115 protein-coding genes (2 of these 115 running past the window's edge) are annotated in these 112,093 nt (G+C 64.4%); 51 read left to right on the top strand and 64 right to left on the bottom strand.

Features of this window, described 5'->3' with window-relative positions; all coding sequences use genetic code 11:
- Positions 1–1,208: the 5' portion of an RsmB/NOP family class I SAM-dependent RNA methyltransferase gene (locus SPO_RS17100; RefSeq protein ID WP_011049059.1), read on the bottom strand. The gene continues 64 nt to the left of window position 1, outside the view; 1,208 of the gene's 1,272 nt are visible here — the first part of the coding sequence; its start codon is at positions 1,206–1,208; its stop codon lies beyond the left edge, outside the window.
- A 94-nt stretch (positions 1,209–1,302) separates the two neighbouring features.
- On the opposite strand from SPO_RS17100, the gene SPO_RS17105 reads away from it, so the two are divergent.
- Both SPO_RS17105 and SPO_RS17110 read left to right on the top strand, forming a co-directional pair.
- The gene (locus tag SPO_RS17105; protein WP_011049060.1) at positions 1,303–1,485 is read left to right on the top strand and encodes a DUF1674 domain-containing protein; all 183 of its coding nucleotides are present in this window, start codon (positions 1,303–1,305) and stop codon (positions 1,483–1,485) included.
- Between the two features lie 87 nt (positions 1,486–1,572).
- Positions 1,573–2,745, top strand: a complete 1,173-nt coding sequence (locus SPO_RS17110; RefSeq protein WP_011049061.1) for a benzoate/H(+) symporter BenE family transporter — start codon at positions 1,573–1,575, stop codon at positions 2,743–2,745.
- Here the strand turns inward: SPO_RS17110 and SPO_RS17115 are convergent.
- Positions 2,742–3,605: a LysR family transcriptional regulator gene (locus SPO_RS17115; protein ID WP_044028737.1), complete on the bottom strand. Its 864-nt coding sequence runs from the start codon at positions 3,603–3,605 to the stop codon at positions 2,742–2,744. The two genes, SPO_RS17110 and SPO_RS17115, sit on opposite strands and share 4 nt — an antisense overlap.
- 100 nt (positions 3,606–3,705) lie before the next feature.
- Between SPO_RS17115 and tmpA the strand changes: the two genes are divergently transcribed.
- Both tmpA and tmpB read left to right on the top strand, forming a co-directional pair.
- On the top strand, positions 3,706–4,842 hold the full coding sequence (gene tmpA, locus SPO_RS17120) for a 2-trimethylaminoethylphosphonate dioxygenase (protein WP_011049063.1): 1,137 nt from the start codon (positions 3,706–3,708) through the stop codon (positions 4,840–4,842).
- Positions 4,839–5,429, top strand: a complete 591-nt coding sequence (gene tmpB / locus SPO_RS17125) for a (R)-1-hydroxy-2-trimethylaminoethylphosphonate oxygenase (protein ID WP_011049064.1) — start codon at positions 4,839–4,841, stop codon at positions 5,427–5,429. The genes tmpA and tmpB overlap by 4 nt, the downstream gene beginning before the upstream one ends.
- 152 nt (positions 5,430–5,581) lie before the next feature.
- Here tmpB and SPO_RS17130 read toward each other — a convergent pair whose 3' ends face one another.
- Positions 5,582–7,021 carry an aldehyde dehydrogenase family protein gene (locus SPO_RS17130; RefSeq protein WP_011049065.1) on the bottom strand — a complete coding sequence of 480 codons (1,440 nt, stop codon included), beginning with the start codon at positions 7,019–7,021 and terminating at the stop codon, positions 5,582–5,584.
- A gap of 221 nt (positions 7,022–7,242) precedes the next feature.
- On the opposite strand from SPO_RS17130, the gene SPO_RS17135 reads away from it, so the two are divergent.
- Positions 7,243–7,896 carry a peroxiredoxin gene (locus SPO_RS17135; RefSeq protein WP_011049066.1) on the top strand — a complete coding sequence of 218 codons (654 nt, stop codon included), beginning with the start codon at positions 7,243–7,245 and terminating at the stop codon, positions 7,894–7,896.
- Positions 7,897–7,950: 54 nt separating this feature from the next.
- Complete coding sequence (locus tag SPO_RS17140) at positions 7,951–8,607, top strand: FkbM family methyltransferase (RefSeq protein ID WP_011049067.1); 657 nt, start codon at positions 7,951–7,953, stop codon at positions 8,605–8,607.
- Positions 8,608–8,614: 7 nt separating this feature from the next.
- Here the strand turns inward: SPO_RS17140 and SPO_RS17145 are convergent, their stop codons facing one another.
- The 6 genes from SPO_RS17145 to SPO_RS17170 form a co-directional block, all read right to left on the bottom strand.
- Positions 8,615–9,316: a glycosyltransferase family 25 protein gene (locus SPO_RS17145; RefSeq protein WP_230981750.1), complete on the bottom strand. Its 702-nt coding sequence runs from the start codon at positions 9,314–9,316 to the stop codon at positions 8,615–8,617.
- 158 nt (positions 9,317–9,474) lie between these two features.
- Positions 9,475–9,957, bottom strand: a complete 483-nt coding sequence (locus tag SPO_RS17150) for a nuclear transport factor 2 family protein (RefSeq protein WP_011049069.1) — start codon at positions 9,955–9,957, stop codon at positions 9,475–9,477.
- Positions 9,944–11,206: an NAD(P)/FAD-dependent oxidoreductase gene (locus SPO_RS17155; protein WP_044028740.1), complete on the bottom strand. Its 1,263-nt coding sequence runs from the start codon at positions 11,204–11,206 to the stop codon at positions 9,944–9,946. Before SPO_RS17155 ends, SPO_RS17150 begins: the two co-directional genes overlap by 14 nt.
- 186 nt (positions 11,207–11,392) lie before the next feature.
- Positions 11,393–12,061, bottom strand: coding sequence for a TetR/AcrR family transcriptional regulator (locus SPO_RS17160; RefSeq protein ID WP_158454187.1), 669 nt, complete (start codon positions 12,059–12,061; stop codon positions 11,393–11,395).
- A gap of 194 nt (positions 12,062–12,255) precedes the next feature.
- Positions 12,256–14,400, bottom strand: a complete 2,145-nt coding sequence (gene pnp / locus SPO_RS17165) for a polyribonucleotide nucleotidyltransferase (RefSeq protein WP_011049072.1) — start codon at positions 14,398–14,400, stop codon at positions 12,256–12,258.
- A 212-nt stretch (positions 14,401–14,612) separates the two neighbouring features.
- Positions 14,613–15,047, bottom strand: coding sequence for a glyoxalase superfamily protein (locus SPO_RS17170; RefSeq protein ID WP_322786978.1), 435 nt, complete (start codon positions 15,045–15,047; stop codon positions 14,613–14,615).
- A gap of 257 nt (positions 15,048–15,304) precedes the next feature.
- Between SPO_RS17170 and SPO_RS17175 the strand changes: the two genes are divergently transcribed.
- Positions 15,305–16,150, top strand: coding sequence for an alpha-1,2-fucosyltransferase (locus tag SPO_RS17175; protein WP_011049074.1), 846 nt, complete (start codon positions 15,305–15,307; stop codon positions 16,148–16,150).
- Positions 16,151–16,232: 82 nt separating this feature from the next.
- Here SPO_RS17175 and SPO_RS17180 read toward each other — a convergent pair whose 3' ends face one another.
- Complete coding sequence (locus SPO_RS17180; RefSeq protein ID WP_011049075.1) at positions 16,233–16,880, bottom strand: RluA family pseudouridine synthase; 648 nt, start codon at positions 16,878–16,880, stop codon at positions 16,233–16,235.
- A gap of 103 nt (positions 16,881–16,983) precedes the next feature.
- Here SPO_RS17180 and SPO_RS17185 point away from each other — a divergent pair, with 103 nt between their 5' ends.
- Both SPO_RS17185 and SPO_RS17190 read left to right on the top strand, forming a co-directional pair.
- Positions 16,984–17,394, top strand: a complete 411-nt coding sequence (locus SPO_RS17185; protein ID WP_011049076.1) for a nuclear transport factor 2 family protein — start codon at positions 16,984–16,986, stop codon at positions 17,392–17,394.
- Between the two features lie 32 nt (positions 17,395–17,426).
- On the top strand, positions 17,427–18,128 hold the full coding sequence (locus tag SPO_RS17190) for an SGNH/GDSL hydrolase family protein (RefSeq protein WP_011049077.1): 702 nt from the start codon (positions 17,427–17,429) through the stop codon (positions 18,126–18,128).
- Here the strand turns inward: SPO_RS17190 and rarD are convergent.
- From rarD to SPO_RS17230, 9 genes are all read right to left on the bottom strand, one after another.
- A complete protein-coding gene (gene rarD, locus SPO_RS22310; RefSeq protein WP_011049078.1) occupies positions 18,086–18,985 on the bottom strand; it encodes an EamA family transporter RarD in 900 nt (299 codons plus the stop codon). The genes SPO_RS17190 and rarD overlap by 43 nt on opposite strands.
- A 203-nt stretch (positions 18,986–19,188) precedes the next feature.
- Positions 19,189–21,639: a GcvT family protein gene (locus tag SPO_RS17195; protein ID WP_011049079.1), complete on the bottom strand. Its 2,451-nt coding sequence runs from the start codon at positions 21,637–21,639 to the stop codon at positions 19,189–19,191.
- Positions 21,640–21,726: 87 nt separating this feature from the next.
- The gene (locus SPO_RS17200; RefSeq protein ID WP_051420397.1) at positions 21,727–22,710 is read right to left on the bottom strand and encodes a GlxA family transcriptional regulator; all 984 of its coding nucleotides are present in this window, start codon (positions 22,708–22,710) and stop codon (positions 21,727–21,729) included.
- Between the two features lie 12 nt (positions 22,711–22,722).
- Positions 22,723–23,619 carry a homocysteine S-methyltransferase family protein gene (locus SPO_RS17205; protein ID WP_011049081.1) on the bottom strand — a complete coding sequence of 299 codons (897 nt, stop codon included), beginning with the start codon at positions 23,617–23,619 and terminating at the stop codon, positions 22,723–22,725.
- Positions 23,616–24,683, bottom strand: coding sequence for an alcohol dehydrogenase family protein (locus SPO_RS17210; RefSeq protein ID WP_011049082.1), 1,068 nt, complete (start codon positions 24,681–24,683; stop codon positions 23,616–23,618). The genes SPO_RS17205 and SPO_RS17210 overlap by 4 nt, the downstream gene beginning before the upstream one ends.
- Entirely contained in the window at positions 24,680–27,127 is a 2,448-nt protein-coding gene (locus tag SPO_RS17215; RefSeq protein ID WP_011049083.1) for a GcvT family protein, read from the bottom strand. The genes SPO_RS17210 and SPO_RS17215 overlap by 4 nt, the downstream gene beginning before the upstream one ends.
- 9 nt (positions 27,128–27,136) lie before the next feature.
- Positions 27,137–27,508, bottom strand: a complete 372-nt coding sequence (locus SPO_RS17220) for a GFA family protein (RefSeq protein ID WP_011049084.1) — start codon at positions 27,506–27,508, stop codon at positions 27,137–27,139.
- Positions 27,509–27,511: 3 nt separating this feature from the next.
- A complete protein-coding gene (locus SPO_RS17225) occupies positions 27,512–28,135 on the bottom strand; it encodes a LysE family translocator (protein WP_011049085.1) in 624 nt (207 codons plus the stop codon).
- 10 nt (positions 28,136–28,145) lie between these two features.
- The gene (locus SPO_RS17230) at positions 28,146–28,715 is read right to left on the bottom strand and encodes a helix-turn-helix domain-containing protein (RefSeq protein WP_011049086.1); all 570 of its coding nucleotides are present in this window, start codon (positions 28,713–28,715) and stop codon (positions 28,146–28,148) included.
- 217 nt (positions 28,716–28,932) lie between these two features.
- Between SPO_RS17230 and SPO_RS17235 the strand changes: the two genes are divergently transcribed.
- Entirely contained in the window at positions 28,933–29,205 is a 273-nt protein-coding gene (locus SPO_RS17235; protein ID WP_011049087.1) for a DUF1294 domain-containing protein, read from the top strand.
- On the opposite strand, the gene SPO_RS17240 is transcribed toward SPO_RS17235, so the two are convergent.
- Complete coding sequence (locus SPO_RS17240) at positions 29,182–29,634, bottom strand: GAF domain-containing protein (RefSeq protein WP_011049088.1); 453 nt, start codon at positions 29,632–29,634, stop codon at positions 29,182–29,184. The two genes, SPO_RS17235 and SPO_RS17240, sit on opposite strands and share 24 nt — an antisense overlap.
- 70 nt (positions 29,635–29,704) lie before the next feature.
- The gene (locus tag SPO_RS17245; protein WP_011049089.1) at positions 29,705–30,301 is read right to left on the bottom strand and encodes a TetR/AcrR family transcriptional regulator; all 597 of its coding nucleotides are present in this window, start codon (positions 30,299–30,301) and stop codon (positions 29,705–29,707) included.
- A gap of 99 nt (positions 30,302–30,400) precedes the next feature.
- On the opposite strand from SPO_RS17245, the gene SPO_RS17250 reads away from it, so the two are divergent.
- Entirely contained in the window at positions 30,401–30,766 is a 366-nt protein-coding gene (locus SPO_RS17250) for a hypothetical protein (RefSeq protein WP_011049090.1), read from the top strand.
- 40 nt (positions 30,767–30,806) lie between these two features.
- Here the strand turns inward: SPO_RS17250 and SPO_RS17255 are convergent, their stop codons facing one another.
- Positions 30,807–31,979 (bottom strand): acetyl-CoA C-acyltransferase, encoded by a 1,173-nt coding sequence (locus tag SPO_RS17255; protein ID WP_011049091.1) that lies wholly within the window; start codon positions 31,977–31,979, stop codon positions 30,807–30,809.
- 98 nt (positions 31,980–32,077) lie between these two features.
- On the opposite strand from SPO_RS17255, the gene SPO_RS17260 reads away from it, so the two are divergent.
- Together SPO_RS17260 and SPO_RS17265 are read left to right on the top strand one after the other, a co-directional pair.
- Complete coding sequence (locus tag SPO_RS17260) at positions 32,078–32,416, top strand: STAS domain-containing protein (protein ID WP_011049092.1); 339 nt, start codon at positions 32,078–32,080, stop codon at positions 32,414–32,416.
- Between the two features lie 22 nt (positions 32,417–32,438).
- Positions 32,439–32,888, top strand: coding sequence for an ATP-binding protein (locus tag SPO_RS17265; protein ID WP_011049093.1), 450 nt, complete (start codon positions 32,439–32,441; stop codon positions 32,886–32,888).
- A 605-nt stretch (positions 32,889–33,493) separates the two neighbouring features.
- On the opposite strand, the gene SPO_RS23535 is transcribed toward SPO_RS17265, so the two are convergent.
- Positions 33,494–33,691 (bottom strand): alpha/beta fold hydrolase, encoded by a 198-nt coding sequence (locus tag SPO_RS23535; RefSeq protein ID WP_144084077.1) that lies wholly within the window; start codon positions 33,689–33,691, stop codon positions 33,494–33,496.
- A 183-nt stretch (positions 33,692–33,874) separates the two neighbouring features.
- Here SPO_RS23535 and SPO_RS17270 point away from each other — a divergent pair, with 183 nt between their 5' ends.
- Positions 33,875–35,452, top strand: a complete 1,578-nt coding sequence (locus tag SPO_RS17270) for a gamma-glutamyltransferase family protein (RefSeq protein ID WP_011049094.1) — start codon at positions 33,875–33,877, stop codon at positions 35,450–35,452.
- Between the two features lie 21 nt (positions 35,453–35,473).
- Here SPO_RS17270 and hspQ read toward each other — a convergent pair whose 3' ends face one another.
- Positions 35,474–35,800 carry a heat shock protein HspQ gene (gene hspQ / locus SPO_RS17275; protein ID WP_044028741.1) on the bottom strand — a complete coding sequence of 109 codons (327 nt, stop codon included), beginning with the start codon at positions 35,798–35,800 and terminating at the stop codon, positions 35,474–35,476.
- Positions 35,801–35,884: 84 nt separating this feature from the next.
- Between hspQ and SPO_RS17280 the strand changes: the two genes are divergently transcribed.
- Positions 35,885–36,766, top strand: a complete 882-nt coding sequence (locus SPO_RS17280; protein WP_011049096.1) for an AEC family transporter — start codon at positions 35,885–35,887, stop codon at positions 36,764–36,766.
- 61 nt (positions 36,767–36,827) lie between these two features.
- Positions 36,828–37,418: a hypothetical protein gene (locus SPO_RS17285; protein ID WP_011049097.1), complete on the top strand. Its 591-nt coding sequence runs from the start codon at positions 36,828–36,830 to the stop codon at positions 37,416–37,418.
- 22 nt (positions 37,419–37,440) lie between these two features.
- On the opposite strand, the gene SPO_RS17290 is transcribed toward SPO_RS17285, so the two are convergent.
- The 4 genes from SPO_RS17290 to SPO_RS17305 form a co-directional block, all read right to left on the bottom strand.
- Entirely contained in the window at positions 37,441–38,037 is a 597-nt protein-coding gene (locus SPO_RS17290) for a LolA family protein (protein ID WP_011049098.1), read from the bottom strand.
- A gap of 38 nt (positions 38,038–38,075) precedes the next feature.
- Positions 38,076–41,072: a DNA translocase FtsK gene (locus SPO_RS17295; protein ID WP_011049099.1), complete on the bottom strand. Its 2,997-nt coding sequence runs from the start codon at positions 41,070–41,072 to the stop codon at positions 38,076–38,078.
- A gap of 14 nt (positions 41,073–41,086) precedes the next feature.
- Positions 41,087–42,268: an aminotransferase class I/II-fold pyridoxal phosphate-dependent enzyme gene (locus SPO_RS17300; RefSeq protein ID WP_011049100.1), complete on the bottom strand. Its 1,182-nt coding sequence runs from the start codon at positions 42,266–42,268 to the stop codon at positions 41,087–41,089.
- Between the two features lie 108 nt (positions 42,269–42,376).
- Entirely contained in the window at positions 42,377–43,705 is a 1,329-nt protein-coding gene (locus SPO_RS17305; protein WP_011049101.1) for an amidase, read from the bottom strand.
- Positions 43,706–43,753: 48 nt separating this feature from the next.
- On the opposite strand from SPO_RS17305, the gene SPO_RS17310 reads away from it, so the two are divergent.
- A complete protein-coding gene (locus SPO_RS17310; protein WP_011049102.1) occupies positions 43,754–45,016 on the top strand; it encodes an FAD-dependent monooxygenase in 1,263 nt (420 codons plus the stop codon).
- A 34-nt stretch (positions 45,017–45,050) separates the two neighbouring features.
- Here the strand turns inward: SPO_RS17310 and SPO_RS17315 are convergent, their stop codons facing one another.
- The 7 genes from SPO_RS17315 to SPO_RS17345 all read right to left on the bottom strand — a co-directional run bounded on the left by SPO_RS17315 (position 45,051) and on the right by SPO_RS17345 (position 51,177).
- Positions 45,051–45,818: a Stf0 sulfotransferase family protein gene (locus SPO_RS17315; protein ID WP_011049103.1), complete on the bottom strand. Its 768-nt coding sequence runs from the start codon at positions 45,816–45,818 to the stop codon at positions 45,051–45,053.
- Entirely contained in the window at positions 45,811–45,999 is a 189-nt protein-coding gene (locus tag SPO_RS17320; RefSeq protein WP_011049104.1) for a Trm112 family protein, read from the bottom strand. The genes SPO_RS17315 and SPO_RS17320 overlap by 8 nt, the downstream gene beginning before the upstream one ends.
- The gene (locus tag SPO_RS17325) at positions 45,996–46,640 is read right to left on the bottom strand and encodes an LON peptidase substrate-binding domain-containing protein (RefSeq protein ID WP_030003261.1); all 645 of its coding nucleotides are present in this window, start codon (positions 46,638–46,640) and stop codon (positions 45,996–45,998) included. The genes SPO_RS17320 and SPO_RS17325 overlap by 4 nt, the downstream gene beginning before the upstream one ends.
- 27 nt (positions 46,641–46,667) lie before the next feature.
- Positions 46,668–47,582 (bottom strand): thioredoxin, encoded by a 915-nt coding sequence (gene trxA, locus SPO_RS17330; RefSeq protein ID WP_011049106.1) that lies wholly within the window; start codon positions 47,580–47,582, stop codon positions 46,668–46,670.
- Positions 47,583–47,664: 82 nt separating this feature from the next.
- Entirely contained in the window at positions 47,665–49,335 is a 1,671-nt protein-coding gene (locus SPO_RS22315; RefSeq protein ID WP_011049107.1) for a leucine-rich repeat domain-containing protein, read from the bottom strand.
- 168 nt (positions 49,336–49,503) lie between these two features.
- Entirely contained in the window at positions 49,504–50,292 is a 789-nt protein-coding gene (locus tag SPO_RS17340; protein WP_011049108.1) for an exodeoxyribonuclease III, read from the bottom strand.
- A 198-nt stretch (positions 50,293–50,490) separates the two neighbouring features.
- Positions 50,491–51,177, bottom strand: a complete 687-nt coding sequence (locus tag SPO_RS17345; protein WP_011049109.1) for a response regulator transcription factor — start codon at positions 51,175–51,177, stop codon at positions 50,491–50,493.
- Positions 51,178–51,343: 166 nt separating this feature from the next.
- Between SPO_RS17345 and ribA the strand changes: the two genes are divergently transcribed.
- Entirely contained in the window at positions 51,344–52,435 is a 1,092-nt protein-coding gene (ribA, locus tag SPO_RS17350) for a GTP cyclohydrolase II (protein WP_011049110.1), read from the top strand.
- Positions 52,432–52,932 (top strand): L,D-transpeptidase family protein, encoded by a 501-nt coding sequence (locus SPO_RS17355; protein WP_011049111.1) that lies wholly within the window; start codon positions 52,432–52,434, stop codon positions 52,930–52,932. The genes ribA and SPO_RS17355 overlap by 4 nt, the downstream gene beginning before the upstream one ends.
- On the opposite strand, the gene SPO_RS17360 is transcribed toward SPO_RS17355, so the two are convergent.
- Together SPO_RS17360 and SPO_RS17365 are read right to left on the bottom strand one after the other, a co-directional pair.
- Positions 52,916–53,575: a YggS family pyridoxal phosphate-dependent enzyme gene (locus SPO_RS17360; RefSeq protein ID WP_044029369.1), complete on the bottom strand. Its 660-nt coding sequence runs from the start codon at positions 53,573–53,575 to the stop codon at positions 52,916–52,918. The two genes, SPO_RS17355 and SPO_RS17360, sit on opposite strands and share 17 nt — an antisense overlap.
- A 107-nt stretch (positions 53,576–53,682) precedes the next feature.
- Positions 53,683–54,675: a porin gene (locus tag SPO_RS17365; RefSeq protein ID WP_044029370.1), complete on the bottom strand. Its 993-nt coding sequence runs from the start codon at positions 54,673–54,675 to the stop codon at positions 53,683–53,685.
- A gap of 298 nt (positions 54,676–54,973) precedes the next feature.
- Between SPO_RS17365 and SPO_RS17370 the strand changes: the two genes are divergently transcribed.
- The 5 genes from SPO_RS17370 to SPO_RS17390 all read left to right on the top strand — a co-directional run bounded on the left by SPO_RS17370 (position 54,974) and on the right by SPO_RS17390 (position 60,293).
- Complete coding sequence (locus tag SPO_RS17370) at positions 54,974–55,480, top strand: DUF3576 domain-containing protein (protein ID WP_011049114.1); 507 nt, start codon at positions 54,974–54,976, stop codon at positions 55,478–55,480.
- 76 nt (positions 55,481–55,556) lie between these two features.
- Complete coding sequence (gene leuS / locus SPO_RS17375; protein WP_011049115.1) at positions 55,557–58,115, top strand: leucine--tRNA ligase; 2,559 nt, start codon at positions 55,557–55,559, stop codon at positions 58,113–58,115.
- Positions 58,102–58,593 (top strand): LPS assembly lipoprotein LptE, encoded by a 492-nt coding sequence (lptE, locus tag SPO_RS17380; protein ID WP_011049116.1) that lies wholly within the window; start codon positions 58,102–58,104, stop codon positions 58,591–58,593. The genes leuS and lptE overlap by 14 nt, the downstream gene beginning before the upstream one ends.
- Entirely contained in the window at positions 58,590–59,618 is a 1,029-nt protein-coding gene (holA, locus tag SPO_RS17385; RefSeq protein WP_011049117.1) for a DNA polymerase III subunit delta, read from the top strand. Before lptE ends, holA begins: the two co-directional genes overlap by 4 nt.
- Before the next feature lie 81 nt (positions 59,619–59,699).
- Positions 59,700–60,293: a glutathione S-transferase family protein gene (locus SPO_RS17390; protein WP_011049118.1), complete on the top strand. Its 594-nt coding sequence runs from the start codon at positions 59,700–59,702 to the stop codon at positions 60,291–60,293.
- Here the strand turns inward: SPO_RS17390 and SPO_RS17395 are convergent.
- Complete coding sequence (locus SPO_RS17395) at positions 60,263–61,462, bottom strand: TIGR03862 family flavoprotein (protein WP_011049119.1); 1,200 nt, start codon at positions 61,460–61,462, stop codon at positions 60,263–60,265. The two genes, SPO_RS17390 and SPO_RS17395, sit on opposite strands and share 31 nt — an antisense overlap.
- Entirely contained in the window at positions 61,459–62,793 is a 1,335-nt protein-coding gene (locus SPO_RS17400; RefSeq protein WP_044028744.1) for a mechanosensitive ion channel family protein, read from the bottom strand. Before SPO_RS17400 ends, SPO_RS17395 begins: the two co-directional genes overlap by 4 nt.
- 47 nt (positions 62,794–62,840) lie before the next feature.
- Between SPO_RS17400 and SPO_RS17405 the strand changes: the two genes are divergently transcribed.
- Entirely contained in the window at positions 62,841–63,167 is a 327-nt protein-coding gene (locus SPO_RS17405; RefSeq protein WP_051420399.1) for an HNH endonuclease, read from the top strand.
- Between the two features lie 96 nt (positions 63,168–63,263).
- On the opposite strand, the gene SPO_RS17410 is transcribed toward SPO_RS17405, so the two are convergent.
- The gene (locus tag SPO_RS17410; protein WP_011049122.1) at positions 63,264–63,872 is read right to left on the bottom strand and encodes an enoyl-CoA hydratase/isomerase family protein; all 609 of its coding nucleotides are present in this window, start codon (positions 63,870–63,872) and stop codon (positions 63,264–63,266) included.
- Positions 63,869–64,621, bottom strand: coding sequence for an SDR family oxidoreductase (locus SPO_RS17415; protein ID WP_011049123.1), 753 nt, complete (start codon positions 64,619–64,621; stop codon positions 63,869–63,871). Before SPO_RS17415 ends, SPO_RS17410 begins: the two co-directional genes overlap by 4 nt.
- Before the next feature lie 131 nt (positions 64,622–64,752).
- On the opposite strand from SPO_RS17415, the gene SPO_RS17420 reads away from it, so the two are divergent.
- The 5 genes from SPO_RS17420 (at position 64,753) to lpxK (ending at position 70,927) form a co-directional block, all read left to right on the top strand.
- Entirely contained in the window at positions 64,753–66,279 is a 1,527-nt protein-coding gene (locus tag SPO_RS17420) for a DUF2125 domain-containing protein (RefSeq protein WP_011049124.1), read from the top strand.
- Between the two features lie 126 nt (positions 66,280–66,405).
- Positions 66,406–67,752: a TldD/PmbA family protein gene (locus SPO_RS17425; protein ID WP_044029374.1), complete on the top strand. Its 1,347-nt coding sequence runs from the start codon at positions 66,406–66,408 to the stop codon at positions 67,750–67,752.
- On the top strand, positions 67,739–68,542 hold the full coding sequence (locus tag SPO_RS17430) for an inositol monophosphatase family protein (RefSeq protein ID WP_011049126.1): 804 nt from the start codon (positions 67,739–67,741) through the stop codon (positions 68,540–68,542). The genes SPO_RS17425 and SPO_RS17430 overlap by 14 nt, the downstream gene beginning before the upstream one ends.
- Positions 68,543–68,709: 167 nt before the next feature.
- Positions 68,710–69,939: a 3-deoxy-D-manno-octulosonic acid transferase gene (locus tag SPO_RS17435; RefSeq protein ID WP_011049127.1), complete on the top strand. Its 1,230-nt coding sequence runs from the start codon at positions 68,710–68,712 to the stop codon at positions 69,937–69,939.
- Positions 69,926–70,927, top strand: coding sequence for a tetraacyldisaccharide 4'-kinase (lpxK, locus tag SPO_RS17440; protein ID WP_011049128.1), 1,002 nt, complete (start codon positions 69,926–69,928; stop codon positions 70,925–70,927). Before SPO_RS17435 ends, lpxK begins: the two co-directional genes overlap by 14 nt.
- A 2-nt stretch (positions 70,928–70,929) precedes the next feature.
- Here the strand turns inward: lpxK and SPO_RS17445 are convergent, their stop codons facing one another.
- Positions 70,930–71,598, bottom strand: coding sequence for a DsbA family protein (locus tag SPO_RS17445; protein WP_011049129.1), 669 nt, complete (start codon positions 71,596–71,598; stop codon positions 70,930–70,932).
- Between the two features lie 14 nt (positions 71,599–71,612).
- Positions 71,613–72,119 carry a DUF721 domain-containing protein gene (locus SPO_RS17450; RefSeq protein WP_011049130.1) on the bottom strand — a complete coding sequence of 169 codons (507 nt, stop codon included), beginning with the start codon at positions 72,117–72,119 and terminating at the stop codon, positions 71,613–71,615.
- Between the two features lie 81 nt (positions 72,120–72,200).
- On the opposite strand from SPO_RS17450, the gene mutY reads away from it, so the two are divergent.
- The gene (gene mutY / locus SPO_RS17455) at positions 72,201–73,256 is read left to right on the top strand and encodes an A/G-specific adenine glycosylase (RefSeq protein ID WP_011049131.1); all 1,056 of its coding nucleotides are present in this window, start codon (positions 72,201–72,203) and stop codon (positions 73,254–73,256) included.
- 60 nt (positions 73,257–73,316) lie between these two features.
- Positions 73,317–74,450 carry an alkane 1-monooxygenase gene (locus tag SPO_RS17460; RefSeq protein WP_011049132.1) on the top strand — a complete coding sequence of 378 codons (1,134 nt, stop codon included), beginning with the start codon at positions 73,317–73,319 and terminating at the stop codon, positions 74,448–74,450.
- A gap of 6 nt (positions 74,451–74,456) precedes the next feature.
- Here the strand turns inward: SPO_RS17460 and SPO_RS17465 are convergent, their stop codons facing one another.
- From SPO_RS17465 to SPO_RS17480, 4 genes are all read right to left on the bottom strand, one after another.
- Entirely contained in the window at positions 74,457–75,833 is a 1,377-nt protein-coding gene (locus SPO_RS17465) for an adenylate/guanylate cyclase domain-containing protein (RefSeq protein WP_011049133.1), read from the bottom strand.
- Between the two features lie 160 nt (positions 75,834–75,993).
- Positions 75,994–77,097: a site-specific DNA-methyltransferase gene (locus tag SPO_RS17470; protein WP_011049134.1), complete on the bottom strand. Its 1,104-nt coding sequence runs from the start codon at positions 77,095–77,097 to the stop codon at positions 75,994–75,996.
- A gap of 106 nt (positions 77,098–77,203) precedes the next feature.
- Positions 77,204–77,821, bottom strand: a complete 618-nt coding sequence (locus SPO_RS17475) for a ribonuclease HII (RefSeq protein WP_044028747.1) — start codon at positions 77,819–77,821, stop codon at positions 77,204–77,206.
- A 97-nt stretch (positions 77,822–77,918) separates the two neighbouring features.
- The gene (locus SPO_RS17480; RefSeq protein WP_030003262.1) at positions 77,919–78,395 is read right to left on the bottom strand and encodes a hypothetical protein; all 477 of its coding nucleotides are present in this window, start codon (positions 78,393–78,395) and stop codon (positions 77,919–77,921) included.
- 179 nt (positions 78,396–78,574) lie between these two features.
- On the opposite strand from SPO_RS17480, the gene SPO_RS17485 reads away from it, so the two are divergent.
- The gene (locus SPO_RS17485; RefSeq protein ID WP_193385768.1) at positions 78,575–78,862 is read left to right on the top strand and encodes a hypothetical protein; all 288 of its coding nucleotides are present in this window, start codon (positions 78,575–78,577) and stop codon (positions 78,860–78,862) included.
- Positions 78,834–79,535 (top strand): winged helix-turn-helix domain-containing protein, encoded by a 702-nt coding sequence (locus tag SPO_RS17490; protein ID WP_011049137.1) that lies wholly within the window; start codon positions 78,834–78,836, stop codon positions 79,533–79,535. The genes SPO_RS17485 and SPO_RS17490 overlap by 29 nt, the downstream gene beginning before the upstream one ends.
- Positions 79,536–79,539: 4 nt before the next feature.
- Here SPO_RS17490 and SPO_RS17495 read toward each other — a convergent pair whose 3' ends face one another.
- Entirely contained in the window at positions 79,540–79,806 is a 267-nt protein-coding gene (locus tag SPO_RS17495) for a hypothetical protein (RefSeq protein ID WP_158454188.1), read from the bottom strand.
- A 108-nt stretch (positions 79,807–79,914) separates the two neighbouring features.
- Between SPO_RS17495 and SPO_RS17500 the strand changes: the two genes are divergently transcribed.
- Positions 79,915–81,492 (top strand): DUF427 domain-containing protein, encoded by a 1,578-nt coding sequence (locus tag SPO_RS17500; protein ID WP_011049138.1) that lies wholly within the window; start codon positions 79,915–79,917, stop codon positions 81,490–81,492.
- Between the two features lie 13 nt (positions 81,493–81,505).
- Here the strand turns inward: SPO_RS17500 and SPO_RS17505 are convergent, their stop codons facing one another.
- The 6 genes from SPO_RS17505 to SPO_RS17530 form a co-directional block, all read right to left on the bottom strand.
- Positions 81,506–82,303, bottom strand: a complete 798-nt coding sequence (locus tag SPO_RS17505) for a DUF1217 domain-containing protein (protein WP_011049139.1) — start codon at positions 82,301–82,303, stop codon at positions 81,506–81,508.
- Positions 82,300–82,704, bottom strand: a complete 405-nt coding sequence (gene flbT / locus SPO_RS17510) for a flagellar biosynthesis repressor FlbT (protein ID WP_011049140.1) — start codon at positions 82,702–82,704, stop codon at positions 82,300–82,302. The genes SPO_RS17505 and flbT overlap by 4 nt, the downstream gene beginning before the upstream one ends.
- Positions 82,701–83,078 carry a flagellar biosynthesis regulator FlaF gene (flaF, locus tag SPO_RS17515; RefSeq protein WP_011049141.1) on the bottom strand — a complete coding sequence of 126 codons (378 nt, stop codon included), beginning with the start codon at positions 83,076–83,078 and terminating at the stop codon, positions 82,701–82,703. Before flaF ends, flbT begins: the two co-directional genes overlap by 4 nt.
- Before the next feature lie 66 nt (positions 83,079–83,144).
- Entirely contained in the window at positions 83,145–84,371 is a 1,227-nt protein-coding gene (locus SPO_RS17520; RefSeq protein WP_011049142.1) for a flagellin, read from the bottom strand.
- Positions 84,372–84,581: 210 nt separating this feature from the next.
- Positions 84,582–84,941 (bottom strand): flagellar protein FlgN, encoded by a 360-nt coding sequence (locus tag SPO_RS17525; RefSeq protein WP_011049143.1) that lies wholly within the window; start codon positions 84,939–84,941, stop codon positions 84,582–84,584.
- Positions 84,931–85,218, bottom strand: coding sequence for a rod-binding protein (locus SPO_RS17530; protein ID WP_011049144.1), 288 nt, complete (start codon positions 85,216–85,218; stop codon positions 84,931–84,933). The genes SPO_RS17525 and SPO_RS17530 overlap by 11 nt, the downstream gene beginning before the upstream one ends.
- 2,060 nt (positions 85,219–87,278) lie before the next feature.
- Here SPO_RS17530 and SPO_RS23125 point away from each other — a divergent pair.
- The 3 genes from SPO_RS23125 (at position 87,279) to SPO_RS17545 (ending at position 89,379) form a co-directional block, all read left to right on the top strand.
- The gene (locus SPO_RS23125; protein WP_044028753.1) at positions 87,279–87,773 is read left to right on the top strand and encodes a flagellar hook-length control protein FliK; all 495 of its coding nucleotides are present in this window, start codon (positions 87,279–87,281) and stop codon (positions 87,771–87,773) included.
- A 3-nt stretch (positions 87,774–87,776) separates the two neighbouring features.
- Positions 87,777–88,445, top strand: a complete 669-nt coding sequence (locus tag SPO_RS17540; RefSeq protein WP_011049146.1) for a flagellar hook capping FlgD N-terminal domain-containing protein — start codon at positions 87,777–87,779, stop codon at positions 88,443–88,445.
- A 64-nt stretch (positions 88,446–88,509) separates the two neighbouring features.
- Positions 88,510–89,379, top strand: a complete 870-nt coding sequence (locus SPO_RS17545) for a phosphotransferase (RefSeq protein WP_011049147.1) — start codon at positions 88,510–88,512, stop codon at positions 89,377–89,379.
- Positions 89,380–89,383: 4 nt separating this feature from the next.
- Here the strand turns inward: SPO_RS17545 and SPO_RS17550 are convergent, their stop codons facing one another.
- The 5 genes from SPO_RS17550 to SPO_RS17570 form a co-directional block, all read right to left on the bottom strand.
- The gene (locus SPO_RS17550) at positions 89,384–90,688 is read right to left on the bottom strand and encodes an NAD(P)/FAD-dependent oxidoreductase (RefSeq protein ID WP_011049148.1); all 1,305 of its coding nucleotides are present in this window, start codon (positions 90,686–90,688) and stop codon (positions 89,384–89,386) included.
- Positions 90,688–91,503: an ABC transporter permease subunit gene (locus tag SPO_RS17555; protein ID WP_011049149.1), complete on the bottom strand. Its 816-nt coding sequence runs from the start codon at positions 91,501–91,503 to the stop codon at positions 90,688–90,690. Before SPO_RS17555 ends, SPO_RS17550 begins: the two co-directional genes overlap by 1 nt.
- Entirely contained in the window at positions 91,500–92,381 is an 882-nt protein-coding gene (locus tag SPO_RS17560) for an ABC transporter permease subunit (protein WP_044028758.1), read from the bottom strand. Before SPO_RS17560 ends, SPO_RS17555 begins: the two co-directional genes overlap by 4 nt.
- On the bottom strand, positions 92,381–93,508 hold the full coding sequence (locus SPO_RS17565) for an ABC transporter ATP-binding protein (protein WP_011049151.1): 1,128 nt from the start codon (positions 93,506–93,508) through the stop codon (positions 92,381–92,383). The genes SPO_RS17560 and SPO_RS17565 overlap by 1 nt, the downstream gene beginning before the upstream one ends.
- A gap of 81 nt (positions 93,509–93,589) precedes the next feature.
- Complete coding sequence (locus tag SPO_RS17570; RefSeq protein WP_011049152.1) at positions 93,590–94,675, bottom strand: polyamine ABC transporter substrate-binding protein; 1,086 nt, start codon at positions 94,673–94,675, stop codon at positions 93,590–93,592.
- A gap of 146 nt (positions 94,676–94,821) precedes the next feature.
- On the opposite strand from SPO_RS17570, the gene SPO_RS17575 reads away from it, so the two are divergent.
- The 6 genes from SPO_RS17575 (at position 94,822) to SPO_RS17600 (ending at position 101,748) form a co-directional block, all read left to right on the top strand.
- Entirely contained in the window at positions 94,822–95,502 is a 681-nt protein-coding gene (locus SPO_RS17575; protein ID WP_011049153.1) for a GntR family transcriptional regulator, read from the top strand.
- 76 nt (positions 95,503–95,578) lie between these two features.
- A complete protein-coding gene (locus tag SPO_RS17580) occupies positions 95,579–96,973 on the top strand; it encodes an aspartate aminotransferase family protein (protein ID WP_011049154.1) in 1,395 nt (464 codons plus the stop codon).
- 204 nt (positions 96,974–97,177) lie between these two features.
- A complete protein-coding gene (locus SPO_RS17585; protein WP_044028761.1) occupies positions 97,178–98,278 on the top strand; it encodes an ABC transporter ATP-binding protein in 1,101 nt (366 codons plus the stop codon).
- A gap of 115 nt (positions 98,279–98,393) precedes the next feature.
- Complete coding sequence (locus SPO_RS17590) at positions 98,394–99,467, top strand: ABC transporter substrate-binding protein (protein ID WP_011049156.1); 1,074 nt, start codon at positions 98,394–98,396, stop codon at positions 99,465–99,467.
- Positions 99,468–99,537: 70 nt separating this feature from the next.
- Positions 99,538–100,821 carry an ABC transporter permease gene (locus SPO_RS17595; protein ID WP_011049157.1) on the top strand — a complete coding sequence of 428 codons (1,284 nt, stop codon included), beginning with the start codon at positions 99,538–99,540 and terminating at the stop codon, positions 100,819–100,821.
- Positions 100,822–100,827: 6 nt separating this feature from the next.
- Positions 100,828–101,748 (top strand): ABC transporter permease, encoded by a 921-nt coding sequence (locus SPO_RS17600; RefSeq protein WP_011049158.1) that lies wholly within the window; start codon positions 100,828–100,830, stop codon positions 101,746–101,748.
- 84 nt (positions 101,749–101,832) lie between these two features.
- Here the strand turns inward: SPO_RS17600 and SPO_RS17605 are convergent, their stop codons facing one another.
- Together SPO_RS17605 and SPO_RS17610 are read right to left on the bottom strand one after the other, a co-directional pair.
- Positions 101,833–102,180 (bottom strand): hypothetical protein, encoded by a 348-nt coding sequence (locus SPO_RS17605; protein WP_011049159.1) that lies wholly within the window; start codon positions 102,178–102,180, stop codon positions 101,833–101,835.
- 35 nt (positions 102,181–102,215) lie between these two features.
- Complete coding sequence (locus SPO_RS17610) at positions 102,216–102,938, bottom strand: DUF599 domain-containing protein (RefSeq protein WP_011049160.1); 723 nt, start codon at positions 102,936–102,938, stop codon at positions 102,216–102,218.
- 81 nt (positions 102,939–103,019) lie between these two features.
- Between SPO_RS17610 and SPO_RS17615 the strand changes: the two genes are divergently transcribed.
- From SPO_RS17615 to glcF, 3 genes are all read left to right on the top strand, one after another.
- Complete coding sequence (locus tag SPO_RS17615) at positions 103,020–104,468, top strand: FAD-linked oxidase C-terminal domain-containing protein (RefSeq protein ID WP_011049161.1); 1,449 nt, start codon at positions 103,020–103,022, stop codon at positions 104,466–104,468.
- A gap of 68 nt (positions 104,469–104,536) precedes the next feature.
- Positions 104,537–105,622 (top strand): FAD-binding protein, encoded by a 1,086-nt coding sequence (locus SPO_RS17620; RefSeq protein WP_044029382.1) that lies wholly within the window; start codon positions 104,537–104,539, stop codon positions 105,620–105,622.
- Between the two features lie 3 nt (positions 105,623–105,625).
- Positions 105,626–106,948, top strand: coding sequence for a glycolate oxidase subunit GlcF (glcF, locus tag SPO_RS17625; protein WP_011049163.1), 1,323 nt, complete (start codon positions 105,626–105,628; stop codon positions 106,946–106,948).
- A 59-nt stretch (positions 106,949–107,007) separates the two neighbouring features.
- Here the strand turns inward: glcF and SPO_RS17630 are convergent, their stop codons facing one another.
- A complete protein-coding gene (locus tag SPO_RS17630) occupies positions 107,008–108,177 on the bottom strand; it encodes a YbfB/YjiJ family MFS transporter (RefSeq protein ID WP_044028763.1) in 1,170 nt (389 codons plus the stop codon).
- Positions 108,178–108,385: 208 nt separating this feature from the next.
- Here SPO_RS17630 and SPO_RS17635 point away from each other — a divergent pair, with 208 nt between their 5' ends.
- The 3 genes from SPO_RS17635 to SPO_RS17645 all read left to right on the top strand — a co-directional run bounded on the left by SPO_RS17635 (position 108,386) and on the right by SPO_RS17645 (position 110,610).
- Complete coding sequence (locus tag SPO_RS17635) at positions 108,386–109,198, top strand: trypsin-like serine peptidase (protein WP_044028765.1); 813 nt, start codon at positions 108,386–108,388, stop codon at positions 109,196–109,198.
- Complete coding sequence (locus SPO_RS17640; protein ID WP_011049166.1) at positions 109,195–110,013, top strand: trypsin-like serine peptidase; 819 nt, start codon at positions 109,195–109,197, stop codon at positions 110,011–110,013. The genes SPO_RS17635 and SPO_RS17640 overlap by 4 nt, the downstream gene beginning before the upstream one ends.
- Positions 110,014–110,139: 126 nt before the next feature.
- The gene (locus tag SPO_RS17645; RefSeq protein ID WP_011049167.1) at positions 110,140–110,610 is read left to right on the top strand and encodes an Hsp20 family protein; all 471 of its coding nucleotides are present in this window, start codon (positions 110,140–110,142) and stop codon (positions 110,608–110,610) included.
- A 141-nt stretch (positions 110,611–110,751) separates the two neighbouring features.
- Here SPO_RS17645 and SPO_RS17650 read toward each other — a convergent pair whose 3' ends face one another.
- Both SPO_RS17650 and SPO_RS17655 read right to left on the bottom strand, forming a co-directional pair.
- On the bottom strand, positions 110,752–111,144 hold the full coding sequence (locus SPO_RS17650) for a DUF1801 domain-containing protein (protein ID WP_011049168.1): 393 nt from the start codon (positions 111,142–111,144) through the stop codon (positions 110,752–110,754).
- Entirely contained in the window at positions 111,141–111,839 is a 699-nt protein-coding gene (locus SPO_RS17655; protein WP_011049169.1) for a glutathione S-transferase family protein, read from the bottom strand. Before SPO_RS17655 ends, SPO_RS17650 begins: the two co-directional genes overlap by 4 nt.
- Positions 111,840–111,922: 83 nt before the next feature.
- Here SPO_RS17655 and SPO_RS17660 point away from each other — a divergent pair, with 83 nt between their 5' ends.
- On the top strand, positions 111,923–112,093 hold the start of the coding sequence (locus tag SPO_RS17660; protein ID WP_011049170.1) for a helix-turn-helix transcriptional regulator. Its footprint extends 519 nt past the window's final position; 171 of the gene's 690 nt are visible here — the first part of the coding sequence; its start codon is at positions 111,923–111,925; its stop codon lies beyond the right edge, outside the window.

A 112,093-nucleotide genomic window follows, 5' to 3' on the forward strand; every position in this document is an offset into this window, starting at 1 on the left:
TCGGACCAGTAATCGGGGCGCAGGCGCAGGCCACCCTCTTCGGTGATCCAGGCCGGATCGATGCCGGGCAGGCCCAGCGCGGCGCGGTCGGTGGACATGTCGGGATAAAGCGTCAGCGCCTCTTCAACCTGCACCTCGCCCTCGTCGGGCAACAGCGAGCATGTGCAGAACACCATGCGCCCGCCCGGCCTGACCAGGGTCCAGGCATGGGCGATCATCTGTGCCTGCAACTCGATCAGCGCGCCGAATTCGGAACCGTCCTTGGCCAGCGGCAGGTCGGGGTGACGCCGGATGGTGCCGGTGGCCGAACAGGGCGCGTCCAGCAGCACCGCGTCATATTGGCCGCCCTGTTCCAATGCGTCGCCCACCACTGTTTCAGCGCTCAGCCCGGTGCGGGCAAGGTTCTCGCGCACGCGGGCCATCCGCCCTTCGGAGATATCGAGCGCGGTGACCCGCGCCCCTGCTGCGGCCAGTTGCATGGTCTTGCCCCCCGGCGCGGCGCACAAGTCCAGCACGCTCTCGCCCGGTTGCGGATCGAGCAGCTGTACCGGCAGCGCGGCGGCGGCATCCTGCACCCACCAGTCGCCGGCGGCAAAGCCCGGCAGGGCCGAGACCTGCCCCGCATCATGCAGGCGCACCGAACCGGTCGGCAGCACCTCTCCGCCCGGCGCGGACGCCCCGGATTTCAGCGTCAGATCAAGCGGCGCGCCCACGAAATGCGCTGCCTCCATCGCCGCGACGGCAGGCGCGCCCCAGGCCTGAACCAGCGGATCGCGCAGCCAGCGCGGCAGGCGCGGCACCCGCAGGCGGCCCCACGCGGAGGGCGCGTCAGCGGCCACCTTGCGCAGCACTGCGTTGACCAGCCCCTTGAGCCGCCCGTGCCGGCGCGACCGACCGACGATTTCGACCATGGAATGCACCACCCCATGGGCAGCTTCGCCATGGGCCAGTTCGACCGTCCCCAGCCGCAGCGCGTTGCGCACACTCAGCGGCGGCGCCTTTTGCAGATGCGGTTTCAGCAGCCGGTCGGCGCGCTCCAGCCCGCGCAGGGTATCAAGTGTCAGCCGCTGGGCGCGCGCGCGCTCCTCGGGCGGTAACCGGTCCAGCGCCCCGGCGCCGAGACATTCGGACAACAGCCGCCCCTCGCCCAGAATCTGGTCGAGCAGATCGATCGCGCTTTGCCGCGCCTGGGTCGCGCTGTCCGCCATGGGGTGCCTCGTGGGGTTGTGACCATCCGCCCGCATTGCCAAGGGCGGACGCGGGCGTGTATCAGGATACCAGACTGAAAGGAACAGCAAAGCCATGAGCGAGCCGCGCCCAGACCTGCCCCCCGCCGCCCAACGCGCCCTGGCCGAGGCCGAGGAACGCCGCCGCAAGGCCGAGGCCGAAACCAAGCCCCTGCCCAAGGAACTGGGCGGGCGCGACGGGCCGGACCCGGCCCGCTATGGCGACTGGGAGAAAAAGGGCATCGCCATCGACTTCTGATCGTCGCGTTCCGGTTGCAACCGGGCGCCCGACACCGCACTCTCTACCGCAAAGCGTGATTAGCCTCAGGGGCGACAGAGAGTTTCCATGACCGTCAGACCCCCTTTGCAAACCGTCTCGACCGGCCTTGTCGTGGCCATCGTGGGGTTCTTCGGCTCGTTTCCCATCGTGTTGCAGGGTCTGACCGGGGTCGGGGCGGATGCGGCTCAGGCGGCCTCGGGACTGATGTTCGCGGCCTTGTCCATGGGGATATCGGGCATCCTGCTGAGCCTCTGGACCAAGGCGCCGGTTTCGGTCGCCTGGTCGACGCCGGGGGCCGCGCTGCTGGCGGTGTCGACGCTGCCGCAGGACGGGTTTGGCGGCGCCGTGGCCGGGTTCATCATGGCCGGAGCGCTGACGGTGATCGCGGCCTGGTGGCGCCCGCTCAGCAGGTTGACCGCCGCGATTCCGGGCCCGATTGCCCAGGCGATGCTGGCGGGGGTGCTGTTCGCGCTTTGCCTGCGACCCTTTCAGGCGCTGGCAGAGATTCCCCTTCTGGCGCTGCCGATCCTGCTGACCTGGTTCATTGCCAGCCAGATCAGCCGCCCCTTTGCGGTGCCCGCCGCGGTGATCGCCGGGGCGCTGGTCGTCACCGTCAACGCGGGTTTTGACATCCCCGCGCCCGAGGCGATTTTTGCCGCGCCGGTCTGGGTCACCCCGGTCTTTTCGCTGGAGGCGCTGACCAATATCGCGCTGCCGCTTTTCATCGTGACCATGGCAACCCAGAACGTGCCCGGGCTGGCGGTACTGCGCGCCTATGGCTATCAGCCGCGCCCGGCGCCGCTGGTGGCCGGGGTCGGCGCGGCCAGTGTGCTGTCGGCGCCGTTCGGCTCTCCGGCCACATGTCTGGCCGCAATCACTGCTGCGATGTGCGCCAATGAAGAGAGCCACCCGGACCCGACCCAGCGCTATTGGTCGGCGGTAATGGGCGGGCTGTTCTATTGCCTGCTGGGCCTCTTTGCCGGGGTCATCACCGGATTTGCGGCGCTGGCCCCGGCGCTGGTTCTGGGAACGGTGGCGGGGGTAGCGCTGCTGGGGGTGTTTGCCGGATCGGCGCTGGCAGCGCTGGAAGACCCCGATTGCCGCCAGGCCGCCGCCGTCACCTTTTTGATCACGGCGTCGGGCGTCACCATCCTGGGGCTAAGCGCCGCGGTCTGGGGTTTGGTGATCGGCGGGCTGATGCAGATGATCTCGAGCCGGATAAGGCGCGCGCGCACCTAGAGGTCCTCTCTGATCAGCGCCGCATGAAAGCCCTCGACCAGGGCGCGCTGGCGGCGTGCGGTCAGCCGGTCGGTGGGCCAGGTCAGCCAATAGCCGTCGCGCGTCGCCATCTCGGGCGCCTGCAGCCGACAAAGACGCCCTTCGACCATTGCCGCCCGCGCCAGCGGCAGCGAGCCCAGAACCACCCCGCCCCCCTGTTCGGCAGCCGTCAGAGCGTGGCCCATGGAATCCACACTCAGCCGCGCCTGCCCCTCGGGCATGGCACCGGCCAGCCGCGCCCAGTCGCGCCAGCCGGGCCGTTCGCCCCGCAGGTCGATGATACCGGCGGACCAGCCCAGCCCCGGCGCCGCCATCGGAGTGAGTATCTCGGGCGCGATCAGCAACGCCTCGCGCCCGGGCCAGACACCACGCCCGAACCGGATTTGCAGCCAGGTCCTCTCTTCGTCCAACCCGGCACGGCGGGCGGCGGAATCGCTCATCAGCCGCACCCCGGGATGCGCGGCCAGAAACGCCGCCGCGCGCGGCATCACCAGCGCCTCGATATGCGAGGCAAGGCCCGCCACCCGCAATTCGGTCGGGGCGGTGCCGAACAGATCCTCGGTGCTGCGGGCCAGCGCCGACAGGCTTTCCTGCACCAGCGGCAGATAGCTTTCCCCCTCAACCGTCAGCGTCACGCCGCGCGGCCCGCGCACGAACAGCGCCCGGCCCAGCCAGGCCTCGAGATTGCCGATCCGCTGGCTGACCGCCGCCTGGGTCAACCCGAATTCTCGCGCCGCGGCCGAAAAGCCACCCAGCCTGCCGGCGGCTTCGAATACCCGCAGCCAATCGAGTGGCGGCAAGCGATCGGATGATCGAGTCATAAGATTTCCCAACCCTCAGCCGGAAATAGGTATAGCTGTATTGATGTCATCCGGCGCGTTAATTCTCAACCCAGGCTCTGCGCGAACCAAGGAGGCCCTCATGCTGCGCCAGGTCACCCATACCGACCAAATCGTCACGCTGGAATTTGCCGATGGCACCATCACCCGGTTTCACGCCGTCTGGCTGCGCGACAATGCGCTGGACCCGGAAACGCGCGCGCCGGGCAATGGCCAGCGCCTGATCACCATCAGCGACATCCCCGCCGATCTGAGTATCGGCGCGGCCGCGCTCGCAGGGGATGCGCTGTCGCTCACCTTCTTGCCCGAGAACAAGACCGTCACATTTCCGGCGGACTGGCTGGCCGCCCATGCCTATGACCGGGATCAGGAGCACCCGATCGGATGGACCGCCCCCGGCATCACCACCTGGCAAAGCGGCATTGCGGCGCCCGGCGCGGACTGGACCGCCGTGCACGCCAACCCGGCGGTCAAGCGCGACTGGCTGGCGGCGGTGGCCGAATTCGGCTTTGCCCGGCTGACGGGCGGGCCCACCGAACCCGGCGCGCTGCTCAGGGTGGCCGACCTTTTCGGTTATGTGCGCGAAACCAATTATGGCCGCTATTTCGAGGTGCGGACCGAGGTGAACCCCACCAACCTCGCCTATACCGGGCTGGGCCTTCAGGCCCATACCGACAACCCCTATCGCGATCCTGTGCCGACGCTGCAAATCCTCTATTGCCTGGAAAACAGCGCAACAGGCGGCGACAGTATCGTGGTCGACGGGTTTCGCGCAGCCGAACGGTTGCGCGATGCCAATCCCGAGGGGTTCGCGCTGCTCTGTGGCTATCCGGCCCGGTTTGAATACAAGGGATCAGACGGCGTCTGCCTGCGCGCGCGCCGCCCGATGATCGAACTGTCGCCCGATGGGCAACTGGTGGCGATCCGGTTCAACAACCGCTCCTCCGCCCCGTTTGTTGATATCCCCTTTGACAGGATGGAGGCCTATTACGCCGCCTATCGTCAATTGGCCGAGCTCATCGACGACCCGGCGATGGGGGTCGCGTTCAAGCTGGAACCGGGTGAGAGCTTCATCGTCGACAACACCCGTGTCCTGCATGCGCGCACCGGCTATTCCGGCGCCGGCTCGCGCTGGCTGCAAGGGTGTTACGCCGACAAGGACGGGCTCCTCTCGACCCTCGCCGCGATGGAGGCCGCCGGGCTAGAGGCGGCGGAATGACTGTGGATTTCACCACGCTCGACCGGGGCAATATCGTCGCTTTCCTCGCCGATATCTTTGCCCGGCGGGGCGGCGAGGAATATCTGGGAGAGCCGGTCACCATGGCCCAGCATATGCTGCAAGGCGCCACCATCGCCGAACAGAACGGCCTGCCCGAAGAGATCATCGTCGGCGCGCTCCTGCATGATATCGGGCATTTCACCTCGGAATTCGGCACCTATCACCCCGACGATACCGAAGACCGCCACCATGAGGATGCGGGCGAGGCGGTATTGGCGCCGTTCTTCCCGCCAGTGATCACCGATTGCGTGAAATATCACGTGGCCGCAAAACGTTACCTATGCGCCACCAGGCCCGCCTATTTTGCGCGCCTGTCGCCCGCCTCGGTCCATACGCTGGAGTTGCAGGGCGGGCCGATGAGTACAGAAGAGGTGGCCGATTTCGAAAGGAACCCGAACCTCGAGGCGATCATCCAGGTCCGCTATCTGGACGAGGCGGGGAAGCGCGCCGATATGGAGACCCCCGGTTTCGACCATTTCGCACCGATGGTGCAGCGCATGGTCGACCGGCATCTGCTAGAGGTTTAGGTCAGCACTGGGGGCCAGCCCCCAGACCCCCGGAGTATTTCCGACCAGAAAGAAGCAAGAGCGCTCCCGCTTCTTTCTGGTTTGCAAATACTCCCGCCGGAGGCTCCCGTCCGCACGGCAAAGACCTGCGCGTGCGAAGCGGGTGCAGTGTGCTACTCGGCAGCCCAGCCGCCGACAGCCTTGACCTCGAGGAAGTCTTCCAACCCCCAGACGCCGCCCTCGCGCCCATTGCCGGACTGTTTCATGCCGCCAAAGGGCGAGCCGGCGGAACGGGATTGGCCGTTCATCTCGACCATGCCCGAGCGCAGCGCGCGCGCCATGCGGTTTGCGCGGGTGGCGTCCTGGGTCTGGACATAGTTGGTCAGCCCATAGGGCGTATCATTTGCGATCTCGATCGCCTCTTCCTCGGTATCGAAGGGGATCATGGTCAGGACCGGGCCAAAGATCTCTTCGCGCGCGATGGTCATCTGGTTGTTGGCATCCGCGAACACGGTGGGGCGCACGTAATAGCCCTTGTTCAGCCCCTCGGGCCGACCAGTACCGCCCGCGACCAGTCGGGCGCCTTCGTCGATGCCCTTCTGGATCAGGTCCTGGATCTTGGACCATTGCAGTTCGTTCACCACCGGGCCGATATGGCGGCCTTCGTCCAGCGCGTTGCCCACGGTGACCTTGCTGGCCACCTCGGCGGCGGTTTCGACCGCCTGATCGTAGATCGGACGTTGCACCAGCATCCGGCTGGGCGCGTTACAGCTCTGGCCGGTATTGTTCATCATGTGCAGCACGCCGCGCTTGACCGCCTTGTCATCGGCATCGGCAAAGATCACGTTGGCGCCCTTGCCACCCAGTTCCAGATGCACTTTCTTGAGCGTATCGGCAGCCGCCTTGGAAATCGCGGTACCTGCCCGGGTCGAGCCGGTGAAGCTGACCATGTCGATATCGGGATGGGTCGAAAGCTGCGAGCCGACACCCGCGCCATCGCCGTTCACCAGGTTGAACACACCCGGCGGGAAGCCCGCCTCGTCCATCATCTCGGCAAAGATCATCGCGTTGAGCGGGCTTTGCTCGGAGGGTTTCAGAACCATGGTGCAGCCCGCGATGGCGGCGGCGCCGACCTTGAGCGTGACCTGGTTCATCGGCCAGTTCCAGGGCGTGATCAGCGCCGCGACGCCAACCGCCTCGTAGATGATGCGGTCATTGGGGGCATGATCGCCCAGCGGGCGCTCGAACTGAAACGCCTTGGCGGCGCGGATGAAATTCTTCAGGTGCCACGTGCCCGCGCCCACCTGCTGGCTGCGCGACATGTCGATGGGTGCGCCCATTTCCAGCGACATCGCCTGCGCCAGATCCTCGCCACGGGTGTGGTAGATCTCGATCAGCTTCTCGACCAGGGCGATCCGCTCGGCGACCGGGGTGGCCATCCAGCCCGGCAGCGCCGCCTTGGCGGCGGCGACGGCGGCATTGGTATCGGCCTCGGAGCCGAGGGAGATGACGGCGCAGGGTTCTTCGGTCGACGGATTGATGACCTGGAAATCGTTGCTGACGGCAGGCGCAACCCAGGCGCCGTTGATGTAGAAATCACGCTTTTCGATCATGTCTGCCTCTCCTGATCAGACGGTTTTCGACCGGACGGTCGAGAATCGGGGCAACTGTGTCACCCAAGACAGCGCGCGGCAAGGGGCGGTCGCAAAATTTGATCAAATTTTACCGCCACGCGAATTTCTTGTGGCGGCACCTTGTCGCGGGTGGTGTATCCGGGCGGGCCAGTCGCTAGATTGGGCGCGACCGACTCGCATTCACGGCAAAGGAGATCCCCATGGGTTTGCGCATCAACGACATCGTCCCCAATTTCGAAGCCGATACCGACAAGGGACGTATCGCGTTCCATGACTGGATCGGCGACAGCTGGGCCATCCTGTTCTCGCACCCCAAGGATTTTACCCCGGTCTGCACCACCGAATTCGGCGCCGTGGCGCAGCTGGCCGATGAATGGGCCAAGCGCAACACCAAGGTGATCGGCGTCTCGGTCGACGGGGTCGAGGATCACAAGAAATGGAAGGGCGATATCGAGAGCTTTGCCGGCACCAGCGCCGGCTTCCCGATCATCGCCGACGAAGGTCTGGCGGTGTCCAAGGCCTTTGACATGCTGCCCGCCGATGCCTATCTGCCCGACGGCCGCACCCCCGCCGACAGCGCCACGGTGCGCTCGGTCTTCATCATCAGCCCCGACAAGAAGCTGCAACTGTCGATGACCTATCCGATGTCGGTCGGGCGCAACTTTGCCGAGGTGCTGCGCGCGCTTGACGGGTTGCAGCGCACCTATCAGCAGCCGCTGGCCACCCCCGCCAACTGGCAGACCGGTCAGGACGTGATCGTCGCCTTGGCGCTGGACAATGCCGCCGCCGAAGAAAAGTACGGTGCGCTGGACATCAAACTGCCTTATCTGCGGTTTGCGAAAAACCCGGGCTAAGCCCATCGCGGGCGCGGGGTCACCTGCGCCCGCCAAACAAGAAAGACGCTTGCCATGGCCTCTTTGAAACGCTGGCTCGATCTGCGCCGCAATCCCTGGAAGGCCGAGCATTATGCCGGGCTCAAGGCCTGGCGCGCCGACGATGCGCTGAAGACCCGGTTTTACACCTATGACGACCTTGCCCCCGGAGCGGTGGTTCTGGATGTGGGCGGGTTCGAGGGCGGTTGGGCCGACCGTGTTCTTACCGTTCAGGCCGAGGCGCGGGTACATGTGTTTGAACCCCACCCCCGGTTTGCCGATGCGCTGCGGTCGAAATTCGCCCACCGGCCCAATGTATCCGTGCATGATTTCGCTATCGGCGGGGCCGAGGGTACCCTGACGCTCAGCGACGATGGCGATGCCTCTTCTGCCTTTGGCGGTCAGGGTGGCGCGCTTACTGCGCCGGTCCGCCCGGTCGGCGCGGTCTTTGCCGAGCTGGGGTTGGATCGGGTCGATCTGATGAAGGTCAATATCGAAGGTGGCGAATACGATCTGCTGCCCGCCCTGCTTGACAGCGGGTTGATGCCCCGCATCGCGCGGCTTCAGGTTCAGTTTCACCTGTTCGAACCCGCCTTGATCGAGACCCGCGCGGCGATCTGCGCGCGGCTGGCGAAAACCCATGACTGCGCCTGGTGCTATCCGTTCATCTGGGAGGAATGGCGCCTGCGCTGAGGCGCCTTCAGCCGCGTGACAGCCGCCGCACCGCGGCGCGATAGCGCGCGCGATGCCATTCGCGGGTCAGCCGCTCGACCAGGCTCTTCTTCGCACCGATGGTGCTGCCGCCGATCACCTCGGTCCGGTCGCTCAGGCCCGAGGGGCTGATCACCCCCAACCGCAACCCGGTATGCCAGTGCATTTGCAGGAACGTGTCCACCGGCCGGTCAAAGGGTTCGGTCAGGGCCAGCAGCCGTTCTGCCGCCCAGCGCGCCACCAGCTGGCCCGAAGTGCGCAGCGGTGTCAGCCCGGGCTGCATCAACACGGATTGCCCCTGCTGATCTATCGCGGGTGCGGTCACCGGACGGGTCTGGAACTGGATATAGCCCATCTGCGCCACGTTGCGCTGTGCCAGCGCCAGCGCATCGGCAAACCCAGCTTCCAGCGCCATGTCATCCTCGATGATCAGCGCGGCCTCTGCTTCGCTCTCCACCAGCCGGGCCCAGGCAGCGCGGTGGCTGAGGAAACAGCCGATCTCGCCCGGGCGCAACTCAAAGGGATAGGCGGGTTTCAGCAGCCCGGGCTGAACAGCGCGCGCACGCGCGTCCGCGCCCATCGCGGCGCCATCGACCGCGGGAAGAAGCGCTGCAAACGGGAGCTGGCTCACCAAAGCATTGGCCTGGGCCCGACGATCGGTCGCCCGTTCCAAATGGATGACAAGACCCATCAGATTCATTTCGGCGCTCCGCTCTGCCTCTTGCAGAGGGCATCCTACCGTCCGGAAGCAGAAAGGCCCAGTCCCTGACCACAAGTCAGATCGGAACCTTTGCCCGGCGATGCGGCACAACTGAAAGCGCCCTCAGGTGACCTGTCCGGGGCCGGACATCACGCCCGATTGAAGACACCCGATGTCAGTCGATTGGCGGCAATCGCCATGCGCACCGCAGGTTTGAGGCGTTTCAAGATCCCCGCGTATTCGAACCCGGGATAATACCGCTCTCCGGCAATCATATCGCCGTCAAATTCAAAGACCGCCAGAAAAGGCGCGACAACCGAGATCGAAGTCGAGGGGTCCGCCAGCAGGTCTGGATTCACGCGTAAGGTGACTTCGCCTTTCGACACCAGCGCAATCCCCGCCTGCCAACGTGTGTGTGTTTCGCCGGAATACTCTGAAAAAAGCTTATAGAACCGTAACATCCCTGCCTGGATCGCTTTGTGCCCCCGGAAAGTAGAAACCATGTCCAGCGAGGCAGAATGCAGGATCATGCGATCAGAACAAAGCATCAGCGCCGCGTCGATATCGCGCCGGTTCTTGGACTCGGCATAGCGTGCCACGATGGCCGCGCGGCGCTCGTCAATCTCCGGCATATGTCGTCCTCACGATCCGGGGCAGTGCGCGCCGCGCCGAAAGCTCTCGCCGCGCCGCAGCGTCGATGATGCTGTCGGCCTCTACCATCTTGCGTTTCATCGCGTGGCCGACCACCCAGCGGAGCGGTTCCGGCGGGATCGGCAGACGCCGCTTTCGGTTCACGAACAGGGCCGCCCGATCCGTATTGTTCCCCAGCAGCATATCGGCGATGATCGTACCCGAGTAGCTGGCCATCGGCAGGCCGTGCCCGCCATATCCGGCTGCGATCACAACATTCTTTCGGCCCTCGAAGTGATCGAAGAAGGGCAGCAGATCGGATGAAATCGCAACACGACCCGACCAGGTATAGGCGGGCCGCAAATCCGGTATCTCGGGAAAGCGATCGCGCAACACCTCGAACAGCAACTGGAATGTTACCGGATCGTTGGCTGGCGGATGTCTGTCGCCCCAGCCCAGACGCGCGCGCTTGGTCCCGATCAGGATGCGCCCGTCATGGGTCAAACGAATGTTCTCGATCATCTGATGGGGCGTATGAATAGGCTCACCATTGCGCCAGCCGATGCAGGCCCGTTGATGCGGGGTGAGCGGCTCTGTCACCATGACGGAGACAGACCAGGGCATGATGGACCGCCGCAGCAAGCCGATCTCACCGGAATAGGCATTGGTCGCGATCACCGCCATGTCCGCGAGGACCGCGCCGTTTGCAGTGTCAGCGCGGACATGGCCCGACGTGTTCACCCTGGTCACGGAGCAGTCTTCGTAGATCTCGACACCAGCGTCCTCGGCAAGCTTCGCAAGTGCCTGCACATAGAGGGCGGGCTGGATATCGCCCCCGATCAACTCGTGAAAGGCGCTGTCCACAAAGGCCGGCGCATCCATCTGTGAAAGGTCGCGCCGATCAAGCATCTTGACCGGCAAACCAACCTTGTCACAGGCCTCGAACGTATTCTCCACATCGCGCCTTTGCGGCTCGGATACACCTGCGGTCAGGTTGCCGATTGCTCTGTAGTGGCAGTCGATCCCGCTCTGACTGACGATTGTTCCGACATTCGCAATCGCCTGTGTCAGAACATCGGCATACATCCTGGTCCGTTCAAGACCCAGCTTGTTGAGCGTCAGGTAAGGGTTCTTACCCAGCTGAATACCGACATGGCCACAGTTATAGGCGCTGGCGCCACTGCCGATGACCCCTCTTTCCAGAACCGCAACCGAATATCCCTGTTGGGCAAGCGCCAGAGCCGAGGACAACCCCGTATACCCTCCACCGACAACAACGACATCTCGGCGGATCTGGCCGTCGACGGTTCTTTTGACCCGTGCGTTTGGTGGCGAGTCCTTTCTCCAGAACCCTTCCGGCAGAAACTCATATGGCTGCATGTTCCGAACCCTCCCCTGGATCAGAAATCGTTCATTTTCGGGTCCACGCGATACGGGTCAGGTGCCTTCGCTCTCAATCGGCCTGTTCGAAGCGGACATCACCCCTGAAAGAAAGGCTGACAGCTGACGCATCAGTTCTGCCTCCGTCGCGGCCCTGTCCCGGGACTCTGACAAGGTCATCATCGCGCTCACCAACACGGCAAAAAGAGAGTCGGCCAAAAGACGCCGGTCAAAGCTGCCCAACAGGCCCGCGTCGGACAGGCGAGCCAGCGCAAGTTCCAGTTCCCCCATGGTGTGTGCGGAATCGAGCTCGCGCCAGCGTTGCCAGCCGAGAACGATGATCGCTTCTTGAATCGGCACTGCATTCAAGTGACGCAGACGCGCACAGCCTAGAAAGGCGCGGCATTTCTCCAGCGTGTCCTGCCAGGGATCACCGCTGGTACCGGCGGCCCGGACGATTGCGGCGACCTTGGCGGCCTGCTGTTCATAACAGGAGGCATAGAGCGCCTCCTTGCCCGAAAAATGATGATAGAGAGCGCCTTTGGTCGCACCGGCTCTGGCGGCGATATCCGAAAGCGAGGTTTTGGCAAAACCCTGCTGTGAAAACATCCGGGCTGCCGCGTCCAGCAAAAGCTGGCGCGTCGCGGCCGCGCTTTCTTCTCTGCGGTTTTGTGTTGGCATGTTTCTGCGCCGCGCTCCTTGATTCGCATACCAAAGGTATTTCAAATACCTCTGGTATGTCAAACTCCGAAGCTGCGCCGCATCACCCTCGGCGAATTGCGGACACCCATTCGGTAGGAAACCGCAAGACCCACAGAGATCAATACCGCAGGCAAAAGACACAACCGCGATTTAGCCCAGCCCAAAAAAGAAGCCCCGGCACAGGGCCGGGGCTTCCACTAGCGCGAGAAGAATTAGGCTTATTCCGCCTCAGAGGCTTCTTTCTTCTCCGGAACGATCTCTTCGCCGGTTTCCTGATCGACAACCTTCATCGACAGGCGCACCTTGCCGCGATCGTCAAAGCCCAAGAGCTTGACCTTCACTTCCTGGCCTTCCTTCAGAACGTCCGAGGGATGGTTCAGGCGGCGGTTTTCGATCTGGGACACATGCACCAGACCGTCGCGCTTGCCAAAGAAGTTCACGAAGGCGCCGAAATCGACGATCTTCACGACCTTGCCGGTATAGACCTGACCCTCTTCGGGCTCGGCCACGATGGACCAGATCATGTCATAGGCCTTCTTGATCGAGTCGCCGTTGGGCGAGGCGATCTTGATGATGCCATCGTCGTTGATGTCGACCTTGGCGCCCGACACTTCGACGATCTCGCGGATCACCTTGCCGCCCGAACCGATCACTTCGCGGATCTTGTCGGTGGGGATCTGCATGGTCTCGATGCGCGGTGCGTGGACCGAGAAGTCGGCAGCGCCGGACAGCGCCTTGTTCATCTCGGCCAGAATGTGCATCCGGCCATCCTTGGCCTGCGACAGGGCTTTCTCCATGATCTCGGGCGTGATGCCCGCGACCTTGATGTCCATCTGCAGCGAGGTGATGCCGTTTTCGGTGCCCGCCACCTTGAAGTCCATGTCACCCAGGTGGTCTTCGTCACCCAGGATGTCGGTCAGAACCGCATAAGAGCCGTCGTCTTCCAGGATCAGGCCCATGGCCACACCGGCAACGGCGGATTTCAGCGGCACGCCCGCATCCATCATCGACAGCGACCCGCCGCAGACCGATGCCATCGAGGACGAGCCGTTGGACTCGGTGATCTCGGACACCACGCGGATGGTATAGGGGAAGTCGGTCGGCGCCGGCAGCACCGCCTGAAGCGCGCGCCAGGCCAGTTTGCCATGGCCGATTTCGCGACGGCCGGGCGACCCCACGCGGCCAACCTCGCCCACCGAATAGGGGGGGAAGTTGTAATGCAGCAGGAAGTTGGATTTGAAGTTGCCGTGCAGCGCGTCGATGAACTGTTCGTCATCGCCGGTGCCCAGCGTGGTCACGACCAGACCCTGGGTCTCGCCCCGGGTGAACAGGGCAGACCCGTGGGTCCGCGGCAGCAGGCCGGTTTCGGCCACGATCGGACGCACGGTGGTGGTGTCACGTCCGTCGATCCGCTTGCCACCCTTGACCACGTCGCCGCGCAGAATGCCGGCTTCGAGTTTCTTCAGGGCCGAGCCGAGGTTGCCGTCTGCCAGCTGTTCCTCGGTCAGCGCGGCCTTGATGGCCTCGCGCGCGGCGGCTACGGCCGCGGTGCGCTCCTGCTTGTCGGTGATCGCGAACGCGGCGCGCATCTGCTCTTCACCGGCGGCTTTGACGGCGGCGTAGAGGTCGGAGTAATCCGGCGGGGTGAAATCGAACGGTTCCTTGGCGCATTGTTCGGCAAAGGAAACGATCAGGTCGACCACCGGCTGGATCTGTGCGTGCGCAAAGGTCACGGCGCCCAGCATCTCGGCCTCGGTCAGTTCATAGGCCTCGGATTCCACCATCATCACGGCGTCCTTGGTCCCGGCAACAACCAGGTCCAGACGCTGTTCGGGGTTCAGGCGCAGGTCCTGCATGTCGTCGACGGTCGGGTTCAGGACATATTCGCCATCGACATAGCCGACGCGGCAGCCTGCGATCGGGCCCATGAAGGGCACGCCCGAGATGGTCAGCGCAGCCGAAGCGGCGATCATCGCAACGATATCGGGATCGTTGACGAGGTCGTGCGAAAGCACGGTGCACATCACCAGCACTTCGTTCTTGAAGCCCGGCACGAACAGCGGGCGGATCGGACGGTCGATCAGACGCGCGGTCAGCGTCTCTTTCTCGGTCGGGCGCGCCTCGCGCTTGAAGAAACCGCCCGGCACCTTGCCGGCGGCATAGTATTTTTCCTGATAGTGAACCGTCAGGGGAAAGAAGTCCTGGCCCGGCTTCTGCTCACGGGCAAAGGTCACGTTGGCCATCACGCGGGTCTCGCCCAGGGTGGCGACCACCGAACCGTCGGCCTGACGGGCAATCTTGCCCGATTCCAGTGTCAGCGTTTCTTCGCCCCACTGCATCGATTTCGTCGTTACATCAAACATGTGCGTATCCTAGATGGGAGCACTCCCAGGCGTATCCCGGGTCTCCCGTTTCAATGGCGGCCCCATTGCCGCCGACCCCGTTATCATTTCCTTCACGGTGCCGGGGTCGGGGCACCACGTCTCAGATTTTGCGCCCATACATGAGTTTGGGCCGGATTAAAAGCGAAATGGCGCGCGCCACGGGATGCGGCGCGCGCCTTGGTGTCAACGGCTCAGACTGGGCGCACGATCAGTTGCGGCTGACCGTCCGAGGTGCAGTGGCTCGACCGGCCATCCCAGCCGATCACCCCGCTGACCCGTTGCCGCAGCGCCGAGAAACTGTCGAACCGGACCACATCAACGGGCTGGTCGAAATGCAGCGTGATGCGGCGGTGGCTGCCATCGCCCAGCAGTGTCAGACCGCGGATTTCGGCAGTGAAGGGCTGGCCCAGATAGGTTCCGCTTACCCGATCGCCAACGCTGAAACGCAGCCGGTTGCCTGCCCCGGCCACCAGCGTGTTCCAGTCACGGGCACCATGCTGGTGGGCGACAAGTTCCAGCGCCCGAGAATGGCTGACCGGGGTGCCAGCGGCATGCAGGTCATCGCGCAGGCGGCGGGCCTGCGTCTTGTACGCCTCGATGGGCGCGGTGGGTATTACATGTGTCATCATTGCCTCGTTTTCCAAAACGGGCGCATCAGAACGGACGGGGCTCGCATTGCCATCCATGCGCCGGGAAAGGGCAAGGATTGTCATCAAGCGGGTTTCACCATGGCCATGGGCCGCGAGCGGCAGGGAACCCGAACCTGGCGGTTAGATAGGGAGAGGACCCCGGCCTGTCAACAAGACCGCCGTGGAAGGCGTTTGATCCTACACAATTCATCACGGATTCTTTACTAAGTGCGAAAACCAAGAAGTTAATATTCATGATCACCACCCGCTTGCATGGCCGTCTTGGCAACCAGATGTTCCAATATGCCGCCGCGCGCGGCCTGGCCGCACGGCTGGGCACGCAAGTCGCATTGGACACCCGGTTGGCCGAGAGCCGCGGCGAGGGCGTGCTGACCCGGGTGTTCGACCTGGACCTGGCGCAGCCCGACCAGCTGCCGCCCCTGAAAGGTGACGGGCTCCTGCGCCATGGCGCCTGGCGGCTGCTGGGTCTGGCGCCCCGGTTCCGGCGCGAGCACGGACTGGGCTACAACGCCGCTATCGAGACCTGGGACGATGGCACCTATCTGCACGGCTATTGGCAGTCCGAACGCTATTTCGCCCATATCGCCGCGCGTATCCGCGCGGATTTCGCCTTTCCGGCCTTTTCCAACAGCCAGAACGCCGAAATGGCCGCACGGATCGGCGACACCGATGCCATCTCGCTGCATGTACGGCGGGGGGACTATGTGGCGCTGGCCGCTCATACGCTGTGCGACCAGCGCTATTACGCGGCGGCGCTGACCCGGCTGCTGGAAGGGGTCGCGGGCGACCCGGTGGTCTATTTGTTTTCGGACGACCCCGCCTGGGCCCGGGACAACCTGGCGCTGCCGGTTCAGAAGGTGGTGGTGGATTTCAACGGGCCCGAAACCGATTTCGAGGACATGCGCCTGATGAGCCTGTGCCGGCACAACATCATCGGCAATTCCTCGTTCTCGTGGTGGGCGGCCTGGCTGAATGCGCACCCGGGCAAGCGAATTGCCGCCCCCGCCAGCTGGTTCGGCGATGCGAAGCTGCACAATCCCGACCTCTTGCCGCCCGACTGGCTGAAGATCGAGGTCTGAGCGCGCCGCACACGCGCGGCGGGGGGGCGCTGCCCCCTGCCCCTCGGAGTATTTGCTGCAAAGTGAAGGGGGTAACGGCGTTTCAGAAGGGCGCGGGCGCGCGAAAGGTCATCGAACGACCGCTTTCGGGATGTTTGAGGCGCAGTTCCTCGGAATGCAGCATCAGGCGCGGAAAAGCCTGTGCGGCGCCGGTGGCATAGAACGGATCACCCAGGATAGGGTGACCCAGCGCCTGGCAATGCACCCGCAACTGATGCGACCGCCCTGTACGCGGCAGCAGACGCACGCGGGTGGTATCCCCTTCGTATCGCAGCACCCGCCAATCGGTGACGGCGGGCTTGCCGGTCTCGTGACAGACCATCTGGCGCGGCCGATTTGGCCAATCGACGATCAGCGGCAGATCGACGGTGCCCGTCTTCGGTTCCAGCCGCCCCCAAAGCCGCGCGACATAGGTCTTGCGGGTCTTGCGCTCTTCGAACTGGCGGCCAAGGTTACGCTGCGCATGGGGCGTTTGGGCAAAGACCATCACCCCCGATGTGTCCCGGTCCAGCCGATGCACCAGCAACGCGCCGGGAAAAGCAGCCTGCACCCGCGACAGCAGGCAATCGGCCAGATGCGCGCCGCGCCCCGGCACCGACAACAGACCGGCGGGCTTGTTCAGCACGATCAGTTCGGCATCCTCGTGGAGCACGTCCAGCGGGTCTTGGGGCGGATTGTAATCGTCACTCATGGCCGCATGCCCTAGCGCAGACGGCGGGTTCTCGCAACGTCGCGCTTGCGCCGCTGGGCAGGTGGCGCAAGGCTGCGCTCAAACCATCGAGAGGAGAACGCAGATGCACCCCACGATTGCACGGATGCAGGAGGTGGTGGCCAAGGGCGACGAAAGCCTGATCCACGCATTGCTGGCCGAGGATGTCCGCTTCATGCCGCCGACCTACTACAAGACCTGGACCGGGCGTGACCCGGTCGCCGCGGTTCTGGGCCATGTCGGGCAGGTGTTTTCCGAGTTCCGGTACCGCCGGATCATGGGCGAGGGCAAGGATTGGGCGCTGGAGTTCCAGTGCAAGGTCGGCGAACTGGATGCGGTCGGCGTCGACCTGATCACCCTCAACGAGGGCGGGCTGATCCAGGACTTCGAAGTGGTCATGCGCCCCTACAAGACCGTGGGCGCCCTGCGCGATGCGATGAACGCGCGGGTGATGACCGACGCGCGCTTCCTCAAGTATCGCGAGGCGCTCAGCTGATCGGGATCGACCAGATCCTGCGCCTGCCCCTGTTGCCGGTTCTGGCCGCGCAGGGGCTGGCGGTAAGGCGCAAGGCACAGCTCTTGCCCGAACCCGCGGGTCCGCGCACCGGCAGGGCGGGCAGCGGCCCGCAGTTGCGGTTGCTGATCGCGGGCGACAGCTCGGCCGCCGGGGTCGGCGCCGCGACCCAGGACGAGGCGCTGAGTGGCCGGCTGGTGGCGCGGCTGGCCGAGGAGTTTACGCTCGACTGGCGGCTTGAGGCGACAACCGGCCACACCACCCGCGACACGCTGGACCGGCTCACCCGTCTCGGCGGGCCGTTCGACATCGCCATCACGGCGCTGGGGGTCAACGATACCACGCGCGCCACCAGCGCGCGCGGATTCGCCCGGCGCCAGGCCGCACTGCTGGATCATCTGACAGGGCCACTTGGTGCGCGGATGGTCATCGTGACGGCGGTACCCGACATGGCCTTGTTTCCGGCCCTGCCGCAGCCGCTGGCCTGGGTGCTGGGAGCACAGGCACGTCGGCTCGACCATGCCTTGCAGCGGGTCGTGCAACGCTACCCGTCTGCGCTGCATCACCATCCGATCATCCCACCCGACCCGGCAATGGCAGCCCGCGATGGATATCACCCCAGCCCGCTGGCCTATGACCGCTGGGCCGAGGGGCTGGCCGCGCTGATCCGCGCTCAGGCCGTGCGGCGCATCTGCCGCAGCATCGGCACCGAATAGATCACCAGCGCGGCCCAGATCATCGGAAAGGCGATCATGCGGCCCCGGTCGATCTCTTCACCAAAGAGCGCTACGGCGCTGATGAAGATCATCGTGGGCGCGATGTATTGCAGGATACCCATGGTCGACAGGCGCACCAGCTTGGCCCCGTTGGCATAGAACAACAGCGGCACCGCCGTCACCACCCCTGCGCCGGCCAACAACAGACTGTCAGCCCCGAAGCCGCCGAAATGCCCCTGACCCTGCGCCATCAGCCAGAGGACATAGGCCAGCGCAAAGGGTGTCAGGATCAACACCTCCAGCAGGAACCCCTGGTTGGGGCCGATTGGCAGCGACCGCTTGAACAACGCATAAAACCCCCAGCTGAAGGTCAGGCCCAGCGCCGCCCAGGGCAGCTCTCCGGCCTGCACGATCAGCACCGCCACCCCTGCGGCAGCCAACAAGATGGCACCGATCTGCGCCCGGCTCAGCCGCTCTCCCAGGAACAGCCCCGCCAGTGCGATGCTGAACAGCGGATTGATGTAATATCCAAGCGCCGCGTCCAACGCCCGGCCATTGTTGATCGACCAGACATAGATCGCCCAGTTGACCGAGATCAGCGCCGCGGTCAGACAGGCCATGCCCAGCATGCGCGGATTACGCAGTGCCGCGCGCAGATCGCGGGTCCGCCCCAGCGCCACCAGCAGCGCCCCGGCCACCGGCACCGACCAGATCACCCGATGCGCCACCACTTCGATCGACGGAACATGCGCCAGCAACTTCATGTAAAGCGGCAGAAACCCCCACAGCAGATAGGCGGTGATCGCCAGCGCCAGCCCCTTGGGCGTGTCCACATTCTCGGGCCGCTGATCGCTCATCTCGCATTCTCCTCTGCGCGCCCGTTGTGAACAGGCAAGACAGGAAAGGAAAGCCTCTTATCGGTGAACCGAGCCATCAAGACCCGTGATATCGCGCCTTCCTCTTGCCCGAAACATCCCGGAGCGCGAGGCAGCGCCTCGCATCCAGCGCGGAATGCGCGGCACCAACAAAGCGCGCCGCAGGCGCTCCTTTTGGCAGAACGCTAGACCTTCACCCGCTCGGATTTCGGATCATACATCGGAGCAAGCGAGGCCTCTGCACGGACACGGGTGCCCATCACGTCGATCTCATAGGTCGAGGCCAGAACATCCGCCGCGCTTTCGCCCTCGCAGGGGACATAGCCCATGCCGATGGCGCTGCCCAGATGGTGGCCATAGGCGCCCGAGCTGAGATAGCCGACGATCTGACCGTCCCTGAGCAGCGGCTCGTTGTGATAGAGCAGCGGTTCGGGATCGGTCAGGCGGAACTGAACCATGCGGGTCTTGAGCCCCTCGTCTTTCTTGCGCAGCACGGCGTCGCGACCGATGAAATCGGGCTTGTCGGTCTTGACGGCAAAACCCAGGCCCGCCTCCAACACGTGATCCTCGGGCGTGATGTCATGGCCGAAATGGCGGAACGCCTTTTCGATCCGGCAGCAATCCATCACATGCATGCCGCAGAGCTTCATGCCCAGATCCTGACCCGCCTCGAACAGGGTTTCAAACGCGTGGCCCGCCATGTCGGAAGAGACGTAGATTTCCCACCCGAGTTCACCCACATAAGTCACGCGGTGGACGCGGGCGAGGCCCATGCCCAGTTCGATCTCCTGCGCGGTGCCAAAGGGGTTCACGTCGTTGGAGAAGTCGTTCGGGCTGACCCGCGCCATCAGTTCGCGCGCCTTCGGCCCCATCACCGCCAGCACACCCTCGCCTGCGGTCACATCGGTGATCACCACGCGGAAATCGCCCACGAGGCGCATCATCCGGGTCTGGTCGGCATAGCGGGTGGCGGCAGGGGTGACGACCAGATAGGCGGTCTCGCTCAGGCGGGTGACGGTAACGTCGGCCTCGATCCCGCCATTCACGTTCAGGAACTGGGTATAGACGATGCGGCCCACCGGCACGTCGAACTGACCGCCCGCGATATGGTTGAGATAGGCGGTGGCATCCGGCCCCTCGACGCGGATCTTGCCGAAGGAGGACATGTCATACATGCCCAGCCCGGTGCGGATCGCCTTGTGTTCCTCGGCCACGTTGTCAAAGAAGTTCTGCCGCCGCCAGCTATAGCGGTATTCGCGTTCCTGATCCGGGCGCGCGTACCAGTTGGCGCGCTCCCAGCCCGCCAATTCGCCGAACACTGCGCCATTTGCTTTCAGGTGCTCATGGAACGGGGTGCGGCGCACCCCGCGCGAGGTGGCTTTCTGGCGGTAGGGGAAGTGATCGGCATAGAGCAGGCCCAGCGTCTCGGTCGAGCGTTCGACAAGATAGCGCTTGTTGCCCTGAAACGGCTGCATGCGGGCAATGTCGACATCGCCCAGGTCAAAGGGTTTCTCGCCGCTGTCCATCCACTGGCTGAGCGCATGGCCCGCACCACCCGCCGACTGGATCCCGATCGAGTTGAACCCGGCGGCGACCCAGACATTGTCCATCTCGGGCGCAAGGCCAAGGTGATAGGCGTCGTCGGGGGTAAAGCTTTCGGGTCCGTTGAAGAAAGTGTGAATACCCGCGCTGCCCAGCATCGGCATGCGGTTCACGGCGGCCTCTAGGATGGGTTCGAAATGGTCGAAGTCCTCGGGCAGCTGGTCGAACTCGAATGTGTCGGGGATGCCGTCCATGCCCCAGGGTTTCGATTTCGGCTCAAACGCGCCCAGCATCATCTTGCCGGCGTCTTCCTTGTAATAGGCGCATTCGTCGGGGACGCGCAGAACCGGCATCTGGGTCAGGCCCTGGATGGGTTCCGAGACGATGTAGAAATGTTCGCAGGCTTGCAGCGGCACGTTGATGCCCGCCATGCGGCCCACCTGATGGCCCCACATGCCGGCGCAGTTCACGATCATCTCGCAGGCGATATGGCCCTGTTCGCTGCCATCATCGCTGATCCAGTCGACGCCGGTGACCCGGCGGCCCTGTTTCGCGATGCCGGTGACCTTGATCCGTTCCTTGACCACGGCGCCGCGTTGGCGGGCGCCCTTGGCCAGGGCCAGCGCGATATTGGCCGGGTCGGCCTGACCATCGGTCGGCAGCCAAACACCGCCGGTGACACCATCGAGGTTGATGTGCTGATAGCGTTCCTTGACCTCGGCGGGCGACAGTTCCTCGACCGGGACGCCAAAGGCGCGGGCCATGGCCGCGTTACGATAGAGTTCCTCCAGCCGTTCACCCGTCAGCGCGACCGAGACCGAACCCACCTGCCGCATGCCGGTGGCAACGCCGGTTTCGGCCTCAAGCCCCATGTAGAGCTCGGCCGAGTAGCGGGCGAGCTTGGTCATGTTGGAACTGGCGCGCAGCTGGCCGATCAGGCCCGCGGCATGCCAGGTGGTGCCCGAGGTGAGCTGTTTGCGCTCCAGCAGCACCACGTCTTTCCAGCCGAGCTTGGTCAGGTGATAGGCGACCGAGCAGCCGACGACGCCGCCGCCGATGATGACCACGCGGGCCTGGGTGGGAAGATCAGCCATCTATGTCTCCACAACTTGCGATTTGCCCGACAATGGCACGGCCGGACGACAGGAAATCCATCAAAAACGTCATGGCAGCGGTGAAAATCACCGCTGCGCGGCGGCGCGTTTCTGCCGCCGCAGCACAAAGGGGGTGATGCCGTAGAAACTCTTGTACACCGCCGAGAATCCGTTTGGGAAACCACAGGCCAGCCCCACTTCGCGCACGCTCATCGCGGTGTTCAAAAGCAGGGTATTGGCCTTGGCCAGCCGCATCTCGCGATAGAAGTTGTTTGGCGTGGTGCCCAGATAGGTCTTGAACTTGCGCTCCAGCGAGCGGTTCGACAGGCCCAGCGCCGCCACGATCTCTCCGATCGGCAGCGGATCCTCGATATTGGCCTGCATCATCTTGATGCACTGATCCAGCGCCTCATCCCCTGTCGAGGTGGTCTTGACCCCGGAAAACGGCTGCATGGTGGCAAAGTCGCGGATATGTTCGTGCAGCATGATATCAGCAACGGTCATCTTGGCGGGCCCCGAGATATGCCGCCCGATCACCGACAGAACCACATCGACGGTGGCGCCCATGCCTGCGCAGGTCACCACCGGCCCCTGCTGCGTCGCCAGCGAGAAGGTCGCATCGAAGCGCGCGCCCCGCTCGCGCAGAAAGGCAGCGTTTTCCCAATGGGTGGCCAGATCGGCGGTGCCGCGTTCGTTGATATAGCGGCTGGCGGCTTCGGCCAGCAGAAACACCTGCGCCCCGCGAAAGGTGTAATCCTTGACGACGCGGCCCAGCGACAATTCGGGCTGGTCGGGGTCGGAATTGCCGATGACGAACAGATAGTCCGCCCGTGGCGGGGTCGGCACCCGCTCGGTCGCGACCACGGCGCCGCTGCTGCTTTCGATCAGACCGCCGCGCAGGGATCGGTAGGTATAGGCAAAGGGCGGGTTGGGACAGACCCGGTTGGCGATCCGCAGCACATCGACCAAAGCGGCCAGTTCGGTCAGCACGAAACCGGGTGCGACGATGATATCGAACTGTTTTTGCCGGGTCTCGGCCTTGACCAGTTTCAGCATTGTTTCGGCCCCCATGTGCCGCACTCCTCAGACGATACGATGCCCCGCCGCGCGCAGGCGACGGGCCAGATGCGCAATGTGGTCGGGGCCGACCTCGCAACAGCCGCCAACGATGGTGGCGCTCTGGTCGACCCAACCCAGGGCGAAATCGGCATAGGCCTCGGGCGTCAGGTCGACGCGAGCGGTGAGCGCCTCGACCGTGGGGCGGGATTCGAGGAACGCCTCGGTGATGCGGGTGAAGCCGTTGGCATAGGCCCCAAAAGGCAGACCGAAGCCCGCGATGATGTCGAGCGCGGCAGCCACAGCCTCGGGGCGGGAGCAGTTCACCAGCACCGCCTGAGGTTGGTATTGTTTGACGATAGCGGCCAGCTCGCCCACCCCCTCGCCCGAGCGCAGGCGGCTGCCATCGTCATCCATCACGGTGACCGACAGCCAGACGGGTTTGGTGCCCAGGGACGCACCCCTCAGCGCGCCCTCAGCCTGGGCGACCGAAGCGGCGGTTTCGATCAGGAACAGATCGACCCGGTCGTTCATCGCGCGCACGCTGTCGGCATAAAGCGCCTCGGCCTCTTCTGGCGGCGGGCAAATGTCGGGGCGGTAGGAGGCGCCGAGCGGCCCCAGCGCGCCCGCGATGCGGCCCGATCCATGCGCGGCGCGGGCGGATTCGGCCTGGTCCAGCGCGGTGTCGATCAGCGCCTCGAACCGGTCACCGATCCCGGCGGGCTCCAGCCGGTCGCGCAGCACCGCATAGGTGTTGGTGGTGGCGATGGTGGCGCCCGCGTCGAAATAGTCGCGATGCACGGCGCCGACGTGATAGGGCGCTTCGAGCATGACCGAGGTGGACCAGAGCGGCGTCGGGCGCTTGCCCGCGCGTTTGACAAGTTCCTGGCCGATGGAGCCATCAAGCAGGGTGATGTCGGTCATGGGTGCTCCTGTGGGGGGATGAGGACGATTTTGCCGGGCAGGCGTTTGGTCATGAACTCGGCCTGTGCCTGGGCGATCTGATCGAGCGGAAAGGTGGCCGAAACCAGAGGGCGGATGGCGCCTGCGTTGATCAGGGCGATCAGGTCGGCAAAGATCTCGCGCGGCTGGTAGGTGGCGCCGTGAATGGTGATGTCGGGCAGGTAGATCTGGCGCAGATCGGCACTGACCATCGGCCCGGCGATGGCGCCCGAGACGGCATAGTGCCCGCCGGGTTTCAGGGCGCGGATCAGGTCGGGCCAGAGCGGGCCGCCGACCACGTCGATCACCCGGTCGAATTGGGCGGGCGGAGGCGTGTCGTCGCGGCCCAGGATGGTTGTCGCCCCGGCGGCGGTGACGGCCTCGGCCTTGGCGGGCGCGGTCATCGCGGTGACGGTCGCCCCCAGATGCGCGGCCAGTTGCACGGCGGCGAGCCCCACGCCCCCCGAGGCGCCGGTGATCAGCACCGCATCCCCCGGCCCCACGCCGCAGCGCGCCAGCAGGTTCCAGGCGGTGCCATAGGCGCAGGGCATGGCGGCGATTTCGATGTCCGAGAGCGGCGAGGCGGTGACGTCGAAGAGGTCATCCGCGTAGAGCAGACAGTATTCGGCGAAGGCGCCGTCCAGCTCCGAGCCCAGCGCCACGAAGCCAAAGGGGTTGTCGGGTGTCGGGCGCGGCAGGTTGATCTGGCAGGTGACGCGCTGGCCGGTGGCCCAGCCGGTCACGCCCGCGCCCAGCGCCACGATGCGCCCGCAGAGGTCGCCCCCCTGGATACGGGGGAAGCTGAGTGCCCCGGCCCAGCCGCCCGCCTCGCCCGTCTCGCCGCTGTCGGTGGCGCCGGTGACATCCGAGGAATACCAGCCGATCCGGGTGTTGACGTCGGTGTTGTTGACCCCGGCGGCCTGCACCCGGACCAGAACCTGCCCCGGCCCGGGGGCCGGGACGGGAATGTCATCGCGCCACGCCAGCGCCTCTGGCCCGCCATGGCGGGTCAGATAAACGCCGGACATGGTGGCGGGGATGGTCATGCGCGCAGCCGCTCGTTCTCCGGATCCCAGAGCGGGGCGTCGGGCTGCACCACGGCGCGGCATTTCTGCCCGTAGATCTCGACCTCCAACTCGGTGCCCGGCACCGCCAGATCGGCGCGCACCATGCCCAGCGCCACGCTGGCGTTGATACGATACCCCCAGGCGCCCGAGGTGGTCTCGCCCACGATCTGCCCGTCATGCCAGAGGCAGGACATATAGGGCGCGTCGCAATCTCCGGCCTCGACCAGCAGGGTGACAAAGCTCTTCTTCACCCCGCGCTGTTTCTCGGCCAGGATCGCGGCCTTGCCCGGGAAATCCTGTGGCTTGTCGAGCTTGACGAAGCGCTCCAACCCGCCTTCGAGCATCGAGTAATCGGTCGACAGGTCGCCCTTCCACGCGCGATAGCCCTTTTCGAGGCGAAGGGAGTTCAGCGCCCACATGCCAAAGGGCTTGGCCCCGGCACCAAGGAGCGCGTCATAGATCGCGGGCATGTGTTCGTTGAGCGCGTGCACCTCCCAACCCAGTTCCCCGGCAAAGGAGACCCGGATCAGAAAGGCGGGTTGACCCGCGACGGTGGCGGCCTGATGCGTCAGCCAGCCTTGCGACAGGTCGGCATCGGACAGGCCCGCAAGAATCTCGCGCGATTTCGGGCCGGTAACGATCAGCGTGTCGCGGGTGGTGGTCACATCCTCGACCGTGACACCTGCGGGCATGGCGCCCAGCAGGATGTCGCGGTCGTGCCACTGCGCGGTGGCCGCCGTGATCATCACGAACTCGTCCTCACCCAGGCGGATGCAGGACATCTCGGTCAGGATGCGGCCCCTGCTTTCAGAGATGTAGACGAGGTTCATCCGCCCCACCTTGGGCAGGCCGCCGGTGATCAGGCCGCGCAGCGCCTCGGCGGCACCTGCGCCCTTGACCAGGAAGCGCGAGAAACCGGGCAGGTCGAGCACGCCGCAATGGTCGCGCACGGCCTGACATTCCTCCTTGATCCGCTGCTCCCACGGGCCCGAGCGGCCCCAGGTGTGGGTGCTTTCCTCGGACGTGTCATCGCCCGGCTGCGCGAACCAGTTGGCGCGTTCCCAGCCGTTATAGACACCCATGACGCCGCCCTGCGCCTTGACCCTGTCATGCACGGGCGAGAGTTTCCTGTCGGGGGCTGCGGGCCAGCGATGCCAGGGGAAGTGCATGGCATATTCGTTGCCATAGACCTCCATCCCCTTTTGCACGCAGTAGTCGTGATCGGTGTAATCGGTATAGCGGCGCGGATCGCAGGACCACATGTCCCATTCGGTCTGACCATCGACGATCCATTCCGCCAGCACCTTGCCCGCGCCGCCGCCCTGGGCGATGCCGAAGGTGAAGACGCAGGCCTCGAAGGCGTTTTTCACGCCGGGCATCGGGCCGATCAGCGGCAGCCCGTCGGGGGCATAGGGGATCGGGCCGTTGATGATGCGGCTGACACCTGCAGTGGCGGTGACGGGCACGCGTTCCATCGCGTCGGCGACGATATCGGCGATCCGGTCCAGATCGTCGGACCAGAGCTGGAAGCTGAAGTCATCGGGCATCGGGTCGCTGTCCACATCCCAATGGGCACGGCAGTTGGGTTCGTAAGGGCCAATATTGATGCCGTTCTTTTCCTGCCGCAGGTAATAGGACACGTCCACATCGCGCAGCAGAGGCAGCTTGCGGCCGTTCTCCTTGGACCAGGCCTCAAGCTCGGGGATCTGTTCGGTCAGCAGGTACTGGTGGCTCATCACCATCATCGGAACGGTGCGCCCGCCATAGGGCTTGAACCATTCGCCGACGCGCTGAGCATAGTAACCGGCGGCGTTGACCACATAGTCACACGCGATATCGCCCTTGTCGGTATGCACGATCCAGCTGCCGTCATCCTGCTGGGTGACGCCGGTCGCAGGGCAGAAGCGGATGATCTTGGCGCCCATGTCGCGGGCGCCCTTGGCCAATGCCTGAGTCAGCTGCGCCGGGTCGATATCGCCATCGGTCGGATCGTAGAGCGCCCCGGCCATGTCATGGGTTTCCAGGAAAGGATAACGCGCCTTGGCCTCGTCGGGCGTCAGCATCTCCATCTTGATGCCCTGATAACGGCCCATGGCGCAGGCGCGCTCGAACTCCTGCATGCGCTCGCGCGTATGCGCCAGCCGGATCGAGCCGGTCTGGTGATAGTTCATCGGATAATCGACTTCTTCGCCCAGACGGCTGTAAAGCTCGGTCGAGTAACGCTGCATGTTCATGATCGACCACGAGGTCGAAAAGGTCGGCACGTTGCCGGCGGCATGCCAGGTGGAGCCCGCGGTCAGCTCGTTCTTTTCCAGCAGAACGCAATCGGTCCAGCCCCTCTTGGCCAGGTGATAGAGCGAGGAAACCCCCACCACACCGCCGCCGATGATGACCACGCGGGCCTTGTTGGGAAAATCGGACATGTTCACTCCCTAGTCCTTGTGCGGCGCATCGTCCGCGATGTCGTAATAATCGCCCTTGCCGGCGACAAAGATGTGCTTGGTCAGGCGCAGGCCGGTGGGGCCATCGACGGAGCCCAGCGAAAAGCTGATCGTGTCTTCGTCATTGGCCTTCCAGAACAGGAACGAGCCGCAGCGGGCGCAGAAGCCGCGTTTGGCGGTGTCGCTGGCGGCAAACCAGCTGACCGGGCCGGTGATCGTCAGGTCGGCCTCGGGTACGAAAGCCGAGGACCAGACGCCGCCCGATTGCCGCCGGCACTGGCCGCAATGGCACATCGAGGCGCCCTGCGGCGCGGCCTCGGTCGTGTAGCGGATGTCGCCGCACAGGCAGGACCCTTTGATCATGGTCTAACCCCGTGTTGCGGGCGCGGCGCTGGTACCCAGCAACACGCCGTAGATGATGAAACAAAGCGCCATTCCCCGGCGCAGCCAGGTACTGAACACCGCGCCCAGCGCCGCGCGGCCCATGAGCGCGCCCAAAAGCGTGAAGGTGGTGTAGCAAAGCGCGGTGATGATCAGGGCGGTGGGCATGATCACCCCCATCTGCTGCCAGATCGGCACATCCGGCTGCACGAATTGCGAGAATGCCGCAAGGTAGCCCGCGACGCTTTTGGGGTTGAGCGTCGCGACGGCCAGCGCATGCAGATAGACATGACGTGCCGGGCGCACGGCCGTGGGCACGGGTTTGGCGGCGTTGCGCCAGCCCCGGATGCCCAGCCAGATCAGGAACCCGGCGCCTGCAAGCTTGGCCACCAGGAACAGGGTGGGCGAGGCTGTGATCAGCGCCGTCACCCCCAGTGCGGACAGCAGTAGAAAGACGCTGGCCTGGGTCAGGATCGCCAGCACCCCCAGCAGCGCCTTGCCAAAGGGCAGGCTCATCCCGTTCGAGATGCAGTTGACCGCGTTCGGCCCCGGCGTGGCGGCGAACAGGATCCAGAACAGCGCGAAAATGGTCCAGGCCTCGAAGCTCATGACCGCGCCCTCAATAGACCGGCGGGGCGATCACCCAGACGGCCACGGCGGGCTCGTCATGGGGATTGGCCCATTGATAGGGTTCATGGCGGATGCGGAAACTGTCGCCCGGCCCGACCGAGAACTGGCGGCCGCCGATGGTCAGCTCCAACCGCCCGGACAGCATGTATCCCACCTCTTGCGTCGGGCGGTTGGCCGGGGTCTGCATTCGCGACTGCGGCGCAAAAGTGGAATGCACCATCTCGAAATCGTCGGTCAAATCCGGCGACAGCAGCTCTTCGATCAGCCCCTCTTCGCCGGAACCCATCGGGCGCCGCGCGCCTGCCCGCACCACGTATCCCTGTTCCTCGGCCGGGGCGGCGGCATGGGCAAACAGCATCGACATCGGCACGCCCAGGCAACCCGCGATCTGGCGCAGGTCCGAGATCGAGGGTTCGGACATGTCGCGCTCTACCTGGCTGAGCCAGCCGACCGAGCGCCCGAGCCGCGCCGCGATCTCGCTCAGCGTCAGGCCGCGCGCCTTGCGCAGAGCGCGCAGATCGGCGCCAAGCGTCGCGCTGGACGGGGCTTGCGTATTCACCGGCGCCTCCCAAGCTTCGTGAAAAATCTTCTTCGAATTTCATGATGACGCGATTCTCGTGAAATTCTCAACAAAAATTTCACGAACCATCAAAGCGGCCCTTCACTTTGCTGCAAATACTTCGAGGGAGCCGTCGCTTTGCGGCGGCGGCGGCAACGCCCCCTTTTCCACCGCCGGTTCTTGCATCTCCAACCGGGCAAACGCTAAGACCCGGACCATGTGGAACGCGATCCTCTATCTCTGGGTCCTCAACGGGCTGACGGTGGCGCTGTTTGCCTGGGACAAGCTCTGTGCGCGGTGGAACCGAGGCCGGGTACCGGAACACCTGCTGCTCTGGCTGTCGGCCCTTGGCGGCAGCCCGGCAGCGCTGCTGTCGCGGTGGCTGTTCCGGCACAAGACCCGCAAGCAGCCCTTTGGTCGCTGGCTGTGGTCGATCGTGCTGTTTCAGATCACCGCCCTGGTGATCCTACTGGGCAAAGACCTGCTCTAGGATCGCGCCCAGCGCTTCGGCATCGGCAACCGTAAAGGCATCCGGCAGGTCACTGTCGATATCGAACACCGCAATCAGCGCGCCGGTCCGGCCAAACACCGGCAGCACCAGTTCCGACCGGGTCGAAGAGGCACATGCGATATGGCCGGGGAAGGCATCAACGTCAGGAACCAGCTGCACCTCACCGGTGCTCGCCGCGGCACCACAGACGCCCTTGTCAAAGGGGATGCGCAAACAGCCGTGACCGCCCTGATAGGGGCCGATCTTGAGCACTCCGGGCTCGGTCACCCGGTAGAAGCCGGTCCAGTTGAACCGATCATCTGAATGATGCACCTCGCAGGTGACCGTCGCCATCAGCGCCACCGGATCGGTCTCGCCCTCGGTGAGGGCGGCGATGGTCTTGGCGAGGCTGGGGTAATCGACGGTCATGGCAAGGCTCCGCTGGGTGTGGCGTGAAACAAGCCTATCGCGTGGCGCGTGGTCAAAGGCAAGAGGCGCGCTAGCCCAGCAGGCGGCACAGATGCGTGACCGCCGCCGCGCCACGTGCCTGGCACGCAGCCTCGGATGGCGCAGGCAGGCGCCCGATCACCCGGCGGATCTGCTGGTCGCCCACCAGCAGGTCGAGGTAAAGGCCCGCCGCCGCCCCGGCATCGTCGAAGTGCAGCAGGCCCTCGGCCCGCGCCGCCTCCAGCACCTGCACGATCAGCGGCATCACGCTGTCACGCCCCGATTGCGCAATAAGCCCGCCCAACTCGCCGCTTGGGTCGGCGGCAGCGGCGCGGTTCAGTGCCACCGCCCGGTCGCCCAGCAAGAGAGACAGCAGCCGCGGCCCCAGCGCGGTCAGGGTATCGCGGGGCGGGCGGGCTGCGGCCAGATCGGCCTCGAGCTGCGCGCGCACCTCGGCGGCGTTGCGGATCACCAGCGCCCGGAACAGGCCCTGCTTGTCGCCATACCAGCTATAGAGCGTCTCGTTCGAGGCGCGCGCCAGCCGGGCGATGCCCTGCATCGAGGTACCCGCATAGCCCTTTTGTTCGAGAAGGGTATAGGCCGCTTCCTCGATCTGCTGCTGGCGCTCGGCGCGGCTGTCGTCCTTCATCGGGTTTCCTTTCGCTTGACCCGCACCGTAATCTTTATTACGGATATTCGCAACCGTAATCTCCATTACGCCTTTCGGTAACTCATTCAGGAGAAAGACATGACTCAGACCGATCGCCCCTGCCTTGCCGCCCTCGTGATACTGATCCTGTTGCAGCTGATCATGCTGTTTTCGCTTTTTGCCGGGGTGCCGCCGCACCCGCCCATTGCAACGCCGCTCTTTGGCATCGGGCCGTTCATCGGCGCCTCGGTCTCGGCGGCGATTGCGGCGATTGTGCTGGGTGAGAGTCGCGCCGCGCGGGTGCTGGCCCTGCTCGCCGTTTTGGGCGCGCTGGTCTCGTTCGGGCCGCAGAAATACCTCGACCCGCAGTTCCCGCTGATCTGGCCCGCCGTGATCGCTGCACAACTGGCCGCGATCACGGTGCTGGTGCGCCTGCTCCCGGCCCTGTCACGGCAAGACGCCTGAGACGCGCCGGATCGCTCCGGCGCGCCACTTTTCCAAAGGGTCAGACCCGCTCAATGGCGATGGCGGTGCCTTCGCCGCCGCCGATGCAGATCGCAGCGACCCCGCGTTTCAGCCCGCGCTTTTCCAATGCGTTGAGCAGCGTCACCATGATCCGCGCGCCCGAGGCGCCGATCGGGTGGCCCAGCGCGCAGGCGCCGCCATTGACGTTCACCTTGTCGCGGGACAGGCCCATTTCATGCATGAAGGCCATCGGCACCACGGCGAATGCCTCGTTGACCTCCCACAGGTCCACGTCCTCGACGCTCCAGCCGATATTGGCGAGCAGCTTCTTCGCGGCCGGAACCGGGGCGGTGGTGAACCAGCCCGGCGCCTGGGCATGGCTGGCGTGCCCCAGGATGCGGGCGCGCACGGTCAGGCCCTGGGCAGCGGCGGCCTCGGCCGAGGCCAGCACCAGGGCCGCAGCGCCGTCCGAGATCGATGAGGCATTGGCCGCGGTCACGGTGCCATCCTTGCGGAAGGCGGGTTTCAGTGTCGGGATCTTGTCGGGCCGGGCGCTTTTGGGTTGTTCGTCGGCATCGGTCACCACCTCACCCTTGCGGGTCTTGACGGTGACGGCGGCAATCTCGCCGTCAAAGGCGCCCGAGGCCTGGGCCTCGAGCGCGTTTTGCAGCGAGCGCAGCGCATACTCGTCCTGCGCCTCGCGGGTGAACTGGTAATGTTCGGCGCAATCCTCGGCAAAGGTGCCCATCAGGCGGCCCTTGTCATAGGCGTCCTCCAACCCGTCGAGGAACATGTGGTCGATCACCTGACCATGGCCGATGCGGGCGCCGCCGCGCATCTTGGGCAGCAGGTAGGGTGCATTCGACATGCTATCCATCCCGCCCGCGATCATTGTGCCGGTCTGGCCCAGAGCGATCTGGTCAAAGGCGATCATCGCCGCCTTCATGCCCGAGCCGCACATCTTGTTGAGCGTGGTGGCGGGCACCTCTTCGCCCAGGCCCCCGGCGAAGCCTGCCTGGCGTGCAGGCGCCTGTCCCTGACCGGCGGGCAGGACGCAGCCCATCAGCACCTCGTCCACGGTGGCGGCCCCTGCCCCGGCCAGCGCGGCGCGAATCGCGGCGCCGCCCAGTTCGGCGGCACTGACACCGTCATACATGCCCTGAAACCCGCCCATCGGTGTGCGCGCGGCACCGGCGATGACAACTTCTTTCATCCTGTCCTCCTGAGGAAAGCCCTGCGCCTGAATACCGAATGGTAAGAATTGCCGTCTACCCTCGTGCGGCGAAAAGTAGCCACCCGAGGAGTGGGAGTATGAGTCTGACCAGCACCGTCGACGGTGACACACGGGTGATCACCGTGAATGTGGAGCGAATAGATGCCGCCATGGCAATCCAGTTCAAAGAGGACATGCGCAGCGAAACCGAAGAGGGGCCCGATCGCGTGGTTCTCGACCTCTCGCAGGTCACGTTCATCGATTCGAGCGGGCTGGGCGCCATCGTCGCCTCGATGAAACAACTGGGCGGCAACCGGCGGCTGGACCTCGCCGGGTTGACCCCGGTCGTGGACAAGGTGTTTCGCCTGACCCGCATGGATACCGTGTTCAATCTGTTCACAACGCTTGATGACGCTTTGGCGGCAAGCCCAAAGTAACCTGCCCGGGGAGGTTGGCACCGTGCAGTTCAACGCGAATCGGCAAGGCTTTGCTCTGAATTTCCGGGCCACCGAGATGGAGGCCAGGGAGGGCATTCGCGCGGTTGCGACCCAGCTGCGCCAGCGCGGCTTGTCCGAAGACCGGGCCGGCGACGTCGAAATCGCTTTGGCCGAAGCGATCAACAATGTCGTCGAACATGCCTATGCCGATATCGAGCCCGGTCAGGTCCGTATCCGGTGCCAGATGCGCGACGACAAGCTGCTGATCCGGATCTCCGACCAGGGGCGCCCGCTGCCCGACGGCCAATTACCCAAGGGCGAACCGGCCAATGTCGAGACCGATCCGGCCGACCTGCCCGAAGGGGGCTTTGGCTGGTTCCTGATCCGGCAACTGGTCAGCGAAATCCGCTATGAACGGCGCCAGAACAGCAATCTGCTGTCGCTGCGGTTCGACCTGCCAAAGGTATCGTGACCAAAAGCGAGCGCGCCACAATCTTGCCCCAATCACTCCGAACTCATGCCGCAATGACCGGTCAGAAAAGAACCTGTAGCTGCATATGGCTTCCCTCGGCGTTGCGCGTTACAGCCCCCACCCAGTGCGCGGCGCCGAGGACTACTCTCCCCACATTCCCTCCTGAAAACCACCCGTTGTGCCGCGCAACTTTTGGCAAGGAGTTTCTGTCCAACAACAGAAATTCCAAGGTTACCTGATGCTAGGACCAAGTCAGTGCCTTTCCAATAGCGGCGCCAAGGTCTTCTGGGTTTTCCAAACCCATTGAATGACCGGCCCTGGGCACCACATCAGTTCAGATACCGTTTTCGGGCAACACATCGGCATCAGGGTTGGGGAGAGACCGTTCTCCGAAGATGTAACTCTTCGATGCCCCGTGCTTGTAAAGGAGATCACGCCAGTTGGATGCCGACCCTTCAACAAAGGATTTTGCGCCCCGATAAACGGATCCGGGATCGCTAAGGCGCAGAGTCGCAGCCCATTGTGGATCACCGGACGCGCTCGAACTCTTCACCGTTTGCATGTGTTTTTCGTGGACGTAGCTCTCTTCATCTCGACTGGCGATATCAAGACTGAATTGACCGCCCCTTATCAAGATTGGCTTCGGATAAAACCAAGCGCCTAACGCGATCTTTGAGCAAAGTGGCCGCTTCAACGGCAACCGTACCGCCCAGACTATGCCCGTAGAGATCGACGACATCAAAGCCAAGGTGCTCTACCGGTTCAAAAATGACCTGGGCATGGTCTTCACGGGTGGCCTCAATCGCTGTTTACCGATCAAACTACACGCACTTGAGGAAGCAGCGACCAACCGCAGCGCAAAATCGCTGCTACTGCCAAAACTCATACGTCTGTATCACCGGTGGAATCGACCCATTTGCGCCATCGCCGGATTGATTTCCCGCGCCCGCCCCCTAGTGTCGCCATACCACTAGGGAGACATCGATATGCGCGATTTTCACCTGCCCGGACGTTCGCCGACCTATGCCACCGAGGGGATGTGCGCCACCTCGCACCCGCTTGCGGCGCAGGTTGCGCTCGATCTGCTCAAACGCGGCGGCAACGCGATGGATGCCGCATTGGCCGCCGGTCTGGTGCTGGGCATCTGCGAGCCTCAGATGACCGGGATCGGCGGGGATTGTTTCGTGCTTTATTCCCGGGCGGGCGAGGATCAGATCCGCGCCCTGAACGGCTCGGGCCGCGCCGCCGCCGGCGCCTCTGCGGCTGCCCTGCGCGAACAGGGGCTGGATCGCGTTCCGCTTGGCAGCCCCCATGCGGTGACCATCCCTGGCGCCATCGACGCCTTTTGCCACCTGGCCGAAACCGAGGGGCGGCTGGGCCTCGACACTCTGCTGCAACCCGCGATCCATTATGCCGAGCGCGGCGTTCCGGTGGCCCCGCGCGTGGCCTTTGACTGGGCGCGAGAGGCGGGCACATTGCAGGGCGCGGCCCGCCACCACTATCTGCTGGACGGGCGCGCACCGGTCACTGGTCAGGTCTTTGCCGCGCCCGGACAGGCCGAGGTGCTGCGCCGCATTGCGCGCCTCGGGCGCGACGGGTTCTATACCGGCGAGGTGGCCGAGGACATGCTGGCGGCACTGAACGCCCTGGGTGGCCCGCACCGGGCCGAGGATTTCGGCGCCACCGCCTGCACCCCGACCGAGCCGATCTCGGGCACCTACAAATCGACGGAACTGGTGGAACATCCGCCCAACGGACAGGGCGCGACCGCGATCCTGCTGCTCAACATCCTGTCGCAGTTCGACATCGCGGCGATGGACCCGCTGGGCGCCGCGCGCATCCATATCGAGGCCGAGGCGGCCAAGCTGGCCTATGACGCGCGCAACCGGTTCCTCGCCGATCCCGACCATACCGACCGGCTGGATCACATGCTGGCCCCGGAAACGGCAGCGCGTCTGGCGGCACTGATCGACCCGAAACGCGCCATGGCCGCTGCAGCACCCCTGACCGAGGCGGTGCACAAGGACACGATCTATATCACCGTCGTTGACCGTGACCGCATGGCGGTGTCGCTGATCTATTCGATCTTCCATGGCTTCGGGTCGGGCATCGCCTCGGAGAAATTCGGCATCCTGCTGCAGAACCGCGGCGCTGGCTTTACCCTGCAAGCGGGCCACCCGAACGAGATGGCGGGCGGCAAGCGGCCGATGCACACCATCATCCCGGGCATGCTGCGCGAGGGGCCCGGCACCTTGACGCCCTTTGGCGTGATGGGCGGTGCCTATCAGCCGGTGGGCCATGCGCGCTTTGCCTCGAACCTGGTCGATTTCGGGATGGATCCGCAGACGGCCATCGACGCCCCGCGCGCCTTTGCCGATGCGGGCGTGCTGAAACTGGAACGCGGATACCCGGACGCGGTGCGCCAGACACTTGCCGACATGGGCCACAAGGTGGTCACGCCCGAGGTCCCGCTGGGCGGCGCACAGGCGATCCGCATCCGCGCCGATGGCGTGCTGGAAGCCGCCAGCGACGCACGCAAGGACGGTTGCGCGCTGGGGTATTGAGCCCCGCGCGCGCCGCGCCGCCTAGTTTAACTGGAAGTGCAAGGGATAGGTTCCATCCTGGAACGGCCCGAACATGTCGGGAATATCCGGATGATCCACCGGCTCGCCGGAATAGTCGGCGATCAGGTTCTGCTCGGACACATAGGCCACATAGTAGCTCTGGTCGTTCTCGGCGAGCAGGTGGTAGAACGGTTGCTCTTTGAGCGGCCGGCTATCCTCGGGGATAGCCTGGTACCACTCTTCGGTGTTGGCAAATTGTGGATCCACATCGAACACAACACCCCGGAACGGGTGTTTGCGATGACGGACCACTTGCCCCAAATGATATTTGGCGTGTGATTTCATCATTGTCATTTCAGCCCCTGGTGCAATTAGTACCGTCAACCGCCGTCCGGTGTCCAACAATTGATCGAAAATTAAGGGAAACAGTCTGTGAACCTTGCCGTAACAGTGCTTGAAATCGTCGCACCCGTCTTTCTGTTGGCCGCCGTCGGGTTCGGCTGGGTGCGGATGGGATTCGAGTACAGGCTGCAATTCGTTACCCGGCTGGGAACCATGCTGGCCGTGCCCTGCCTGATCTTCGTCGCGCTGATGAAGACCGAGATTCCGGGCGGTGATCTCAGCCGCTTCACCCTGGCCTCGGCGCTGGCGATTCTGGCGCTGACCGTGGTGTTTGGCCTGATCGTGCGGTTCAGCGGGCTGGACCGGCGCACCTATCTGCCGCCGCTTCTGTTCGGCAATACCGGCAATCTGGGACTGCCGCTGTGCATGTTCGCCTTCGGGATCGAAGGGTTGAGCTATGCGGTGGTGTTCTTTTCGCTCAGCGCCCTGTGGTCGTTCTCCTATGGAATCCACGTGGTCGCGGGACAGGGATCGCTGTCCAAGGTTGTGCGAGAGCCGATGGTCTGGGCGACGCTGCTGGGGGCGCTGTTTCTGAGCCAGGATTGGCAGACCCCGCGCTTTCTGACCAATGCGCTCGAACTGATCGGCCAGATGGCGGTGCCGCTGATGCTGATCACCCTGGGCGTTGCAATGGCCCGCCTGTCGATCCGCCGGATCGGCCAGGCACTTGGGCTGTCGCTGTTGAAACTGGCAATCTGTTTCCCGGTGGGCTGGCTGGTGGCGCAAGGGTTCGGGCTGAGCGGCCCGGCGCTTGGGGTGCTGGTGGTGCAGATGTCGGTCCCCGCGGCGGTCTCGGCCTATCTGCTGGCCGAGCGGTTCGGCGCCGATGCGGATGCCGTGGCCGGCATGGTCATGGTCTCGACGCTGCTGGCGGTCGGCGCTTTGCCTCTGGTTCTGGCGGCCGTGCTCTAGCGAATGTGATTCCATCGCCCCCCTGAATGCGTTAGAATGCCAGAAAAAAGGCAAGAGGCAGATGAGCAGATCTCTTTGCGCGCTGGTTGCGGTGCTGTTGCTGGTATCGTGCAGCGGTGGGTCGAAAAACCCGCCGCGCAATCTGGATGATGCATGCAGCATCGCAGGCGAGCGCCCCGAATACATCAAGGCGTTCAAGCAGACAGAACGCAAATGGGGCGTGCCGGTGCATGTCCAGATGTCGACCATCTATTACGAAAGCCGGTATCGCGCCGATGCGCGCACGCCGCATCAATTCGTGCTGGGCGTCATTCCGGTTGGCCGGCAAAGCAGCGCCTATGGCTACAGCCAGGCACTGGACGGAACCTGGGACCAGTATCGCAAAGAAACCGGGCGGCGCGGCGCCAAGCGTGACCGGATCAAGGACGCGTCGGATTTCATCGGCTGGTATATGAACAAGACCCGCGAGCGTAACGGCATCGCTCTGGGGGATGCGCGCAACCAGTATCTGGCCTATCACGAGGGGCATACGGGCTATGCCCGGGGCAGCCACAACGGCAAGTCCTGGCTGCTGCGTACTGCCGACGATGTGGCCGCACGCGCGAACATGTACCAGCGGCAGCTGTCAAGCTGCCGCCGCTACCGGGGCTGACGGGTCCGTTTTTTGCAACCGCTCAGCGGTTGACCGAGACGCCCGGCTGACCGTCGATGAACAGATTCTGATTCAGGCTGTTGCCCTTGGTCAGCTGGCCCAGAATCACCGTGGTGCGCGACCCGGCGCCATCATGGATCACCCATTTGCGCAGCTCTACCGGGTCGCCGGTAAAGCTGAGTTCGATACGCCCGTAATCGGGGTTCTCGGGGTCCTGTGCGGTGACCACGGTGGCGGTGCCGTCAAAGGCGTGCCCAACCACCATATTGGCGCGGTCCAGATCCACGGTCCGCGCCAGCACGATCGACAGGGGCGTGCGGTTCAACGGGTATTGCTCGGGCGGCTGGTTCGACTTGGGGTCGTGGATGATCACGGTGCCGCCCTTGGCCAGAACCACCGAACGGTCGGGCGGGTCGTATTCGAACCGCATCCGGCCGGGCCGGTGCAGCCACAACTTGCCGGTGCTCAGCGAGCCGTCATCGTTGATCTGGGTGAACGTTGTCTGAACGGTTTTCAGGCCGTTCAGATAGGTCGATATCTCGGCCAGGGGCAGCTTGTCCGCCGCCCAGGCCGCCGGCGCGACCAGGGTCAGCGCAAGAGCGAGTGCAATCCGTTTCATGTCACCCCAGATAAGCATTCGCCCGGCGCCGGAAAAGATCACCCCTGCTCCGGCACCAGGATTTCGCGTTTGCCGACGTGATTTGCCGAAGAAACAACGCCTTCGTCCTCCATCTGCTCGACCAGCCGGGCGGCCTTGTTGTAGCCGATGGCAAGTTTCCGCTGAATGTAGGAGGTCGAACATTTGCGGTCCTTGATCACGATGGCCACGGCAGCGTCATAAAGCGCGTCCTCGCCATCGGTGTTGCCGCCGGTATTCAACCCCAGCACCGCGTCGATATTGTCGGCCTTGTCGTCATCGGGGCCTTCGACCACGCCGCCGATATAGTCGGGCGGACCGAACTGTTTCAGATGGTTGACGATCTCCTCGACCTCTTCGTCGCTGACAAAGGGGCCATGGCAGCGGGTGATCTTGGCCCCGCCCGCCATATACAGCATGTCGCCCTGCCCCAGCAGCTGTTCGGCACCCATCTCGCCAAGGATGGTGCGGCTGTCGATCTTTGACGTCACCTGGAAGCTGATCCGGGTGGGGAAGTTGGCCTTGATGGTGCCGGTGATCACATCGACCGAGGGGCGCTGGGTCGCCATGATCAGGTGAATACCCGATGCCCGCGCCATCTGGGCCAGACGCTGGATGCAGGCCTCGATCTCTTTGCCCGCCACCATCATCAGGTCGGCCATCTCGTCGACGATGACAACGATGAAGGGCAGCACCTCGGGCGCGAATTCTTCGGTCTCGAACACGGGTTCTCCGGTGTCGTCATCGAATCCGGTCTGCACCGTGCGGCTGAACATCTCGCCCTTGGCCAGCGCCTCGCGGACGCGGCCGTTGAAACCCTCGATATTGCGGACGCCCATCTTGGACATCTTGCGATAGCGGTCCTCCATCTCGCCCACCACCCATTTCAGGGCAACAACGGCCTTTTTCGGGTCGGTCACAACCGGAGAGAGGAGATGCGGAATACCGTCATAGACGGAAAGCTCCAGCATCTTGGGGTCGATCATGATCAGCCGGCATTCGGCCGGCGTCAGCTTGTAGAGCAGGCTGAGGATCATCGTGTTGATCGCCACCGATTTCCCCGAACCGGTGGTGCCCGCGATCAGCAGGTGGGGCATCTTGGCGAGGTTGGCCACGACCGAATCGCCACCGATATCCTTGCCCAGCGCCAGCGGCAGGCTCATGTTGCTGTCGCCGAAATCACGGCTGGCGAGGATTTCGCGCAGTACCACCTTTTCGCGATGCTCATTGGGCAGTTCGATACCGATGACCGAGCGGCCCGGCACGGTCGAGACACGTGCGGAAAGTGCCGACATCGAGCGTGCGATATCGTCGGCCAGACCGATGACGCGGCTGGCCTTGAGGCCCGGCGCCGGTTCCAGCTCGTACATGGTGACCACCGGGCCGGGGCGGACCGAGACGATTTCGCCCTTGACGCCGTAATCGTCCAGCACGTTTTCCAGCATGCGCGCGTTCTCCTCGAGCGCCTCGTCGCTGAGGTGATGGCGCTGGATGCTGGTGGGGTTGGAGAGCAGGTTCAGCGGCGGCAGTTCGAAGGCAACCGACGACTCCTCGAAGGCAAGCGTAGGCTGCGCCTCGGCCTGAGCGCGGCGCGAGGGCACCGGGTTGCGCCGCACCGGCTGCGCCACCACCGGCTTGCGCGGTTGGGCGGCCGGGATGTTGGGCATCGGTTGCGGTTGCGGTGTGGGGGCCGCCTGATACGGCTCGGCGTCGTCCGTGGGCAGGGGGTCGGGCTCGAACCGCTCCTCCAGTTCCCAATCCTGGTCGAATTCCTCTGTCGGCATCGCCCGGAAACCCGCGGCTTGAGACATGTCCGGGAAGGCAGAGGGCACGGTCGTGACCGGCGCATGCTGCTCCGGGGCCGCCTGGACCGGGGCCTGTACTTGAGTTGCCTGCGGGGCCCGCGCGGCGGTCACCGGCGGCTCGGCGGGCAGGTCGCCCCGGCGGCGGGTGTCCAGCAGCAGCGGATCGGGACCGCGCCCGCGACCCTTGGTCAGCGGGCGCTGCGGATCGGGCGGCGGCGCGACGACGCCCGCAGCCTCCTTGCGGCTGCGCACGACCGCGGCGATCTTTGAGGCGATACGCTCGGTTCCCGGCATGACGTCATAGCCCTGCACCGGCTCGGGTTCGATCAGCTCGGGCTGCGGCATCGGCTCGGACCGGCGGATCAGTGCCGGCATCCGGGCCAGCAGGCCCGGTTTGGGTTGCGGTGCGGGTTCGGGGAAATCGTCTTCTTCGACCAGAGCCTCGGCATAGGCCGCCTCTTCGGCCATCCTGGCCTCTTCGGCGGCGCGCCTCGACGCTTCGCGCCGCTCGGCACGCAGCGCCTGCCGCGCCCGCGCAGCAGCGACCCCGGCCGATGCGCCCCGGCCCAGCAGGGTCATCACCCCGCCATAGACCAGGATCGCGCCCACCATCGCATGGCGCAGACCACGCCGGATCTCGGGCCAGGTGAAGCCCAGCACAAAAGCCGCCATCGTCAGCATGACCACGGCCATGGCCAGCGACGTCAGCTTGACCATCAGATGCGAGCCGAGCGGAACCAGCGTCAGCAGCGCCCCCATCACGGTGTCGCCAAACAGACCGCCCAGGCCGAAACTGTGGGTCGCGCGCCAGGTCTCGCCGGGGACCAGGGTCGCAGCATAGACCGACACCACCGCGATCCAGATCGGCATGAAGACCAGCCGGCCAATGGCCCGGTCCTCGCCCGAATGCAGGGCAAAGCGCAGGCCCCAGGCGATCAGCACCAACGGGATGCCCCAGGCACCGCCCCCGACGATCATGAACAGTGGCGCCGCGATCGACGCACCGATCCGTCCGGTCCAGTTCTGCACCGGCGCATCGGTCGACACCATCCAGTTGGGATCGTCGGGCGTATAGGTGCCCACCATCGCCGCCGCGAGCAGGCCCAGCACGATCAGCGCCAGTCCCAGCAATTCCTTCCCGCGCCGCTCGATCGCGGCCTGCATGTTGCTGTCCAGAAGTGGATCGCGACTGCGTGCGTGATATGATGCCATGCTACCCTCGAACCTCAGCGATAGATGCAGTCGCGTAGGGCGATGAGCCCGCGCTGCAAGTCTTGTTTTGGGGCCACCATCGCGACCCTGATATATGTCTCTCCGGGATTCTGCCCCGGTTTACCCTGTGCCAGATAGGCGCCGGGCAGCACCCGGACACCGGTTTCGCGCCATGCCTTGAGCGATGCCGCCTCACCGTCATCGACCGGCAGCCACAGGAAGAACCCAGCCTCGGGCGGCTGATAGCCCTGCACCCCGGCAAAGACCTGATCGGCCAGCGCGTATTTCTCCTGATAGAGCGCACGGTTCTCCGCCACATGCGCCTCATCCGCCCAGACCCGGGCGGCGGCGGCCTGCAACGGACCGGGCAGCGGCGCGCCGGAATAGTTGCGCAACTGCTTGACATGTTTCAGCGTTTCCGGGCCGCCCGCGATCAGGCCCGAGCGCAAACCCGCCAGGTTCGAGCGTTTCGACAGAGAGTTGAACAGCACCACCCGTTCGGGATCGGCGCCCATCTCCTGCGCGACGCTCAGCGCCCCTGCCGGGGCTTCCTCGCGATAGATCTCGGAGTAGCACTCGTCAGCGAAAATGCGGAAATCGTATTGTTCGGCCAGTCCGATCAACTCGGCCCAATATTCGCGGCTAGCCACTGCGCCCTGCGGGTTGGCGGGCGAGCAGATATAGGCCACGGCGGTGCGGTTCAGCACCTCGACCGGCAGGCTGGCGTAATCTGGCAGATGGCCGGTGGCGGCGGTTGCGGGCACAAAATGCGGCTCGGCCCCGACTGAAATCGCAGCCACCATATAGACCTGATAGAACGGGTTCGGACACAGCACGATGGGCCGCTGACCGTTCTTCTGTTCTGGGCAGAGCGCCATCGCCGCGTTGTATAGCCCCTCGCGCGTGCCGTTCAGCGCCATCACGTTTTTCTCAGGGTCGAGCGTCACGCCATAGCGGCGCGCGATCCAGTCCGTGATCGCGCCGCGCAGCTCGGGCGAGCCTTCGTTCGGCGGGTAGCTTTGGAACAAATGGGCGTTTTCGACGATGACATCCGTGACCCAGGCCGGAAACGCGTGCTTGGGCTCGCCAATGGTCATATGCACAACCTCGCCGCCCGCCGGATGGTGGTCGAGCAGCGCACGCAGGCGCGGGAATGCATAGGCCGGTAGGTTCGAGAACCGCTCGGGGAAATTCATCTGGTCTGCCTCGTGTCGGGATCATGAGCGCCCCGTTTGCAAACCAAAGTACAGACGATCCCCGCTTGCGTCCAGACAAAGCGTTGCCCGCGCAGGGAATTGTGGTATTCAGGTCAGCGCATGCTCTGCCGCCGCGCCTACGCGCAACAGCGCCTCTTCGCCATCCGGGCGGCCCAGCAGCGTCAGACCGCAGGCCGGCGTCCCGGTGGGCAGGCTCAACCCGCTGAGGCCCATCAGATTGCCGATGCGGGTATTGCGCAGCGCCAGCAGGTTCTCGGACACGTAATAGTCATGGTCGCTGAGCAGTCGGTCACGGTCGGGCGGCAGGATTGGCGCGGTGGGCATCAGCACGGCATCGAACCCGGCAACCGCACCATCCCAGGCCGCGCGGCAGGTCTCCAGCCGCGCCCAGGCCGCCACATAGTCGGGGCCCGAGAAGCCCGCGCCCGCGCGGAACCGTTCCAGGATCTGGTCATACATGGCATCCGGATTGGCCTCGATCACATCGCGCCACAGGCCATAGGCCTCGGCGGTATAGAGAACGCCGGACAGGGCCATGGCATCGACCAGTTCGGGAACCTCCAAAGGCACGATCTCGGCCCCGGCGGCGGAAAGGCGCGACAGCGCATCGTCAAAGGCAGACCCGGGCTCCTCGCGCAGATCATCCAACGCCACCGTCTGCAAAACGGCAAGGCGGCACCCTTTGAGCGAGGCGCCGCGCAGATCGGCGGCGCGCCCCCCTTCCAGCAGGGCCAGCGCCTCGGCCGCATCCTCGACCGAGCGGGCCAGTGGGCCGACCGTGTCGAACTTCAGGCAGAGCGGCACCACCCCTTCGAGGCTGAGCCGCCCCGACGTGGTCTTGAGCCCGACCAGATCGTGCCAGGCCGAGGGAATGCGGACCGAACCGCCGGTATCCGAGCCGATGCCACAAGCGGCAAGACCGAACGAGACCGAGGCCGCCGCCCCCGAGGACGACCCGCCTGGCACCCAGGCCGGATCATGCGGGTTCGGCGGCGTCGCCGTGATCGGGTTGAGGCCAAGGCCGGAAAAGGCCAGCTCGCTCATATGGGTCTTGCCCAGGCAGACGGCGCCGGCGGCGGTGGCGTTGCGCAGCACCAGGGCATCCGCCTCGGGCACGCGTCCCGCGAGCAGGGCAGAGCCGGATTCAGTGGCCACACCCGCGCTGTCGAACAGATCCTTCCAGCTGATCGGCACCCCGTCAAACAGCGACCGGCGCAGACCCAGCCTGGCGCGCTCGGCGGCGGCGTGCGCCTCGGCCCGGGCGCGGCGGGCGGTGACGCGGGCATAGATGCGCTCGCTGTCGGGGTGGGCCTCGATCGCGTCCAGATAGCAATCGGTCAACGCGACCGGGTCGATCCGGCCCGCCGCGATACCGCGCCCCAGATCGCTTGCCGTCATGGTCAGCCAATCGCTCATCTTATCCTCCCGCTTGCCGTTGCCGCGACGGTAGCGACAGGACTGCGCATGGACAATCCCGAACCGGCGCGCATAGTGCGACTCATGGAACACAGAGCCGATATCGCAATCGTGGGCGGCGGGCTGAACGGCCCCGCACTGGCGCTGGCGCTGGCCCAAAGCGGGCAAAGCGTCGTCCTGGTGGATGCCCTGCCCGACCCGCTGCGCACCGACGCCGAATTCGATGGCCGCGCCTATGCGCTGGCGCTGGCCTCGCAACGGCTGCTGGCCGCTGTGGGCGTCTGGGATCATGTGGCCGAGGCCGCCCAACCGATGCTCGAGATCAAGGTCAGCGACGGACATGCCGGCGCCGGCCCCTCCCCCTTCTTTCTGCATTTCGACCATGCCGAGATCGAAGAAGGGCCGATGGGCTACATGGTCGAGGACCGCTATCTGCGGCGCGCGCTGCTGGCTGCGATGGAAGACGCGCCCCGCATCACCCGCCTGAACGGCGCCGCCGTTACCGCGCAACAGACGGATGGTACCGGCGTGGTGTTGACGCTGGCCGACGGATCGCACCTGCGCGCCGGGTTGGTGGTGGGTTGCGACGGACGCAAGAGCGGCACCGCCACGCGGGCGGGCATCAAGCGGACCGGCTGGGATTATGGCCAGACCGCGCTGGTCTGCGCCATCGCGCATGAGCGGCCCCATCATGGCATCGCGCATCAGTTCTTCATGCCGCCGGGGCCATTGGCGATCCTGCCGCTGCCCGGCAATCGCAGCTCGATCGTCTGGAGCGAGCGAACCGAGGCCGCCGCCCGCATCAACGCGCTGCCCGAGGCGGAATATCTGGAAATCCTGCGGCCCCGGTTTGGCGATTTCCTGGGCGAGATCCGGCTGGAGGGTGCCCGGTTCACCTATCCGCTGAACCTGACCGTGGCCAATGCCTTTGTTGCTGAACGGCTAGCGCTGGTGGGAGATGCGGCGCACGGGATGCATCCGATTGCCGGTCAGGGGCTGAACGCGGGCCTGCGCGACGTGGGCGCGCTGGCCGAGGTTCTGATTTTGGCCGCGCGGCGGGGCGAAGATATCGGCGCAGCCCCTGTGCTGGAGCGCTATCAGCAGTGGCGCCGGTTCGACACGGCAACGCTGGCACTGGCGACCGATGCCTTCAATCGGCTGTTTTCCAACGACAACCCGCTCTTGCGGCTGGGTCGCGATGTCGGCATGGGCGTGATCGGCGCTTTCCCCGGCCTGCGGCGCGGTTTCGTGCGCGAGGCGACCGGGCTGACCGGTGATCTGCCGAAACTGATGCAGGGCCGCGCGATCTGAGTGCGGCTCCTCCGCCCTTGCGGGCGTCCTCGCCTCAGGCGCGTCCTTCGCGTTGTGCCCGGTACCGGCGCGCCCAGTCCCGGCTTTCTTCGCCGGAGAGCTTGGCAACCGCCGGGGTCAGACCCTGCGCCCGCTCCGGGTCCTGACCCAGATGCGCAAGAATGGCCGAGACCACCTCTATCGGCGTGTTCGCGAGGTCTTCGTAGTCGATGCCCAGCGGAGTGATGCCCTGGGCGAGGAACCAGTCGGTCCAGCCCGCTTCATAAGTCTCAAGTGCGCGCACATGGCTGTCGATCGCGTCGAAATCGTAGACCGGGTCGCGATGGGGGGCGAGCCGTTCGATCTCGCGCCCATCGGGCGCAATATGCCAGAGCCCCGATTGCTCGGCCCGCACCCGCGACACTGCTTGCGCCACCTTGTCCCGGCGGCGCAGATGCAGATAGCGGGTTGGTCCGAATGCCGCCTCGATCAGGGCGGTATCGCCGGGCAGTCCGGGATAGAGATGGTCCAGCATGCCCAGCATATCGCCCAGATTCTCGCGCATCAGGCGCAGCCCGAATACCGGCGTCTCGCCTCGCCCCTCGCGCAGTGCCGCCTCCAGATAGGCGCGGTCAAACCCAACCACGCCCGGGCGCAGCGTCTCGGGCAGGCCCCAATACCGGGCCCACCAATCGATGGATTGGGTGCGAAAGAAGGAATCGGGGTCACCGGCCGCGCCGGTAGCCGCCAGATAGCCGCACAGCAGGGTACTGCCGCTGCGCGGCGTTCCGCAGATGATATAGGCCGCAGGCCGGTCAGTCATCCAGCGGGCGTGCCTCGTCCACCAGCATCACCGGGATCCCGTTGCGGATCGGAAAGGCCAGCTTGGCGCCCTTCGACACCAGTTCCTGCGCCCCGGCATCGTATTCCAGCGTGGCATGGGTCACCGGGCAGACCAGCGCTTCGAGCATGCGGCGATCAAAGGCGGCGGGGGTTTCACTCATTGCAGGGGGTCCTTGCCGCTGTTGCCGCAGAGGGCGAATTCGATCAGGGTGACCAGCGTCTCGCGCCGGGTCTTGAGACAGGGCGCTTCGAGCAGGGCCTGTTTGTCCTCGGGCGTGAAATCCAGCAGCATCGACAGCGAATTGACCAGCAGCTCGTCATCGGCCTGGGTCAGGCTGTCCCAGTCGGTGCACATGTCGCGCGCCTCGAAGAACCGTTGCAGCAGGCGCAGGAAGGCATCGCGGTCGAACCGGGGATCGGGCGCGCAGGCGGCGGCCAGATCGTGATCGAAGCTTTTCCAGCACACCGTACAGCGGCGATAGGGCGCGAACCCGTCGACCTCGGACTTGATCCGAAAGCGTGAGACGCCGGTCAGGGTGATCATGTAGCGCCCATCCTCGGTCTCCGAGAACTGGGTGACCCGCCCGGCGCATCCGATTTGGTGCAGCTTGCTGCCATCCTGCCGGCAGGGATTGGGCTGGACCATGCCGATCAGCCGCTGCGGCGTGCGCAGCGCGTCATCCAGCATCTGCAGATAGCGCGGTTCGAAAACATGCAGCGGCAGCCGCGACCGGGGCAGCAGCAGCGCTCCGGGCAGCGGAAAAACCGCCAACGTATCGGGAAGGTCAGCGGATTGCATCATGCCTTCAACTGTAGCTCTATCGCGCGATTAGGCAAATATCATCGAGCTGAGCTTGCGCCGGCCATTGAGCACGATCGGATCGTTGGGCTTGAGCGCATCGAAGATGGTGAACAGCTGTGCCTTGGCCGCGCCCTCGTTCCACTCGCGGTCACGGCGGAACAGGTCGAGCAATTCGGCAACCGCCTGTTCTGTCTGACCGGCGGCATGCAGCGCCTGGGCCAGATCGAATCGGGCCTGATGGTTGTCCGGATCAGCCTCGACAGCGGCGGCCAGTTCGGCGACCGGTCCGGCATTCGACGCCTGACGGGCCAGTTCCAGCTGGGCATGCGCGGCCTCCAGCTCGGGCTTGGTCGAGATCTCGGCGGGCGCGCCGTTCAGGATCGCCTCGGCCTGATCCAGATCGCCCAGCGCAATATGGGCGCGCACCAGCCCGCCATAGGCGGCGGCATGGTTCGGGTCCTCGCCCAGGATCGCGGCAAAGGTCTCGGCCGCATCCGCAGCCGCGCCCTGCTCCAGCATCTCCTCGGCAGCGACGACCGCCTCTTCCAGCTGGGCGCCGGGCGCCTCGCCACCTGCGGCGGCGATCACCCGGTCGACAAAGGCCGAAATCTCGGAGGCGGGCAGCGCGCCCTGGAACCCGTCGACCGGCTGGCCCTGATAAAACGCATAGACGGTCGGGATCGACTGGATCCGCATCTGGCCCGCGATCATCTGGTTTTCGTCGACATTGACCTTGACCATCTTCACCGCACCCTTGGCGGCAGTCACGGCAGCCTCAAGCGCGGGGCCCAGCGTCTTGCACGGGCCACACCAGGGCGCCCAGAAATCGACGATCACCGGAACCGTCTGACTGGCCTCGACCACGTCGGCCATGAAGGTGGCTTCGTTCGTGTCCTTGATCAGATCGGCGGCGGGGGCGGCTTTTTGTCCAAGTTCAAGCATATCGGGCGTCCTTACGGAATGAGTTGGGACATATATGGACTGCGCGCGCGGTGGTGCCAACCCGTTCCGCCGGAAATATGGGTCACTGGCGGCGGTCTGGCCGGTCCGGGACATTGACGATCAGCGCCGCGAATTCCGGCACTTTCGAGAGCGCGGACAGGAACCATTCGGCAAAGGGGGCACCATAGGTCAGCGCGGCGTTCTGGAGGGTCGGAAGGTTGGCCAAAACGAAGTCGACGACGGGCTGACCCAGAAGGTCACCGAGTACCTTCCCTGTCACAGCATCCACCACCATTGTCATGGAGCTAGAGATCACCGCGATCCGCCACAAGACGTTCCGGTTCACCGCCTTCTGCGCCTCGCGCGCCTGGGCCGAGGGGTTTTCGACAATCGCGCTTTCAAGCGCGCGCAGGCGGTCGCCCATCGCCTGCTGGCCCGCGATGATCTGGTGGCTGAGCGCATCCTGCGCGGCGGTATCCTGTTCGGGGTCGGGATTGTCGCGGGCCTTGCGGGCGCGTTCCATCAAGAGGGTCACGGTGGGGTGATCCACCGTCAGCCCGCCGCCCGCGTCGCAGACGCTCGACAGCAGGGCGGCAAGCGGGCCGGGAAAGGGCATGCCCTCTTCGGCCCCTGCCCTTTCGGCGGCGCGCAGCTCGTTCAGCGCCAGATGGATCATCGCCATGTCCAGCGCCTCGAACTCGTCTTGCAGCATCGGGACCAGATGCCGCGCCAGATCGGCGAGACGGGGAAACTGATTGCCCGCCATTTGCGCCAAACGCTCCAGAAGCGCCGGGAGCGACCGGTGCATCGCGCGTTTCAGCGCGTCTTCCTGCTCTTCGGCGGTCGGGCAACTGGCGGTCACCTCCAGCCTGCCCTCCTGCTCGGCCACCGGGAACAGCGGATCGGGGGCCGGGGTTGGCCCGGTGTTCCTGGGTGGCTGCCAATCTTCCAGATAGTCGAACAGGATCCGGGCGCGGGTTTTGTTGTCTTCGATCTTGGCAATCCGCGCGATCTCAGGGTCCTGTTGCGCCGCAGTGCAATTGGTGAAGGTGAGGCCGATTGGTCCGGGGTCGGTAACAAGGCGCGTCAGCCGCCGCAACGGCCGCAGATCACGGGCTTGCGTGTTGTTCAGCGACAGCATGATCAGCCGGGTCAGGGCGGCAAGCGGCGCGATATCCGATGCTTGCATGTTCTCCAGCGACAGCGTGGTCAGCCGGGTCAGGGAGGCAAGCGGGGCGATATCCGAAACTTGCGTGTTGTTCAGCGACAGCGTGGTCAGCCGGGTCAGGGCGGCAAGCGCCGCGATATCCGATACTTGCGTCTTGTTCAGCGACAGCCCGGTCAGCCGGGTCAGGGCGGCAAGCGGCGCGATATCCGAAACTTGCGTGTTGTGCAGCCACAGCCCGGTCAGCCGGGTCAGGGCGGCAAGCGGTGCGATATCCGAAACTTGCGTATTGTTCAGCGACAGCATGGTCAGCCGGGTCAGGGCGGCAAGCGGCGCGATATCCGATACTTGCGTGTCGTTCAGCGACAGCGCGTTCAGCCGGGTCAGGGCGGCAAGCGGCGCGATATCCGATACTTGCGTGTTGTTCAGATCTAAATCGCGCAGTTCCGTCAACTCTGCAATCGACGGCGGCAGGTGGTCGAGGGCGTGGGTCTCTTCCTGGTCAAAACTGAGGGAGTCGTCCCCCTCCCTCTTCGCCTCTTCAATCCGCCGTTCCGCAGCGGCATAGGCTTTGTCGGCGTCACTCATTACTCTCACCTCTGGTTGAGGTGAGCGTAAGGTCGCCGGAACGGCGCGGCAATATCCGTCGGGGTGCTAAGGCAGTTTTCGAACGGAATGACCCGGAAATACCCTGCCATGCCTTCGGCATTCTCAGGACATTTCCGATATCTCAATTCAGATTGGTTAGAAAACGCCCTAGAGATCGAAACTGGCAAAGACCGGGGCGTGGTCGCTGGGCTGCTCCCATCCGCGCGCGTCGCGAAGGATGCGGCTGGAATGGCCCGCATTCGAGATGTCGGGCGTGGCCCAGACATGGTCCAGCCGGCGGCCCTTGTCGGCGGCGCTCCAGTCCTTGGCGCGGTAGGACCACCAGGAGTAGAGAAGCCCCTGAGGGATATCCTGGCGGGTGATGTCGACCCATTTGCCCGAATCCATCACCTGACCCAGGTGATCGACCTCGATCGGCGTATGCGACACGATCTTGAGCAGTTGCTTGTGGTTCCAGACGTCATCCTCGCGCGGGGCGATGTTGAGGTCACCGACCAGAATGGATTTCTCGGGGGCATTGGCATGGAACCAGTCGCGCATCTCGGTCAGGTAATCGAGCTTCTGGCCGAATTTCTCGTTCACCTCGCGGTCGGGCACGTCGCCGCCGGCGGGAACATAGAAATTGTGGATGGTGACCCCGTTTTCCAGCCGCGCCGCGACATGGCGGGCGTGGCCCAGCGTCGCGAAGTCCTCGCGCCCAACTTCCTCGATGGGCAGGCGCGACAGGATGGCGACGCCGTTATAGCCCTTTTGCCCATGCGCCACGACGTGCCGGTATCCCAGGTCGGCAAAACCCTCGACCGGCATCTTGTCGACGGGCGACTTGATCTCTTGCAGGCAGAGGATGTCCGGCCCTTCTTCGGCCAGAAGCTTGCACACGATGGGTTCGCGCAGGCGGACCGAGTTGATGTTCCAGGTGGCAAGGGTAAAGGGCATGGCGCGTCTCGCTTTCATCCAGTCTGGCGAAACCTATCGCCTAACCCGGCGATGTCCATGGCCTGCACAAAAAAAGGCCGGGCACGAAGCCCGGCCAGTCCAACAGGGAGGTGCATGTCATGACCCGGACATGCGCGGGTTGGGGTCAGGTTAAAGGTACCACAGAAATTCCACTTTGACCTGAATCAATATCTCGAATTACGCCACAAGCCTGTATCCGCCGGATTCGGTGACCAGCAGGCGCGCGTTTGACGGATCGGGCTCGATCTTCTGGCGCAGGCGATAGATGTGGGTTTCCAGGGTGTGGGTGGTGACCCCGGCATTGTATCCCCAGACCTCGTGCAGGAGCACGTCGCGGGGCACCACGCCGTCGGTCGAGCGATAGAGATACTTGAGGATGTTGGTCTCTTTCTCGGTCAGGCGGATCTTGCGATCATCCTCGGTGATCAGCATCTTCATCGCTGGCTTGAACGTATAGGGCCCCAGCTGGAACACCGCGTCCTCGGACTGTTCGTGCTGGCGCAGCTGCGAGCGGATGCGCGCCAGCAACACCGGAAACTTGAACGGTTTGCTGACATAGTCGTTGGCACCGGCATCCAGGCCCAGGATGGTGTCGGCATCGCTGTCGTGGCCGGTCAGCATGATGATCGGGCTCTTGACGCCCTGCTTGCGCATCAGCCGGCAGAGTTCGCGCCCATCGGTATCGGGCAGGCCCACATCCAGGATCACCAGATCATAGATCGCCTCTTTGGTCCGTTCCGATGCCGCATGGCCGGTCTCGGCCTCGAAGACATCGAAATCCTCGGTCATGACCAGCTGTTCGCTCAGCGCTTCGCGCAGGTCGTCGTCGTCATCCACCAGCAGGATCTTCTTCAGCTGCGCCATAACGGCATCCTCCAGATTTCGTTTCCCAACAGGTGAGGGCGCAGCACGAGTTCGGCAAGTTTTACTGCATTTCTCTCACGCGGTCGTGTTTTACCTGCGAGATTTATTTCACATTTCCGTCGACAGAGACTAGGTAAAAGCCGTGAACGTTATAGGATAACACCCGATGAGTCTGATCCCGGATATCACCGAGCTTTTGGCCCGCGCCCGCGCCGACCTGCGCATGGGTGTCCCGGTCGTGTTGCGGGACGAGGGTGGCGATAGCGCGCTGGCGCTGGCGGCCGAGACGCTGACAGCGGCGCGGCTGGCGGATCTGCGGCAATTGGGCGATCCGGTCATTGCCATCACAGGGCGCCGGGCGGAAACGCTCAAGGCGCGCGCCTATGACGGCGATCTGGCGCGGGTGATCCTGCCCACCGGGGCCGATCTGCGCTGGGTTCAGGCGGTGGCCGATCCATCGGACGATCTGAACACACCGATGAAGGGGCCACTGGGCACCATGCGGCAGGGCAAGGCCGGGCTGCACCGTCTGGCGATCAGCCTGACCAAATCCGCCCGGCTGCTGCCGGCGGCGGTGCTGGTGGCACTGCCCGAGGGGCGCACATTCGCTGCCGATCACGGGCTGACCACGATCGACCACGCGCAGGCCGCGCCACACCTGTCCGAGCGCAGCCCGCTGCACGTGGTCTCGGCCGCGCGCCTGCCGATGGAGGTGTCGGAGGCCGGGCGCCTGCATGTGTTCCGCCCCGAGGACGGCGGCGAAGAGCATTACGCGGTCGAGATCGGCCGCCCCGACCGGGACAAACCGGTGCTTGCGCGGCTGCATTCGGCCTGTTTCACCGGCGACCTGATGGGCAGCCTGAAATGCGATTGCGGCCCGCAGTTGCGCGGCGCGCTGGCGCAGATGGGCGCCGAGGGTGCCGGGGTCCTGCTGTATCTCAACCAAGAGGGTCGCGGCATTGGGCTGGCCAACAAGATGCGCGCCTATTTCCTTCAGGATCAGGGGTTTGACACGGTCGAGGCCAACCACCGCCTGGGCTTCGAGGATGACGAGCGTGACTTTCGCCTGGGCTCGGACATCCTGAAATCGCTGGGGTTCAAATCGGTGCGGCTGTTGACCAACAACCCCGCCAAGATCGCCATGATGGAGCGCACCGGCATCGCGGTGACCGAACGGGTGCCGCTCAAGGTGGGGGAAACCGCACATAACCGGGGCTATCTGGCGACCAAGGCGGCCAAATCGGGCCATATGCTGTGAGCCCGTGGGATGTAGTTCTGACTCCGCGCGGGGTGCGGTTTTGGGGCCGCTACCTTCCCTGTTCGATCGGCAAGGGCGGCATCCGGACCGACAAGCGCGAGGGCGACGGAGCGACCCCCGTCGGCATCCATCGCATCGTCGGCATGCTGTATCGCGCCGACCGGATCGCACCGCCTGCCCCCTGGGCGCGGCCCATCGGTCCGGGTGATCTGTGGTCTGACGATATGGGCGATGCGGCCTATAACCATCTCGTAAGCGCGCCCTACGGGCACAGCCACGAACGGCTGCGCCGCAGTGATCCGCTGTATGATCTGGTGCTGGTGACCGACTGGAACTGGCCCGAAGCGGAACCTGGGCGCGGCTCGGCCATCTTTGTCCACCAATGGCGCCGGCCGGGCTATCCGACCGAAGGCTGCGTCGCCTTCAGCCGCCCGCATCTGCACTGGCTCACACGTCGGGTACGGCCCGGAACGCGGCTGATCATCCCGCCGCTTTGACCCGGTCGCCGAAAATGGCAGAGCCGACCCGGACATGGGTTGCCCCCAGCGCGATGGCGCTTTCGAAATCGCCGCTCATCCCCATGCTGAGGCCGCTCAACCCATTGCGCGCCGCGATCTTGGCTAGCAGCGCGAAATGCAGCGCAGGTTCCTCCTCGACCGGGGGGATGCACATCAACCCTTGCACCGGCAGGTCAAGCGCGCGGCACTCGGCGATGAAGCCGTCCGCCTCTGCCGGCATGATCCCGGCCTTCTGATCCTCTTCCCCGGTGTTGACCTGAATGAACAGGTCCGGACACCGGCCCAATTCCTGCGCCAGCCGGGCAAGCGTAGTGGCCAACTTGGGCCGGTCGACCGAGTGGATGGCATGCACCAGTTCCATCGCCTGACGCGCCTTGTTGGTCTGGAGCGGGCCGATCAGGTGCAACTCCACACCATCGTAACGTTCCATGAAGGCGGGCCATTTTCCCGCCGCCTCCTGCACGCGATTCTCACCAAAGATGCGATGCCCCTGTTCCAGCACCGCCTCGACGCGCTCGTTGGGTTGCACCTTGGACACCGCGATCAGCTTGACCGACCCATCCGGGCGGTTTGCGGCCTGTTCGGCCCTGGCGATGCGGTTCTTAATCTCTTGCAGCGACATGTCGTCCCCCCGATCTGGCTTGCCGCAGAAAAACACCATGTCGGCGCAAAAGAAAAGGGCAGGTCCGAAGACCTGCCCCCATTCGATACCGTCAAGCGGTGTACAGCTTAGAAGCTGAAGTACACACCGGCCTGGAAGGTGTCGTTGTCGTTCGACGCACGACGGTAGCCTGCTTCGAAGGAAGCGCCGCCGCCCAGGTCGTACGAGTAGTGGATACCATAGGAACCACCTTCGTTCATGTTCGAACCGGCGACTGCGTCACGGTTGTCACCACGACCGGCCAGAACGTCAGATGCGCTGACTGCTTCTTCGTCGGTGTAGAACAGCAGGATGTTCGACGATGCGCCGATATCCATGTTGCCGTAGATGCCGAACTTCGAGATGCCGTCGTTGTCAGCATATGCGACGCGTGCGCCGAACTGGCCACCGTCCCATGCGACCGACACCAGGGTCTTGTCTTCCCACATGGCGTCCGACGACTGGTGCGCAGCTGCGACAGTCCAGTCACCGAAGTTGTAGGACAGCATCACGCCGATACGGTCCGAAGCAACGGCGCCGTTACGGGTCGAGTACGACAGGTGGCCGGTGAAGCCGCCGGTCGAGTAGATGGCTTCGATACCGTTCACACCGGTACCTGCCGACGAGTATGCATCCCAGTTGAAGAACTCGTTGTTCACGTTACCAACGTGCGAGTAGAAGCTGGCGCCGTCGATACCGATACCTGCGGTACGGGTCTCGAGGTAGGTGCCGGGCATGTTTTCAACTGCACCGATGATGTTGCCGACGTTCACGCGGAAGCCCTGGTAGGACACACCAAAGCGAGCGCCGTTGAAGGTCGCGCCGCCGGGGGTGTTGTCACGGCTTTCAGCCTGTGCACGGAAGCGAGCGTCGAACGCAACACCGGCGTCGGTTTCTGCCGACATGTCGAACTGCAGACGCAGACGGCTGGTGATGGTGGTCTTCGAGACACCGTTCACGGCGCGGTCGTTGGCGTCGTTGTAGTCCAGACCGAAGCGGCCGTAACCGCTGATACGAACGTCTGCTGCTGCGACGCTTGCGGTAGCGATCAGCGCAGTCGTTGCGAAGAGAACTTTTTTCATCGTGTTTCCCTCGGTTTTCATTCATACGCCCAAACCAGTGAATCCGGCGTGGGTATGGACAGGGGTTTCGCTCTTTCGCCCCCCTGTTTGCAAGTCTTGGCGGCAAGCCCGACGCAAAGTCGTCACGGATGGTGCAGCTTTGCCACAGTCCGGTGACCCGGCAGCGGTTTTTCCCCCTCACGGCCCATCAGAAAACAGACAAATCCGCCTCGTACGCGCGCGTTCCCCCTATAGAGGCTTGCTCCCCTCACGTGGCTTGGGTAGGACATTTCCCAACAGAAAGCAGCGGGACCGTCCAATGACCTTGCAGAACGCGTTCAAAGCCACCCTCGTCCTTGCCCTGTGCCTGGGCGTGGCTGCCTGCGGCAACCGGCGCGCGGGCGTGCGCATCACGGACGCACCGCCGGCGGACGATTCCTATATCACCAACAACCGCGAAAGCGCGCCTACCAATTACGAGAAATCCTCGATCTGGGATGTGTTCGGCCCCTCCAAGGCCGAGCAGACTGTTCAGGTGAACCGTTATCTCTGGGCGGCCTCGCTGGATGTGCTCAGCTTTCTGCCGATCCAGTCGGTCGATCCATTCACCGGCGTGATCGTCACCGGATATGGCACCCCGCCGGGTGGCGGCCGCTCGTACCGGGCCACCGTGCATATCAAGGATCCCGCACTTGAGGCGCGGTCGTTGAAAGTGTCGCTGCAAACCAGCGGTGGCTCACCGGTCAGCGCCGCAACCGCCCGCGCGGTCGAAGACGCGATTCTGTCGCGGGCGCGCCAGCTACGCATTGGCGACGACAAACTCTAGAACCTCGCGCCAATTCGCTTTATCACCACGCCGGGTTCACGCCCGGCGTTTGCATTCATCAAGGACCAGAACCGCCATGTCGCGCTATTCCGCCACCGAAATCGAAGCCAAATGGCAAGAGGCCTGGGACAAGGCCGGTATCTTCAGGGCCGCGCGCACGGCGGACAAGCCGAAATACTACGTGCTCGAGATGTTCCCCTATCCGTCGGGGCGCATCCATATCGGCCATGTGCGCAACTACACGATGGGCGACGTGATCGCGCGCTACAAGCTGTCGAACGGGTTCAACGTGCTGCATCCGATGGGCTTCGATGCCTTTGGCATGCCCGCCGAAAACGCAGCCATGGCCAGCGGCGGCCACCCCAAGGACTGGACCTACAAGAACATCGAGACCATGGTCGCGCAGATGAAGCCGCTGGGCTTTGGCCTCGACTGGTCGCGCATGTTCGCCACCTGCGACCCGGAGTATTACGGTCAGCAGCAGGCGTTGTTCCTCGATTTCCTTGAAAAAGGGCTGGTTTATCGCAAGAACGCGGTAGTGAACTGGGACCCGGTCGACATGACCGTTCTGGCCAATGAGCAGGTCGAGGACGGGCGCGGCTGGCGCTCGGGCGCGCTGGTGGAACGGCGCGAACTGACGCAATGGTTCTTCAAGATCTCGGACATGTCGGGCGAGTTGCTGGACGCGCTCGACACGCTGGATGACTGGCCCGCCAAAGTGAAGTTGATGCAGGCCAACTGGATCGGCAAGTCGCGCGGTCTGCAATTTTCCTGGGCGCTGACCGAGCCTGCGCATGGTATCGAGGCGCTCGACGTCTATACCACGCGGCCCGACACGCTGATGGGGGCATCCTTCCTTGGTATTTCCCCCGACCACCCGCTGACCAAGGCGCTGGAGGCCGAGAACCCCGACCTCGCCGCCAAGGTGGCCGAGATGCGCAAGGGCGGCACCACCGAGGAAGCCATTGAAAAGGCCGAGAAGCTGGGCGCCGATACCGGGTTGCGCGTGCGCCATCCGCTGAACCCGGATTGGGAACTGCCGGTCTGGGTCGCCAACTTCATCCTGATGGATTACGGCACCGGCGCGATCTTTGCCTGCCCGGCACATGACCAGCGTGACCTCGATTTCTGCCGCAAATACGACCTGCCGGTGATCGACACCTTCGTGGCGCTCGACGATCCCAAGCCGATCGCGACCGAGGCCTTTGTGCCGCTGAAAACCGAAAAGGTGAAATGGATCGACCATTTCGCCGGGCTGGATGTGGCCACCGGGCAAGAGGCGATCGACACCACCATCGACTGGATGGAGGCCAAGGGCCTGGGCACCGGCGTCACCAAGTTCCGCCTGCGCGACTGGGGCCTGTCGCGCCAGCGTTATTGGGGCTGCCCGATTCCCGTTGTGCATTGCGATGCCTGCGGCGTGGTGCCGGAGAAAAAGGAAAACCTGCCCATCCGCCTGCCCGACGATGTCACCTTTGACGTGCCCGGCAACCCGCTGGACCGTCACCCGACCTGGCGCGACTGCGCCTGCCCGTCCTGTGGCAAACCCGCCCGGCGCGAGACCGATACGATGGACACGTTTGTTGACAGCTCGTGGTATTTCGCCCGCTTCACCGCGCCGCGTGCCGAAACACCCACCGATATGGCCGAGGCCGAATACTGGATGAATGTCGACCAGTATATCGGCGGCATCGAACACGCGATTCTGCACCTGCTCTATTCGCGCTTCTTCGCCCGCGCGATGCATATCTGCGGCCACCTGCCCGAGAAGTCGAAAGAGCCGTTCAACGCGCTCTTTACGCAAGGAATGGTGACGCACGCGATCTACAAGACCACCGGCGCCGATGACCGCCCGGTCTATCACTATCCCGAGGCGGTACGGCTTGAGGGCGGCAAGGGGTATCTCGAGGACGGCACCGAGGTCGAGATCATCCCTTCGGCCAAGATGTCGAAATCCAAGAACAACGTGGTCGACCCGGTCGCCATCATCGATCGTTTCGGCGCCGATACCGCACGCTGGTTCGTGCTGTCCGACAGCCCGCCGGAGCGGGATGTGGAATGGACAGATGCCGGTGCCGAGGCCGCACACAAGCACCTGAACCGGGTCTGGAACCTGTGCGACAGGATCGCCGCAATGGACTCCGCCGCGCCTGGCGAAGGGGATGACGACCTGCTGCGTGAAATGCACAAATGCATTCGCGATGTCACCAACGGGATCGAAAGCTTCGGCTTCAACGCCTCGATTGCCAAGCTCTATGCCTTCACCAACACGCTGGCGAAATCCAAAGCTGGCGCGGCGGCGCAAAAGCAGGCAATCATGACCCTGGCACAGCTGATGTCGCCGATGACCCCGCACCTGGCCGAGGACATCTGGGCCCATCAGGGCGGCGAGGGGCTGATTGCGGCGGCGCCCTGGCCGGTCGCGGACGAGGCGATGCTGGTCGATGCGCTGGTCACCCTGCCGGTGCAGATCAACGGCAAGCGCCGCGCGGAAATCAGCGTGCCCGCAGACATGGACAAGACGCAGGTTGAAAAACTGGCCCTCTCCACCGATGCTGTGCAAAAGGCGCTGGATGGCGCCGCCCCGAAAAAGGTGATCGTCGTGCCGGGTCGGATCGTCAATGTGGTCGTGTAACCGCAGAACCCTGCTGATGCTGCCGGTGGCGCTGGCCGCCTGCGGCCTGCAGCCGGTCTATGGCCCCGGCGGCGCCGGTGACGCGCTGCGCGGCCGGGTCGAGGTTTCGGCCCCCGATGATGCCGAAAGCTATTGGCTGGTGCAGAATCTGGAACAAAACCTTGGCCGGACCGCCGCTGCCGGTACCGACTATCTGCTGGACGTCAAGGTGCGCACTGCCTCGCAGGGTCAGGCGATCACCGCCTCGAACGACACCACGCGCTATTCCATCGTCGGCACCGCCACCTATACGCTGACCGGCAAGGAGAGCGGCGCGGTGATGGCCTCGGGCGAGGTGCGCAGTTTCACCGGATATTCCGCGACCGGCTCGACCGTGGACACGCTGGCCGCTGAACGCGATGCCCGTCATCGCCTGATGGTGATTCTCTCCGATCAGCTGGTCACCCAGCTTTACGCAACGCTGGACCCGCCGGCATGAAGCTGTCCCCGCGCGAGGCGGATGGCTATTTCGCCCGTCCCGACGCGGGCAAGACCGGTATCCTGATCCACGGGGCCGATGCCATGCGCATCGCGCTGAAACGCCAGCAGATCATCGCGGCACTTCTTGGCCCGGGTGGCGAGGAAGAGATGCGCCTGACCCGGATGCCCGGGGCCGAGTTGCGCAAGGACGCGGCCCAGCTTCTGGATGCGGTCAAGGCGGTGGGCTTCTTTCCCGGCCCGCGCGTGGTCTTTGTCGAGGATTGCCCCGAAACCTCGGCCCCTGCGGTGCTGACGGCGCTGGAGGACTGGCAGCCGGGCGATGCCCAGATCGTGGTGACCGCCGGCCAGTTGAAACCCAGTTCCAAGATCCGCAAGGCGTTCGAAACCCATCCCAACGCCTATGCCGCCGGTATTTATGACGACCCGCCCTCGCGGGCCGAGATCGAGCGGATGCTGTCCGCCGCCGGAATCCGCGACGTTCCGCCCGAGCCGATGACGGTCCTGTCCGATCTGGCGCGCGATCTGGGGCCGGGAGATTTCGCGCAGACGATGGAAAAGTTGGCGCTTTACAAGCTGGGGGATACCGCCCCGCTGGTGCTTGAGGATATCGCCGCCTGCGCCCCCCGCTCGACCGAGGCAGCGTTGGACGACGTGTTGAACGTTGTGGCCGAGGGCAAGGAGGGCGAGATCGGGCCGCTGATCCGCCGGCTTCAGGCCCAGGGCACCACACCGGTCAGCCTATGCATCGGGGCGACCCGGCATTTCCGTACGCTCTATACCTGTGCCTCGGCCCCCGGCGGGCCGTCACAGGGCATCGGCGCGCTGCGCCCACCTGTCTTTGGCCCCCGCCGCGACCGCATTCTGAACCAGGCGCAGCGTTGGGGTGCGAGGCGGCTCGAGGCGGCGCTGACGGTGCTGACCGATACCGACCTCGCCCTGCGCTCGGCGGGGCAATCGGCGCCGCAGATGGCATTGGTCGAGCGGGCGATGATCCGTCTGGCGTGGCTATCCCGGTCACGGTAACGTTACGGCCTCGCCTGCGGGGCTTGACCCAGCGCCCGCCGGCCCCATGCTGCAACCAGATCATCAAAATGGGAGACGATCATGTACAAGGTCTATGGGCGGGTCAAAAGCCGCGCCTCGCGCGTTTTGTGGCTGCTCGAAGAGTTGGGGCAACCCTACGAATTCGTCGATGTCGGCCCGCATGACCCGCAGGTCAAGGCCCTGAACGGCAGCGGCAAGATCCCGGTGCTGGTCGATGGTGACCACGTGATCACCGACAGCTCTGCCATCATGACCTATCTGGCCGACAAGCATGGCCAGCTGACCTATCCCGCCGGCACGCCGGAACGCGCCAAGCAGGACGCGCTGCTGCACACCATCCTGGACGAGATCGATGGGGTGCTGTGGGTGGCTGCGCGCCACGGCTTTGTCCTGCCCGAGGACAAGCGCGTCCCCGCCGTGATCGACTGTGCAAAATGGGAGTTCGAGCGCAATCTGGCGCGTCTTGAATCCCGCCTGGGCGCCCCCTTTGCGATGGGCGACAAGGTGACCATCGTCGACATCCTGCTGGTGCATTGCCTGAACTGGGCCTTTGGTGCCGGGTTCCCGATCACCTCGGACCGGATCAAGGCCTATGGCAAAGAAATGCGCGCCCGCCCCGCGTTTCAGCGCATGGGCGCATTGACCCCGGCCTGAGCCCAGGCCGCCGCCGCGCGTCCGGCCCAACGGCCGGTCGCCAGGCACCCGGTCAGGAGGTAGCCGCCGGTCGGCGCCTCCCAATCCAGCATCTCGCCCGCGCAGAACGTGCCGGGCAGTGCGTTCAGCATCAACCCGTCATCCAATGCCGCGCGCGCCACCCCGCCCGCGGTCGAGATCGCCTCGTCCATCGGGCGCAGGCCCGCATGCTGGACGGGCAATCGCTTGATCAGCGCCGCCAGTGCCCCGGGCGCCTGCGGCAGCGGGCGAGCGAATTCCATCAGCAAGGCCCGGCTTTCCGGCGCCAGCTTCAGCGCCTTGCGCAGATGCGAGGACAGGCTGGCCTTGCCCCGCGGGCGCGCCAGCCGGGCAGTAACCTGTTCCAGCGGCAGGTCGGGCAACAGATCGACAAAGAGGGGCGCGCCCTGCCGGACCGCCGCCGAAACCGCATAGATGCCGCCGCCCTCCAGTCCCCGGGTCGAGATCACCGCCTCGCCCCGGCTGTTCAGCGCGCCCGCCTGCCAGGCCACGCCCTTGACCGGCTGCCCGGCCAGCGGCGCCATATGCGCGGACCAGTCGACCAACACCCCGACATTGGCGGGCGCAAAGGCTGTCAGCCCGACCCCGCGCGCGCCCAGCACCCCGGCCCAGGCCCCGTCCGAGCCAAGCCGGGCCCAGCTGGCCCCGCCCAGCGCAAGAACAGTGACCAAGGGCTCGATCTTCTGTGCACCCTCGGGCGTGTCGAAACAAAACGCATCGCCCTGCCAACCGGTCCAGCGCCAGCGGGTGCGAATCTCGACCCCGAGGCCCGCCAGTTCCGCCAGCCAGGCCCGCAACAGCGGAGAGGCCTTCATCGCGGTCGGGAAGACCCGACCGGTCGAGCCTGTAAACAGCTCTTGCCCCAGATCGCGCGCCCAGTCCTGCACCGCTTGGGCGTCAAAGGCCGCAAGCATCGGGCGCAGCCAGTCGGCCGCATCGCCATAGGCGGCAAGCAGCCGCTCCAGAGGTTCGTCCTTGGTCAGGTTCAGACCTGACTTGCCCGCCATCAGGAACTTGCGCGCAACCGAGGGTTTGGCCTCGGCCACCAGCACCGGCAGGCCGGCGCGGGCCAACTCGCCCGCCGCCATCAGACCCGCAGGTCCCGCCCCGATGACAAGCGCCGGTTTCATGCCTGCCGCGTCTCGATACTGCCCGAAAGCTCGACCACCCGATGCGGATAGGGGATTTCGATGCCATTCTCCTTGAGCGCGTTCCAGATCAGGAACAGCACATCGGACATGAACTTGTTCTTGCCGTCGTCGATCCCCTCGACCCAGAATTCGACCGCGAAATCGACCCCGCTATCGCCGAAACCGCGCAGCTCGCAATCGGGCGGAAAGGGTTTTGCCAGAACGCCGGGATGTGTCGCCACCACCGCCTCGATGATTGCAGGCACCCGGTTGATATCGGTGTCATAGCTCACCGAAAACGGCGCCTCGTACCGGTTGGCGCTGCCCTGATCCGAGAAGTTGACCACCCGGGTGGTGATAAAATCCTCGTTCGGGACCACGATCCAGCGCCCGTCGAACGTCTCGAGGATGGTGGCGCGCGCGGTCATCTTGATGATGGTACCCGCCTCGCCCCCGTCGAGTTCCACGTAATCACCCACGGTCGCCTGCCCTTCGAGCAGCAGGATGACGCCCGAGATGAAGTTCGAGGCGATCTTTTGCAGGCCAAAGCCGAGGCCGACACCGATGACACCGCCCAGCACCGCCAGCGAGGTCAGGCTGATCCCCATGATGTTCATCACCAGAAGGAAAGCGATGCCGAAGATACCGATCTCGACCGCCTTGGCGGTCAGCTCGCGCATGGCGGGGCGCATTTCACGCTGCTGCTTGATGAAATTCACCGACTGGTCGTTGGACCAGCGCCCCAACCAGAAAATGGCGCCGCCGACCACGAGGAAACGCAGCGCAAACAGCAGCGAGAACGAGAGGTTGCCCAGCGGCACCACGGTCTGGTCCAGCTTGGCCATGGCCGGTTCGAGAAGCCCCAGCGCATAAAGCGCCGCCACAGGGATCAGCACGTAGCGGCCCAGCAGTTTCATCAGCGGATCGTCAAGAATCTCGCGCACCAGAATGCGGGCGGCCAGGAACAGGAACACCCGCTTGCCAAAGGCGATCACCGCCCCCGAGCCGAACAGCGAACGGGTGACGCTTTCGCCGATGCCGGTAAAGACATAAGCCAGAAGCGGCAGCAACAGCGGCACGAAGATCAACACGAAACGGCGGGTCCGCGACAGCGGGTCCATCTGCTCCACAGGCGGCGTCAGCAGGCGCGACAGCGGCCCACGCAGTCGGCGCGCGGCATAAAGCGCGGCCAGATAGGCCACCACCAGCAACGCAAATTGCGACCAGGCGGCCGGGCTCGACACCCAGCCCAGCGCAATATCCCACAGACGTTCGACCTGTACGAGCAGGTTGTTCAACAGCTCGGTCTGGGTCTGGGTTCCAAGTTCCATCGGTCTCTCCACTTGCACCGTTTGCACGGTGGTGCATCCTCTTGCCCATGACCGACAAGGAAAACAAGTGCCTCGAATTCCCCCTGCCCGGGCGGCTCTGTCCGCTGTGCGGGCGGCCGATACCCGATGGGGACGGCAGCCAGCATCACCTGATCCCACGATTGAAAGGCGGCAAGGGCGGGCCGACTGTCCTGCTGCATGTCATCTGTCACAAGGAGATCCATGCAACCCTGACCGAGGCGGAACTGGCGCGCAGCTTTCACACGATCGAAGCCCTGCGCAGCCATCCCCGATTGGCGAAATTTCTCGCCTGGGTGCGCAAGCGGCCGCCTGGGTTTCGCTCGAAAGTGCCGGGCGGACGACGCAAACGCTAGCGGTTCAGAGCCTTGATGCGCGACGGCGACCGGAAACCTGCAAGGTTTCCGGCCCGGTTTCGTTGCACGAAACCGGCACCTCGCGGACAGATGGGATCAGGGGCAAAGCCGGGCGATGCCTGCGGCGATCCCGGGATCGGCGGCAAGGGAATCGGCCACCAGCGCTCGGGCGGTCTCCAGCAGCTGGTCAGCTGGTACGATACGGTCCACCAGACCGAACTCATAGGCCTCCTGCGCGGTGATCTTCTGGCCCGCCATCAGGATCAGCCGGGTCCGCGCCGGTCCGATCAGCGCCGCCATGCGGACCGGATCGGAGGGTTGCGGCAGAAAGCCGAGCTTCATCACCGGATAGAACAGCTTGGCCTCGGGCACCGCGATGCGCAGGTCACAGGCCAGCGCCATGCCATTGGCCCCGCCCGCCAATGTCCCGTTCAGGGCCGCGACCGTCAGGCAGGGCAGCGCCGCGATCGCGCCCGACAGCCGCTCCCACAAGTCCGAGGTCGCCAACCCCGCCCGCGCGGCCTCGAGATCGGCACCGGCGCTGAATACCTTGCCGCGCCCGGTCAGGATCAGCGCCCGCGCCTCGCCCGCCGTCTCGGCGATCTCGACCAGCCGCTCCAGCATGGCCACGGTCAGCGAATTGGCCTTGTCGGGGCGGTTCAGGGTGACGGTCCACAGACCGCCCTCCTTTTCCAGCTCGATCATGCCAGCCCCACCCGCTTGCGGATATCCTCGTCCCTGAGCGAGATTTCGGTTCCCAGAAACGGGTCCGCCTCGGCCCCGCACATCCACAAAAGGGTGCGTGCCGGCCAGTCGGCGGGAATATGCGCCGACCAGTCCAGCTGGCTGACCGGGTTGATGCCCGAGCCCTTGATCTCGCGCTGCATTTGGGTGGCCACGGTGCCCGGCGACAGGCCCATGGCGCGGATGCCATGATGCCCCTCTTCCAGATGCAGGCAGGCGGTCAGCATCGCTGCACCGGCCTTGGAGGCGCAATAATGGCTCCAGGCCTCGACCGGGTTATGGGCGGCGCCCGAACTGACGGTCAGTATGGTGCCACCGCCAGCCTTGCGCATCACCGGCAATGCCGCGCGCATGCCGTAATAGACACCTTTGAGGTTGATATCGATGGCATGGCCCCACCCGACGGGGTCCGAGCTGGCAAGATGCGAGATCGGCTCGATCACACCTGCGTTATTGATCAGCACGTCGAGCCCGCCGAACCGCGACACCGCCGCGTTCACCGCGCCTGCCACCTGCGCCGCGTCGGCCACGTCGCAGGCCAGGGCCAGCGCGCGATCGCCGATCTCTGCCGCCTGCGCGGCCAGTGCCTCGGCGCTGCGCGCCAGCAATACGACATTGGCCCCGGCCTGGGCAAAGACACGCCCCGCCTCGGCCCCGATCCCCCGGCTTGCGCCTGTGATCAGAACGGTTTTTCCTTTCACTGCGGTCATGCATCTTCCTCCCATGTCTGCTGCGCCAGTCCTACGCCGGGACAGGGGAAGGATCCAGTGCCTGCCCCCCTTGACGCCCGCCCCTTGCCGCAACACGATAGGCGCGAAATTGATCCAGAGAGGTTCTTCTGATGCCCGTTTTTCTACGCCGCACGTCCGGCGCCGTTCTTGTTTATGCCATTTCAACCCAGATCGCCTGGGCGGACCTGACCGCCGATCAGGTCTGGGCCGACTGGAACGCCTATCTCGGCGGCATGGGTTATGACGTCGCAGGCACGGAAAGCAGATCGGGTGACACGCTGACCATCGCCGATTTCGCCATGTCCATGAACATGCCGGAACAGGACAGCGCGATGTCGTTCTCGATGCCGCAGATCACCCTGACCGATCAGGGTGACGGCACAGTCCGGATCGGCCTGCCAGAAGAATTCCCGCTTTCCTTCACTATGAGTGTCGAGGATGAGGCGCCGGTGACCGGCACCGTCACCTATGCCAACCGCAACATGTCCATGGTTGCAAGCGGCGATCCGGACAACATCACCTATGATTACAACGCCGATCAGATCAGTGTGCGGCTTGCCTCGCTGATGGCCGATGGCGAGGCGATGCCCGCCGACGCCATAAGCTTCCTGATGGAAATGACCTCTGTCAGCGGCACATCGCAGATGAGCCTGGGCGAGATGCGCGATCTGGTGCAAAGCTTCACCGCAGCGGGCCTGACCTATGCGCTGTCCTTCGACGACCCGGACTCGGACGATGCGGGGAACTTCTCGGGCACGCTGTCGGATGTCAGCTATTCGGGGAGCGGCAGCCTGCCGACCAGTTTTGATGCGACCAACTTCTCGGACATGCTGAAGTCGGGCTTCGCCTTTGACGCGCTGATGAGCTATGGCGCCGGCAGCGGCAATGTGGCCGCCAAGGGCGATGGCGAGGAGTTTGCCTGGACCTCTTCCTCGCAGGGCGGCGATTTCCGGATCGCGATGGACGCGGGCCATGTGGTCTATGACCTCAAGGGCCGCCAGTCGCAGATTTCGATGACGACGCAGGACCTGCCGTTTCCCATTGATCTGGCCATGGCGGAATCGGGGTTCAAGCTGGATATCCCCACGCAGGCGGGCGACGATCCGCAACCCTTCAGCTTTGGCATGAACCTGACCGATTTCACCATGTCCGACATGATCTGGGGCATGTTCGACCCCGCCGGCGCCCTGCCGCGCGATCCGGCGACCGTGGTGCTTGACCTGTCGGGCCTGGCGACGGTTCTGGTCGATTTCCTCGATCCGACCGTAGCAGAAACGCTCGAGGCGACCGGCGGTGCCCCGGGCGAGCTGAACGAGCTGACCATCAACCAGCTGCTGGTCTCGCTGGTGGGGGCCAAGCTGACCGGCACCGGCGCCTTCACCTTCGACAATTCCGACTACGAGTCCTTTGGCGGGATGCCCGCACCCTCTGGTGTGGCCAACCTGACGCTGACAGGGGCAAATGCGCTGCTGGACAAGCTGATCGCGATGGGCTTCGTCTCGGAGGATGACGCCATGGGCGCGCGGATGATGATGGGCATGCTGGCGGTGCCCGGCGATGCGCCCGATACGCTGAACTCGAAGATCGAGATCAATGAACAGGGTCATGTGCTGGCCAACGGTCAGCGCATCAAGTAACCGCCTTTGGGGCGCGTGCATCGGCTGCGCGCCCCGTTGACACCCCGGTCGCCCGCGCCGCGCCCCATGGGGCTTGCAGCGGGCGGCGGCGGGGGCTACCTCCCTGACAACAGCAAAGGACAGCCCATGCCGCACAAGGCCGAAGACCTCAGCCACGCCCTTTTGCACGCCGCCCGCCAGGCTGGCGCCGAAGCCGCCGACGCGCTGGTGGTGCAGGGTACATCGGTCTCGGTCGAGGTGCGCGGCGGCGCGTTGGAACATGCCGAACGCTCTGAGGGGACCGATCTGGGCCTGCGGGTGTTCGTCGGCAAGCGGCAGGCGATCGTGTCCAGCTCGGACAGCCGCCCCGAGGCGCTGGCCGCAATGGCGGAGCGCGCTGTGGCGATGGCACGCGAGGCCCCTGAGGACCCCTATGCCGGGCTGGCCGAGCCCGATCAGCTGGCGCGCGGCTGGGACCTTGCCGCGCTGAACCTGCGTGACCCTGCCGCCGAACCCGACCCTCAGGCACTGATGCAGGACGCGCTGGCCGCCGAGACCGCCGCCGCAGCGGTAAGCGGCGTGACCCAGGTGTCGGATGCCGCCGCCGCTTACGGTCAGCACCATGTGCACCTGGCCGCCACCAACGGGTTTTCCGGCGGCTACGGGCGCAGTGTGCGTTCGCTTTCCTGCGTGGCGATTTCGGGCAGCGGAACGGGGATGGAGCGGGACGCCGATGGCGACAGCCGCACCTATCAGTCCGACCTGCGCAGCCCCGAAGAGATCGGCCGCAGCGCCGGCGAACGAGCGGTGGCCCTGCAAGGGGCGCGCAAACCGGCGACCGGCAGCTATCCGGTGCTGTTTGATGAACGCATTTCAGCCTCGCTGATCGGGCATCTTCTGGCGGCGGCAAATGGCGCTTCTGTCGCGCGCGGCTCGTCCTGGCTCAAGGACAATCTGGGCGAGCAGGTGCTGCCCGCTGCCCTGTCGCTGATCGAAGATCCGCATCGCCCGCGTGTCTCTGGATCGCGCCCCTTCGATGCCGAGGGCCTGCCGACGCAGGCCCGCGCCATTGTCGAAGACGGGGTGCTGACCGGCTGGACGCTGGACCTGGCTAGCGCACGCAAGCTGGGGTTGGCCTCGACCGGCAATGCCACCCGTGGCGTGTCGGGTCCGCCCTCGCCCAGCAACTGGAACCTGACGCTGACGCCCGGCACGGCCAGCCGCGACGATCTGATCCGCGACATGGGAACCGGGCTGCTGGTGACCTCGCTGATCGGATCGACGATCAACCCCAACACCGGCGATTACTCGCGGGGGGCCTCGGGGTTCTGGGTCGAGAAAGGCCAGATCGCCTATCCGGTCAACGAATGCACCATCGCGGGCAATCTGCGCGACATGCTGCTGGGGATGATCCCGGCAAACGATGCCCGGCCCTGGCTGACGCGGGTGGTGCCGTCGATCCTGATCGAGGGGATGACGCTTGCCGGAAACTGACGTCGACCTGCTGATCCGCGCCGCCCGCGAGGCCGGGCAGATCGCCACCCGCTATTCGGGGCGTGACGCCCGGCGCTGGGACAAACCCGATGGCGCGGGCCCGGTGACCGAGGCCGATCTGGCGGTGAATGCCATGCTGGCGCAGATGCTGCCCGCGGCCCGCCCCGGCTATGGCTGGCTCAGCGAAGAGACCGAGGACACCGCCGCGCGGCTGGATCACGACCGCGTTTTCATCATCGACCCGATCGACGGCACCCGCAGCTTTGCCGAAGGGTCGCGCACCTGGGCGCATGCGCTGGCGGTGGCGGATCGGGGCGTGGTCACTGCCGCCGCCGTCTATCTGCCCCAGCGCGACCTGCTGTTTTCCGCCTCGGCCGGGGGCGGCGCCTTTCTGAACGGCGCGCCGATCCGGGTCTCGGCGCCTGCGCATCTGGCCCAGGCGCATATTCTTGCCGCGCGCCCCAACCTGCAGCCGGAACACTGGACCGGGGGCCAGGTGCCCGCGTTCCACCGCGACTATCGCCCCTCGCTTGCCTATCGTCTGGCGTTGGTGGCGCAGGGACGGTTCGACGGGATGCTGACCCTGCGGCCCAGCTGGGAATGGGATATCGCTGCTGGCGAGTTGATCCTGCGCGAGGCGGGCGGGCTTTGTACCGACCGGAGCGGTGCGGCCCTGCGCTTCAACAATCCCAAGCCCCGGCTGGACGGGGTCATCGCCGGTGGGCACACCGTGCATCGCGGCCTGTTCGGCGCCCTCGACCCCGCCAGCGCGGGTATTGCGGCGCATTGACGGCAACAGCCCCGCGCGCCCGATGGCTTGACCCGGGCCGCCAAACCCTTAGGGTGCCGCCGATTTCAACCCCTCTCCGTCAGGAGCGCCGCATGGCATCCACCGCCCCGACCGACCGGCGACCCGGCGCATCCGATGGCCGTTCACCATCGGGGCGAGGCTGAGCCATGGCGCGGTCTCTCAGCCTTGCGGCCTATCGGGTGCTCAGCTGGCGTGGTGTACATCCGCCGGGCAAGGATATGCCGGCCCGGCCAAAGGGTGAACTGGTCTGGATTCATGTGAACAACCGCGGCCGTTTCCCCGCGCTTTGCGATCTGTCCGAACGGCTGGTCGCCCAGCGCCCCGATCTGAGCCTGCTGTTCACCATCCCGGCGGACACGCGGGTCGATGACTGGATGGCGCCTTGCGGTCTGGTTTCGGTCCTGCCCGAAGACCATCCGGGCCCAGCCCGCCGGTTTCTGGATCACTGGCGCCCGGATTTGTGCCTGTGGTCGGGCGGAGCGCTGAAACCCAACCTGATCGACGAGACCGACAGCGCGGGCATTCCGATGCTGCTGATCGACGTCTCTGAGCGAGAGTTGCAGGCCCGCCGCCACCGCTGGCTGCCCGATCTGACGCGCACCATGCTGGACTGTTTCGACCTGATCCTGACCGATGGCGAGGCAACCGCGCGCTATGTGCGCCGGGCTGGCATCCCGCCAGCCAAGGTGCGTGTCTCAAGCCCGCTGCAGGTCAGCGCCAACCCGCCACCCTGGCCAGAAGAGGAACTGGTCGAGACCAACGCGACACTGGGCGGCAGGCCGGTCTGGCTGTCGGCCTGGACCCAGCCCAAGGAGTTCATCTCGGTGCTGACCGCGCATCGCCACGCGCTGCGGCTGCTGCACCGGCTCTTGCTGATCGTGCATGTGGCCGACCCGGCCGAGGCGGAACCGCTGCGCGCCCGGCTTGAGGCGATGGATTTGCGCTGCGCCGATTGGGATGCGGGCGACCGGATCGAGGATTCGACCCAGGTGGTGATCAGCGCCCATGCCGAGGATCTGGGCCTTTGGTACCGGATCTCGCCGCTGACATTCATGGGCAGCTCTCTCGAGTTCGGCACCGGCGGGCGCGATCCGCTGACGGCGGTGGCACTTGGGTCGGCGCTGCTTTACGGTCCGAATGTGCGTGCTCACATGGAGACATATGTGCGGCTGGCCTCGGCCGGTGCCGCGCGCTCGGTGCGCGATGCCGAGGCGCTGGGGCGCGAGGTCGTCGACCTTTTGGCCCCGGATGCGGCAGCGCGCATGGCGCTGGCCGGTTGGCAGGTGGCCACCGAAACCGCGCATCTGACCGACTCGTTGATCGAAATGGTGCAGGACCGGCTGGACCGGCGAAAGGCAGTTCATGCGAGCACCTGAGTTCTGGCAGAACGATCCCGCGCATCCGGGCTGGCAGTCGCGGCTGCTGGCACCGCTGGGCGCGCTGTATGCCCGCGCCACCGCGCGTCGGCTGGCAAAGGGCGATCCGGTTTCGGTGCCGGTACCGGTGATCTGCATCGGCAACCTGAACGCGGGCGGCACCGGCAAGACCCCCAGCGCGATCTGGGTCGCCGAACGGCTGCGCGATGCCGGGCACGAACCGCATGTGGTCACCCGTGGCTATGGCGGTACGCTCGAAGGCCCGGTGCAGGTCGATCCGCGCCGCCACCGCGCCGAGCAGGTGGGCGACGAGCCATTGCTGCTGGCTGCCTTTGCCGAGGTCTGGGTGGCCAAGGATCGCGCCGCAGGCACCCGCGCAGCAGCGGCGGCGGGGGCCAGCGTGATCATCCTGGATGACGGGTTCCAGAACCCGAGCGTCGCCAAGGATCTTTCGATTGTCGTGGTGGATGCGGCGCAAGGGTTCGGCAACGGTCGCTGCATTCCCGCCGGCCCTCTGCGAGAACCTGTGGCAACAGGTCTTGCCCGTGCCGATCTGGTTCTGGCCCTGGGAGATGCACAGGCACAGGAGCAGTTTCGCGACACCTGGGGCGCCGCGCTGAGTGTGCCGCTGGTCACTGCCGAGCTGAAGCCGCTGCGCACCGGTATGGACTGGGCCGCGACCCCGGTGCTGGCCTTTGCCGGGATCGGCAACCCGGCCAAGTTCTTTCGCACGCTTCGGGCCGAGGGCGCCGATCTGCGCCGGGCCGAGGCGCTGGACGATCACCAGCCGTTGACACCGGCGCTGATGACCCGGCTGGAAAACGAAGCGCGGCTTCTGGGTGCCCAGTTGGTGACGACCGAGAAGGATGCCGTGCGCCTGCCGCCCGCGTTCCGCTCCAAGGTCATCACCCTGCCCGTCCGGCTGGAGGTAGCGGAGGAGGACAGGCTGCGCGCCATCCTGCTGGCCGCAGCGCCGCCCCCGCCTTAGGCTCAGTTGCCCAGTTCGGCCTCGATCAGTGCCTTGAACCCGTCATAGGCCTGGTTCTCGACCTTCTTGCCGTTGATCATGAAGCTGGGGGTCGAGTTGATGTCATCCCGGGTCGCGTGTTCCTGGTACCATGCGACCAGGGTCTGCGCCTTGGTGGCGTCGCCCAGACAAGCCTCGAGCTTGTCATTCTCGATCCCGGCCAGGCGGCCGATCTTGCGCAGCTCCTCGGCGATCTCGGCCGGGCCACCGGCACGCGACCATTCGGCCTGCCCCTTGTAGATCAGGTCGGAGATGCCAAAGAATTTCTCGGGGCCCGCACAGCGCGCCACCATCGAGGCCCAGAGACCGTAGCGGTCGAAATACACCTCGCGATAGATGAAACGCACCTTGCCGGTGTCGATGAAATCGGCCTTGAGCTTCTTGTAGGGGCCTTCGTGAAACGCCGCGCAATGCGGGCAGGTATACGAGGCATATTCGATGACCTCGACCGGCGCGTCCTCGGCGCCCTGCACCATCTCGACAATGCTCGAGGTGTCGATCTCGGCCTGCTGCGCCTCGGCGCTGCCGACAAGCGGGTTGGCGGGCAGGTTGCCCTGTGACGGCAAGGTCAGCCAATAGGCCCCCGCCGCAATCGCCACACCGGCAAAGACCAAGGTTCCCAAACGGTTCATCTTTCTGCCCTTTCTCAAGATTTCTGTCTCGATAAAACGTTCTGGGCCAGCCTTTCAAGGGCCGCGCGCAAATCTTCATCTTTGGCGCCGTCGGCCACCCGCGCGGCCTCGGCCACGATTTCGGGACGCGGGGCGCTGGTGGCGGCCTTGGGGCGGTGCTCGAAGGTGGCCTGACCCTCGGCAAAACCGGTCGGCGCCGTCTGGGTGATGCGGACCCGGCTGATGGCGTTATAGCCATAGGCGGCGTTCACCCGTTCACGCAGCTGTTCCTTCTGCATTTCCAGCATCGGTGCCTGGGCACCGGTGGTCAGCACGGTCAGCGTCGCCCCAAAGCCGCCCTTGCCATAACCGATATTGACCGGACGGGCGATCGCGGCCAGATCCTGTCCGACGATCTCGGCCCAATGGGTCAGCACCCGACCCACCGCAAAACCGCGCGTTTCGCCAGTGCGGCGAATCTGGTCACCCAGCACGCTGGCGGTGCGCTTGAAGCCACGGGTCGAGGAACGTCTGCCTGTCATCTGGTATCCGACTCTGTTGCCGCTATTCTAAGGCTCAGACACCGGGGCACCAGTGAAACCGAAAGATGAGAGGAAGATTTCGTGCGCGACCTCCAACACTTTGACGTGAGCGGCGCGCTGCTCGACTGGTATGATCGCCACGCGCGCGAGATGCCCTGGCGGGTCGGACCCACCGACAGGGCAGCGGGCGTGCGCCCCGACCCCTATCGCGTCTGGCTGTCCGAGGTGATGTTGCAACAGACCACGGTGGCGGCGGTGCGCGACTATTTCCACCGCTTCACCGCCCGTTGGCCCACGGTCGCGGCGCTGGCCGCCGCCCCGGACGAGGCGGTGATGGGCGAATGGGCGGGCCTTGGCTATTACGCCCGCGCCCGCAACCTGCTGAAATGTGCCCGCGCGGTGAGTGAGGAGCACGGCGGGCAGTTCCCAGACAGCTACGAGGGGTTGATCGCCCTGCCCGGCATCGGCCCCTATACCGCCGCCGCCATCGCCGCCATCGCCTTTGACCGGGCCGAGACGGTGCTGGACGGCAATGTGGAACGGGTGATGGCGCGGCTCTACGATGTGCAGGAACCGCTGCCGGGGGTAAAGCCGGTGCTTAAGGAGCACGCCGCCGCATTAACCCCAACGGCGCGGCCCGGCGATCACGCCCAGGCTGTGATGGATCTGGGCGCGACGATCTGCACCCCGCGCGCGCCCGCCTGCGGTATCTGCCCGTTGCGCGCCCCCTGCCTGGCACGCCAGCGCGGCACCGCGCCCGATCTGCCCCGCAAGAGCCCCAAGAAGCCCAAACCGACCCGTCACGGGCATGTCTATCTGGCGCAGCGCGCCGATGGCGCCTGGCTGCTGGAACGGCGCCCGGACAAGGGCCTGTTGGGGGGCATGCTGGGCTGGCCCGGCTCGGACTGGTCCGAGGCGCCTGCCCCCTCGCCCCCGTTCGAGGCCCAATGGCGCGAACTGCCCGCAGAGGTGCGCCACACCTTTACCCATTTCCACCTGATCCTGCGCATTCACACGGCGCAGCTGCCCGAAACCATGGCGCCCGACGGGCTGGTGATCGTCGACAAGCACGCCTTTCGCCCATCGGACTTGCCGACAGTGATGCGCAAGGCCTTCGACCTCTGGCGCGGCCAATAGCGTCATGGGCAGGCCCCGAAAAAACGGTTATGTTTCAGACATTCAGATGTGGAGCCCGCGATGATCCCCACGGAAACCCTTGCGCGCTGGCAAAGTGCCGCGCCGTTCTGGTTGTCCTTTCTTCTGATCCCGCTGGTCTGGCTCGTGGCCAGCCAGGGCGGATGGTGGCTGTTGGCGGTGCCGCTGTCGACCTGGTGGGCCTTTGCCATCTACGACCAGGTAACGGGCCTGAATGAGGAAAACGCCGATCCCCAGACCGGAGACGGGGCGTTGGGATGGTACATCCTGCTGCCCAAGCTCTGGGTGCCACTGCAATTCGTCACGCTTTACGGGCTGATCTGGTACGCCACACGCGCCGATCACTTGTCGACCCTTGAAAAGATCGCGCTGTTCTTTGGGGTCGGTGTGATCACCGGCACCATCGGCATCAACTACTCGCACGAGCTGATGCATCAGAAGAACCGCTTCGAGCGCTGGCTGGGCGATATCCTGCTGGCGATGGTGCTTTATTCGCATTTCCGCTCTGAACATCTGCTGGTGCATCACCGCCATGTGGGCACCCCGCGCGACCCGGTCACTGCGCGTTACAACGAGGGGTTCCACCGGTTCTATCCGCGCGTTCTGGTGCAATGCCTGCGCTCGGCCTTTCGCGCCGAACGCGAGATGCTGGCCCGCAAGGACCGTCCATGGACAGATCCGGCAAACCCGTTCTGGCGCTATTGGGCCTTGCAGGGGGGCATGCTGGCGCTGGCCGGGCTGTTGGGAGGTTGGGCCGGGATCGGCCTGTTTCTGGTGCAGGCGGGCATTGCGATCTGGCAGTTGGAGCTGGTGAACTATGTCGAACATTACGGCCTGACCCGCAAACACCTGGGCGAGGGTAAATATGAACATGTGATGCCGCGCCATTCCTGGAACGCGGCGCAGAAGGCCTCGAACTGGCTGCTGATCAACCTGCAACGTCACTCGGACCATCATTACAAGCCTGACCGCCGGTTTCCTCTGCTGCAAAACCATACCGAGGCGGATGCGCCGCAACTGCCCTATGGCTATCCGGTGATGACGGTCGCGGCGATGATCCCGCCGCTTTGGCGGCGGGTAATGAACCCGCGCGTGCGGGCATGGCGGAAACGGTATTACCCCGAGATCACCGACTGGAAGCCCTATAACAAGGCACTGAACCCGGCGCCGCGTTAAGGCACTCTACAGAACCCAGACCGTCATCGGCGCGGCCATGCCGGGGATCGCCTCGTCCCGGCGCTCGTCGAACCCATCTGTCAGGATCGCCCCACCTTCGGCAAGAACCTTGCGGCGCAGATCGTCGCTGATCACGATCGAGGCGTCATAGACACGTGTCTGCGTTTCCAGCTTGGCGGCGACGTTCACCGTATTGCCGATCACCGCGAATTCCAGCCGGTTGGCGCCGATATCGCCCAGAACGGCGGGGCCATAGTGCACGCCGATCCCGGCCCGGATCTCGGGCTCGCCAGCACGGCGGCGTTCGCGGTTCCAGTCCCCGATCGTCTTGGCCATGGCGCGCGCGCAGGCCAATGCGTTGCTGCCGTCGCTCTGCCCGGCCACCGGGGTTCCGAAGGTCGCCATCAGCCCGTCCCCCAGATATTTGTCGAGCGTCCCGTGGTGACGGAACACCTCGCCCTCCATCCGGGCGTGAAAACCGCGCAGCACCTCGATCACCTCATAAGGGTCGCGCCCGGCGGCAAAGCGGGTAAAGCCGATGATGTCGATGAACAGCACGGCGATATCCTCTTGCCGCACCTGTTTCAGCGGCTCGTCATTCTGACTGAGCGCATCGACCACATTGGGCGAGAAATAGCGCGACAGGTTGGCGCGTTCGCGTTCCAGCCCGGCATTTGTGGTCAACAGCCGGTTGAAGCGCCGCACCGTCACCCCCAGGGTCACCGCAACAATCAGGAACACCACCACCTCTTGCACCCGCAGCTGAAGCATGAAGCTGTTTGGGTCCAACTGCTCGGCCACATCGGGGAAACCCGCAAATGCCGCCTGTGCCCGTGCGCTCAGCTCGGCAATCGGTTCGGATTGCCAGCGGGCGATCACCCAGCCCAATGTCCACAGCATCGCGGTCCATGTGCCGATGGTGATCACCGTGCGCCAGGAATAGGCCAGCGTGCCTGCGGCCAGAATGACAAAGAAATACTGGAAATTGTCGAACCGGTATTGCATGGCCAGTGGCCGGACATCGTCGGAAAGCGGGTTGGGTAACACCATGCCCAGCGTCATGATCAGCAGGTCGATCAGGATCAGCAGCAGTTCCAGCCGCGACTGTCCGACCCGCCCCGCCCGCCGGATGAACCAGCCATTGACCGCAAGCAGTGCCAATATGGCGTGATAATAGACCACGTCCCAATGGGGGTTCACAAAGACCAGCAGCACAGCGATCACCGCCATCGCGATCCAGCGCGCGCGCACCGCCAGTTCCAGCCCCTCGCGCTTGTGCTTGGTCAGTGCCGCCTGGGTAAAGCGGTTGTCGAAATCGAACTCATCGGGCTGGGTAAAGAAGAACCGCTCACGGCGCGGAGGCGCGACTGTGCTGTCGGTCATGGTTGCTTTCCTTCGTTCCTGCCCTCTCAGATAGGCACAATAGGCCATGCTGGTAACCGGGTGCGACAAAGAAAAAAGCCCCGCCGACATGCGGCGGGGCAAGGTGTAGTGCCATGTGTCAGGCCACAGGCACCGGCGGTATTCTTGGGGTTTTACGAGGTCAGTTTTCCAGTTCCGCCCGGATTTGCTGGCGCAACACGTCGATCGGCACGGTCTTGCCGTCACGTTTGAAGCACCAATAGGTCCAGCCATTACACGAGGGCGCGTTTTCCAGATGCGCGCCCACCTGATGGATGGAACCCTTGATATTCTGGCCGATCAGCGTGCCATCGGCGCGCACCTTGGCCTTGTGTCGCTGATTCATGCTGTACAGCTCTTCGCCCGGGCGCAGCATGCCCCGTTCGACCAGCTGGCCAAAGGGAATGCGCGGTTCGGCCCGTTTGCTGGCGCTGACTTCCAGCGCCTCGCGGTCGAACTTGCGCACCTTGGCGATGCGCTTCTCGGCAACCTTGCGATAGGCCTCCTCGCGCTCGATCCCGATGAATTCGCGGCCCAGCATCTTGGCCACCGCGCCGGTGGTGCCGGTGCCAAAGAACGGGTCCAGCACCACGTCGCCCGGATTGGTCGAGCTGACCAGAACCCGGTGCAGCAGCGCCTCGGGCTTTTGCGTCGGATGCGCCTTGTCGCCGTTTTCGTCCTTGATCCGCTCGTGCCCAGTACAGATCGGCATCACCCAGTCGCTGCGCATCTGCACGCCTTCGTTCAGCGCCTTGAGCGCTTCGTAGTTGAAGGTGTATTTGCCGCCTTCGGATTTCGAGGCCCAGATCATCGTCTCATGCGCGTTGGTGAACCGCTTGCCACGGAAATTCGGCATCGGGTTCGATTTGCGCCAGACCACGTCATTGAGGATCCAGTACCCCGCATCCTGCAGCGCCGATCCGACCCGGAAGATGTTGTGATAGGACCCGATCACCCAGATCGCGCCATTGGGTTTCAACAGCCGCCGCGCGGCTTTCAGCCAGGCACGGGTGAACTGATCATAGGCGGCAAAGCTGGAAAACTGGTCCCAGTGGTCATCGACCGCGTCCACCTGGCTGTTGTCGGGGCGATGCAGCTGGCCCTTGAGTTGCAGGTTATACGGCGGATCGGCAAAGATCAGATCCACCGACGCCTCTGGCATCGCGTTCATCACGTCGATGCAGTCGCCGGATACAATCGTGTTTAAAGGGAGCGCGGTTGCGCCCTTTGTCTTGGTCGTCGTCATGGTCTGCCTCAAGTTCCACGGCGCTTTTTGCGCTCATTTGGTTGATGACAGGATGAGTCAAACGGGATTCGCGGTCAATTTCTTTTTTGAATCAGGAGGTTACGATTTACTCTTGATACAATATCTTGTGTACCGTCTTGAACGAACGCCTATGGTGTGGGGTTACACCAAGATTTTGCAAAGCGGAGCGATGCTCTTTTGTCGGATATCCGGCGTTGCGCTCCCAGCCGTAGCCGGGATGCTGTTGCGCCAAATCCACCATCAGCCGATCGCGCCATGTTTTTGCCACAATCGAGGCCGCCGCAATCGACACCGACCGCCCGTCACCCTTGATCACCGCCTCTGCCGGGCAGCTCAGCCCGGCGGGGATCAGGTTGCCGTCGATCAGCAGGAAATCGGGCGCGGGGTTCAGCGCAGCGACCGCGCGTTCCATCGCCAGATGCGAGGCGCGCAAAATGTTGAGAGCGTCGATCTCCTCGACGCTGGCCTCGGCGATACTCACCTGGGCATTGGCATGCAGGATATCGTATAGCCGCTCGCGCCGGGCCGCGGTCAACTTCTTGGAATCATTCAACCCTTCGGGAATGGCTCCCGGGTCCAGCACCACCGCAGCCGCGACCACCGGCCCCGCCAGCGGGCCGCGCCCGACCTCGTCAACGCCAGCGATACGGATATGGCCCTGCGCTGCCAGGGCCGCCTCTAGTTGGTAATCGGGCTGTGTCATACCCCTTGATTGACCGCAATTCACGCCCCGGGACAAGCAAAAAGGCAGGGAGCTGCGCCCCCTGCCAGGCGGCCCGTTACGGGCCATCTGCTCGATCTTATTGCGAATAGGCGACGCGATAGCCGAACTGGCGCAGGCAGTTGGGCTCATAAGCGTTGCGGGTCCGCTCGCCATTCCAATAGGAGACCTTGCATTGCTGCGGCAGGCTGTTGGCGTGGCCGTAATGGCGCGACAGGCAACGTGCGCCCAGCACCGGCCCCTGCCCGCGATAGCCGTCCGCCTCGCGCAGGCAGCGCGACGGCAGGTTATAGCGTGCCACCTCGGTGGGCAGCGGCTTGGCGCGGCGATGCGGATCATGTGTCGGATACGGGTTATGCTGATTGCGGGTGGCCTGCTCTTGCTGGCGGCGGCGGTCCTTCTTCTTGTCATAGTGATGAACGGCGGCACCCAGGATGGCGATGGCCGCCAGACCACCCAGAATGTCATGTGCGTCGGCGGCACGAGCCTGGCTGACAGAGACACCGGTGACGGCGATGGCGGTGGACAGGACAAGGGCGATGAACTTGCGGTGCATGAGAGGGATCCTTTCGGTTGTCTGTTCTCTGGCCCGCATCGTCACGGGCGGTGGTGATGGGTCAAACCTGCGCCCACCCCGCCCGGACAAGCAATATCGCCCCCCTGTTATCCGATATCAGACCCGCTATCGCCCTGCGGTTATTGAATATCCTCGGTTCAGGGCGCAGGATGCAGTCCATGAGACAGCTATCAAAAACCCTGGCCGTTCTGGCCCTGATCGCGGCCCCCGCCAGCGCCGGCGCCGCCGAATGCTATGCCGATTACAAGGCCAAGCAGGAACAACCGCTGCGACTGCATTACGGTGTGATGCAGGTGTCCAGCTGCTCGGCCGGACAGGCCGCACCCGAGGTCGCCGCCCGCCTGCAAGCCGCCGGCTGGACCCTGCTCAACGTGCTTTCGGTCTTTGGGCCCGAAGGACTGGACCAGAGGAAGGCCGATGCCGGACCCTATTTTCTCCGTTTCTGACGCGCGCCGGTCGGGCACGCGGCTGATCGGTTTCGGCATTGGCGCCATTGTCGTCATCCTGGCGACGGCAGCCACCTTTCTGTTGCTGACCCTGCCCGACGCCAACGCGTTCAACGCCCGGGTCGAGCGGGTGTTCATCGAAAACGACCTGACCACCCAGGCCGAGATCCGGCTGCTGGAAATTCTGGCCCAATCCGGCACCGCCTTTGCCGATACCCTGTCGAGCTATCGCATGGTGATCTTCGTGCTGCTGGTCTTTGCCAGTGCCATGATGATCGCGGCGCTGGCCTTTCTGGTGATGCTGGTGCTGCTCAACCGGCGCATGGCGCAGATCGAGCGCACCGGCATTCAGGTGACCTCGCTGCTGATCAGCCGCGAGGAGAACACGGTCTATCTCAACAACATGGAATTCCAGCTGACACCCGCCGCCATCGAGACCCTCGCCGTGCTGGCCGAGGCGCGGATGGACGACGACGTGCTGTCGGGCGCCCAGATCGAGGCCGTGATCTCGGGCCGGGATGCCTCCGATTGCGAAGAGGCCGCTGGTGCCACCCGGATCAAGCGGTTGCGCGACACGCTGGGCAACCAGATGATCAGCGCCCTGCTGGTCAAGAATATCGCCAAGCGTGGCTACATGCTGGCGATCGAGAAAAGCGTGATCCAGATGGTCTGACGCATCAGTGATTGGGGGACTCGCGGCCCGGTGCCGGGCGTTGGCGCGGCTGCGCGGGCGGCCAGGCCGGACAGGCGCAATTGGCACGGTTGTCCAGGATCAGTTCGTCCCGGATATGCGAGCAGGTCGGTGGCGGCGGCACCGAGAGCCAGGCGGGCCGGTTCGTCGCCTGGCAGACCGCGATACAGATGCATTGATCCCGCGTCGGCTGCGGATAGAGGCTTTGCTGCGCCTCAAGGGGCACAAGCGGGATACTGACAAGAACCGTCATCAGAAGCGATCGCATCACCGGCCTCACCGATATTTTCAAATTCGTGCCCTTGGCATTCGCCCCACCTCTCCCCATCCTAGAACCTGTCGGGCAAACAGGAGGGTGTCGATGAACGTCCATGCCACGCCAAGGGCCCAGAGCTATGAGATCAGTATCGAGCCGCTCGAGGGCAAGGTCGAGGTCTATCGCAACGATGTGCTGCTTGCGGCGACGACCCGCGCAAAGGTGATGTACGAAACCCGCCTTGCGCCGACCGTCTACATCCCGCGCGAGGACCTGCTGGTGCCATTGGGAGAACCGAGCGAGTTGCAGACCTTTTGCCCCTTCAAGGGCACCGCCAGTTATCGCGACCTGTTTATCGGAGACGAGCGGATCGCCAACGCGGTCTGGTCTTATGACACGCCGCTGCCGGAAAGCGCCGGAATCCGCGGCTATGTCGGTTTCATGCCGCAGGCGCACACCCGGATCGAACTGGGTGACAACACCCTGCAAGAGGCGGCGGGCGGCCATGTCAGCGGCCCGTTGGTCGATTGGCTCTTGCGGGGCGCGGCCTCGTTCCGCACCGCCGAGGAGTTCACCCGCGCTCTCGCCGAAAAGATGCTGGACCACGGGATCGCAGTGTCCAGGCTTAGCGTTCTGGCCTGGTCGCTGCATCCGCTGATCGCGGGCAAGCACTACATCTGGGAGAAGGGCAAGGCCGAGATCTCGACCTATGCGCCGACCTATGAAATCCACGATCACCCGGCCTTTACCAACAGCCCGCTCCGGCATGTCTCGAATGGTCTGGGCGGTGTCCGGCAGCGGCTGGCCGATGGGCCGACCGAGACCGAGTTCCCGATCATGCAGGAGTTGCGCGCGCAAGGTGCCACCGATTATGTCGCCATGCCGATGCCGTTTTCCGATGGCCGCATCAACGTGCTGACCCTGAGCTGCGATCACCCTGACGGGTTCACCACCGCCAATCTGGGCCTGATCTTCGAATGCTCTGCCGTGATCGGTCGTTTCTACGAAGTGTTCATGCAGCGTGAGAACGCCCAGTCGCTGCTGGAAACCTATGTAGGCAAACGCAGTGGCGCGCGGGTGTTGGGCGGTGAAATCCGCCGCGGCGACGGCGACGAGATCGACGCCGCCATCATGTTCTGCGACCTGCGCGGGTCGACCCGGCTTGAAGAGGAGCTGGGTCGCGGCCCCTATATCGGGACGCTCAACAGGTTCTTCGAGACCGTTTCCGAGATCGTGCATGCCCATGACGGCGAGGTGCTGAAGTTCATCGGCGACGCGGTTCTGGCGGTATTCCCGGCCGGGGTGGATGCGCAGAGCGCCCATCGTCAGGCGATGGCATCGGCAACCGAGATCGTGACCGCTCTGGGCCAGCCTTCCGAGGGCGCGCTTGCGCTGGAGTGCTCGATCGGGCTGGCTTATGGCCGGGTCACCTATGGCAATGTTGGTTCAAAGGAGCGTCTGGATTTCACGGTGATCGGTCAGGCCGCAAATATCGCGGCGCGACTGGGTGACTATGGTAAGGCGGTGGGCCACAGGATCGTGGTGTCCGAAGACATCGAAAGCGCCTGCAGCAATTGCCTGCCTCTGGGTGAGGTCGCATTGCATAACGTGTCCCACCCCGTGACCTGCTATGCTGTCGAAGTGGACCGGGCCAAGCTGCCGGCAAAGCAGCCGGAGTGCTGAGCGCGACTGCCGTTCAACGCAGGTTGCCAAGCAGCGTCAGGGCATTCTGGGCCGCCGAAGAACCGGCAAACTGACTGTTGATCTGCGAGCGGGCCAGATAGGCGATCGTCACCTTTTCGACCATCTCCGGGTCGGTGAACTGCGATACTTGCGGCGACCCGGTCAGGCGCTGCAGCTTGTCCTGGAAAATCTCCAACTGCTTGTCGATATCGACGCTTCCCAGACCCGAGGGCAGGCCCAGCGCCGTTTCCATCATCTTGCGCAGCGGCGGAATGCCCATCAGGCTGAACCACTTTGCATTGTCGCTGGAACGGTCGTCGGCCAGGGCCTTCAGCTCGTGCTGGGCATAAAGCGCGATCCGCATGGTTTCATCCTGCGCGCCGACGGCCTGCTCGAACCCTGCCGCCTCGTTCTTGGCAACGATATCCTCCATGAAGGTGACGAGACCAGTGGTACGGATTTCGCCCGGGCCCAGCCCGAAGGCCTTGGAAAACTCGCGATAGCGCTTGTCGGACAGTTTGTTGGCCAGCGCATCGGACGACGTGGTCCCGTCCTCAAGGATCTTTCGTACGAAATAGGTGTTGTTCAGATCGTCCTCCAGGCCAAACGCCCCCAAGGCCACCTGAAGCAACCGGCGGTCCGATACCAGGTCCTCGGCCGTTTTGACCTGGCCGATCTTCTCCATGAAGTAAGAGCTTTCGCGGTTGCGAACGGTGGAATTGGAGAAGCTTTGCGCCTGAGCGTCATAGGTTCGCTGCAGGAACCGCCAGCCGGCTATGCCGCCAGATATCAGAACCGGCTGGTAACTCATTGCGGTCGCAGCGCCAAGATGCGCTCCTCGCGGGGCAGAAGGGTGCGCAGCGCCTTGAGGCATTTATAGGGGTGATCCGCAACCAATGCCTCGGTCGCCTGTGCCAGCGCCTTGCGGCTGTCGGGATCGGTGAAGACCTGACTCAGCTCCTCGATCCGGCGCAAAAGCGACATCTTGGCCTGATCCGGATCGCTGTCGCCAGAGAGAACCAGCTGAGCGGCATAACAGACCCGGCGCACCGGGGTTGTCGCCTCTTCGGGATGGATCGCATCGCGCAGGCGCAGGATATTGGCGTCGGGTGTCATGATCGACAATCTGCCACGACGGTCGCCGTTCTCGATCACCGCCCCATTGATCAGCACCCGTTCCTTGGGCGCCAGTTTCAGGACCAAACCGCTCATTCCCTCGCGCCTCCTTGACGCAGGCCGCGCAGCACGGCCGTGTTGATTTCAAGCAAGGGGCGTGGCGATGCCTCGCGGCGCAATACCTTGCTGGTATGTACCTGGGTGAACTCGGCCAGATAGAACAGCCGGGCCCGAAGATCAGGCGGCAGCGCGTTTTCGCCCTCTGCCACATTGGCCGCCAGAACCCCCCACAGCCGGTTGTTTTCGTGCAACGCCTCGACCAGTTCCCCGAATCCCGCGCGCCCGCGCTTGGCGGCGCTGTGCATGCGGTGAGTGATCCGGGACAGGACTTCGTATTCCATGTTCCGTGGCGTCCGGGTCGGAGCCGAAGCGGCCGAGTAGGCCTGTCGTGCCTGAAGAAGCGCGTTCACGTGATGTCCTTACTGTTGGGAAATGTCGGCAGGGGGACCGGGGCGCGAACGCCCCGGCCGTATCGCTTAACGGAACAGCGACAGGATCGACTGCGGTGCCTGGTTGGCGATGGACAGCGACTGAACCGCCAGCTGCTGCTGAACCTGCAGCGCCTGCAAGCGCGCCGAGACCTCTTCCATATCCGCATCCACCATCGAACCGATGCCCGACTTCAGCGAGTCGGTGAGATTGGAGATGAAGGTCTTCTGCGTCTCGATCCGCCCCTGAACAGAGCCAAAGGCCGCAGCCGCATCGATCGATGTGTCGATCAGGGTTTCGATCGAGCCCAGGGCAGCTGCCGCACCGGCAGAGTTCGACACGTCGATAGCCGCCAGCGCACCCAGACCGCCAGAGTTGGCGTTGGAGAACTGACCCGACACCTGCAGACTGTCGGTGCCGTCATTGGTGATCACCAGCCGACCCGAGTTTGCGGCGTTGTAGTCCACCGTAACATTCGCGCCGGAGGCCTCGATCGCCGCCTTCATGCCGACCGCGATCACATCCGCTTGGGAAGTCGATGCGATGTCTTCAGCAGTGACGGTATAGTTCACCTCGGTATCGCCAAGCCGAATGGTGAAGCTGTCACCTGCCGCATAAGCGGCGGTGCCCTGCGGCTCGAACTCGATCTGGCCGTTATCGTCGGTGCCGCCATTGGCATCCAGCGAGAAACCGAACGTGTCCTGACCGTCCGCCGACACACCATCGGTGTTGGTGGCATCGAACACCGCCTTTGCGGTGTAGCCGCCGGTAGACAGGTTCTGACCAGTCACGGTGATCGACGAAGCGGTCACATTGCCCGCGTTGTCACGATCAAGCGAGGACAGGACCGAAGCCGAAGCGGCAGTCCCGTCGACCAGGTTCAGCCCGTTGAACTGGGCCGCGCCCACAACCGCCGAAATCTGGTCTTTCAGCGCGGTGACGTCGGCATTGATCTTGTTGCGATCGACGTTGTCTTCTTGTGCGGCAACGATCTTGCCCTTCATCTGGGTCAGCAGGTCGGTCACGGTTTCGGCCGCGTTGCGGGCAACCGCGACGGTCGATTCACCCAGGCTCAGGCTGTCCTTGATTGCCTTGAACCCCTTGACGTCGGATTCCATCACTTTCGAGATGGCCCAGACGGCCGAGTTGTCCTTGGCGGTGGCCACGTTCTTGCCGGTCGAGATGGCGTTCTGGGTCTGACCCAGGTTCATGTTGACCGACTTGAGGGTCTGCAGCGCCACCATTGCGCCATTGTTCGTCAGAATGCTGGACATAGCATCATCCTTTGATCTTGTGGGCCTTTGGCCCGGGTTTGCATCCGCCCCTTCAGGCGTTCGGAAACGTCTTTCTGACGAGTGCGAAAGTCCGGGAACCGGTCTCGCGCCACACTCATTCCGAGGTGCGACGCCAGATTTGCCCCCGATCCCCTAATGGATTGCTAAAGCGGGCCTGTTGCATTCCGCGAATTTGACTCAATTGCCCGATCACGCCCGTTTCTCCAGCCGTGTCTTGGCCGGCGTCGCAAAGCGATGCTTCTGGCCTGCGCTGTCATAGGTCTCGAGCCCCTGCCTGACCCTGCGCAGTTCCGACATGCGGTTCGCGACCGCCCGAATACCCTCCAGTGCGCTGTTCAGCAGGGCCTGGTTACGGGTCACTTTCTGATGAAGCGGGCTCAGCTGGTCGCGGCGCAATTCGGGAGCGGCATTGATTCGTTCGACCAGCCTTTCCTTTTCGTCCGTCATCCGTCCCAGCTGATCCAGTTCGCCGCGCACCAGCGCGCCACGTTCCAGCTCCAGCAGCTCATCAAGTGAGGTGATCAAGTCGTCGAGGTCTTCATTGTCCATTTTGGGACTCCTTCAATGCGTTGAAGAGTGATTCGGCCAATCCGATACCGCCTGACTTGGCCAGTTGGTCGGCCTGTTGACGGACCAGAAAGGAAGAGAACTGCTCCTCTCCGGCGCCTCCGCCAAAGGCATCGCGCGCCTTGCCCAGGCCAGAGGCCTTCAGCATCTCGGCCAGGAACGTCGCTTCCAGCTCGACCGCGACCGCGCGCAGGGCGCTGTCAGGCGACGTCGCTTTGCCGGATCGGGGTTCGATAGGGACTGTCGTAGATATGTCCATTGGGCGCCTCGAAATTGTTTCGAACTTTCCCGATCAGACAGATAAGCGGTTAAAATAAACGTAACCGGTTTGCGGCAATGGTCAGGCTCGCAACGAAAGAAATTCGCATGACCGGACTGACGAGTTCCAACATCCTGCCGCTTGCCGGCCAGACAGCAAAGCCAGGCGCGCCAGCCCCTCAAGCCGATCCGCGCAGCGGGCGCACGCATGGTGATTTCGCCGCCGTGTTCCAAGAAGGAATCACAGCAGCACCGCCCCAAGAAAATGCCGTGACCAAAGAGAGTGACACCGCAGTCGCCGAGGAAGAAACCCTGACCGGCGAGCAGACCGAAAGTCTCAAAGATGGGGCGAAAGTCAAAGATCGGGGCGCGCCAATGGCGCTTGCTCCGCAGCAGGAACCGCCACGCGCAAGCCGATCTCAAAGCAGCGATCGCAAGGAAAATGCCCATCGCGGCGATACCCGTTCCGCCGAGCGTCTGAACACGGCCCCGAATGTCGCGGATCAAGCAGCCCAAACGCGCCAGACGGAAAGGCCTCGCTCAACACGGGTCAGCAACGAGAACTCGGTTTCGACCACACTGGTACGACCGGATCAGCCCGGACATTCCGCCGCCCGCCGGGAACTGCCAGCCGACCCTTGGCTCCGGTTCCGCTTTTCATCGGTGTCCGAGGCCGCGCCGCAAGAGCGAGTCGTTTCAAAGGTGTATGACCGGTCGGAGAAACCACATCCTGCCGGTACGCCGCAAGAGCTGCCTGTCGGTGATGGTCAGATGAGACTCGCACCCTCACAAGCGCAAGGCGCTGGCCCGTCGACCGCACCCGGCACCATTCATTTCGCGGCCCCCCAAAGCAAGAACGCCCCTGCTGACAGCGATAGGGAGCGAATGCATGAGGGAGGAGAGACTGCCAGAAAGATATCGATCCAAACTCGGGACCCGAGCCAGTTTAATCCGGTCCCTACAGCCGAAGAGATCTCTCTCGCCGTTGCAACGAGTTCCGAGGCCGTTGCAAATGCGAGCGCTCGTTCCGAGTCCGCCTCCGCCTCTCCCGCTGCAAAGGGAATGGCCCGGGCATATCCTGGAGAGTCCGAGCTGACTGGCCCGCTTGCGAATCAGCGATCGCAACCGGGGCGTCGAGATCACGCTGCTGAGGCCGTTCCGGTCGGGCCAGCGCGGTCCACGAGCCAGGAGCAGCGTATATCCTCGCTCCCTCCCCAGCGTGGTCAATCACGGCCACCGCGCGCCGGGCACACGGATTCCGCCCCAATGGCCCCCGCGGCAACCGGGGCCGCCTCCCCAGCCACCCCTGATAGAAAGACGGAACCTCTTGGCGAGATGCTGCCAGTACAGGCAAAGGTCAGAGATGGAGCACCCAGATTGCAGCAGGAACAGGCCATTGGCGGCAAAGAAGCGAGGCAGCCGATCCGCGTCTTTGCACAGTCGAAAGGTGCACCAGACCAGCGGATGACCCAGTTCCAGGCGGCGCCAACACCTGTCGCGGTCGGCATTTCGGACCGGCTGGTGCCCGCGCAAAGCGCCGCGTCGCAGACCGGAGCGCCCGTCGCGCAACCGGCCAGCGGAGGCGTTGATGAGCGGGAAATGCCGCGCCCATCTGCCCAGGATGATATCCAGACGAGGCCGCTTGTGATAGCGGAGCGCAAAGCTGGTGCCCCCAACACCAATCCTGACCAGCTACCGACCACACCCGAATCGTCGGGCCCGAAAGACAGAACCGTTAGGGTATCTGACACCGCACTGTCACCGCGTGAGCCCGCGCCACCACTGCGTGAGACTGCACTGCAGCCACGTGAGGTGGCACCGCTACTCCGCGTGGCCGCACCGCTACCTCATGAGGTAGCACCGCCACTGCGTGAGGCAGAAACGCCACCTCGTGAGGCTATATCACCACGGGGTGAAGCACCAATGCCACTGCGCGAGGTTGCGTCGCCGCCTCTTCAGCCGGGCGTTCGCACCAGCCAGGCAGCACAGCCCGCAGTGTTTGGAACCGTAGCACCCCACCAGGCATCCGTCGTGCAGGTGGGAGTCCGCTCTGGACCAGCCATGGAGCACCGGCCCGACCAGCCTTTGGACATCGCCTTGGCCGCTCCAACCACGTCCGGTATCTCGCCCGCGGCGGCTCCTCCGGCGACTCCCGCCGAAGCGGCCCGCCAGATTGCCGGGCAACTCGCCACGGCCGTAACCAATCAGCCCGACAGCGGCAGCATCGAGATCGCACTCGACCCTGAGGAGCTGGGGCGGGTTCAGATGAACCTGAAAACCCGTGGGGATATCTTGACCCTGACGATCGCGACCGATCGGCCGGAGACGCTTGATCTGATGCGGCGCCACATCGATCAGCTGGCGACGGAGTTTCGCGAAATGGGCTACAAGGACATCGCATTCAACTTTGGAGGATCGCAAACCGATGCGCGGGGCGGTGGGCACGGACAGCCGGGGGATGATGCCCATGCCGGGCAACCGCTCGATATCGAGCATACCGGAACCACCCCGGATCGCCCCCGGATCTCCGCCGGCGGACTGGATATGAGGCTTTGAAACATGGTTGAAACTGTACACTCCACCCGCCCCGGGGCGACGTCGCAAGCGCCTCAGACAACGACTCCGGAAAAGCGCAGTCTCAGTTCGGATTTCGACACGTTCATCCGGATGCTGACCACCCAGGCCAAATATCAGAACCCGCTCGAACCTCTGGATTCTTCCGAATACGCGGCTCAGCTGGCGCAGTTTTCGATGGTCGAGCAACAAACAAAAACCAACGATACCCTGACCGCCCTTGTCGAAAAACTGGGTGCTACGGATATGGCCAAACTGTCGAACTGGATTGGCAAGGAGGTCCGCGCGGTTGCTCCGGCCAATTTCGACGGAACGCCCGTTACCATATCTCCCGCTCCTCTTGCCGCTGCAGACAAGGCGTTTCTGGTGGTTCGCGACGCAAAGGGCGAGACTGTCGAGCGCTATCAAGTTCCGGTTTCCGCCGATCCGATAAGCTGGAGCGGTTTGAATGATGACGGGGAGCCACGCGACAACGGCCTCTACAGTTTCGCAGTGCAAAGCTACAAGGCGGACGAGTTGCTGCTGGAAGAGGCCGCCGCCGTCTATCACCCGGTAAGCGAAGCTCAGATCGAGAATGGCGAAGTGATCTTGATCCTTGAGGGCGGTCAGGCGATTTTGGCCAATATGGTAACCGGGGTGCGCGCGAACGGCTGATCTGCTCGCCGCTCCGGTTTGCCAAGGCGGGCGGGACTGCCCGTGCCAAGAACCAGAGGCCGAGTTGGAACAGACAGAGCATATCCCGCCACCGGGTCTTGTCGCGCAATTGCGCGAACGAAGCCTGTTGCAGACCGGCGACCGGTTCGAAACGCTTTATGGTGGGCGCACCAACCGGGTCTGGCGGTTGCATGGCCCTGCCGACGACCTGGTGGTGAAGCTCTATCGCAGGGATTTCGACAATCCTCTGTTCGGCAACGATGCCCAGCTCGAGGCGCTCTGCCTGGACCGGCTGGAGGGCACCGGGCTGGCCCCGCAACTGCGGGCTTCGGGCGCGCTCGGGCAAGAGGCATGGGTCGTCTACGACCATGCCCCGGGCGCTCCTTGGCGGACAGACCCGGCGATCGCCGCCCGAATGCTGGCCAATCTGCACAGGCGGGCGCTCGATATCCCGGCGCCAGCGGGGTGCAATGGCAGCGCCGCCATCCGAACGCATGCCGAGGCCATTCTGTCTCGTTGCGATCAACCTGACCGCGAACTACTCCTGAAAGCGCGGCCGCATACAGCGACGATCGCTCCGGGGCCCGCCTGCCTGATCCATGGCGACCCGGTTGCGGGAAACCTGTTGGTTTCAGGCGACCAGGCGATCCTGATCGACTGGCAATGTCCCGCCATCGGCGACCCGGCCGAGGATCTGGCGATGTTCCTGTCGCCGGCCATGCAGCAGGTCTATCGGGGCGCTCCTCTGACAGCGGCAGAGGAGCAGCAGTTTCTAAGCGCCTATGATAACGCCGGCACCGTGGCGCGTTACCTGTCGCTCAAGCCCTGGTTTCACTGGCGCATGGCGGCCTATTGCCGGTGGCGCGCCCGAAATGGGGCGCCCGATTATGCCCCGGCCTTTGAGCTTGAGCACGCGGCACTGGCGGCCTGCTGAGCGATCAGAGATCGCCCAGCCCAAGCACCAGATAGACCGGCGGCATGATCGCACGGCGGAACCGGCCAAGCGGAAAACGTGTCAACGGCGCTTGCATCGCTTGCGGCAAACCGGGGTCGGCGCCCAGCGCCAGCCGTGCCAGTGCGCGGCCCGAATAGGTCCCCATCGCGACCCCGTTGCCGTGATAGGCCAGCCCGGCAAACAGGCCGGGCGACCCTGGCACCGGTCCGACATAGGGCATCAGCGCGCGCGACAGACACACCATCCCGGACCACAGATTGGTCGCCTCGACCCCCGTCCAGGCCGGGAACATGGTGTCGAAATGCCGGCGCAGCCGGACACGGATTCCGGCTTCGCTCCGGGGGGAGGACAGCAGCCCGCCGCGCATACCGAACAGAAACCTCCGGTCCGGCATCAGGCGAAAATAGTGGAGCAGGTTGCGGGTGTCATAAGCCATCTGATCCGAGGTCCAGCCCTGGGCCTGCAGCTCTGCTTCGGTCAGGGGGCGGGTTACCATGACGCTCGATTGCGCGGGCATGTAGCGGCCAGCCAGCCAGGGCGGCATGTCCTCGCTGGAATAGCCGTTGGTGCAGATCAGTACCGTATCCGCCTCGACCCGGGCCAGGGGCGTATCCAGGACATGGCCCCGCGCGCCCTGCTCGATCCGGATTACGGGGCTGTTGCGGAACATGCGCGCGCCTGAACCGGTGGCGGCGGCGGCAAGGCCGAACAGGTACTTGCGCGGGTTCAGGGCAAAGCCGACATCGCTTGTCAAACCGCCGTGAAACTCTCCGTTCAGACCTTCGCTCGCCAAGTCGTGTTTCTCGTGCAGACGGCCATGCCCTGCATCGGCCTGACGGCGCAGCGCGTCCATGGCACGGGCGTTATGCGCCAGCTGCGTCTCGCCGCGCGAATGGGTGTCGGCAACGATACCGTATCGCTCGATCAGGCTTGCTGCGAGCTGGACCGCCTCTTTCTCGGCCTCATCAAACGCCCGGGTGCCCTCGGCGCCATAGCGTCTGCGTTTCTGTGCATCGCTCAGCTTGGAACCGCCCAGACAGCAGAACCCGCCATTGCGGCCCGACGCGCCCCAACCGGGCGCTTCGGCCTCGAACACGGCCACCGACACTCCGTTTTCGGCAAGGTGCAATGCGGCCGACATACCGGTAAAGCCACCGCCGACGATGGCGACATCCGCCCGGATGTCGCCCGCGGCTACGGGCCAGTCTGGCGCGGCGATGGTCTCGTCCCACCAGCAGCCCGCACGCGGCCCGTTGCCATAGGCGTAATCCGAAAAGATCCGGCGCATCAGCCGCGGGCCGCCGCCTGTTCATCCCGTTTCTGGCGCACCAGCGCCTGTTTCGAGATCAACGAGGCGCTGATCACGCCAACGGTCACGATCCCGATCATGATGGTGCTGAGCGCGTTGATCTCGGGGCTGACCCCCAGACGCACCGCCGAGAAGATCTTGATCGGCAGGGTGGTTGCGGCAGGGCCCGAGGTAAAGGACGCGATCACCAGGTCGTCCAGCGACAGGGTGAAGGCCAGCAGCCAGCCCGAGATCACCGCGGGCGCGATAATGGGCAGGGTGACCAGCCGAAAGGCCTCGGCTGCGGAACAGCCCAGGTCCAGCGCCGCCTCTTCCAACGAACGGTCGAAGGTGACCAGCCGCGATGACACCACAACCGAGACATAGCACATGGCAAAGGTCGTATGCGCCAGCACGATGGTCATCACCCCGCGATCCAGCCCGATCCCGATGAACAGCAGCAACAGCGACAGACCGGTGATCACCTCGGGCATCACCAGCGGTGCATAGATCATGCCCGAGAACAGGGTACGGCCCATGAACCGCCCTGCCCGCACCAGCACCAGCGCAGCCATCGTGCCCAGTATGGTGGCCAGGGTCGAGGACATTACCGCCACCTTGAGCGTGACCCAGGCCGCGTTCAGAAACGCATCGTTCTGAAACAGCTCGCCATACCATTTGGTCGAGAACCCGGCCCAGACCGTCACCAGCTTGCTCTCGTTGAAGCTGTAGACGATCAGGATCAGCATCGGGATGTAGAGAAACGCAAACCCCAATGTCAGCGACACGGTGTTGAACCAGCTCATCCTGTTCATTTCTCGGCCTCCGCCTGTTTCTGCTGGTTGCGCTGGAACAGCACGATGGGCACCACGAGGATCAAGAGCAGCACCACCGCCACCGCCGAGGCAACCGGCCAGTCGCGGTTGGAGAAGAACTCCTCCCACAACACCTTGCCGATCATCAGCGTGCCGGAGCCACCCAACAACGAGGGGATCACGAATTCACCCAGAACCGGGATGAAGACCAGGAAACAGCCCGCGATGATACCCGGCCGTGACAGCGGGATGGTAACCAGCCAAAAGGCCTGCGCCCGCGAACAGCCCAGATCCTCGGCCGCCTCGATCAGCGACCCGTCCATCCGGTCAAGCGCCGAATAGACCGGCAGGATCATGAAGGGCAGATATGTATAGACGATACCGATATAGACCGCCGTGTTGGTGTTCAGGATGGTCAGCGGCTCGTTGATGATCCCGGTCCAGAGCAGGATCTGGTTCAGGTACCCTTCGTTCGACAGGATCCCCATCCACGCATAGACCCGGATCAGGAACGAGGTCCAGAACGGCAGGATCACAAGCATCATCAGGGTCGGGCGCCATTCCTCTGGCGCGCGGGCCATGGCATAGGCGATCGGATAGCCCGCCACCAGCGTCAGCAGGGTCGCGGTTGTCGCGATCCTGAGGCTGCTCAGATAGGCTTTCCAGTACAGATCATCTTGGGTCAGGAAGATGAAATTCTCGAAATCCAGTTCCCGGACAAAGGCCATGACACCTTCGGCCCAGTCGAACTGCGGGAAATAGGGCGGTCGGGCGATGGCCGCGTCCGACAGCGAGATTTTCAGCACGATGACAAATGGCACCAGGAACAGCACCAGAAGCCAGGCATAGGGAATGGCGATCAGCAGGAACCGGCGCATCAGTTTGCCAGCAGCACACCCGCCGTGGCTGTCCATGACAGCCAGACGGTGTCTTCCCAGGTAAAGCTGCGGCGCGAGATGCGGCGCGTGTTCGAGGTCTGCGCCTTGATGATCGTGCCGTCGGCAAGTTCCACGTAATAGGTTGAGAGGTTGCCGAGATAGGCGATGTCATGCACCCGACCCTGCACCGCATTGGCAGCGTCGGCGGGGCGTTCGGCGCTGATCGCCACCTTTTCGGGGCGGATCGCCAGATGGCATTTCTGCCCCTTGTCGAACCTGGTGGCGGATTTTGCGGTCAGCGCCGGCTGTCCCTCGGCCCAGTCGATGCGATAGCCGTCTTCGCCCTCGGGTGTGGCGCGGCCTTCGATGATGTTCACGTCGCCGATGAAGTCGGCCACATAAACCGAATTTGGAGTTTCATAGATGCGGTCAGGCGTGGCAACCTGCATCAGCTGGCCCTGATCCATGACCGCGACGCGGCTGGCCACGGTCATCGCCTCTTCCTGATCGTGGGTCACGATCACGAAGGTGGTGCCGGTTTTCTCCTGAATGTCCATCAGTTCGAACTGGGTATCCTGGCGCAGCTTCTTGTCCAGCGCACCCAGCGGCTCGTCCAGCAGCAAGAGTTTCGGCGCCTTTGCCAGCGATCGGGCAAGTGCCACCCGCTGCCGCTGCCCGCCCGAGATCTGGTGCGGTTTGCGTTGGGCAAACTTCTCCAGCCGGACCAGGCGCAGCATCTCTTCGACCCGGGCTTCGATCTCGGCCTTGGACTTGCGGTCGCGGCGCAGGCCAAAGGCGATGTTGTCCCACACGCTGAGATGCGGGAACAGCGCGTAGGACTGGAACATCATGTTCACTGCGCGCTTGTTCGGCGGCACCGGCGCGATATCCTGCCCGGCCAGTTCGATAACACCCTCGGTGGCGGTCTCGAAGCCGGCCAGCATACGCATCATCGTGGTCTTGCCGCAGCCGGACGGGCCAAGCAGGGCAAAGAACTCGCGCTCGAAGATATCCAGCGTCAGGTTGTCGATAGCGGTGAATTCGCCAAACCGTTTGGTCACGTTCTTGAAACGGATCAGCGGTTTCGCGTTGGGATCTTCCCAAGGCGCAAAGGTCGATGATTGCAAGGCTGGCCCCCGTATACGGCTGAATGGGGTTGAGGCTGGAGGCAGGCCGTCAGGCCCGCCCCCTAAGTGGCATGAACCGGATCAGGTGCCCGATTTGACCTTGGTCCACAGACGGGTCACCGTCCGCTGAATCTTCGCCGGATAGGGCGTGGTGGTATAGAGGTTGTCCATGGTTTCGGCATCCGGATAGATCGCGGTGTCGCCGATCACGTCCTCGACCAGGTGTTCCTGGCTCGCCTTGTTGCCGTTGGCGTAATAGACATAGTTCGACGCAGCCGCCATGTTCTGGGCGTCCATGATGAAGTTCAGGAACACATGTGCCGCATCCGGGTTCGGGGCGTCGACCGGAATGGCCATCTGGTCGAACCACATCAGCGAGCCCTGCTTGAAGGCGTGATATTCGATCTCGACGCCATTGTCGGCCTCGGCCGCGCGGTCACGTGCCTGAAGGATGTCGCCGGACCAGCCAATCGCCACGCAGATATCGCCATTGGCCAGCGCGTTGATATATTCCGAGCTGTGGAACTTCTGAATATAGGGGCGCACCGCCATCAGCACCGGTTCGGCCTTGGCGATCACATCGGCGTCGTGGCTGTCGGGGTTTTCGCCAAGATATTTCAGCGTGGCGGGGATGAGCTCGGTCGGAGCATCCAGGAAATGAACGCCGCAGGAGGCCAGTTTTTCCATGTTCTCGGGATTGAACACCAGGTCCATGCTGTTCATCGGCGCGTCTTCGCCCAGCACTTCCCTGACCTTGCCGACGTTCACGCCCAGGCCGGTGGTGCCCCACATGTAGTTGATCGAATACTCGTTGCCCGGATCGTATTGCGCGGTACGGGATTCGATCTGATCCCACATGTTGGCGTGGTTGGGCAGCTTGGACAGGTCCAGCTTCTGGAAGGCGCCCGCCTGAATCTGGCGCTGCAGGAAGGTCCCGGTGGGCACCACGACGTCATAGCCCGATCCGCCGGCCAGCATCTTGGTCTCCAGGACCTCGTTGCTGTCGAACACGTCGTAGATCAGCGTGATGCCGGTTTCGGCCTCGAACTTGGCGAGCAGTTCCTCGTCGATATAGTCCGACCAGTTGTAGACCCGCACCTCTTCGGCAAAGGCCGTCGAGCTTGCGAGCGCGACCACCGCCGTGAGTGTCAGCGATTTGAATGTCATTGAATGTCTCCCTGCAAGGTGGCGGGTATTTTCCCACCTCGGTAGATTTGATCAAGTTTTGCCTTCTGCGGCAACAGTGTTTATGTTTTCACCTAGTCGAAGGTCTGACAAGTCGTCATGACGAAATAGAGGCAAGTCCTTTGAATATGATCAAAAAAGGTGCATCCGTGTCCGCTCAGAGCGAAGCAAAACAACCTGTTCACGAACAGGTTTATCAGATGTTGCGGGCCCGAATTCTGTTCGGAGAGCTGGCTCCGGGGCAGGCAGTGACCATTCAGGGGCTGACTGATTCGCTCGGTGTCGGGATGACTCCGGTGCGCGAGGCGATCCGCCGTCTGATGTCCGAAGGCGCACTGTCATTTCAAGGCAATCGCCGGGTCAGCGTACCGGTTCTGACCCAGAACGATTTGCAGCAGGTCATTTTCGTAAGGAAATCAATCGAGGCCGAATTGGCACGCCGCGCAGCTGAACGGATGACGCCCAAGGCGGTGGCACAGCTTGTCACGCTGGACGAGGCGCTGGATATGGCGATCGACAGCGGTGATGTGGGCGGTTACCTGCGCTCGAACTACGATTTTCACGCCCTGCTCTATCAGGTGGCGGACGCACCGATCCTGACGGAAATGGCCGAGCGGCTGTGGCTTCGGTTCGGCCCGTCGCTGCGGGTCGTCTGTGGCCGGTTCGGCACCCAGAACCTGCCCGACAGGCACAAGGAAATGCTGGATGCCCTGCGCGCCGGCGATGTCGACGGGGTCGCCCGCGCGATGGAACAGGATGTCGAACAGGGCATGGAGCAGATGGCCGGCGTGTTGGCGGAAAACGCCTGACATCACGATTCGATTTGACATGAACAAATTTGATCATATTCTGCCATCAAGACCGTTTTTGCAGGAGACTCACCCGATGGCGACCATCACAAATCACATGCCCACCGCCGAATTGCAGGCGCTGGATGCGGCCCATCACCTGCATCCGTTCTCGGCAAACAATGCGTTGGGCGAAGAAGGCACCCGCGTTATCACCCGCGCCCGCGGCGTCTGGCTGAACGACAGCGAGGGCGAAGAGATCCTCGACGCCATGGCGGGGCTGTGGTGCGTCAATATCGGCTATGGTCGCGACGAGCTGGCCGAGGTCGCCGCCCGTCAGATGCGCGAGCTGCCCTATTACAACACCTTCTTCAAGACGACCCATGTTCCGGCCATCGCCCTGGCGCAGAAGCTGGCCGAACTGGCCCCCGGCGACCTGAACCATGTTTTCTTTGCCGGCGGTGGGTCCGAGGCCAATGACACCAATATCCGCATGGTTCGGACCTATTGGCAGAACAAGGGTCAGCCCGAAAAGACCGTCATCATCAGCCGCAAGAACGCCTATCACGGCTCGACCGTGGCCTCGTCGGCTCTGGGTGGCATGGCCGGCATGCACGCCCAAAGCGGCCTCATTCCCGATGTTCACCATATCAACCAGCCCAACTGGTGGGCCGAAGGTGGCGACATGGACCCCGAGGAATTCGGCCTGGCCCGCGCCCGCGAGTTGGAAGAGGCGATTCTGGAACTGGGCGAGAACCGCGTCGCGGCCTTTATCGCCGAACCGGTACAGGGTGCCGGCGGCGTGATCGTCGCGCCCGACAGCTATTGGCCCGAAATCCAGCGGATCTGCGATAAATACGACATCCTGCTGATCGCGGACGAGGTGATCTGCGGCTTTGGCCGGACTGGCAACTGGTTCGGCACCCAGACCATGGGCATCCGCCCCCATATCATGACCATCGCCAAGGGTCTCAGCTCGGGCTATGCGCCGATCGGCGGTTCGATCGTCTGTGACGAGGTCGCCCATGTCATCGGCAAGGACGAGTTCAACCACGGCTACACCTATTCGGGTCACCCGGTCGCCGCCGCCGTGGCGCTGGAAAACCTGCGTATCCTGGAAGAAGAGAATATCCTCGATCATGTGCGCAACGTGGCCGCGCCCTATCTCAAGGAAAAGTGGGAGGCGTTGACCGACCACCCGCTGGTGGGAGAGGCCAAGATCGTCGGCATGATGGCCTCGATCGCGCTGACCCCGAACAAGGCAAGTCGCGCCAAATTCGCCTCGGAACCCGGCACCATCGGTTACATCTGCCGCGAGCGCTGCTTCGCCAACAACCTGATCATGCGCCATGTTGGCGACCGGATGATCATTTCACCGCCACTGGTGATCACCCCTGCCGAGATCGACGAGATGTTCGTGCGCATCCGCAAATCGCTGGACGAGGCACAGGCTGAGATCGAGAAACAAGGCCTGATGAAATCCGCCGCCTGATCGACGGATGACAGAAACAGAATCCCAGGCCGGTCCTTTGGGGGCCGGCCTGACCTCATTTTTGGGGCGTTAGCGGTCACAGTCCCGTAAAGCGTCGCATCCGTCACTCAATTGTCGCAAATCGGTTGCAACTCCCCCCGGTGCACGCTTAACCTCGGGGCAATAGCGGCCAAGATCGCAATGTAAGTGTACGGGGAGCTGGCATTGACCACACGCACCAGCAGCGACACGTTCGTTGAATTCGAACGTGTCCAGAAGAGTTATGACGGCGAAACGCTTGTTGTAAAAGACCTCAATCTGACCATGCCCAAAGGCGAGTTTCTGACGATGCTCGGCCCCTCGGGTTCCGGTAAGACAACCTGTCTGATGATGCTGGCCGGCTTTGAAACCGCCACCCATGGCGAGATCAAGCTCGACGGGCGTCCGATCAACAACATCCCTCCGCACAAACGCGGGATCGGCATGGTGTTCCAGAACTACGCCCTGTTCCCGCACATGACGATTGCCGAGAACCTGTCCTTTCCGCTGGAAGTGCGCAAGATCGGCAAATCCGACCGCGAGGCCAAGATCAAGCGCGCGTTGGACATGGTCGAGATGGGCGCCTTTGGCGGCCGCCGCCCGGCCCAGCTCTCGGGTGGCCAGCAACAGCGGGTCGCATTGGCCCGCGCGCTGGTATTCGAACCGGAACTGGTGCTGATGGACGAACCGCTGGGCGCGCTGGACAAGCAGCTGCGCGAAAAGATGCAGTTCGAAATCACCCGTCTGGCGCATGAGCTGGGAATCACCGTGGTCTATGTGACCCATGACCAGACCGAGGCGCTGACCATGTCGGACCGCGTCGCGGTGTTCAACGATGGCGTGATCCAGCAGCTGGCGCCGCCTGACGAGCTTTATGAACAGCCTGCCAACAGCTTCGTTGCCCAATTCATCGGCGAGAACAACACCCTCGAAGGTGAGGTGCAGGAGATTCGCGACGGTATCGCAGTGGTCCGGCTCGACGATGGCGGGCTGATCGACTGCAAACCGGTCAATGTCAGCCGCCCGGGCGAACGCACCCGCGTGTCGATCCGCCCCGAACGGGTCGAATTCAACAAGAGCCGCCTGCAAAAAGGTGTCCACACGCTCAAGGCCGAGGTGATGGAATTCATCTACATGGGCGACATCTTCCGCACCCGCGTGCGCGTTGCCGGTAATGACGAATTCATCATCAAGACCCGGAACGCGCCCGACCAGGTGCGGCTGGAACCCGGCGCCCAGATCGAGATCGGCTGGCTGCCCGAAGATTGCCGCGCGCTGGACGCCTGATCCAGCGCCGGGAACGCTCGTCCCCGACAAAGGGGACGGATGCAATCGGACCTGGCCGCAGCGCCCGTCGCGGCCGGTCCCAGAAAAACCAAACGGGTCAACAAGGGAGCAATCCATGAAACTGAAGACAGCTTTGCTGGCAACGGCGCTGACCTCGGCAGCCTTTGCCGTCTCCGCGCAGGAAGTCACCGTGATGTCCTGGGGCGGCGCCTATACCAAGAGCCAGGTCGAAGCCTATCACAAACCCTTCACCGCCGAGACCGGCATCAAGGTGAACTCGGTCGACGCCGACAACCCGGCCACCCCGATCAAGGCACAGGTCGAAGCCGGCAACGTTTCGATTGACGTTGCCGACGTCGAATTCTCGGACGCCGTGCGCCTGTGCGACGAAGGTCTGCTGGAAGAGATCGATCCCGCGATCCTGTCCGCCGCCCCCGATGGCACCGCCGCCACGGATGACTTCATCGACGGAGCACTGCAGGATTGCGCCGTGGCCAACATCGTCTGGTCCACCTCGGTTGCCTACAACACCGCAAACGTGTCGATGGCCCCGAGCTCGATCGCCGATTTCTTCGACACCGGCAAGATCCCGGGCAAGCGCGGCCTGCGCAAATCCGCCAAGGCAACGCTGGAAATGGCTCTGATGGGCGACGGCGTTCCTGCAAACGAAGTCTATGACGTGCTCGACACCGACGAAGGCGTCGACCGCGCATTCGCCGTGCTGGACCGGATCAAGAGCGATATCGTCTGGTGGGAAGCTGGCGCTCAGCCGCCGCAGCTGCTGGCCGATGGCGAAGTGGTGATGTCGACCGCCTATAACGGCCGTATCTTCAACGCCGCCGTGGCCGAAGGTCAGCCCTTCGAAATCATGTGGGACGGCCAGATCCTCGACTTCGACCTGTTCGTGGTCCCCAAAGGCGCACCGAACAAGGACGCCGCCATGCAGTTCATCGCCTTCTCGACCAGCACCCAGGCGCTGGCGGATCAGGCCAAGTGGATCAGCTATGGCCCGGCACGCAAGTCCTCGGGCGCACTGGTCGGCCTCTACCAGGACGGCAAGACCGAGATGGCGCCCCATATGCCCACCTCGGAAGCAGCCCTGAAGAACGCGCTGGTCAACAACTTCGAGTTCTGGGTCGACAAGGACGCCGAACTGAACGAGCGCTTTAACGCTTGGCTGGCGAACTGATCGCAACCAATCGGGCCGCCCCCTTGCGGGGCGGCTCTTTCCCACGCAAGTTTCCCAGGACGAAGCCCCTATGACCGATATCGCTCAGCCGCTGACGACCGCGGACGGCAAACCGCTCAAGGGCGCGCTGCTCAGGGCGCAGGCCCGTGCGCGGCGCCGCGCCTTTCTTCTAGTTCTGCCGCTTCTGGCCTTCATCCTGATCACCTTCGTGTTCCCGATCGGACAGATGCTCTATCGCTCGGTCTATAACGAAGGGTTCACCTGGCACGAGGACGTCACCTCGGGCGACCGCACCCCGCTCATGACCAATCTTGCCGACTGGTTCGATGCCAACCCGCCGGGCACGGTGCCCGACGAGGCCGCTTTTGCCGCGCTGGCCGCCGATCTGGTGACGCTGCGCGATCTGAAAGCACCCGGTCAGGCCGGAACCCGGATCAATTATGAACTGTCGGGCTCGCGTTCGATGTTCACCAAGGCCGCCCGCAGCGCCAAAAAGCTGGAACCGCCCTACAAGGAGGCGATTCTCGAGCTGGACAAGGATTGGGGCAATCCCGAGCTTTGGCAGGCGATGCGCGGGGCCTCGTCCTCTTACACGACGAATTTCTACCTTGCCGCCATCGACCGCGAACGCGATGCCAGCGGCGCGGTGACCATGGTGCCCGAGAACCGGCAGGTCTATGTCAAGCTGTTCATGCGGACCTTGACCTTGTCGCTGTTGATCACCTTCCTGACCTTCATCCTGGCCTATCCGATCGCACATCTGCTGGCGACGCTGCCGCTGCGCCATTCCAACCTGCTGATGATCCTGGTTCTGCTGCCCTTCTGGACCTCGCTGCTCGTGCGGACCACAAGCTGGATGGTGCTGCTGCAAAGCCAGGGTGTGCTGAACGACACGCTGGTCGGCCTCGGTATCCTTGGCGACGATGGCCGCTTGCAGCTGATGTATAACCGGGCCGGTACCGTGATCTCGATGACGCACATCCTGCTGCCGTTCATGGTGCTGCCGCTCTATTCCGTCATGCGGATGATCAACCCGTCCTATGTACGCGCCGCGCGCTCGCTGGGTGCAACCAGCTGGACCGCCTTCCGCCGCATCTACTTTCCACAGACCGTGCCGGGGATCGGCGCCGGGGCGCTGCTCGTCTTCATCCTGGCGGTCGGGTATTACATCACACCCGCGCTGGTCGGTGGTGCCGATGGTCAGCTGATCTCGAACCTGATCGCCTTCCACATGCAGAAATCGCTGAACTGGTCGCTCGCCGCCGCTCTGGCCGCGCTGCTGCTGGCGGGGGTCCTGCTTCTCTATTGGCTGTACGATCGCCTGATCGGCATCGACAATCTGAAACTGGGGTAATCGGACATGGCACTTCCCAAACATGCATCGCCCCTGGAACGGGTCTGGCATTACACCTATCTCGTGATCTGCGCGCTGATCTTCCTGTTCCTCATCGCGCCGATCCTGGTGATCATCCCGCTCAGCTTCAACGCCGAGCCCTATTTCACCTTTACCGAGAAGATGCTGTCCTTTGACGCCGAGGGGTTTTCAACCCGCTGGTACGATCTGCTGCTGACCTTTGGCATGCTCGAACCCGAAGCCCCGCGCGACGGGTCCTGGTGGGCGGATGCCTGGGCGAACGCCCAGTGGATCCAGGCCACCAAGAACTCGATCATCATCGGTTTCTTCTCGACCATCCTGGCCACCACGCTGGGCACCATCGCGGCGCTGGGCCTGTCCCGGCCCGAGATGCCGGGACGGCGCGCGGTGATGGCGATCCTGATCTCGCCGATGATCGTGCCGATCATCATCACCGCGACCGGCCTGTTCTTCTTCTACTCGTCGATCGGCATTCAGGACTGGGGCATTCCCTATCTGGGCATCATCCTGGCCCATGCGACATTGGGCATTCCCTTCGTGATCATCACCGTGACGGCAACGCTGGTGGGGTTCGATCACTCGCTGACGCGGGCGGCGGCGAATATGGGGGCCGATCCGGTCACCACCTTCTTCAAGGTGCAGATGCCGCTGATCCTGCCCGGCGTGATCTCGGGGGCGCTGTTCGCCTTTGTCACCTCGTTTGACGAGGTTGTGGTGGTGCTCTTTGTCGGCGGTCTGGACGAACAGACCATCCCGCGCCAGATGTGGAACGGTATCCGCGAACAGATCAGCCCGGCAATCCTGTCGGTGGCCACCATCCTCGTGGTGATCTCGATTGCACTGCTGACGGTGGTGGAACTGCTGCGGCGGCGCTCCGAGAAGCTTCGCGGCCTCTCGCCGGGCTGAGGTTCAGCTCTGGATCAACACACAAGATCAAAACACTGGGGCCGGGCAACCGGCCCCTTTGCGTTTGTGCCGCAGAATTTCAGGTCAAGGCAGATCGACAACCAGCCGCAGCGGCGCCCAGCCATCCACGTTGCAGCGGGCCTCGATCTGTACCTGCGCCGTACCCTCCGGGATGACGACTCCACCCAGCGACCGGGTAAAGGGCTGCTCGGTCTCATGCGGATGGAACAAGGTGCGCATCCCCAGTTCCCGCCCCTGCATGTCCAGCACCCGCCAGCCATCGGCGTAATGGTCCCATCCGGTATCGGGGTGGCGCAGGGTGACGTCGAATCGCCAGCCATCACCGCTTTGATGAGCGGTGACTTTCTCGATCGCGGGCGGGTCGGCCAGAACCGGAGCCGCCAGCAGAAGGAACGGAATCAGAAATCGCATGCCAACAGCCTAACCTGCGCAAGCGCGCGGCGCGCTCACGATGCTGTGTCCAGGCGGCCTTCGGCGGGCAGGGTCAGCAGCACCGCCCGCGAATGCGAGGCGAATTCGCGCCGGTAAAGCACCGCAACCGTCAGCACACCGGCCCCAATCAACGCCAGCGGCCCGATCAGCCAGGCCACCGAGGCAAGCGCAAAATAGGTCGAGCGCAGCCCCTTGTTGAAGCTGCGCGCCGCGGTGATGCAGATCTCGGCCGCCTGTGCCGCGCGTGGCAGACAGCGCGCGTCCTCGGGCTCGTTCGGAACAGCGGCCATCAATACCGCGCAATAGCCGAACAGGCGATTGGCCCAGACAAATTTCAGGAAAGCATTGGACAGGAACAGAAGCACAATCAATATCTTGACCTCCCACACCAGCGCCGGCGCGCTGGTTATCGCAAGATCTTGTGCGATGTCCGACAACCGGTCGGTATTGCCGATCAGCGCCAGCCCGCCGCCCACCGCAATCACCGCCGTCGAAGCAAAGAAGGATGTCCCCTGCCGCATGATCGAGATTAGCTGCGCATCAAAGACGCGCGGCTGCCGGGTCACCATCTGGCGCATCCAGTCGCGCCGGAAATCCGCCATCAAGGCCGAGACCGAGGGCCTGCCCGGCGCCGGGTTCTCAATCCGCCAGCCGATCCACATCCACCCCGCCAGCAGAACGGCAACGGCAAGGTAATCCAGCGGGGCAAAAGCAAGGGCGCGGTCGATCCATGTCATGGGCGCGACAGTAGATCTTACCGGATTGCCTTGCCAGAACCGAAAATTGGTAATATTACTTTACCAGATGGAGGATCCCCTATGGATATGCCCACCCCGAACCCGACCGTCCTGGCCAAGAAGCCACGCCTTGTGCAGCGTCTGCGGCAGGTCCTGCCCGATGACGGGGTGATCGACGACCTCTCCGAGACGCGCGCTTATGAATGCGACGCGCTGACCGCCTATCGCTGCCCGCCGCTGCTGGCGGTTCTGCCCGCCTCGACACAGGAAGTCTCGGACGTGCTGCGCATCTGCCATGAAGAGGGCGTGCCGGTGGTGCCGCGCGGTTCGGGCACCTCGCTGGCGGGGGGCGCGCTGCCCACCGCCGACAGCGTGATCCTGGGCGTGGCGCGGATGAACGAGGTGCTGGAGACGGACTATGACAACCGCGTCATCCGGGTGCAATCGGGCCGTACCAATCTGAGCGTCACCGGCGCGGTCGAGGCCGAGGATTTCTTTTACGCCCCTGACCCCTCGTCGCAGCTGGCCTGCGCCATCGCGGGCAATATCGCGATGAACTCGGGCGGGGCGCATTGCCTGAAATACGGGGTGACCACCAACAACCTGCTGGGTGTCACCATGGTGCTGATGGACGGCACCGTGGTCGAGATCGGCGGCGCGCATCTGGATGCGGGCGGGCTGGACCTGCTGGGCGTGATCTGTGGCAGTGAGGGGCAGTTGGGCGTGGTCACCGAGGCCACACTGCGCATCCTGCGCAAGCCCGAAGGCGCGCGCCCGGTATTGATGGCGTTCGACAGCAACGAGGTCGCCGGTGCCTGTGTCAGCGACATCATCAAGGCCGGCGTTCTGCCGGTGGCGATCGAGTTCATGGACCGGCTCTGTATCGAGGCCTGCGAAGCCTTTGCCAAGGCGGGCTATCCGCAATGCGAGGCGCTGCTGATTGTCGAGGTCGAGGGGTCCGAGGCCGAAATCGACGACCAGCTGACCCGCATCATCGAGATCGCCCGGCGCCACAACCCGCTGGAACTGCGCGAAAGCCAGTCGGCCGAGGAAAGCGCCCGCATCTGGCTGGGCCGCAAATCGGCCTTTGGCGCCATGGGGCAGATCAACGACTATATGTGCCTTGACGGCACCATCCCCGTTTCCGCCCTGCCGATGGTGCTGCGCCGGATTGGCGAACTCAGCCAGGAATATGGGCTGAAGGTGGGCAACGTGTTTCACGCGGGCGATGGCAACATGCACCCGCTGATCCTGTTCGATGCCAACAAGCCCGGTGACCTGGAGAAATGCGAGGCATTCGGCGCTGACATCCTGAAACTCTGCGTCGATGCGGGCGGTTGCCTGACCGGCGAACACGGGGTGGGGATCGAGAAACGCGACCTGATGCTGCACCAATACGCGGCAGAGGATCTGGAGGCGCAGATGGCGGTCAAGGACGTGTTCGACCCGCACTGGCTGTTGAACCCCGCCAAGGTGTTTCCGCTGTCGGTGTCCGAGAGCCGACGCGCGGTACAGGTTGCGGCAGAGTAGCGGGGGCGCTGCCCCCTTGGCCTGCGGCCAATTCCCCCGGGATATTTTCAGCAAGAGGAAAGCCAATGCTGAGACCAGAAAGCGAGGCCGAACTGGCCCAGATCGTGGCCGGGCTGACCGCGCCGGTCCGCATACGGGGCGGCGGAACGCGGGGCGTGCCGGGGCCGAAGGCCGAGTTGGATATCTCGGGGCTGAGCGGCATCACGCTCTATGAGCCCGGCGCGCTGACGCTGGTGGCCAAGGCGGGAACGCCCGTGGCCGAGATCGAGGCGGCGCTGGCGGCTGAGGGGCAGCGGCTGGCCTTTGAGCCGGTGGATCATCGCGGGCTGATGGGCACCGGGGGCACGCCCACCATCGGCGGCGTGGTGGCCGGCAATATCTCGGGCCCCCGCCGGATACAGGCGGGCGCGGCGCGCGATTTCCTGCTGGGGGTGCGCTATGTCGACGGGCTGGGCCAGGTGATCAGCAATGGTGGTCGGGTGATGAAGAATGTCACCGGCTATGATCTGGTCAAGCTGATGGCCGGATCCTGGGGCACGTTGGGGGTGCTGAGCGAGGTCTCGCTGAAGGTGCTGCCAAAGGCCGAGACGCAAACCACGCTGGCGATTTCGGTGCCCGATGCGGCATCCGCCGTGCGCGCACTCTCGGCCGGGCTGGGCTCGCCCTATGAGGTGACCGGCGCGGCCTATGATCCGGCCCTGGGGCAGGCGCTGGTTCGGATCGAGGGGTTCGAGGCCTCGGTCGCCTATCGGGCGGAGGCGCTGAGCCGACTGTTTGCGCCATTCGGAACTGTGGCGCGGCTGGAGGACGATCCCTGGCCGGGCATTCGCGATGTGGCGCCGTTTCACGGGCGCGAAGGCGATGTCTGGCGGATCTCGGTGAAACCGGGCGATGCGCCGGAGCTGGCCGCACGCTGTAAGGCCGAAGCCTTGCTGTTCGACTGGGGCGGCGGGCTAATCTGGGCGCTGATGCCCGAAGGCGCCGACCTGCGCGGTCGGCTGGGCGAATTTGCAGGCCATGCGACCCTGATCCGGGGCGACCGGAGGCAGCACGCCATGTTCCAGCCGGAATCAGCCCCGCTTGCTGCTCTGACACGCGGGCTGCGGCAGCGGTTCGATCCGAAAGGGCACTTCAACCCGGGACTGATGGGGTAAGCGATGCAGACGAATTTCACCGCCGAACAGCTGACCGATCCCGGTATCCAGCGCGCCAACGAGATCCTGCGCTCTTGTGTGCATTGCGGGTTCTGTACCGCCACCTGCCCAACCTATCAGGTGCTGGGCGACGAGCTCGACAGCCCGCGCGGGCGCATCTACCTGATCAAGGACATGCTGGAAAACAGCCGGATTCCCGACGCCAAAACGGTCAAGCATATCGACCGTTGCCTCAGCTGTCTGGCCTGCATGACCACCTGCCCCTCGGGCGTGCATTACATGCATCTGGTCGATCACGCGCGCGAGTATATCGAGCAGAATTATCGCCGCCCGTTCAGCGACCGCGCGCTACGCTGGATCCTGTCGCGTATCCTGCCCTATCCCACGCGGTTCCGGCTCGCTTTGCTGGGCGCCAAGATCGGCCGCCCGTTCCGCGGGTTGCTGCCCGATGCGCGGCTGCGCGCGATGCTCGACATGGCGCCGAAACATATCCCACCCGTCAGCCGCAACGACGATCCGCAGAGCTTTGCACCGGCTGGCGCGCGCAAGAAACGCGTCGCCCTGATGACCGGCTGCGCGCAAAAAGCGCTGAACACCGATATCAACGACGCCACCATTCGCCTGCTGACCCGGCTGGGTTGCGAGGTCGTGGTGGCCGAGGGGGCGGGATGCTGCGGAGCGCTGACCCATCACATGGGGCGAACCGATGAAAGCCACGCGACGGCGGCCAAAAACATTCGCGCCTGGGTGCGCGAGATGGATGGCGCCGGGCTGGACGCGATCGTGATCAATACCAGCGGCTGCGGCACCACCGTCAAGGATTACGGCCACATGTTCCGCAACGAGCCGCTGGCAGACGAGGCCGCCCGCGTGTCGTCCATCGCGATGGACATAAGCGAGCTGTTGATTAAGCTCGACCTGCCCGAAGGCACCGACAAGGGGCTGACCGTGGCCTATCACGCCGCCTGCTCGCTGCAACACGGGCAAAAGATCAAGACCTATCCCAAGGACCTGCTGAAACGCGCGGGGTTCAAGGTGGTCGAACCTGCCGACAGCCATCTATGCTGCGGCTCGGCCGGGACCTATAACCTGATGCAGCCCGAGATCTCGGGCAAACTCAAGGCGCGCAAGATCCGCACGCTTGAGGCCAAGAAACCCGACCTGATCGCGGCAGGCAATATCGGCTGTATGATGCAGATCGGGTCAGGCACCGAACTGCCGATCATGCACACGGTGGAACTGTTGGATTGGGCCACGGGCGGACCGCAGCCACCGGCGATGACCGCGCCAGGCAAGCGCGCGCCCGAGGTGCCGATCCTGCGTTAAAGCATTTCCAGGAAAAGTGGGTACCGGTTTTCCTCCCGCAGATGCCCGGTGTCAAACAGTCAGAGCGGTTTCTGCCGCGACGCAATCGCCGCCCCGGCCAGCAAGAGGCCGGCGGCGACCAGCAGGCTGATACCGATATCGCCGACCAGATCGCCGACCAGCCCCGCGCCATAGGGGCCCAAGGTCTGGGCCACGGCAAACACCACCGTGAACAGGCTGATCGCGCGGCCCCAGCTTTCGGGCGGCAGGTTCTGGCGCGCGAAATTGGTCACCGCGCCCGGCGCCATGAAGACCGACAGGCCAAAGACCACCGCAGACAGCAGCAGGGCCGGACCATTGGGCAACACCACCGGCAGCGCCGATCCAACCGCGATACCGGTCAGGATCATCGCCAGCGGCAGACCCGAGGCATAGCGCGCCAGCACCGGCCGCCACACCAGCGGCGAAACCGAAATACATAGCCCCAGGATCACCCAGACCAGCGCGATGAAGGGCGCGCTGGCCGCCTGCTCGGTCATCCAGGCCGACAGAAAGGTCAGATAGACGATGTAGCCCAGACCGAAACCGGCATAACCCGCCAGTTCCGGCAGCATCCGGCGCAGCGGCAGTGGGGCATGCCCCGCCTGCGACTGGACAGGGGCGCGCTGTTGCACCGCCGCCCACAGGGCCAGCGGCAGGAAGGTCAGGCTGGCGCCGCCGATCAGATACCAGGCCAGCGGCCAGGCTGCCGGTCCATAGGCCTCCAGAAACAGCGGCAGCGCGGCACCGGCCAGCACAATGCCCAAGCCCCCGCCCGACCCGAACAGGATCGCGATGGCGAGCGCGTTGCGCCGCGGATCGTTGCGAAACAGGCCAGCAGTCAGCGTTCCGGCGGTGGAAAAGGACATCGCGCCAAAGAACCCGGCCAGAATGCGCCACGACGTTTGCCACCACAGTTCGGCATTGGCACCGGTCGCCAGCAGCGCCAGCGTGGTGGCAATCAACCCGGTGATGAACAGGCGCACCGGACCGACACGCCGGATCGCCATCATGGTCAGCACCGCACCCGCGATATAGCCCAGCGCGTTGGCGGTGTTCAGCCAGCCCGCCTGGGCATAGTTCCATTGCATCTCCGATTTCATCGCCGGCAGCAGCAGGCCATAGGCGAAACGGGCAAACCCGTTGGTCACTGTCACCCCGAGCGCCAGCCCCGCCAGCACCAGCCATGACCGGGTTGCCGACAATGTCATCGCGTGACCGATAGATGCAGAGACATGTCGCAACCCTCGTGATGTCGCTGGCGTCAGGCCAGGCGCAAACCTTGCGCGACCCTGCCAAGCCTGACCCTTTGGCGCAAGCGGCAGCTTGCGCATATCCGCCAAGAAGCCCCGACCACGCCCCATTTTCGCCCTATGCGCCCCCTATCCCGAAGCGCAACCACAAGAAGCGGAGGTCCGCGTGCGCACATCCATTCTGGCATTTGTTCTTGCCGCCGTATCGACCATCGCCGGCGCGCAGGACAGCGGGCTGACCAGCCTCGAGACCACCGATGCCGGGCGCAGCTGGCTGGCGGTCGGGCGGCTGGATATCGACGGCACAGGTTTTTGCACCGGTGCCCTGATCGCGCCCGATCTGGTGCTGACCGCCGCGCATTGCCTCTATGACAAGACAACCGGACAGCGGATCGACCCGGCCCGGATCGAGTTTCTGGCCGGTTGGCGACGCGGGCGAGCCTCGGCCTATCGCCGGGTTGCACGCGCGGTGCATCATCCCGACTATCTTTACGAAGGCGCCGTAACCGCCGAGCGGGTGCGCAACGATCTGGCGCTGTTGAAACTCAGCCAGCCGATCCGCAACACCACCGTTGTCCCGTTCGAGACCGGCAATCGCCCGATGCGCGGTGATGCGGTTCAGGTCGTATCCTATGCCCATGACCGGGCCGAAGCGCCCTCGCTGCAAGAGGCCTGCGCCGTCATGGCCCGTCAGCAGGGCGTGCTGGTGATGTCCTGTGATGTGGATTTCGGCGCTTCTGGCTCGCCCGTCTTCAGCCTGTCGGACAGCACGCCGCGCATCGTCTCGGTGGTCTCGGCCAAGGCCGAGGTCGATGGCGCGCGGGTGGCGCTTGGGACTTCGCTGGACGACACCCTGACCTTTCTGATGGGAGAGCTGGACAGCCATAAACGCGCCGAGATCCCGACCGTTCCGCGCGTCAACCGCCTGTCGGCCAGCGGCCAGGGCAGCGCCTCGGGTGCCAAGTTCGTGCGCCCATGAAAGGTCTGATCGCCCTTGCCCTTGCGGCGCTGCTGGTCACCCCGGCTCTGGCACAAAACAGCGGGCTGCGCCGCCTGACGGACCGCGACGACCTGTTCGGATGGGAAGCGGTCGGGCGGCTGGACATTGCCGAGCAGGGCTTTTGCACCGGCACTCTGATCGCCCCCGATCTGGTTCTGACTGCTGCCCATTGCGCCTTTGACGGGCGCACCGGTGCGCATTACCGCGCGGGCGAAATCACCTTTCGCGCCGGGTTCCGCGATGGCACCTCGGTGGCCGACCGCCGGGTCGTGCAAATCGTGACACCTTCCGAATTCCGGGCTTCGGGTGCCGTCTCGGCCGAGCGTATCCGGGTCGATGTGGCACTGATGCGGCTTGATGATCCGGTGCCGACCGCGCTGGCCGATCCGTTTGCCCTGCATTCGGGCGACGTGAGCGGCAGCGAGATCAGCGTTTCGTCCTACGGGCGGGGCCGGGCCGAGGCGATCTCGCGTCAGCGCGCCTGCCAGATGCTCTGGCGCCAGCAAGGCCTGATCGCCTTTGACTGCGACGTGACCTTCGGCTCGTCCGGGGCCGCCATCCTTGCGCGCGAGGGCAGCCGGGGCCGGGTGCTGTCACTGGTCTCGGCCGGTGGCGTGGTCGACGGGCGCTCCATCGGTTATGGCATGGAACTGGCCGATACCGTGGCCACGCTGAAACAGAAGTTGCGCGCCAATGCCCCGGCACCGGCGGCCAATATCCGCCGTCTGCAAGTGGGCGGCAGCCTGTCGTCCGGCACCTCGGGGGCCAAGTTCCTGCGCCCCGGCGGCTCTTGAAACCGCGCTCTCGCTTTCCCATCTCAGTTTGACCGGGCCGCCGCATTGCGGGGTCCGGGCCTGCAACCGCCCGTCCGTGACGGAGGGCTTTTGGCATCAATCGCTCGAAGAAGAGGATTACGACATATGCGCAGTTTCGATTTCGCCCCGCTGCACCGCGCCAGCATCGGTTTCGACCAGATCGCCGATCTGATGGACAGGGTCATGTCCAGCGATGTGGGGCAACCCAGCTATCCGCCCTATAACATCGAGAAAACCGCGGCCGATGCCTATCGCATCTCGATCGCCGTCGCCGGCTTTGCCGAGACCGACCTGTCGGTCGAGGTCAAGGAAAACGCCCTGGTGATCTCGGCCCGTAAGGCCGCCGACGAGGCCGAGCGGACCTTTCTGCATCGGGGCATCGCCACCCGCGCGTTCGAACGCCGCTTCACGCTGGCAGATCACGTGCGCGTCACTGGCGCCAGCCACGAAAACGGAATGCTGCATATCGACCTGAAGCGCGAGATTCCCGAGGCGCTGAAACCGCGCCGGATCGAGATCGCTTCGGTCAAATCCGCCGACACGCCCGAACGGATCGAGGCGAAGGCGGTCAACTAACCTCCGATCCGCGCGCCCCTGCGGTTTGACGGGTGCGCGGGTCATTCGCGATAAACCGGACCTCCCTCGGTTATCGCACCTTGCGCGCGCCTCATGTTCCTCCAGGCATGGGGCGCGCCTTTCTATCGCAGGCACCCGGGTTCAGCGCCGCACCCGATAGGTCAGCGCGCGCCGGATCAGCCAGCCATGCCGGATCGGGTCGATCTCGTCGGCGCTGCGAAACAGGATGGCGCGGGTCCCCTCGATCCGGTCAAGGCCTTCGAACTGTTCCAGATAGTCGGGGATCAGGCGGCTCTGACAATGCACATAAAGCGCAAAGCCGCCCTGACGCGGGCATCCCAATCGCAGGGTCGACCCGCGCGGCGCCAGATAGGCGGGCTGGCCCCATTTCAACGTCTCCTGCAAGGGCTGCGCCTGGGGTAATTCCGCGGCGCTGCGCAGGATCAGCGCGCGCAGCTTGAGCAGCCCCGCGCGCGGCCCGGCCGGAAAGGCCGCAAACGCCTCGGCCAGTTTTGGATCGCAAATCTCGGTCATGTCAGGGGCAGCGTCGCATCCATCCTGTCGATATAGTCCGACAAAACCCGGTCGCCCGCAACGCGGCGTTGCAGCGGGGTCGCGACCGGCGTCGCCCGCATCGCGGCCAGCATCGGTGCGACCGACAGATCGGCACCGGTTGGCGCATCGCCAAACAGAAAGGGTTTCTGCCACAAAAGCGCGGTCACCGCCTCGAAACTGCGCTCGACCCGGTCGCGCCGTTCGGCTTCGGAGAACCGGGCCATGCCCTGAAAATCGAGCCCGCGCAGCACCTGCGCCCGGATCCGATTGGTGACCGGCTTGCGCAACAGGCGCGGGATCTCGCCAAAGAATGTGTCGCGAATGATCGCCCAGACCGCGTCATTGCCCCAGCGATCAAGCACCAGATAGGGATAGAAATGATCCTCGGCCATATGGATCAACGCCCGCGCGCTTGCCCGCTGGGCATCGGTCAGGCCACGGTCGAACTCCGCGCCGCGCGACTCCAGCCAGGCACGGATACCGTCGCTGTCGGGCACCAGCCGTTCCGGCGTGCGCAACACCGGCAATTTGCCGTGAGGCATGCGGCGCGGGTCGGTCTGATCCTGCCGTTGCCAGGGTTCACCGGCCAGGGTGAGAAGATAGGCGGCTTTGACGCAAAACGGGCTGGCAGAGTAAAGCCCAAAGGCTTTGGGAAAGGTGATAAGGGTCAGCATGGGGGTCTTCCTGATTTCAACTGCTGCCTGATTAGGGCAGCATGGTGACAGATTCTGTCATCAGCCCCGGGTTACCCTGCGCCATGTCGAAAACCGCAAGATTGTTCCAGTTGATGCAGGCGCTGCGCTCGGGTCCGGCACCGCATACCTCGACGGCGCTGGCACAGGACCTGGGTGTCTCGCCGCGCACCATTCATCGCGACATCGACGCGCTGCGCGGTCTTGGCGCCGTGATCGACGGCGAGGCGGGGTTT

The organism is Ruegeria pomeroyi DSS-3 (assembly GCF_000011965.2).
In the GTDB taxonomy this organism is placed as follows: Bacteria; Pseudomonadota; Alphaproteobacteria; order Rhodobacterales; family Rhodobacteraceae; genus Ruegeria_B; species Ruegeria_B pomeroyi.

Bases quoted from the DNA above. Each gene is read 5' to 3' on its own strand.
- SPO_RS17105 (WP_011049060.1), top strand. From the start codon at position 1,303: ATGAGCGAGCCGCGCCCAGACCTGCCCCCCGCCGCCCAACGCGCCCTG.
- SPO_RS17110 (WP_011049061.1), top strand. From the start codon at position 1,573: ATGACCGTCAGACCCCCTTTGCAAACCGTCTCGACCGGCCTTGTCGTG.
- SPO_RS17115 (WP_044028737.1), bottom strand. From the start codon at position 3,605: ATGACTCGATCATCCGATCGCTTGCCGCCACTCGATTGGCTGCGGGTA.
- tmpA (WP_011049063.1), top strand. From the start codon at position 3,706: ATGCTGCGCCAGGTCACCCATACCGACCAAATCGTCACGCTGGAATTT.
- tmpB (WP_011049064.1), top strand. From the start codon at position 4,839: ATGACTGTGGATTTCACCACGCTCGACCGGGGCAATATCGTCGCTTTC.
- SPO_RS17130 (WP_011049065.1), bottom strand. From the start codon at position 7,021: ATGATCGAAAAGCGTGATTTCTACATCAACGGCGCCTGGGTTGCGCCT.
- SPO_RS17135 (WP_011049066.1), top strand. From the start codon at position 7,243: ATGGGTTTGCGCATCAACGACATCGTCCCCAATTTCGAAGCCGATACC.
- SPO_RS17140 (WP_011049067.1), top strand. From the start codon at position 7,951: ATGGCCTCTTTGAAACGCTGGCTCGATCTGCGCCGCAATCCCTGGAAG.
- SPO_RS17145 (WP_230981750.1), bottom strand. From the start codon at position 9,316: ATGGGTCTTGTCATCCATTTGGAACGGGCGACCGATCGTCGGGCCCAG.
- SPO_RS17150 (WP_011049069.1), bottom strand. From the start codon at position 9,957: ATGCCGGAGATTGACGAGCGCCGCGCGGCCATCGTGGCACGCTATGCC.
- pnp (WP_011049072.1), bottom strand. From the start codon at position 14,400: ATGTTTGATGTAACGACGAAATCGATGCAGTGGGGCGAAGAAACGCTG.
- SPO_RS17170 (WP_322786978.1), bottom strand. From the start codon at position 15,047: ATGACACATGTAATACCCACCGCGCCCATCGAGGCGTACAAGACGCAG.
- SPO_RS17175 (WP_011049074.1), top strand. From the start codon at position 15,305: ATGATCACCACCCGCTTGCATGGCCGTCTTGGCAACCAGATGTTCCAA.
- SPO_RS17180 (WP_011049075.1), bottom strand. From the start codon at position 16,880: ATGAGTGACGATTACAATCCGCCCCAAGACCCGCTGGACGTGCTCCAC.
- SPO_RS17185 (WP_011049076.1), top strand. From the start codon at position 16,984: ATGCACCCCACGATTGCACGGATGCAGGAGGTGGTGGCCAAGGGCGAC.
- rarD (WP_011049078.1), bottom strand. From the start codon at position 18,985: ATGAGCGATCAGCGGCCCGAGAATGTGGACACGCCCAAGGGGCTGGCG.
- SPO_RS17195 (WP_011049079.1), bottom strand. From the start codon at position 21,639: ATGGCTGATCTTCCCACCCAGGCCCGCGTGGTCATCATCGGCGGCGGC.
- SPO_RS17200 (WP_051420397.1), bottom strand. From the start codon at position 22,710: ATGGGGGCCGAAACAATGCTGAAACTGGTCAAGGCCGAGACCCGGCAA.
- SPO_RS17205 (WP_011049081.1), bottom strand. From the start codon at position 23,619: ATGACCGACATCACCCTGCTTGATGGCTCCATCGGCCAGGAACTTGTC.
- SPO_RS17210 (WP_011049082.1), bottom strand. From the start codon at position 24,683: ATGACCATCCCCGCCACCATGTCCGGCGTTTATCTGACCCGCCATGGC.
- SPO_RS17215 (WP_011049083.1), bottom strand. From the start codon at position 27,127: ATGTCCGATTTTCCCAACAAGGCCCGCGTGGTCATCATCGGCGGCGGT.
- SPO_RS17220 (WP_011049084.1), bottom strand. From the start codon at position 27,508: ATGATCAAAGGGTCCTGCCTGTGCGGCGACATCCGCTACACGACCGAG.
- SPO_RS17225 (WP_011049085.1), bottom strand. From the start codon at position 28,135: ATGAGCTTCGAGGCCTGGACCATTTTCGCGCTGTTCTGGATCCTGTTC.
- SPO_RS17235 (WP_011049087.1), top strand. From the start codon at position 28,933: ATGTGGAACGCGATCCTCTATCTCTGGGTCCTCAACGGGCTGACGGTG.
- SPO_RS17240 (WP_011049088.1), bottom strand. From the start codon at position 29,634: ATGACCGTCGATTACCCCAGCCTCGCCAAGACCATCGCCGCCCTCACC.
- SPO_RS17245 (WP_011049089.1), bottom strand. From the start codon at position 30,301: ATGAAGGACGACAGCCGCGCCGAGCGCCAGCAGCAGATCGAGGAAGCG.
- SPO_RS17250 (WP_011049090.1), top strand. From the start codon at position 30,401: ATGACTCAGACCGATCGCCCCTGCCTTGCCGCCCTCGTGATACTGATC.
- SPO_RS17255 (WP_011049091.1), bottom strand. From the start codon at position 31,979: ATGAAAGAAGTTGTCATCGCCGGTGCCGCGCGCACACCGATGGGCGGG.
- SPO_RS17260 (WP_011049092.1), top strand. From the start codon at position 32,078: ATGAGTCTGACCAGCACCGTCGACGGTGACACACGGGTGATCACCGTG.
- SPO_RS17270 (WP_011049094.1), top strand. From the start codon at position 33,875: ATGCGCGATTTTCACCTGCCCGGACGTTCGCCGACCTATGCCACCGAG.
- hspQ (WP_044028741.1), bottom strand. From the start codon at position 35,800: ATGATGAAATCACACGCCAAATATCATTTGGGGCAAGTGGTCCGTCAT.
- SPO_RS17285 (WP_011049097.1), top strand. From the start codon at position 36,828: ATGAGCAGATCTCTTTGCGCGCTGGTTGCGGTGCTGTTGCTGGTATCG.
- SPO_RS17290 (WP_011049098.1), bottom strand. From the start codon at position 38,037: ATGAAACGGATTGCACTCGCTCTTGCGCTGACCCTGGTCGCGCCGGCG.
- SPO_RS17295 (WP_011049099.1), bottom strand. From the start codon at position 41,072: ATGGCATCATATCACGCACGCAGTCGCGATCCACTTCTGGACAGCAAC.
- SPO_RS17300 (WP_011049100.1), bottom strand. From the start codon at position 42,268: ATGAATTTCCCCGAGCGGTTCTCGAACCTACCGGCCTATGCATTCCCG.
- SPO_RS17305 (WP_011049101.1), bottom strand. From the start codon at position 43,705: ATGAGCGATTGGCTGACCATGACGGCAAGCGATCTGGGGCGCGGTATC.
- SPO_RS17310 (WP_011049102.1), top strand. From the start codon at position 43,754: ATGGACAATCCCGAACCGGCGCGCATAGTGCGACTCATGGAACACAGA.
- SPO_RS17315 (WP_011049103.1), bottom strand. From the start codon at position 45,818: ATGACTGACCGGCCTGCGGCCTATATCATCTGCGGAACGCCGCGCAGC.
- SPO_RS17320 (WP_011049104.1), bottom strand. From the start codon at position 45,999: ATGAGTGAAACCCCCGCCGCCTTTGATCGCCGCATGCTCGAAGCGCTG.
- SPO_RS17325 (WP_030003261.1), bottom strand. From the start codon at position 46,640: ATGATGCAATCCGCTGACCTTCCCGATACGTTGGCGGTTTTTCCGCTG.
- trxA (WP_011049106.1), bottom strand. From the start codon at position 47,582: ATGCTTGAACTTGGACAAAAAGCCGCCCCCGCCGCCGATCTGATCAAG.
- SPO_RS22315 (WP_011049107.1), bottom strand. From the start codon at position 49,335: ATGAGTGACGCCGACAAAGCCTATGCCGCTGCGGAACGGCGGATTGAA.
- SPO_RS17340 (WP_011049108.1), bottom strand. From the start codon at position 50,292: ATGCCCTTTACCCTTGCCACCTGGAACATCAACTCGGTCCGCCTGCGC.
- SPO_RS17345 (WP_011049109.1), bottom strand. From the start codon at position 51,177: ATGGCGCAGCTGAAGAAGATCCTGCTGGTGGATGACGACGACGACCTG.
- ribA (WP_011049110.1), top strand. From the start codon at position 51,344: ATGAGTCTGATCCCGGATATCACCGAGCTTTTGGCCCGCGCCCGCGCC.
- SPO_RS17360 (WP_044029369.1), bottom strand. From the start codon at position 53,575: ATGTCGCTGCAAGAGATTAAGAACCGCATCGCCAGGGCCGAACAGGCC.
- SPO_RS17365 (WP_044029370.1), bottom strand. From the start codon at position 54,675: ATGAAAAAAGTTCTCTTCGCAACGACTGCGCTGATCGCTACCGCAAGC.
- SPO_RS17370 (WP_011049114.1), top strand. From the start codon at position 54,974: ATGACCTTGCAGAACGCGTTCAAAGCCACCCTCGTCCTTGCCCTGTGC.
- leuS (WP_011049115.1), top strand. From the start codon at position 55,557: ATGTCGCGCTATTCCGCCACCGAAATCGAAGCCAAATGGCAAGAGGCC.
- lptE (WP_011049116.1), top strand. From the start codon at position 58,102: ATGTGGTCGTGTAACCGCAGAACCCTGCTGATGCTGCCGGTGGCGCTG.
- holA (WP_011049117.1), top strand. From the start codon at position 58,590: ATGAAGCTGTCCCCGCGCGAGGCGGATGGCTATTTCGCCCGTCCCGAC.
- SPO_RS17390 (WP_011049118.1), top strand. From the start codon at position 59,700: ATGTACAAGGTCTATGGGCGGGTCAAAAGCCGCGCCTCGCGCGTTTTG.
- SPO_RS17395 (WP_011049119.1), bottom strand. From the start codon at position 61,462: ATGAAACCGGCGCTTGTCATCGGGGCGGGACCTGCGGGTCTGATGGCG.
- SPO_RS17400 (WP_044028744.1), bottom strand. From the start codon at position 62,793: ATGGAACTTGGAACCCAGACCCAGACCGAGCTGTTGAACAACCTGCTC.
- SPO_RS17405 (WP_051420399.1), top strand. From the start codon at position 62,841: ATGACCGACAAGGAAAACAAGTGCCTCGAATTCCCCCTGCCCGGGCGG.
- SPO_RS17410 (WP_011049122.1), bottom strand. From the start codon at position 63,872: ATGATCGAGCTGGAAAAGGAGGGCGGTCTGTGGACCGTCACCCTGAAC.
- SPO_RS17415 (WP_011049123.1), bottom strand. From the start codon at position 64,621: ATGACCGCAGTGAAAGGAAAAACCGTTCTGATCACAGGCGCAAGCCGG.
- SPO_RS17420 (WP_011049124.1), top strand. From the start codon at position 64,753: ATGCCCGTTTTTCTACGCCGCACGTCCGGCGCCGTTCTTGTTTATGCC.
- SPO_RS17425 (WP_044029374.1), top strand. From the start codon at position 66,406: ATGCCGCACAAGGCCGAAGACCTCAGCCACGCCCTTTTGCACGCCGCC.
- SPO_RS17435 (WP_011049127.1), top strand. From the start codon at position 68,710: ATGGCGCGGTCTCTCAGCCTTGCGGCCTATCGGGTGCTCAGCTGGCGT.
- lpxK (WP_011049128.1), top strand. From the start codon at position 69,926: ATGCGAGCACCTGAGTTCTGGCAGAACGATCCCGCGCATCCGGGCTGG.
- SPO_RS17445 (WP_011049129.1), bottom strand. From the start codon at position 71,598: ATGAACCGTTTGGGAACCTTGGTCTTTGCCGGTGTGGCGATTGCGGCG.
- SPO_RS17450 (WP_011049130.1), bottom strand. From the start codon at position 72,119: ATGACAGGCAGACGTTCCTCGACCCGTGGCTTCAAGCGCACCGCCAGC.
- SPO_RS17460 (WP_011049132.1), top strand. From the start codon at position 73,317: ATGATCCCCACGGAAACCCTTGCGCGCTGGCAAAGTGCCGCGCCGTTC.
- SPO_RS17465 (WP_011049133.1), bottom strand. From the start codon at position 75,833: ATGACCGACAGCACAGTCGCGCCTCCGCGCCGTGAGCGGTTCTTCTTT.
- SPO_RS17470 (WP_011049134.1), bottom strand. From the start codon at position 77,097: ATGACGACGACCAAGACAAAGGGCGCAACCGCGCTCCCTTTAAACACG.
- SPO_RS17475 (WP_044028747.1), bottom strand. From the start codon at position 77,821: ATGACACAGCCCGATTACCAACTAGAGGCGGCCCTGGCAGCGCAGGGC.
- SPO_RS17480 (WP_030003262.1), bottom strand. From the start codon at position 78,395: ATGCACCGCAAGTTCATCGCCCTTGTCCTGTCCACCGCCATCGCCGTC.
- SPO_RS17485 (WP_193385768.1), top strand. From the start codon at position 78,575: ATGAGACAGCTATCAAAAACCCTGGCCGTTCTGGCCCTGATCGCGGCC.
- SPO_RS17490 (WP_011049137.1), top strand. From the start codon at position 78,834: ATGCCGGACCCTATTTTCTCCGTTTCTGACGCGCGCCGGTCGGGCACG.
- SPO_RS17495 (WP_158454188.1), bottom strand. From the start codon at position 79,806: ATGACGGTTCTTGTCAGTATCCCGCTTGTGCCCCTTGAGGCGCAGCAA.
- SPO_RS17500 (WP_011049138.1), top strand. From the start codon at position 79,915: ATGAACGTCCATGCCACGCCAAGGGCCCAGAGCTATGAGATCAGTATC.
- SPO_RS17505 (WP_011049139.1), bottom strand. From the start codon at position 82,303: ATGAGTTACCAGCCGGTTCTGATATCTGGCGGCATAGCCGGCTGGCGG.
- flbT (WP_011049140.1), bottom strand. From the start codon at position 82,704: ATGAGCGGTTTGGTCCTGAAACTGGCGCCCAAGGAACGGGTGCTGATC.
- SPO_RS17520 (WP_011049142.1), bottom strand. From the start codon at position 84,371: ATGTCCAGCATTCTGACGAACAATGGCGCAATGGTGGCGCTGCAGACC.
- SPO_RS17525 (WP_011049143.1), bottom strand. From the start codon at position 84,941: ATGGACAATGAAGACCTCGACGACTTGATCACCTCACTTGATGAGCTG.
- SPO_RS17530 (WP_011049144.1), bottom strand. From the start codon at position 85,218: ATGGACATATCTACGACAGTCCCTATCGAACCCCGATCCGGCAAAGCG.
- SPO_RS23125 (WP_044028753.1), top strand. From the start codon at position 87,279: ATGGAGCACCGGCCCGACCAGCCTTTGGACATCGCCTTGGCCGCTCCA.
- SPO_RS17540 (WP_011049146.1), top strand. From the start codon at position 87,777: ATGGTTGAAACTGTACACTCCACCCGCCCCGGGGCGACGTCGCAAGCG.
- SPO_RS17550 (WP_011049148.1), bottom strand. From the start codon at position 90,688: ATGCGCCGGATCTTTTCGGATTACGCCTATGGCAACGGGCCGCGTGCG.
- SPO_RS17555 (WP_011049149.1), bottom strand. From the start codon at position 91,503: ATGAACAGGATGAGCTGGTTCAACACCGTGTCGCTGACATTGGGGTTT.
- SPO_RS17560 (WP_044028758.1), bottom strand. From the start codon at position 92,381: ATGCGCCGGTTCCTGCTGATCGCCATTCCCTATGCCTGGCTTCTGGTG.
- SPO_RS17570 (WP_011049152.1), bottom strand. From the start codon at position 94,675: ATGACATTCAAATCGCTGACACTCACGGCGGTGGTCGCGCTCGCAAGC.
- SPO_RS17575 (WP_011049153.1), top strand. From the start codon at position 94,822: ATGATCAAAAAAGGTGCATCCGTGTCCGCTCAGAGCGAAGCAAAACAA.
- SPO_RS17580 (WP_011049154.1), top strand. From the start codon at position 95,579: ATGGCGACCATCACAAATCACATGCCCACCGCCGAATTGCAGGCGCTG.
- SPO_RS17590 (WP_011049156.1), top strand. From the start codon at position 98,394: ATGAAACTGAAGACAGCTTTGCTGGCAACGGCGCTGACCTCGGCAGCC.
- SPO_RS17595 (WP_011049157.1), top strand. From the start codon at position 99,538: ATGACCGATATCGCTCAGCCGCTGACGACCGCGGACGGCAAACCGCTC.
- SPO_RS17600 (WP_011049158.1), top strand. From the start codon at position 100,828: ATGGCACTTCCCAAACATGCATCGCCCCTGGAACGGGTCTGGCATTAC.
- SPO_RS17605 (WP_011049159.1), bottom strand. From the start codon at position 102,180: ATGCGATTTCTGATTCCGTTCCTTCTGCTGGCGGCTCCGGTTCTGGCC.
- SPO_RS17610 (WP_011049160.1), bottom strand. From the start codon at position 102,938: ATGACATGGATCGACCGCGCCCTTGCTTTTGCCCCGCTGGATTACCTT.
- SPO_RS17615 (WP_011049161.1), top strand. From the start codon at position 103,020: ATGGATATGCCCACCCCGAACCCGACCGTCCTGGCCAAGAAGCCACGC.
- glcF (WP_011049163.1), top strand. From the start codon at position 105,626: ATGCAGACGAATTTCACCGCCGAACAGCTGACCGATCCCGGTATCCAG.
- SPO_RS17630 (WP_044028763.1), bottom strand. From the start codon at position 108,177: ATGACATTGTCGGCAACCCGGTCATGGCTGGTGCTGGCGGGGCTGGCG.
- SPO_RS17640 (WP_011049166.1), top strand. From the start codon at position 109,195: ATGAAAGGTCTGATCGCCCTTGCCCTTGCGGCGCTGCTGGTCACCCCG.
- SPO_RS17645 (WP_011049167.1), top strand. From the start codon at position 110,140: ATGCGCAGTTTCGATTTCGCCCCGCTGCACCGCGCCAGCATCGGTTTC.
- SPO_RS17650 (WP_011049168.1), bottom strand. From the start codon at position 111,144: ATGACCGAGATTTGCGATCCAAAACTGGCCGAGGCGTTTGCGGCCTTT.
- SPO_RS17655 (WP_011049169.1), bottom strand. From the start codon at position 111,839: ATGCTGACCCTTATCACCTTTCCCAAAGCCTTTGGGCTTTACTCTGCC.